General features: G+C 43.6%; 104 protein-coding genes (1 of these 104 running past the window's edge). 22 read left to right on the top strand and 82 right to left on the bottom strand.

The window, feature by feature from the left end; translation table 11 throughout:
- Together alaS and J5X92_RS01060 are read right to left on the bottom strand one after the other, a co-directional pair.
- Nucleotides 1-1,684 carry the 5' portion of an alanine--tRNA ligase gene (gene alaS / locus J5X92_RS01065; RefSeq protein ID WP_013785065.1) on the bottom strand. It extends 914 nt beyond the left edge of the window, so the window shows 1,684 of its 2,598 coding nt (coding positions 1-1,684); it begins with the start codon at nt 1,682-1,684; its stop codon lies beyond the left edge, outside the window.
- 243 nt (nt 1,685-1,927) lie between these two features.
- A complete protein-coding gene (locus J5X92_RS01060; RefSeq protein WP_208804282.1) occupies nt 1,928-2,377 on the bottom strand; it encodes a regulatory protein RecX in 450 nt (149 codons plus the stop codon).
- A 104-nt stretch (nt 2,378-2,481) separates the two neighbouring features.
- Between J5X92_RS01060 and J5X92_RS01055 the strand changes: the two genes are divergently transcribed.
- Nucleotides 2,482-3,756 carry a GNAT family N-acetyltransferase gene (locus J5X92_RS01055; RefSeq protein ID WP_208804280.1) on the top strand — a complete coding sequence of 425 codons (1,275 nt, stop codon included), beginning with the start codon at nt 2,482-2,484 and terminating at the stop codon, nt 3,754-3,756.
- Entirely contained in the window at nt 3,753-5,831 is a 2,079-nt protein-coding gene (locus J5X92_RS01050) for a M13 family metallopeptidase (RefSeq protein WP_208804278.1), read from the top strand. The genes J5X92_RS01055 and J5X92_RS01050 overlap by 4 nt, the downstream gene beginning before the upstream one ends.
- Nucleotides 5,832-5,965: 134 nt before the next feature.
- Here J5X92_RS01050 and betI read toward each other — a convergent pair whose 3' ends face one another.
- From betI to J5X92_RS01030, 4 genes are all read right to left on the bottom strand, one after another.
- The gene (betI, locus tag J5X92_RS01045; protein ID WP_232043538.1) at nt 5,966-6,547 is read right to left on the bottom strand and encodes a transcriptional regulator BetI; all 582 of its coding nucleotides are present in this window, start codon (nt 6,545-6,547) and stop codon (nt 5,966-5,968) included.
- A 74-nt stretch (nt 6,548-6,621) separates the two neighbouring features.
- Entirely contained in the window at nt 6,622-9,036 is a 2,415-nt protein-coding gene (locus tag J5X92_RS01040; protein WP_208804276.1) for a TonB-dependent receptor, read from the bottom strand.
- A 183-nt stretch (nt 9,037-9,219) separates the two neighbouring features.
- On the bottom strand, nt 9,220-10,857 hold the full coding sequence (locus tag J5X92_RS01035; RefSeq protein ID WP_208804275.1) for a SulP family inorganic anion transporter: 1,638 nt from the start codon (nt 10,855-10,857) through the stop codon (nt 9,220-9,222).
- Between the two features lie 35 nt (nt 10,858-10,892).
- Nucleotides 10,893-11,540, bottom strand: coding sequence for a carbonic anhydrase (locus tag J5X92_RS01030; RefSeq protein WP_129737101.1), 648 nt, complete (start codon nt 11,538-11,540; stop codon nt 10,893-10,895).
- A gap of 143 nt (nt 11,541-11,683) precedes the next feature.
- Here J5X92_RS01030 and J5X92_RS01025 point away from each other — a divergent pair, with 143 nt between their 5' ends.
- Nucleotides 11,684-12,628 carry a hydrogen peroxide-inducible genes activator gene (locus J5X92_RS01025; RefSeq protein ID WP_208804273.1) on the top strand — a complete coding sequence of 315 codons (945 nt, stop codon included), beginning with the start codon at nt 11,684-11,686 and terminating at the stop codon, nt 12,626-12,628.
- Nucleotides 12,629-12,729: 101 nt separating this feature from the next.
- Complete coding sequence (locus J5X92_RS01020; RefSeq protein WP_208804271.1) at nt 12,730-13,623, top strand: LysR family transcriptional regulator; 894 nt, start codon at nt 12,730-12,732, stop codon at nt 13,621-13,623.
- A 14-nt stretch (nt 13,624-13,637) separates the two neighbouring features.
- On the opposite strand, the gene J5X92_RS01015 is transcribed toward J5X92_RS01020, so the two are convergent.
- The 36 genes from J5X92_RS01015 to J5X92_RS00840 form a co-directional block, all read right to left on the bottom strand.
- A complete protein-coding gene (locus J5X92_RS01015; protein WP_041452572.1) occupies nt 13,638-15,659 on the bottom strand; it encodes a methyl-accepting chemotaxis protein in 2,022 nt (673 codons plus the stop codon).
- Between the two features lie 554 nt (nt 15,660-16,213).
- Nucleotides 16,214-16,810, bottom strand: a complete 597-nt coding sequence (locus J5X92_RS01010; protein WP_013785077.1) for a DUF938 domain-containing protein — start codon at nt 16,808-16,810, stop codon at nt 16,214-16,216.
- A complete protein-coding gene (gene metH, locus J5X92_RS01005) occupies nt 16,803-19,427 on the bottom strand; it encodes a methionine synthase (protein WP_208804269.1) in 2,625 nt (874 codons plus the stop codon). Before metH ends, J5X92_RS01010 begins: the two co-directional genes overlap by 8 nt.
- An 8-nt stretch (nt 19,428-19,435) precedes the next feature.
- The gene (locus tag J5X92_RS01000; protein ID WP_013785079.1) at nt 19,436-20,503 is read right to left on the bottom strand and encodes a homocysteine S-methyltransferase family protein; all 1,068 of its coding nucleotides are present in this window, start codon (nt 20,501-20,503) and stop codon (nt 19,436-19,438) included.
- Between the two features lie 3 nt (nt 20,504-20,506).
- The gene (gene metA, locus J5X92_RS00995; protein ID WP_013785080.1) at nt 20,507-21,445 is read right to left on the bottom strand and encodes a homoserine O-succinyltransferase; all 939 of its coding nucleotides are present in this window, start codon (nt 21,443-21,445) and stop codon (nt 20,507-20,509) included.
- Between the two features lie 100 nt (nt 21,446-21,545).
- Entirely contained in the window at nt 21,546-21,986 is a 441-nt protein-coding gene (locus tag J5X92_RS00990; RefSeq protein WP_208804267.1) for a DUF2802 domain-containing protein, read from the bottom strand.
- An 89-nt stretch (nt 21,987-22,075) separates the two neighbouring features.
- Nucleotides 22,076-22,567: a chemotaxis protein CheW gene (locus J5X92_RS00985; protein WP_013785082.1), complete on the bottom strand. Its 492-nt coding sequence runs from the start codon at nt 22,565-22,567 to the stop codon at nt 22,076-22,078.
- Nucleotides 22,542-23,393, bottom strand: a complete 852-nt coding sequence (locus J5X92_RS00980) for a chemotaxis protein CheW (protein WP_013785083.1) — start codon at nt 23,391-23,393, stop codon at nt 22,542-22,544. The genes J5X92_RS00985 and J5X92_RS00980 overlap by 26 nt, the downstream gene beginning before the upstream one ends.
- Nucleotides 23,394-23,399: 6 nt before the next feature.
- Nucleotides 23,400-24,164, bottom strand: coding sequence for a ParA family protein (locus tag J5X92_RS00975; RefSeq protein WP_013785084.1), 765 nt, complete (start codon nt 24,162-24,164; stop codon nt 23,400-23,402).
- A gap of 71 nt (nt 24,165-24,235) precedes the next feature.
- Entirely contained in the window at nt 24,236-25,366 is a 1,131-nt protein-coding gene (locus J5X92_RS00970; protein WP_013785085.1) for a chemotaxis response regulator protein-glutamate methylesterase, read from the bottom strand.
- A gap of 30 nt (nt 25,367-25,396) precedes the next feature.
- Nucleotides 25,397-27,613, bottom strand: coding sequence for a chemotaxis protein CheA (locus J5X92_RS00965; protein ID WP_126871968.1), 2,217 nt, complete (start codon nt 27,611-27,613; stop codon nt 25,397-25,399).
- Between the two features lie 12 nt (nt 27,614-27,625).
- A complete protein-coding gene (locus tag J5X92_RS00960) occupies nt 27,626-28,390 on the bottom strand; it encodes a protein phosphatase CheZ (RefSeq protein WP_013785087.1) in 765 nt (254 codons plus the stop codon).
- A 34-nt stretch (nt 28,391-28,424) separates the two neighbouring features.
- Nucleotides 28,425-28,808 (bottom strand): chemotaxis response regulator CheY, encoded by a 384-nt coding sequence (cheY, locus tag J5X92_RS00955; RefSeq protein WP_025254383.1) that lies wholly within the window; start codon nt 28,806-28,808, stop codon nt 28,425-28,427.
- Nucleotides 28,809-28,844: 36 nt separating this feature from the next.
- Complete coding sequence (locus J5X92_RS00950; protein WP_013785089.1) at nt 28,845-29,576, bottom strand: RNA polymerase sigma factor FliA; 732 nt, start codon at nt 29,574-29,576, stop codon at nt 28,845-28,847.
- On the bottom strand, nt 29,573-30,439 hold the full coding sequence (locus tag J5X92_RS00945) for a MinD/ParA family protein (protein WP_208804266.1): 867 nt from the start codon (nt 30,437-30,439) through the stop codon (nt 29,573-29,575). The genes J5X92_RS00950 and J5X92_RS00945 overlap by 4 nt, the downstream gene beginning before the upstream one ends.
- Nucleotides 30,436-31,827: a flagellar biosynthesis protein FlhF gene (gene flhF, locus J5X92_RS00940; protein ID WP_013785091.1), complete on the bottom strand. Its 1,392-nt coding sequence runs from the start codon at nt 31,825-31,827 to the stop codon at nt 30,436-30,438. The genes J5X92_RS00945 and flhF overlap by 4 nt, the downstream gene beginning before the upstream one ends.
- Nucleotides 31,828-31,856: 29 nt before the next feature.
- On the bottom strand, nt 31,857-33,956 hold the full coding sequence (gene flhA / locus J5X92_RS00935) for a flagellar biosynthesis protein FlhA (protein WP_013785092.1): 2,100 nt from the start codon (nt 33,954-33,956) through the stop codon (nt 31,857-31,859).
- 210 nt (nt 33,957-34,166) lie between these two features.
- Nucleotides 34,167-35,297 carry a flagellar biosynthesis protein FlhB gene (flhB, locus tag J5X92_RS00930; protein WP_208804264.1) on the bottom strand — a complete coding sequence of 377 codons (1,131 nt, stop codon included), beginning with the start codon at nt 35,295-35,297 and terminating at the stop codon, nt 34,167-34,169.
- Between the two features lie 18 nt (nt 35,298-35,315).
- The gene (fliR, locus tag J5X92_RS00925) at nt 35,316-36,095 is read right to left on the bottom strand and encodes a flagellar biosynthetic protein FliR (protein ID WP_126871972.1); all 780 of its coding nucleotides are present in this window, start codon (nt 36,093-36,095) and stop codon (nt 35,316-35,318) included.
- Between the two features lies 1 nt (nt 36,096).
- Nucleotides 36,097-36,366, bottom strand: coding sequence for a flagellar biosynthesis protein FliQ (gene fliQ / locus J5X92_RS00920; protein ID WP_013785095.1), 270 nt, complete (start codon nt 36,364-36,366; stop codon nt 36,097-36,099).
- Nucleotides 36,367-36,374: 8 nt separating this feature from the next.
- Entirely contained in the window at nt 36,375-37,133 is a 759-nt protein-coding gene (gene fliP, locus J5X92_RS00915; RefSeq protein WP_013785096.1) for a flagellar type III secretion system pore protein FliP, read from the bottom strand.
- Nucleotides 37,126-37,545 carry a flagellar biosynthetic protein FliO gene (gene fliO, locus J5X92_RS00910; RefSeq protein WP_013785097.1) on the bottom strand — a complete coding sequence of 140 codons (420 nt, stop codon included), beginning with the start codon at nt 37,543-37,545 and terminating at the stop codon, nt 37,126-37,128. The genes fliP and fliO overlap by 8 nt, the downstream gene beginning before the upstream one ends.
- A 28-nt stretch (nt 37,546-37,573) precedes the next feature.
- Nucleotides 37,574-37,975 carry a flagellar motor switch protein FliN gene (gene fliN / locus J5X92_RS00905; RefSeq protein ID WP_013785098.1) on the bottom strand — a complete coding sequence of 134 codons (402 nt, stop codon included), beginning with the start codon at nt 37,973-37,975 and terminating at the stop codon, nt 37,574-37,576.
- 17 nt (nt 37,976-37,992) lie between these two features.
- Nucleotides 37,993-39,051: a flagellar motor switch protein FliM gene (fliM, locus tag J5X92_RS00900; protein WP_013785099.1), complete on the bottom strand. Its 1,059-nt coding sequence runs from the start codon at nt 39,049-39,051 to the stop codon at nt 37,993-37,995.
- 13 nt (nt 39,052-39,064) lie between these two features.
- A complete protein-coding gene (gene fliL, locus J5X92_RS00895; protein WP_013785100.1) occupies nt 39,065-39,601 on the bottom strand; it encodes a flagellar basal body-associated protein FliL in 537 nt (178 codons plus the stop codon).
- Between the two features lie 150 nt (nt 39,602-39,751).
- Complete coding sequence (locus J5X92_RS00890) at nt 39,752-42,037, bottom strand: flagellar hook-length control protein FliK (protein WP_208804262.1); 2,286 nt, start codon at nt 42,035-42,037, stop codon at nt 39,752-39,754.
- 269 nt (nt 42,038-42,306) lie between these two features.
- Nucleotides 42,307-42,753: a flagellar export protein FliJ gene (gene fliJ, locus J5X92_RS00885; protein WP_013785102.1), complete on the bottom strand. Its 447-nt coding sequence runs from the start codon at nt 42,751-42,753 to the stop codon at nt 42,307-42,309.
- Nucleotides 42,754-42,759: 6 nt separating this feature from the next.
- Entirely contained in the window at nt 42,760-44,094 is a 1,335-nt protein-coding gene (fliI, locus tag J5X92_RS00880; RefSeq protein WP_126871974.1) for a flagellar protein export ATPase FliI, read from the bottom strand.
- Nucleotides 44,087-44,872, bottom strand: coding sequence for a flagellar assembly protein FliH (fliH, locus tag J5X92_RS00875; protein ID WP_126871975.1), 786 nt, complete (start codon nt 44,870-44,872; stop codon nt 44,087-44,089). The genes fliI and fliH overlap by 8 nt, the downstream gene beginning before the upstream one ends.
- Before the next feature lie 87 nt (nt 44,873-44,959).
- The gene (gene fliG, locus J5X92_RS00870; protein WP_013785105.1) at nt 44,960-46,000 is read right to left on the bottom strand and encodes a flagellar motor switch protein FliG; all 1,041 of its coding nucleotides are present in this window, start codon (nt 45,998-46,000) and stop codon (nt 44,960-44,962) included.
- 13 nt (nt 46,001-46,013) lie between these two features.
- Nucleotides 46,014-47,708, bottom strand: coding sequence for a flagellar basal-body MS-ring/collar protein FliF (fliF, locus tag J5X92_RS00865; RefSeq protein WP_208804261.1), 1,695 nt, complete (start codon nt 47,706-47,708; stop codon nt 46,014-46,016).
- Nucleotides 47,709-47,720: 12 nt separating this feature from the next.
- Nucleotides 47,721-48,050: a flagellar hook-basal body complex protein FliE gene (gene fliE, locus J5X92_RS00860; protein WP_013785107.1), complete on the bottom strand. Its 330-nt coding sequence runs from the start codon at nt 48,048-48,050 to the stop codon at nt 47,721-47,723.
- 392 nt (nt 48,051-48,442) lie between these two features.
- Nucleotides 48,443-49,783: a sigma-54 dependent transcriptional regulator gene (locus J5X92_RS00855; RefSeq protein WP_208804260.1), complete on the bottom strand. Its 1,341-nt coding sequence runs from the start codon at nt 49,781-49,783 to the stop codon at nt 48,443-48,445.
- An 18-nt stretch (nt 49,784-49,801) separates the two neighbouring features.
- Entirely contained in the window at nt 49,802-50,965 is a 1,164-nt protein-coding gene (locus J5X92_RS00850) for an ATP-binding protein (protein ID WP_013785109.1), read from the bottom strand.
- Nucleotides 50,966-51,097: 132 nt separating this feature from the next.
- Nucleotides 51,098-52,549: a sigma-54 dependent transcriptional regulator gene (locus tag J5X92_RS00845; protein WP_208804259.1), complete on the bottom strand. Its 1,452-nt coding sequence runs from the start codon at nt 52,547-52,549 to the stop codon at nt 51,098-51,100.
- A 155-nt stretch (nt 52,550-52,704) separates the two neighbouring features.
- Nucleotides 52,705-53,505 carry a flagellin gene (locus J5X92_RS00840; protein WP_013785111.1) on the bottom strand — a complete coding sequence of 267 codons (801 nt, stop codon included), beginning with the start codon at nt 53,503-53,505 and terminating at the stop codon, nt 52,705-52,707.
- A 248-nt stretch (nt 53,506-53,753) separates the two neighbouring features.
- Here J5X92_RS00840 and pseB point away from each other — a divergent pair, with 248 nt between their 5' ends.
- The 10 genes from pseB to J5X92_RS00790 all read left to right on the top strand — a co-directional run bounded on the left by pseB (nt 53,754) and on the right by J5X92_RS00790 (nt 63,590).
- Entirely contained in the window at nt 53,754-54,755 is a 1,002-nt protein-coding gene (gene pseB / locus J5X92_RS00835) for a UDP-N-acetylglucosamine 4,6-dehydratase (inverting) (RefSeq protein ID WP_013785112.1), read from the top strand.
- Nucleotides 54,752-55,942 (top strand): UDP-4-amino-4,6-dideoxy-N-acetyl-beta-L-altrosamine transaminase, encoded by a 1,191-nt coding sequence (pseC, locus tag J5X92_RS00830; protein WP_208804258.1) that lies wholly within the window; start codon nt 54,752-54,754, stop codon nt 55,940-55,942. The genes pseB and pseC overlap by 4 nt, the downstream gene beginning before the upstream one ends.
- Nucleotides 55,943-56,004: 62 nt before the next feature.
- The gene (gene pseF, locus J5X92_RS00825) at nt 56,005-56,706 is read left to right on the top strand and encodes a pseudaminic acid cytidylyltransferase (protein ID WP_013785114.1); all 702 of its coding nucleotides are present in this window, start codon (nt 56,005-56,007) and stop codon (nt 56,704-56,706) included.
- The gene (gene pseG / locus J5X92_RS00820) at nt 56,700-57,836 is read left to right on the top strand and encodes a UDP-2,4-diacetamido-2,4,6-trideoxy-beta-L-altropyranose hydrolase (RefSeq protein ID WP_208804257.1); all 1,137 of its coding nucleotides are present in this window, start codon (nt 56,700-56,702) and stop codon (nt 57,834-57,836) included. The genes pseF and pseG overlap by 7 nt, the downstream gene beginning before the upstream one ends.
- A gap of 1 nt (nt 57,837) precedes the next feature.
- On the top strand, nt 57,838-58,887 hold the full coding sequence (pseI, locus tag J5X92_RS00815; RefSeq protein ID WP_208804256.1) for a pseudaminic acid synthase: 1,050 nt from the start codon (nt 57,838-57,840) through the stop codon (nt 58,885-58,887).
- Nucleotides 58,888-58,891: 4 nt separating this feature from the next.
- Entirely contained in the window at nt 58,892-59,548 is a 657-nt protein-coding gene (gene pseH / locus J5X92_RS00810) for a UDP-4-amino-4,6-dideoxy-N-acetyl-beta-L-altrosamine N-acetyltransferase (RefSeq protein ID WP_208804255.1), read from the top strand.
- Nucleotides 59,549-59,571: 23 nt separating this feature from the next.
- Nucleotides 59,572-59,841, top strand: coding sequence for an acyl carrier protein (locus J5X92_RS00805; RefSeq protein ID WP_013785118.1), 270 nt, complete (start codon nt 59,572-59,574; stop codon nt 59,839-59,841).
- Nucleotides 59,842-59,845: 4 nt separating this feature from the next.
- Nucleotides 59,846-61,192, top strand: a complete 1,347-nt coding sequence (locus J5X92_RS00800; protein ID WP_208804253.1) for a fatty acid--CoA ligase family protein — start codon at nt 59,846-59,848, stop codon at nt 61,190-61,192.
- Nucleotides 61,193-61,196: 4 nt separating this feature from the next.
- Nucleotides 61,197-61,934 (top strand): SDR family oxidoreductase, encoded by a 738-nt coding sequence (locus tag J5X92_RS00795; protein WP_208804251.1) that lies wholly within the window; start codon nt 61,197-61,199, stop codon nt 61,932-61,934.
- A gap of 159 nt (nt 61,935-62,093) precedes the next feature.
- Nucleotides 62,094-63,590 carry a CDP-glycerol glycerophosphotransferase family protein gene (locus J5X92_RS00790; protein WP_208804249.1) on the top strand — a complete coding sequence of 499 codons (1,497 nt, stop codon included), beginning with the start codon at nt 62,094-62,096 and terminating at the stop codon, nt 63,588-63,590.
- 20 nt (nt 63,591-63,610) lie between these two features.
- On the opposite strand, the gene J5X92_RS00785 is transcribed toward J5X92_RS00790, so the two are convergent.
- From J5X92_RS00785 to J5X92_RS00680, 22 genes are all read right to left on the bottom strand, one after another.
- Complete coding sequence (locus J5X92_RS00785; RefSeq protein ID WP_208804247.1) at nt 63,611-64,666, bottom strand: hypothetical protein; 1,056 nt, start codon at nt 64,664-64,666, stop codon at nt 63,611-63,613.
- 8 nt (nt 64,667-64,674) lie between these two features.
- Complete coding sequence (locus tag J5X92_RS00780) at nt 64,675-65,382, bottom strand: acylneuraminate cytidylyltransferase family protein (protein ID WP_208804245.1); 708 nt, start codon at nt 65,380-65,382, stop codon at nt 64,675-64,677.
- The gene (locus tag J5X92_RS00775; RefSeq protein WP_129737041.1) at nt 65,372-66,439 is read right to left on the bottom strand and encodes a nucleotidyltransferase family protein; all 1,068 of its coding nucleotides are present in this window, start codon (nt 66,437-66,439) and stop codon (nt 65,372-65,374) included. The genes J5X92_RS00780 and J5X92_RS00775 overlap by 11 nt, the downstream gene beginning before the upstream one ends.
- A 15-nt stretch (nt 66,440-66,454) precedes the next feature.
- Complete coding sequence (locus tag J5X92_RS00770; RefSeq protein ID WP_208804243.1) at nt 66,455-67,090, bottom strand: acetyltransferase; 636 nt, start codon at nt 67,088-67,090, stop codon at nt 66,455-66,457.
- On the bottom strand, nt 67,069-68,163 hold the full coding sequence (gene neuB, locus J5X92_RS00765; protein WP_208804241.1) for an N-acetylneuraminate synthase: 1,095 nt from the start codon (nt 68,161-68,163) through the stop codon (nt 67,069-67,071). Before neuB ends, J5X92_RS00770 begins: the two co-directional genes overlap by 22 nt.
- On the bottom strand, nt 68,156-69,046 hold the full coding sequence (locus J5X92_RS00760; protein WP_208804239.1) for a sulfotransferase: 891 nt from the start codon (nt 69,044-69,046) through the stop codon (nt 68,156-68,158). Before J5X92_RS00760 ends, neuB begins: the two co-directional genes overlap by 8 nt.
- A gap of 77 nt (nt 69,047-69,123) precedes the next feature.
- Entirely contained in the window at nt 69,124-69,795 is a 672-nt protein-coding gene (locus J5X92_RS00755; RefSeq protein ID WP_208804237.1) for a PIG-L family deacetylase, read from the bottom strand.
- A complete protein-coding gene (locus tag J5X92_RS00750; protein WP_208804235.1) occupies nt 69,795-70,823 on the bottom strand; it encodes a DegT/DnrJ/EryC1/StrS family aminotransferase in 1,029 nt (342 codons plus the stop codon). Before J5X92_RS00750 ends, J5X92_RS00755 begins: the two co-directional genes overlap by 1 nt.
- Nucleotides 70,820-72,151 (bottom strand): NAD(P)-binding protein, encoded by a 1,332-nt coding sequence (locus tag J5X92_RS00745; protein ID WP_208804233.1) that lies wholly within the window; start codon nt 72,149-72,151, stop codon nt 70,820-70,822. Before J5X92_RS00745 ends, J5X92_RS00750 begins: the two co-directional genes overlap by 4 nt.
- 26 nt (nt 72,152-72,177) lie before the next feature.
- Nucleotides 72,178-73,368, bottom strand: coding sequence for a UDP-N-acetylglucosamine 2-epimerase (gene neuC, locus J5X92_RS00740; RefSeq protein WP_129737027.1), 1,191 nt, complete (start codon nt 73,366-73,368; stop codon nt 72,178-72,180).
- Nucleotides 73,358-74,008 (bottom strand): class I SAM-dependent methyltransferase, encoded by a 651-nt coding sequence (locus tag J5X92_RS00735; protein WP_208804231.1) that lies wholly within the window; start codon nt 74,006-74,008, stop codon nt 73,358-73,360. The genes neuC and J5X92_RS00735 overlap by 11 nt, the downstream gene beginning before the upstream one ends.
- Nucleotides 73,998-74,720 (bottom strand): WbqC family protein, encoded by a 723-nt coding sequence (locus tag J5X92_RS00730; RefSeq protein WP_208804229.1) that lies wholly within the window; start codon nt 74,718-74,720, stop codon nt 73,998-74,000. The genes J5X92_RS00735 and J5X92_RS00730 overlap by 11 nt, the downstream gene beginning before the upstream one ends.
- 3 nt (nt 74,721-74,723) lie before the next feature.
- Complete coding sequence (locus tag J5X92_RS00725; RefSeq protein WP_208804227.1) at nt 74,724-75,863, bottom strand: LegC family aminotransferase; 1,140 nt, start codon at nt 75,861-75,863, stop codon at nt 74,724-74,726.
- Between the two features lie 8 nt (nt 75,864-75,871).
- Complete coding sequence (locus tag J5X92_RS00720; protein ID WP_129737020.1) at nt 75,872-76,849, bottom strand: NAD-dependent 4,6-dehydratase LegB; 978 nt, start codon at nt 76,847-76,849, stop codon at nt 75,872-75,874.
- Between the two features lie 75 nt (nt 76,850-76,924).
- On the bottom strand, nt 76,925-80,296 hold the full coding sequence (locus J5X92_RS00715; protein ID WP_208804225.1) for a 6-hydroxymethylpterin diphosphokinase MptE-like protein: 3,372 nt from the start codon (nt 80,294-80,296) through the stop codon (nt 76,925-76,927).
- Nucleotides 80,297-80,298: 2 nt separating this feature from the next.
- Complete coding sequence (locus J5X92_RS00710; RefSeq protein ID WP_129737016.1) at nt 80,299-80,613, bottom strand: hypothetical protein; 315 nt, start codon at nt 80,611-80,613, stop codon at nt 80,299-80,301.
- Nucleotides 80,610-81,038: a flagellar export chaperone FliS gene (gene fliS / locus J5X92_RS00705; protein WP_013785132.1), complete on the bottom strand. Its 429-nt coding sequence runs from the start codon at nt 81,036-81,038 to the stop codon at nt 80,610-80,612. The genes J5X92_RS00710 and fliS overlap by 4 nt, the downstream gene beginning before the upstream one ends.
- Before the next feature lie 18 nt (nt 81,039-81,056).
- Nucleotides 81,057-82,490: a flagellar filament capping protein FliD gene (gene fliD, locus J5X92_RS00700; protein ID WP_013785133.1), complete on the bottom strand. Its 1,434-nt coding sequence runs from the start codon at nt 82,488-82,490 to the stop codon at nt 81,057-81,059.
- 37 nt (nt 82,491-82,527) lie between these two features.
- The gene (locus J5X92_RS21355) at nt 82,528-83,016 is read right to left on the bottom strand and encodes a flagellar protein FlaG (protein WP_126872005.1); all 489 of its coding nucleotides are present in this window, start codon (nt 83,014-83,016) and stop codon (nt 82,528-82,530) included.
- 89 nt (nt 83,017-83,105) lie between these two features.
- Nucleotides 83,106-83,945, bottom strand: coding sequence for a flagellin (locus J5X92_RS00690; protein WP_126872006.1), 840 nt, complete (start codon nt 83,943-83,945; stop codon nt 83,106-83,108).
- Nucleotides 83,946-84,667: 722 nt separating this feature from the next.
- Nucleotides 84,668-85,519 carry a flagellin gene (locus J5X92_RS00685; RefSeq protein ID WP_208804223.1) on the bottom strand — a complete coding sequence of 284 codons (852 nt, stop codon included), beginning with the start codon at nt 85,517-85,519 and terminating at the stop codon, nt 84,668-84,670.
- Between the two features lie 660 nt (nt 85,520-86,179).
- Complete coding sequence (locus J5X92_RS00680; RefSeq protein ID WP_013785138.1) at nt 86,180-87,031, bottom strand: flagellin; 852 nt, start codon at nt 87,029-87,031, stop codon at nt 86,180-86,182.
- Between the two features lie 227 nt (nt 87,032-87,258).
- Between J5X92_RS00680 and J5X92_RS00675 the strand changes: the two genes are divergently transcribed.
- Nucleotides 87,259-88,245, top strand: coding sequence for a hypothetical protein (locus tag J5X92_RS00675; protein WP_208804220.1), 987 nt, complete (start codon nt 87,259-87,261; stop codon nt 88,243-88,245).
- On the opposite strand, the gene flgL is transcribed toward J5X92_RS00675, so the two are convergent.
- The 13 genes from flgL to J5X92_RS00610 form a co-directional block, all read right to left on the bottom strand.
- Nucleotides 88,222-89,445, bottom strand: coding sequence for a flagellar hook-associated protein FlgL (flgL, locus tag J5X92_RS00670; RefSeq protein ID WP_013785140.1), 1,224 nt, complete (start codon nt 89,443-89,445; stop codon nt 88,222-88,224). The genes J5X92_RS00675 and flgL overlap by 24 nt on opposite strands.
- A gap of 6 nt (nt 89,446-89,451) precedes the next feature.
- Nucleotides 89,452-91,581, bottom strand: coding sequence for a flagellar hook-associated protein FlgK (gene flgK, locus J5X92_RS00665; protein WP_208804218.1), 2,130 nt, complete (start codon nt 91,579-91,581; stop codon nt 89,452-89,454).
- Between the two features lie 17 nt (nt 91,582-91,598).
- Nucleotides 91,599-92,549 (bottom strand): flagellar assembly peptidoglycan hydrolase FlgJ, encoded by a 951-nt coding sequence (gene flgJ, locus J5X92_RS00660; RefSeq protein WP_129737006.1) that lies wholly within the window; start codon nt 92,547-92,549, stop codon nt 91,599-91,601.
- Complete coding sequence (locus J5X92_RS00655) at nt 92,549-93,661, bottom strand: flagellar basal body P-ring protein FlgI (RefSeq protein ID WP_129737004.1); 1,113 nt, start codon at nt 93,659-93,661, stop codon at nt 92,549-92,551. Before J5X92_RS00655 ends, flgJ begins: the two co-directional genes overlap by 1 nt.
- 20 nt (nt 93,662-93,681) lie before the next feature.
- On the bottom strand, nt 93,682-94,362 hold the full coding sequence (gene flgH, locus J5X92_RS00650; protein WP_129737002.1) for a flagellar basal body L-ring protein FlgH: 681 nt from the start codon (nt 94,360-94,362) through the stop codon (nt 93,682-93,684).
- Nucleotides 94,363-94,373: 11 nt separating this feature from the next.
- A complete protein-coding gene (gene flgG, locus J5X92_RS00645; protein WP_013785145.1) occupies nt 94,374-95,162 on the bottom strand; it encodes a flagellar basal-body rod protein FlgG in 789 nt (262 codons plus the stop codon).
- Between the two features lie 48 nt (nt 95,163-95,210).
- Nucleotides 95,211-95,954: a flagellar basal body rod protein FlgF gene (locus J5X92_RS00640; RefSeq protein WP_208804217.1), complete on the bottom strand. Its 744-nt coding sequence runs from the start codon at nt 95,952-95,954 to the stop codon at nt 95,211-95,213.
- 127 nt (nt 95,955-96,081) lie between these two features.
- Nucleotides 96,082-97,458: a flagellar hook protein FlgE gene (flgE, locus tag J5X92_RS00635; protein ID WP_208804215.1), complete on the bottom strand. Its 1,377-nt coding sequence runs from the start codon at nt 97,456-97,458 to the stop codon at nt 96,082-96,084.
- Between the two features lie 14 nt (nt 97,459-97,472).
- Entirely contained in the window at nt 97,473-98,162 is a 690-nt protein-coding gene (gene flgD, locus J5X92_RS00630; protein ID WP_013785148.1) for a flagellar hook assembly protein FlgD, read from the bottom strand.
- A gap of 31 nt (nt 98,163-98,193) precedes the next feature.
- Nucleotides 98,194-98,616, bottom strand: coding sequence for a flagellar basal body rod protein FlgC (gene flgC, locus J5X92_RS00625; RefSeq protein ID WP_208804213.1), 423 nt, complete (start codon nt 98,614-98,616; stop codon nt 98,194-98,196).
- Between the two features lie 2 nt (nt 98,617-98,618).
- On the bottom strand, nt 98,619-99,050 hold the full coding sequence (flgB, locus tag J5X92_RS00620) for a flagellar basal body rod protein FlgB (RefSeq protein WP_208804211.1): 432 nt from the start codon (nt 99,048-99,050) through the stop codon (nt 98,619-98,621).
- Nucleotides 99,051-99,228: 178 nt separating this feature from the next.
- The gene (locus tag J5X92_RS00615) at nt 99,229-100,059 is read right to left on the bottom strand and encodes a protein-glutamate O-methyltransferase CheR (protein WP_208804209.1); all 831 of its coding nucleotides are present in this window, start codon (nt 100,057-100,059) and stop codon (nt 99,229-99,231) included.
- Between the two features lie 14 nt (nt 100,060-100,073).
- A complete protein-coding gene (locus J5X92_RS00610; protein ID WP_057793382.1) occupies nt 100,074-101,003 on the bottom strand; it encodes a chemotaxis protein CheV in 930 nt (309 codons plus the stop codon).
- Between the two features lie 208 nt (nt 101,004-101,211).
- On the opposite strand from J5X92_RS00610, the gene flgA reads away from it, so the two are divergent.
- The 3 genes from flgA (at nt 101,212) to flgN (ending at nt 102,809) form a co-directional block, all read left to right on the top strand.
- Entirely contained in the window at nt 101,212-101,934 is a 723-nt protein-coding gene (flgA, locus tag J5X92_RS00605; RefSeq protein ID WP_208804207.1) for a flagellar basal body P-ring formation chaperone FlgA, read from the top strand.
- Nucleotides 101,935-102,037: 103 nt separating this feature from the next.
- Nucleotides 102,038-102,370, top strand: a complete 333-nt coding sequence (gene flgM, locus J5X92_RS00600; RefSeq protein ID WP_208804205.1) for a flagellar biosynthesis anti-sigma factor FlgM — start codon at nt 102,038-102,040, stop codon at nt 102,368-102,370.
- 10 nt (nt 102,371-102,380) lie between these two features.
- Nucleotides 102,381-102,809 (top strand): flagellar export chaperone FlgN, encoded by a 429-nt coding sequence (gene flgN, locus J5X92_RS00595; RefSeq protein WP_208804203.1) that lies wholly within the window; start codon nt 102,381-102,383, stop codon nt 102,807-102,809.
- 115 nt (nt 102,810-102,924) lie between these two features.
- Here flgN and J5X92_RS00590 read toward each other — a convergent pair whose 3' ends face one another.
- Entirely contained in the window at nt 102,925-103,416 is a 492-nt protein-coding gene (locus J5X92_RS00590) for an LPP20 family lipoprotein (RefSeq protein WP_208804202.1), read from the bottom strand.
- Nucleotides 103,417-103,720: 304 nt separating this feature from the next.
- On the opposite strand from J5X92_RS00590, the gene J5X92_RS00585 reads away from it, so the two are divergent.
- From J5X92_RS00585 to J5X92_RS00575, 3 genes are all read left to right on the top strand, one after another.
- Complete coding sequence (locus J5X92_RS00585; RefSeq protein WP_244360019.1) at nt 103,721-104,854, top strand: flagellar assembly protein T N-terminal domain-containing protein; 1,134 nt, start codon at nt 103,721-103,723, stop codon at nt 104,852-104,854.
- A gap of 215 nt (nt 104,855-105,069) precedes the next feature.
- A complete protein-coding gene (locus J5X92_RS00580) occupies nt 105,070-105,684 on the top strand; it encodes a transglutaminase-like cysteine peptidase (RefSeq protein ID WP_231519261.1) in 615 nt (204 codons plus the stop codon).
- 7 nt (nt 105,685-105,691) lie between these two features.
- Nucleotides 105,692-107,629 carry a LapD/MoxY N-terminal periplasmic domain-containing protein gene (locus tag J5X92_RS00575; protein WP_208804200.1) on the top strand — a complete coding sequence of 646 codons (1,938 nt, stop codon included), beginning with the start codon at nt 105,692-105,694 and terminating at the stop codon, nt 107,627-107,629.
- On the opposite strand, the gene J5X92_RS00570 is transcribed toward J5X92_RS00575, so the two are convergent.
- The 4 genes from J5X92_RS00570 to J5X92_RS00555 are packed head-to-tail and all read right to left on the bottom strand — an operon-like array spanning nt 107,604 to nt 113,667.
- On the bottom strand, nt 107,604-108,203 hold the full coding sequence (locus J5X92_RS00570) for a response regulator transcription factor (protein ID WP_208804199.1): 600 nt from the start codon (nt 108,201-108,203) through the stop codon (nt 107,604-107,606). The genes J5X92_RS00575 and J5X92_RS00570 overlap by 26 nt on opposite strands.
- Nucleotides 108,204-109,568 (bottom strand): HlyD family type I secretion periplasmic adaptor subunit, encoded by a 1,365-nt coding sequence (locus tag J5X92_RS00565; protein WP_208804198.1) that lies wholly within the window; start codon nt 109,566-109,568, stop codon nt 108,204-108,206.
- Nucleotides 109,565-111,721: a type I secretion system permease/ATPase gene (locus tag J5X92_RS00560; protein WP_244360016.1), complete on the bottom strand. Its 2,157-nt coding sequence runs from the start codon at nt 111,719-111,721 to the stop codon at nt 109,565-109,567. Before J5X92_RS00560 ends, J5X92_RS00565 begins: the two co-directional genes overlap by 4 nt.
- Nucleotides 111,722-111,744: 23 nt before the next feature.
- Nucleotides 111,745-113,667: a TolC family outer membrane protein gene (locus tag J5X92_RS00555; RefSeq protein WP_244360013.1), complete on the bottom strand. Its 1,923-nt coding sequence runs from the start codon at nt 113,665-113,667 to the stop codon at nt 111,745-111,747.
- A gap of 253 nt (nt 113,668-113,920) precedes the next feature.
- Here J5X92_RS00555 and J5X92_RS20910 point away from each other — a divergent pair.
- A partial coding sequence (locus tag J5X92_RS20910) for a retention module-containing protein (RefSeq protein ID WP_244360010.1) occupies nt 113,921-115,343 on the top strand: 1,423 nt, incomplete at its 3' end.

The following is a 115,343-nucleotide window of genomic DNA, read 5'->3' as shown; positions in this document are numbered from 1 at the left end:
CGTGAAGCAAGTGTGTAGCACTGTGATTCTTCTTCACAGCATCACGGTTTGTGTTATCAATGGCAGACGTTACACGCTCACCTTTGGTAATGGTGCCCTTCACTTTCCCTTTGTGGGCAAAAGCATTGCCCATTTTTTGAGTGTCGGTAACGATAAACTCGCCATTCGCAACACGCAGTACCCCTTTATCACCTGACTGGCCACCGCTTTCTGCGTAGAAAGGCGTTTGATCTAAAACCACAACCCCTTCTTGACCGTCTTCTAAACGCTCACAAAACGCATTATCGGCAATAAGCTCTACAATATTTGCTTCGCCTTCAACATCACTGTAACCGGTGAAGGATGTCGCATGGTCTACAGTCAGTGTATTGTTATAATCGGCACCAAAGTTACTGGCTTGTTGCGCACGGGCGCGCTGTGCCTGCATTGCACTTTCAAACCCATCTACATCAATTTTTAAATCGTGCTCACGGGCAACATCGTTAGTTAAATCTGTGGGGAAACCGTAAGTATCATAAAGCTTAAACACCACATCACCTGGAATAGTGTCACCTTCGAGGGTTTCTAGCGTATCGTTTAGCATTGCCATTCCACGGGCTAAGGTTTTGCTGAACTGCTCTTCCTCTACTCGTAATACCTTTTCAACTACCGGTAATTGGTCTACAAGCTCTGGGTAAGCTTCACCCATTTCTTTGCTTAGTGCTGAAGCCAATTTGTAGAAGAAAATATCGCTGGCACCTAGCTGGTAACCATGACGTACAGCACGGCGAATGATACGGCGAAGTACATAGCCTCGGCCTTCATTAGAAGGCATTACGCCATCACAAATCAGGAAGCTACAAGAACGAATGTGATCGGCAATAACCCGTAAAGATTTATTCTCTAAATCTTCGCTGCCTACAATTGTGGCCGCCGCTTGAATCAGGTTTTGGAATAGGTCAATTTCGTAGTTGCTGTGCACATTTTGCAAAATAGCTGAAATACGCTCAAGCCCCATACCGGTATCGATAGACGGCTTAGGCAATGGCTCCATCGTGCCATCAGCTTGCTTGTTGTATTGCATGAATACCAGGTTCCAGATTTCGATAAAACGATCGCCATCTTCTTCTGGAGTTCCTGGAGGCCCGCCCCAAATATGCGCGCCATGGTCGTAAAATATTTCTGAACACGGACCGCATGGCCCTGTGTCACCCATAGACCAGAAGTTATCTGATGTACTGATGCGGATTATCTTTTCTTTAGGAACACCAATGTGGTTTTCCCAAATATCAAAGGCTTCTTCGTCTTCTGAATAAACGGTAACCAGAAGCTTTTCTTTTGGAAGGCCGATTTCTTTTGTTAAGAAATTCCATGCAAACTCAATGGCTTCTTTTTTGAAATAATCACCAAAACTGAAGTTACCTAGCATTTCAAAGAAAGTATGGTGACGGGCGGTATAACCAACGTTTTCTAAATCATTATGCTTACCACCAGCACGAACACAGCGCTGAGAAGAAACCGCACGCGTGTAGCTGCGTTTTTCCGCTCCTAAAAACGTATCTTTAAACTGGTTCATTCCCGCGTTAGTAAAAAGAAGCGTTGGATCATCTGCTGGAACGAGAGACGAGCTAGCCACAGGCTGGTGACCATGACTCTGGAAATAATCTTTAAACTTTTGGCGTAAGTCAGCAGTTGATAATGTCATTGAAAACCTAACTTCCTTAATACATTGAATGAGAATGTGCGGGATTGATGCCACTAGCGGATTAATCGTTAGATTAACCTTTTTAATAACCGCCTAGTGGTTTATGCATTTCATGCCCTCGCACGGATGTGCGCAACAATACCATGGTTAGCGCTTTTTTGTTAAGCCCATAGCCTGCTGTACCAGTATAAATAAGCCTTTTTATACCCGTTATAAAGGGCATAAATGAATTTTATGCGATTTTTATTCACCCTTGACAGCATATTCAATATGTTCGCTGTAAAAACCACGGTATTGAAGAAACTGCTTTTGCTTCATCAGTAACTTAAAATCAGTTTCTTTGAAGGGGCCAAATTTTTTATCTTTAACCCATTTCGCTTTTTCAAACCAGTCAGGTTCTATTTCATCAAGGGCCCGTTCAGCGGCAAGTTCATCCACCCCATATTGCTGCAAATCGAGTTTAATTTTTCTAGGGCCAGAGCCCTTCATGTACAAAGCACGTGCGCGACTTTCAGCGAACCGCTCGTCACTTTGAATATCCGCCTCCCGAAAGGCTTCCAGTACAGGCATAAAAGCCTCACTTTCGATGCCTTTTTGTGAAAGCTTGCGGTAAATCTCTGAAAAGCTATGCTCTCGTCGTGCAAGCATGCGGGTAATCGCGTCGGTAATGAATTTTCTGTCAAATTCTGACATTTTATTAATCGAAACCTTCTTAAAATACTTTTCAATCTCGTTATATTACTATTAATGGTAATCTTTAGCCTCGTTGAACGAAAGTGAATAAAGTAAACGTAAGCATGGAATATAAGGTAAAAGTAGTTAATGCGGTGGCGGATATTCCCCAAGTTACATGGGATGCGCTTGCAGAAGGCGAAGGCCCATTTTTACGTTACGACTTTTTAAATGCGCTAGAACAAAGTGCGTGCTGCGATGAAGCGTCAGGCTGGTTCCCGCAACATCTTGTCATTGAACAAGCGCAAACGACTGACCAGGCGGCTATTAACAAGGATGCGTGCCCTTCGCCTGTTGAAAGCGCGGTAATAGCCATTATTCCCGGCTATTTAAAAACGCACAGTTACGGCGAATATGTATTCGACCATTCATGGGCAAATGCCTACCACCAGCACGGTATTCCTTATTACCCGAAATGGGTTGCCGCTATTCCTTTTACGCCGGTCTCTGGTTCGCGAATTCTAACGCATGAAAAGGCGCCGTTTAGTGACACGCTTTTAGCCCTTATTTCTCAAACCGTGCAGTCAATGGGCGAAGAAGCCATCTCTTCCTGTCATTGGCTATTTACCAACGCTCGCACTCAAGAGCTTCTCGGTAATCATTCAGGCTTGCTCACCCGCTACGCCGTTCAATTTCAATGGCATAACTACCAGTACACCAGTTTCGACAGCTTTCTAAATGCGCTAACATCACGCAAGCGTCGAGATATGAAAAAAACACAACGAAAGCTTGTTGAACAAGGCATTCAATACCGCCATTTAACCGGCAGTGAAATAACCGATGAGGTACTCGACTTTTTCTTGCAATGCTATCAAGCAACGTATTTAAAGCGCAGCGGGCATACTGGCTATTTAAATGAGGATTTTTTTAGACAGTTGCGCGATACCATGGCCGACAACATGCTTATTGTCACTGCATACAAACATGACTCTCCTATCGCCAGCGCTTTGTTCTTTTTTGATGATACTGGCTTATATGGCAGATATTGGGGCGCACTTGAGGAAGTCAGCGGGTTGCATTTTGCGTGCTGCTATTTTGAAGGTATTGCTTTTGCGATCGAAAAAAAGCTCCCACTTTTTAACCCTGGCACCCAAGGCGAACATAAAATTCTTCGTGGTTTTGAACCTATTTACTGCCAATCGCAACATGAACTGTTTTCGGCCCCTTTTCATGATGCTGTAGCGTCATTTTTACAACAAGAATCAGAACATATTGTGGCGTATTTCAATCAGGCCCAAGATGTTTTACCTTTTAATAACGATATAACACCTACCCTTAAAACGACAAACACCCCTAATCCTTTATTAGCGGTGAATAATCATAATGAGAAAACGATATGAAACAAAAACTACTCGCGCTAGCCATAGCAGCATCGCTGGGCTTAGCAGGCTGTGGTCAGCCAGAACAAAATAAACAACAAGCAGCTGACAAGATGGCGATGGAAGAAGAAATGGGTCAGGCTGAACTCGGTTCATTTGGCGTAGATTTATCTGCCCGAAACGAAGCGGTTAAACCTGGCGATGACTTCTTCATGTACGCTGGCGGTACCTGGTACGACAATTACGAGCTTCCTGCTGATAAAACCCGATTTGGTGCTTTTACTGCCCTGGCCGAGCGCAGTGAAGAGCAGGTTAAAAATATTATTGACGGGTTAATGGAAAAAGAAAACTTGAACGCTGATGAGCAGCTTGTTCATGATTTCTTCGTGTCTTTTATGGACGTAGAAACCCTTAACGAAAAAGGCCTTACACCTATTTCTGATGTGTTGTCGTCTATTGATGCTATTGCTTCAACTAAAGATTTGACCGAAGTATTTGGTAAAAGTTGGCTTACCGGTGCTAGCTCTCCTATTGATACTGGCATGTGGTACAACCGTTTAGATCCTAATGAGTACCAGCTTAGCGTTGGTGTTGGTGGCCTTAGCTTACCCGATCGCGATTACTACATTAGCGATCACGAAAGATTCGTAAAAATTCGTGAAGCTTACCTTGCCCACATTGAACAGATGTTAAACTTTGCAGGCGTTGAAAATGCTGCAGAGGAAGCAGCCACCATTCTTCAACTTGAAACCGAAATAGCAAACATCCAGTGGCCTCGTGAAAAACGCCGCGACCGCGACCTTACTTTGAATCAAATTGAACGCAGCAAACTTACCGATGCTTATCCTCAATTTGATTGGGACACTTTTCTAACACAAACTGGCTTTAAAGCCCCTGAACTTAATATCACCCAACCTGAACCCATCAATGATGTCATAGATATTATTAATGAAACCAGCTTAGATGATTGGAAGGCTTACCTGACTTACCACACCATTAAAAACAACGCTGGCTTACTATCGGAAGATATTTATTTAGCTAACTTTGATTTCTATGGCACTACGTTAAGTGGTCAGCAAGAGCCTCGCCCTCGTTGGAAACGTGCTGTCAGCCAAATGGCTGGCACTGAATCTTTAGGGTTTGCTATTGGTAAGATATACGTTACTGAGTACTTCCCAGAAAGCTCGAAAGCACAAATGGCAGAGCTGGTTGAAAATTTACGTACTGCCCTGAATGAACGTATCGATAACCTTGATTGGATGGGTGAAGATACCAAGGTTAACGCGAAAGAAAAACTTATGGCATTTCGCCCTAAAATTGGCTACCCAGACAAATGGCAATCTTTCGACGGCCTAACCATTAACAGTGATGACTTGGTAGGAAACGTGCGCAATCTGCGAGAGTTTTTCAAAGCTGAAGGCATTGCGAAAGAGCTAGAAAAAACCGACCGTGAGCGTTGGGGCATGACCCCGCAACGGGTTAACGCGTATTACAATAGTTCGTTTAACGAAATTGTTTTCCCTGCCGCTATTCTTCAGCCGCCGTTTTTCGATCCTAACGCTGATGCCGCAGTGAACTATGGCGCAATTGGTGCGGTTATTGGCCATGAAATGGGCCATGGTTTTGACGATCAGGGTTCTAAGTCTGATGCTAATGGTATTCAGCGCAACTGGTGGACTGACGAAGACCGCGCGGCATTTGAGAAAAAAGCAGACATGTTAGCCGAGCAATACAACCAATATGAGCCGATTGAAGGTAACTTCGTTAATGGCCGCAACAGCTTGGGCGAAAATATTGGTGATGTAGGTGGTTTATCAATGGCTTACCATGCTTACAAACTAAGCTTAAATGGTAAGGAAGCGCCGGTAATTGATGGCCTAACTGGCGATCAGCGTTTCTTCCTTGCATGGGCCCAAGTCTGGCGAGAAAAGCGTACCGAGGAAAGCATGTTAAACCAGCTACGTGGTGGAACGCATGCTCCGGGTCGTTACCGTGCACAAGCCCCACGTAACCACGATGCTTGGTATGAAGCCTTTGACGTGCAACCTGGCGATGACTTGTATCTTCCGCCAGAAGAACGGGTTCGTATTTGGTAATGTAAGTGGATACCCATGCGGACGCTTTGTCCGTGTGGGCTTCTTTGAAGATAGTGTCGGAAAATGAAGTTTATGTGATTAAAGGCTTTGAATTTTTCCCCCTACTAACTCCCCCTACTAACTACACGCCGCTATCATTGATACTGAGACACGACCAATCGTACATAACGCTTAACTGCGTTACTTGCCTTAGTTACATTTTCCTTAGTATTTTGCTTTTCACCTTCAAGGGCATTGCGTAACCAAAAACCATCAATCAAAGCTGCGGTAGACAACGCTGCTTCTTTCGCATGCTCTCTTGGGATAAGGTTTGTAAAACTATAAGTTAGGTTACTTTCTAATCGTTTGTGGTTAATGCGTTGAAGTCTATGTAAGCCCTCATTATGTAACGATAACGCCCAAAAGTTTAACCATGTATTCGTTGCCGACGACTCTTGCTGCTCAACCGAGAAGTTGCTTTCAACAATGGTGTCAATACGCTCTAAGTGACTGGTAAAACTCCCTTGGAGTTTAAGCTTTTCAAGCAAATATCGCATAGCGGCTTCAATTAACCCCTGCTTACCGCCGAAATAATGACTAATAATACCGCTTGAAAGACCCGCTTGTTTACTAATTAAACTAATTGTGGCGCTGTGAAACCCGTACTCAGCTATGACTACCAAGGTGGCATCAATTAGCTGCTTCTTTCGAATGGGCTCCATTCCTACTTTAGGCATGTAACTGCTCCATACCGTATGAGCCGCTGCAACGCACTCGAAATGTACGTTACAGCAACCCGTCTTACAGTGAATTAAAACGTTAAACGCGCATTAATGGCAACCGCGCGAGGCGCACCTATCCAAAATGCATTAGGGGCAATGGTAGACGCATAATCTTCATCTAGCACGTTATTTACGGTTAAGCGAACTTCAAGTTCTTCCATGCCTTGACCTATATTGCTAATGTAACCACCAATATAAAGGTCGCTAACTAAATAGTCATCTACTTCAGCGGTATTGTAAATATCGATGAAACGAGAGTCGACATACTTTGTCGATATACCTGCGAAATAATTGTTTTTACTCCAATCTAGGCTAATAACTGCCATGGTATCTGGCGTACCAATAACCGTATTTCCTTTTACGGCTACCAGTGAAGACTCAGCGTTAGTAGTGTCGGCAATAGCCGCTTGTGCGCTAGCCAGTGAGTCATACTGCGTACCCGTGCCACCAATGGTTTCAATGTATTCCGACTCGCTTAACGTTAGTGACGTAAATACAGTAAGGTTATCAGTAATCGCAAAGTCTGCAGACATTTCAAAACCGCTAGACTCAATACCACCCACATTTCTATATCCACCTGCAGCGGCTTCTAAGAAGTCGATACCGCTAGCAGTTTCATTACTGGTGAATTGAATGCGGTTATTAAACTCTATGGTGTAGTAAGTAATATTGGCATTGAATTTAGCACTTGAATAACGAAGACCTACATCAATGTTCTCTGCCGTTTCTGGTTCAATAAAGCGTAAGTCCGTGTCGTCGCGCTCAAGTTGTGCATCTTTAATTGAAGCGAAGTTTTCGCCGTAACCAGCGAAGAGCTCCAACCCATCTACTGCGATAGGCGCTACAAAACCGGCAGAAAATAGCGTGTCAGAATCAGAATTAACATCTAAGTTGTTAGCACTGTCGAAATTATCGTTCTTCGCAATATCAACGTTGAAACGCTTAGCGCCTAAACGTACTTTCGCTACCCCGAAGTCAATTTCGTCTTCTACATAATACATTAGGGTATCAACGGGGAAACTACGGTCATACTGTACCCAGTAAGGTGAATTATTAAAATCGTAACCAATCGCTGAGTCGGTAATCTTGTGCCAGTCTCGGTATTCATCACGCTCATAATCTTCCCACCACAAACCAAAGCGAAGCGTGTTATCGAATTCACCTAACTTGGCGTACCAGATACCATCTGCATTAAAACCGATGCGTTCTTTGTTGTAGTGGGTGTGTCGGTATGAACCAACTGGAATCGCGCCTTGTTCATGACAGCTTGGATCGTACTCTGCGCCCGCGCCACCATAAGGAAAAGTAATTGAGCTTGCGCAGCCAGCAATTGGAGAAAGCTGCATACCATCGCGGTCGACAAAATAAATATTGCCCAGTGCGCTCCCACCGTAAACTGTATTTCCATTAACCAACTCTGAGTGACCCTCAGCGCCGTCATCTTTTACATCAACAAGATACGGCGGTACCCAATCACCACGCCCTTCGTTCTCATGGTAATAGGCACTAGTAGAAATATCGACCGCGCCAACAGTGAACTCAGCTTTTAAGTAAGCCAATAGGTTTTCCCGTAGCGTAGACCAGCCTCGACGATAAGATTGATCTTGATAAGGAATTCCCGTCCACTCACTAGTAAGCTGATCCCAGTCTGGGTTTTGCGCATATTGCTCTAGACTATAAATACGCTGGTAGTTTTCTTCGTGGGTATCGTCATACGAGACGTAACCAGTTAACGCAATGTTTTCCACCATAGAGGTAACTTTCAACGCTAAATGGTCACGGGTATTTTCAGCTACCTGATCCATGAAATCACTGCTTTCTTGCGTAGAAAGACTTATCCATGCATACGTATCTTTTAAGATCTCGCCGGTGTCATAACGCACATAGTATTTAGACGCATCGAACTCACCCGCCGTAACACTCGCAACAAAGCCTTCTTCCTCACTAGGATTGATAGTAGTGAAGTTTAAGGTGCCTCCCAGCGCTTCATGAGAGCGAGAAGCAATATCAGACGTGCCTTGCGATACCTCAATGGTTTGTAAGTTTTCGGTATCAATATAACGGTTTGCTTTAGCACCGCCACCATAGTTAGAGTTGCCATTGGCAATACCATCTACTGTCATACCGATTTGCTGTTCGTTTAAGTTAACTTGAAAGCCACGAATAACAATAGAAGTAGACCAATCATCGGCCCCAAAGGTATCGCCTTCGTTAATTAGTACACCCGGTAAGTTATCTACCACAGCAAGCACACTGCTTAAATTAGCTTGTTGCTTTTGCATGTCGTCAGAAGCGGCGTTATTAGCGTATGACACGCTTCGGCCAACAACCGTAATTTCCTCTATTTCATTAGATTTATCTTCGGCTATAGCTTCGGCCTGGCTATTTGAAATGCCTGATAATCCGGCAAGTACACTAAGTGCAATAAGATGGTAACGCGTCATGTGTAATGTTCCCTTTTTAATCGTTTGAGTGTTTTTCACCCAACCACCTTAAAAAGCAGATGTGACAGTTACGTTAAGTTAAATTGAACATTCAATTAATATAAAATGACAGGCAATGAAAAAAGCGCAAAAAAAGCCCTTCGCGAGAAGGGCTTATATTAAATGACTTTGTTTATCAGTAAGTTAAGATTGCGATACAGCCTTAAAATTAACTTCCTGGTTAGGTGTTTCCGTCACTTTTTTTTTCGCATAAAGCAATGCATCATGCAGGTTGTCATAAATAACGATACCTGGATGATTAACACAGATACTCTCTAACACTTCGTTCACCGCGGCATTAGCACCGCAGATCACTAGCTGTCTACCAGCCGCCATAGCATCCACGGTCACTGTTTCTACCGCCATTGCCGCAGACACATCCACAGTAGGTACACGGGTGAAATCTAATATCATCACCTTCGAGCCCGCTTTCACGTTATCTCTTACATGGTGACCTACATCAGCAGCAGCACCAAAGCTTAACGGACCACCGAAGCTGAAAATAGAGACCTTTCCTTTAAGCGACTCAAGTAATGCATTTTCTTCTGGATCGTTAAGCGACTCTGGAATTTTGCGAAGCTCTTCTAATTGCAAGTGAGCAACTTGGCGCACATAAGCAAGGGCTGCGAATACCACGCCCACACCCACAGCAGTGATAAGGTCAACAAACACAGTGAGTGCAAGTACCAAAATCATCAGACCGAAGTCCCAGCGAGGGCCTTTGTGAGCACGCTTTAAGTAGCTCCAATCGATAATATCTAAGCCCACTTTCACCAAAATACCAGCAAGTACAGCATGAGGAATTTGCGCCGCGAGCGGGCTAAGACCCAACACGATTGCAAGTAATACCAATGCGTGAACCATACCCGAAATACGGTCTTTACCACCGCTACGAATATTCACAACCGTTCGCATGGTTGCACCGGCACCTGCAATACCACCAATAAAACCCGCTACGGTGTTACCAATACCCTGACCGATTAGCTCTCTATTGCTGTCATGACGAGTACGGGTCATGTTGTCTGCTACCAATGACGTCAACAAACTGTCTATAGCGCCAAGTACTGCAAGAATAAACGCAGCTTCTAAAATTAGTAATGCTGTACCTTGCTCGAATACTGGCATTTGGATGCTTGGTAAGCCCGTAGGAATTTGACCTAAGATAGGTACAGATAACGCCAAGCTTGCAAGAGTACCAATGATAAGTGCTGCTAGCGCACCCGGTACATATTTACCTAATGACGCAGGCCATTTGTAGGCAATAATTAATGTACCAATACCTAAGCCTAGCGTTGCAAAATTAATATCTGCAAGTGCTGTAGGTAGATAGCTTAATGCGCCAATAGTGCCACCTGGAGGCTCATGCCCCAATAGGCGGCCTAATTGTAGAATGATAATAATGGCACCAATACCCGACATAAAGCCTGAAATAACAGGGTATGGAACCAATCGGATATATTCCCCAACTTTTAAAAAGCCGAAAATAATCTGAAAAATACCGGCGAGTATAACAGCGGTGAAAATCAAGCTTGCATCGCCTGAGAGGCTGGCAAACAAACCTGCTAATACAACAACCATAGGCCCTGTAGGCCCAGAAATTTGTGAAGGTGTACCACCAAACAACGCGGCGAAGAAACCCACCGCAATAGCACCATAAAGGCCGGCCATTGGACCAAGTCCTGAGGCTACCCCTAGCGCTAAGGCTAGCGGCAAGGCAACAATACCGGCGGTTAAACCACCGGTGATGTCACCACGTAAATTACTTACATTTAACTTAAACATGGAATGTTTCCTAAATTCTTATCGCGCAGAAGTGCTTATCGTTTAAGCTGCGCTTCTGCGTGAGATTGATCCATTACCTCAAACTCACCAGACTCGCTGTTGTAGCACAACACTTCGCCACTACCTATATTATAAACCCAACCATGAAGCGTAACTTGTTTGTTCGCAATTTTTGCGGCAACAGCAGGGTGTGTACGTAAATGCTGAATTTGCTGTACCACGTTTTCTTTCGTTACATCTTCTAGGTGATCGTGGGTTAGTTCAGAACAACCACTACGCTCTTTAACAACTTCAGTCGCAGCGCGACAATGGCCCAACCATTCTTTAACGTGTGGCAATGAAGAAAGCCCTTCTGGCTTCAATGCGCCTTTCATTGCGCCACAATCTGTGTGTCCACAAACAACGATGTGCGTAACGCCCAGTGCGGCAACAGCAAATTCGATTGAGGCAGTCATACCACCCGTTTGGTTGCTATGCGGCGGCACGATGTTGCCCGCGTTACGACAGATAAATAATTCGCCCGGATCAGTTTGCGTCACTAGGTTAGGGTCGATACGAGAGTCTGAACACGTAATGAAAAGCACTTCTGGGTTCTGACCGTTCGCCAGTTTTTGAAAAGTCGCCTTTTTATTTGGGTACACTTCCTTCTGGAATTTCGCAACACCCGAAATAACGTGGTCCATAAATTTCTCCATTAAATAATAATTATTGTCTTTAACTGTCTACGCCAGTGTCACCTGATAGATTAATAGTTTAATATACTAGTTCGTGATAGCTCTTAACTATCACGCTTTCTGAATTATAAAATTAAGGCGACGTAATAACCATGTTACTGAACGGTAAAACTCCATCGATTAACCAAATACGTTATTTTGTTGCGGTAGCTAAATACTTAAGCTTTCGTCAAGCTGCCACAAGCCTAGGTATTAGTCAGCCTACTTTAACGAGTCAAATTAATGCCCTTGAAAGCAGTTTGGATTTAGTATTATTTGAACGTTCAAGAACTGGCACCTTATTATCCCCTCAAGGCAAAGCGCTACTCGAAGCGGCCGAAGAAGTACTTCAAGCGAATCACCGTTTCAATGAAATAGCGCGGGATCTGGCTGAAGGTGAAGTGGTTACATTCCGCCTTGGTATTCCCCCTACGCTCGGCCCTTACTTGTTGCCCCATATTTTACCCGAATTGCATCAGCGCAAACCAGGGCTTCGTTTCTACGTGCGAGAAGCTGCACCACAGGCACTACAACATGGATTGCTGCACGGTGAATACGACTTAATTATCTCACCACTTTCGAGTGAATATTCGCAGCTCATAACTGAGCCACTGTTTAACGAACCGCTTAAATTTGTTGTGCCTTCTGATCATAAGCTTGCCGGAAATGCCTTTGTTCGCCCTGAGCAAATTGCTGGAGAAAAAGTACTCACACTAGAAGATAGACACCACTTTCATCATCAAGTGCAACATATCTGCGATGAAATTGGCGCAAACCTGCAACGAGACTATGAAGGAACAAGCTTAGATACACTGCGGCAAATGGTAGTCATGGGAATGGGCGTGGCATTTTTGCCGGGGCTATATATACATTCAGAATTACATCACCCAGAGGCACTTCATGTTTGTGAAATAGAAGGTATGCCCATGGAAAGGCTACACTCACTAGCATGGAGAAATACCGCCCCTGGTCGCAAAACCTTTAGGGAAATTACCTCTGTGATAAGGGACATCATAAGTAACCGACTTTCAACAGCGGTAGAAGTTATTAACGATTAATCACTGGTCTATATATTATCGCGAGTTTCCTCACGTTGATGACCCGATTGATTAAGAAAAATGGTATATTTACGTTAATACATGAGCAACATTCATAAATTATGATTGAACGTCAGCACCTTAAAATAATTAGCGCTATTCATAAACACGGCACCATGACGGAAGCTGCCAAGTCGTTGTTCGTTACTCAGTCAGCGCTTAGTCATTCGATGAAAAAGCTAGAAGCAAGTTTTTCTTTGCCACTGTGGCAAAAGGAAGGGCGAAAATTAGTGTTAACCCAAGCTGGCAAAAGCCTAGTTGGGCTTTCTCAGCGAGTGCTTCCTCAATTCGAGCATACCGAAGCACAGCTTCGCCGTATGGCGGAAGGTAAGCAAGGTATATTGCGTATTGGAATGGAATGTCACCCTTGTTTCGAATGGTTGTTAAAAGTGGTTGCACCGTTTTTAAAGGCCTTCCCCGATGTAGACGTTGACGTAAGACGGGCCTTTTCATTCGGTGGCTTACAAGCCTTACATGGCTACGACATCGATTTATTACTCACGCCCGACCCATTACATGTAGAGGCAATAAGTTACACCGGCGTATTAGATTACGAACAAGTATTGGTGATGCACAATGAGCACCCTTTGGCTGAATGCGCCTATATCACCCCTGCGCAATTAGCCAATGAAGTGGTGATCACCTATCCGGTAGAAACCAATAGACTGGATATTTTTTCAGGCTTCCTTACCCCAGCTGGTGCAAGCGTGAAACAACACAGAACCATTGAAACCACAGAAATTATTTTGCAAATGGTGGCAGCGGGGCGCGGTGTTACCGCACTACCTAAATGGTTGGTTGATGAAGCGAAAGAAAGTGCGGTGTTAACTTATAAGCCCTTAGGTGAAAAGGGCCTACAAAAAACCTTATATTTAGGACACCGAAAAGAGGTAGATCCGATAGGGTTTGTTGACGAATTTATAACTCTTGCCAAAGCTACCGTGTTGCCTCAATAAGTACTTATAGGTACTTAAATTTTAAACTGCGCTACCAAATCATTTAACTCAGTTGATACACCGCTAAGCTGGGTTGCTTCAACCGCCAGTTCTTCTGCGTGTTGGCTTGTACGATCGCTTAAACCTGTAATTGCCACCAAAGATTTATGAATATCTTGGGCGACTTCAGTTTGTTGTTCAGTAGCGTGAGCTATATGCGTGCTTTGTTCATGCACGGTGCCTATCGCTTGATTGATTTGCTCCAACGAAGTCACCACTTTAGCGGTTTTTTCAACGCCACTTTGAGAAAGGCCCTTGCCTGTTTGCATAACTGAATCAGTTTGCTCTGCCATATGTTGCAAACGCTCTACCATTTTACGGATATCCGTGGTGGACTCTTGCGTACGACTGGCAAGAGAGCGGACTTCATCTGCAACGACAGCAAATCCTCGGCCTTGCTCACCAGCTCGAGCAGCTTCTATGGCAGCATTTAGTGCAAGTAGATTAGTTTGATCAGCAATACTGTTAATAACATCGATTACCGCGCCAATGTTGTCCGACTCCTGACTTAACCCACTCACCACTTCCACCCCTTGGTCGATGGCTTCGGCTAAAGAAGTGATTTCAGCCATGGCGTCTTTTGCTTGTTGACTACCTTGAGTAACAATGGCTTCTGCTTGGTTAGCCGCTTCACTAGAGTGCGCCGCATTTGTTGATATTTCCACGACTGTGGCGGCCATTTGAGTAACCGCAGAAGATACATTATCAACTTGGCTTCGCTCTTGATGAATTTCTGCACTGGTACTTTGGGATACGTCTCGTAAATGATCAGCTGCATCGGAAACAGCCTTAGTGTTTAATGCCGTTTCCGTTAACAAACCTCGGAGCTTGTCGGTAAAACGGTTAAATTCTACCGCCAATGCTCCAATTTCATCTTTACTAGTAATGTCTAATCGTTTTGTTAAATCACCGTCGCCACTAGCGATATCCGCCATTGCAACACGCATTTTGGTTAACGGCTGAGTGATTTTTGCACTGGCTACATAAGTGATAAGTGCAATAAGGCAAATAATCGCTAGTGCCACAATAACTGCGGTAGAAATAGCGTTATTAATTGGTGCCGCTATAATACTCGCGGGGATCAAAATACCTAACGACCAATCCATCGTAGGGTTATCAAGCTTAGCGTGCCTGAATACCGCCACGTATTCTTCACCTTGCCATATTACTGACACTTGCCCTGATGATGTCGACGCTATCTTTCTCGACAAGGCACTAAAACCCTTAGTATCACTAAATACTGAATCAAATGACGTTAACGACGAGCTCAGCGGGAGCGGTGTGGTTTGCTTTGGAAAGTAAACAATGTTTTGGTTCTCATCCAGTAGGAACGCAGTACCTTGACCTTCAAACCGAATATTGTCGATAACCGACCCTATGGTACTGATAAGAATATCAATGCCACCTACGCCTATCAGCCTACCGTTTTGATAAACAGGTGATTGTACTACCGCTGACACACTGCCATCCTGCGAATCTACCGCGGGAGGGGTAACGTAAAGCTCTCCTTTGCTTACCGCCGATTGGAACCAGGGTCGTTTAGATGCAAAGTAGCCTTTATTCACATCTCCAGCATCAGGGCCGCTTTCATCAACCCCAACACGCCCTTGCTCAAAAAAGTACTCACTGGTAGCGGCAGATGCAAAAAAAGCCGACTTAATATTAGTGTCTTGGCTACTTATATTGTCAAAAACAGTGTAAACAGTGGCGGCGTCAGAAAGTTGGGCTTCACTGGCACCACGACGGGTGTGTTGTATAAAGAAATCTTTAAGAAAAGGGTTACTTAAAAAGGTTTTGGCTACACCACCATAGAGGGAAAAAAAGGCTTCCACTGAATCGGCTTCGTTAGCCACTAGTGCTGCAACTTCTTGTTCTACTTGGTGCCTCGTATTATCACCAACTATATTCACCAAAAAGAACGCGGTGACAAGCAACATAACTGCAATGCTTCCCCCCACGATCAACATAAACTTCTTCTGAAGGGACAATGAACTCATGATTACTACTCTATTTGTTTTTTATTTTAGTCGCGCGCAATAGATAATGAACATCTGGCGCTTAATATCGTCCACTCTCTTAAAATAGTAAAAGGCCCTCCCTTCCACTTTACTCATAATAAACAGTGCATTATTACTTTCCAATACAAACGAGTCGATTTCAACTCATATTTAACGCAAAAAGCCAATTCAACTAAAGTTTAAAAAAACAGATTAGATATTTTTGTTTATTTCGCACACAAGATAGCTTTAAGTGGTTAAATTTACCGCAACCAATGAAGGGAAGCCGATACAAAAAGCTGTGAGCTGTAAGCTGTGATGTCAGTAAGAAATGCTACAGTGAATAAAACACTGATAGAGAATAAAGCCAACAGAGAATGAGATGCTGAAAACTGATTAGAGTAATAACAGAAGATAGGTCTTCGAAAATTTCCAAAATTTTTAAACTATTTCGAAACTATTTCGAAACTATTTCAAGACTCTTTTAAAAATACAAAATGAACAATACAGCCACGACCAAATACATCATGGCTGTATGCGGAAAAACATAAAGGTTACGGCTTATGCCACTCCAATAACAAGTTATTGGCCGGCATCTTATGTATTTCACGCAGCACTAAGTCATTACTCCATGCTGTCAGCTCGCTGATATCACGATAGCCACCATATCCACGTTCGATAAGTGATTCATGAAATACTCTGTTACTTTCAGAAGAGAATTCGCCGCCAATAGTAAAGGGGCCATATTGACAAAAAACACCACCCGAAGGTAAGTATTCACTTACTGATTTCATCAACAGTTCAGCTTCATGACGCTGCATAATGTGGGCGGTATTAGCACTGTAGATACCTTGAATGGGTAGCGATGGAAAGCTGTCTTTACCTATAGTTAACGCCACGGGCTTTGTGACATTGGGTAACGAAGCTTCTTCTAACCAGGCTATAATACCTTCATGATAGTCAGGTTGGTCGCTACAATACCATTGCAAATGCGGCAAGTTTTCAGCGAAATATACCGCGTGCTGACCTGTCCCACTGCCAACTTCTAATACGCCTTTACAATTAGCAAACGTGCGATTAAGCACAGCTAAGATTGGCGCTTTATTGTTTTCGCACGCTTGGCTAAACGGCTTTGAGAACGACTCAGTCATGTAAATTAGGCCCCAACCATTTCTCAGCTTCTTCCAGTGTCCAACCTTTGCGCGTGGCATAGTCTTCCACTTGGTCTTTTTGTATTTTAGCCACGGCAAAGTATTTACTTTGAGGGTGGGAGAAATACCAACCCGACACTGCCGCACCTGGCCACATGGCGTAGCTTTCGGTTAGTTTCATGCCGGTATGCTGCTCTGCCGACAATAAATCCCAGATAAGCTGCTTCTCAGTATGTTCTGGGCACGCGGCATAACCTGGTGCAGGGCGAATACCTTGGTACTTTTCACGAATGAGGTCATCATTGGTTAAATCTTCACTTTCGGCATAACCCCAATACACTTTACGCACTTGTTCGTGTAAGTATTCGGCAAATGCTTCGGCTAATCTATCAGCCACGGCTTTCACCATAATACCGTTGTAGTCATCACCTGCCTTAATAAAACTATCGGCAAGTTCATCTTCACCTATTCCGCCAGTCACAGCAAAGGCACCAATATAGTCATTGATGCCTGATGATTTCTCGGCAACGTAATCAGCCAAACAATAGTTAGCAAATTTATCTTTTAAGGTTTGTTGACGAAGATGGTGGGCTACACCTTGCACTTCTGAGCGCGACTCATCGGTATACACTTCAATATCATCATCTACGCGGTTGGCAGGAAATAAGCCAATAACCCCTTTAGCGGCTAATGAGTTGTTAGCAATAATGTTATCTAGCATCTCATTAGCATCGGCGAATAAGGATCTTGCTTCTTCCCCAACGACTTCATCTTCTAAAATTCGTGGGTATTTACCAGCCAAAGACCAGGTTAGGAAGAAGGGCGTCCAGTCGATATACGGACGCAGCGTAGCAATATCTACATCCACTGGCGTTACGCCTAATTTTTTAGGGGTTACCGGTGCTTCTGTAAAATCTGGCGTGAAGGCATTAGCTCGCGCTTGCGCTAAGGTCACAGGCTTACTTCGAGGCTTCTTACGAGCATGCTGATCGCGTACTTTGTCGTATTCTTTTGCCAGTTCTTCGGCGTAAATATCTCGAGAGCCACGATTAAGCAGTTTTTGACACACGCCAACAGCGCGACTCGCATTGGGTACGTAAACCACAGGCGCATGATAGTTTTGCTCTATCTTCACCGCAGTGTGTGCTTTGGAAGTAGTTGCGCCGCCAATTAATAACGGTAAGTCGAAGCCTTGACGCTCCATCTCTTTTGCCACATGCACCATTTCATCAAGTGAAGGGGTAATAAGGCCAGAAAGGCCAATCATATCTACGTTTTCATCTTTTGCCACTTGCAAGATAGTGGCAGCGGGCACCATCACCCCAAGATCAATCACTTCAAAGTTATTACATTGAAGTACAACGCCTACAATGTTTTTACCAATGTCGTGAACGTCGCCTTTCACGGTAGCAAGCAATATTTTGCCATTGCTCTTAGTACCATCGGATTTTTCGGCTTCAATGTAAGGCTGTAAATGAGCCACGGCTTTTTTCATTACCCGCGCCGATTTTACAACTTGAGGCAAGAACATTTTGCCTTCACCAAACAAGTCGCCAACAATGTTCATGCCGTCCATCAACGGCCCTTCAATTACGTGTAGCGGGCGCTCGGCTTGAAGGCGGGCTTCTTCAGTATCATCAATGATGTAATCGGTAATGCCTTTTACAAGCGCATGGGCCAAACGTTTATTCACGTCTTGCTCTCGCCAGCTTAAATCTTCTTTTGCCGCTGCTTTACCGTCGCCTTGATAGTTAGGGGCAATATCAAGCAAACGCTCCGTAGAGTCACTACGGCGGTTAAGAATGACATCTTCTACCGCTTCGCGAAGCTCCTTTGGTATTTCATCATAAACTTCAAGCTGCCCCGCATTCACAATAGCCATATCCATACCAGCACGAATGGCGTGATACAAAAACACCGAGTGCATCGCTTCGCGAACAGGGTTGTTACCTCTAAACGAGAACGATATATTAGAAAGCCCCCCCGAGATATGCGCATAAGGGCAAAGCTCACGAATTTTTCGGGTTGCTTCTATGAAGTCTACGGCGTAGTTATCGTGCTCTTCTATACCCGTTGCTACCGCAAAGATATTCGGGTCAAAGATAATGTCTTCTGGCGGAAAGCCGATAGACTCTGTCAGTAATTTATAACTGCGCTGACAAATCTCTACTTTTCGAGCTTGCGTATCGGCTTGGCCTTTTTCGTCAAAAGCCATGACTACCGTGGCAGCACCATAACGTTTGATTTTTTGTGCTTGGGCAAGAAAGCTTTCTTCGCCTTCTTTAAGGCTGATTGAGTTTACAATCGCCTTGCCTTGCACACATTTTAGCCCCGCTTCAATCACTTCCCATTTTGATGAGTCAATCATAATAGGAACCCGACTGATATCGGGCTCGGACGCAATCAGGTTTAAAAAGGTAACCATGGCCTGCTTGGAATCAAGCATGGCCTCGTCCATATTGATATCGATAATTTGCGCGCCGCTTTCAACTTGCTGGCGGGCAACATCAAGAGCCGTTTCATAATCACCCTCTAGAATAAGACGTTTGAAACGTGCTGAACCGGTAACGTTAGTACGTTCACCAATGTTAATAAATGTAGAAAATTGTGCGCTCACGCTGCCTCCTAATGTACAAACGGCTCAAGGCCAGACAAACGCATTTTGGGTTCGAACTTAGGCACCTTTCTTGGTGCTATGCTGCTAACTGCCTCGGCAATAGCACGAATATGTTCTGGCGTACTGCCACAGCAGCCGCCTACAATATTCACTAATCCAGACTCTGCCCATTCTTTGATATGCTCGGCCATTTCAGGCGCTTCTAAATCATATTCGCCAAACTCGTTGGGTAAACCCGCATTGGGGTGAGCAGATACAAGGCACTCGCTAATGGTAGAGACTTCTTCAACATATTGGCGTAACAAGTCAGGCCCCAAAGCGCAATTTAAGCCAAACGAAAACGGGCTAATGTGGCGCATTGAATAATAAAAGGCTTCAGAGGTTTGCCCCGAAAGCGTTCTGCCTGAGGCATCGGTAATGGTGCCTGAAATCATCACTGGCAAATACTTACCTAGTTTTTCGAACACGGTTTCCACGGCGAAAGCTGCCGCTTTAGCATTTAGCGTATCGAAAATGGTTTCAAGCATAATCAAATCTACGCCGCCTTCGATTAGCGCTTCGGTAGACTCTGTATAGGCTTCTACTAAGGCGTCGAAAGTCACGTTGCGCTTACCTGGGTCGTTAACATCAGGAGAGATAGACGCAGTACGATTCGTTGGGCCTAATACACCAGCGACAAATCTGGGTTTATCAGGGGTTTTCGCTGTGAACTCATCAGCGGCTTTTCTGGCTAATTTAGCGGCAGCAATATTGATGTCTCTAGACTGCGCTTCCATGTCGTAATCGGCCATGGCTATTGTGGTAGCATTAAACGTATTGGTCTCAACGATATCGGCGCCAGCTTCAAAGTAATCACAATGAATTTGATAAATAATATCCGGCTGTGTAATGGCTAAAAGGTCGTTGTTGCCTTTCACATCACAGTGCCAATCGGCAAACTGGGTACCACGGTAATCTTCTTCTTCCAGCTTATGCTGCTGGATCATGGTTCCCATCGCACCATCTAATACAAGAATACGTTGTTGTGCAGCGCGTAGCAGTGTTGCTTGGGCGCTAGAAACTGGATGTTGACTCACGCGTTACCTCTTTGGCTGTGATTTTTCAGCTAACTGATTTAAGTCATATGGCGTTGTTTGGTAAACATAGTAGTTTAACCAGTTCGTAAAAAACAGACTCCCGTGGGAGCGCCATCTGACGATAGGTGGCTTGGTCGGATCGTTATCCGTAAAATAGTTTTTGGGTATAGACGGTGTCTGCCCTGCCTTTACGTCTCTAAAATATTCATCGCCAAGGGTATCAGCATCGTATTCTGGATGCCCCGTAACAAACACCATGCGCTTATCTTCTGAGGCGACAATATAAGCGCCTACTTCTTCAGACTCTGCCACCACATGCAGTCCATCTACACTATTGTAATTCGCGGTATCGATATGACCATAGCGAGAATGAGGCGCATAGAATACCGGGTCGAAGCCACGCAATAATTCATTATGGGGGTCGTTTACTTTGTGCTCGAACACGCCTGAAAATTTTTCTTTGCGCAGCGTGCGGGTAAAGTTATAAAAATGGTACATAGCAGCATGTGCAGCCCAGCATAAATATAGCGTGGAGTTAACGTGACGCTGTGCCCATTCTAAAATGGTAGTCATGGTATCCCAGTACTTTACGTCTTCGTATTTCAACAATGCTAGAGGAGCACCAGTCACGATAAGCCCATCGTACTTTTTGTCTGCCACTTGTGAAAAGTCGTGATAGAAAGCATCCATGTGAGACTGAGGGGTATTTTTGGGTGCCTGACTATCGATGCGAATAAAATCTACATCAATTTGAAGTGGCGTGTTGGAAAGTAATCTCAACAGCTGTACTTCAGTCTCAATTTTATTAGGCATCAAGTTTAAGATACCCACTTTAAGAGGACGTATATCCTGATTCGCCGCCCTATTGCTCTCCATGGTGAAGATGTTTTCGCCCAACAACACATTCTGCGCAGGCAGTTGTTCTGGTATACGAATTGGCATAGAAGGCTCCAGTCATAAGTTACTATGACTGTATTGTGGCAATTACCACACAGATGTCAACATCTTTACGTCTAGACGTCTAAACGGACGTTTAATGGCATTATTGAGAAGGGGATTGTTTGTGTACCATAAATAACATTTCTGCTTCGGCACGAGGAATATCACATGCCTCCATCACTTCCTCGATACTGGCGCCTTGCTTTACTAACTCGGCCGCTCGCTGATAAAGCCTTAGGGAGGGGTCTTGAAGTTTTAGTTCACGGATCTGATTTTCAAAGTCATCTTGTTTAGCTTGAAGGGCTTGTAAGTGGCGAGTAACCACTAAACTGCGGGTTTGTGCTTCATTTTGTTGATGACCAAAATCTCGAATTTGGGTATCCATGTCATCGGTTCTACGCGTTACTTGGTCTTGCAGTTCGCTTAATGCCGCATGTGTTTTTCGCTCTTTAAACGTCAACCATATTGCAAAAACACCAAGTGCTATCACAAGCGCAAGCAATATAAGTTCGTTGATTGTTGGAGCAATAAACTGCAGATCCATATGCGAAGAAGCCTTAATTCGTACCTATGTAAACCGGAAATAAAAAAGGCAGATAACTTAGTTACCTGCCCTTTAGACGTGTAGGTTGACTAAATTGAACTTAGTTCATCCCACTCTTCGTCACTTAACAGCTTGTTTAAATCCACGAGAATAAGAAGCTCACCGTCTCGGTTGCTTACACCTTGGATAAACTTAGCACTTTCTTCAGTACCCACGTTTGGCGCACTGTCAATTTCAGACGAGCGAAGGTAAACCACCTCAGCCACGCTATCAACAAGTATACCCACGACTTGTTCATCAGACTCGATGATCACAATACGGGTATTGTCCGTTATTTCTGTTGGTGGTAATCCAAAACGTGCACGTGTATCTATGACCGTAACAACATTACCACGTAGGTTAATGATACCTAGTACGTAGTCAGGTGCGCCGGGTACAGGTGCAATTTCAGTGTAACGCAATACCTCTTGTACTTGCATTACGTTAATACCGTATGTTTCCTCACCTAAGCGGTATGTCACCCATTGAAGGACTTCATCGTTACTATCGGTGGTATTACTGTTCGTTCTTTCGTCGCTCATGAACCTGGCTCCCAATACTCGGTGTCTGGTCGTTACTGCCTAAGCCTTTGTTAAGCATAGATATTAATTCGTTAACGTCAATTAACGCGCACATTTTCTCTTTAACCATCCCCGCTAACCAGGGACGCTTACCGGTAGACTCACGCCATTTGACGTCAGCTTTTGCCAAGGTGACCGTGTTAACCAGTTTCTCACTGGCCAATCCCCACGAACTATCCCCTAACATAATAAGATATCGGTAGTTCAATGACTCTGCGAGACTCTCATCATACTTTTCTGGCATGACCCATCTTGCAGAATCTACAACGCTAAGCTTCTCTTCGCGATGTATCATTACCCCCATGAACCAATCCGGCTTCCCAAATAGAGGGCCTATCTTTTCAATCTGATGTATACCACCTAGGGTGGTTAATGGCACTGCTAATGTTAACCCTGCCACTTCAAAAAATAATGCCTGAAAATTATTTTCGAGGCTGTCGACCAACAATGCTTTTTCTAAAGGTTGCTCCTCTTCTGAAGAGGCATCGACTGATTCAGCAGTCTCATTATCTATTTCATTGTAGTCGCTTTTTTCGTATTGCGTAGTTTCTTCGACATCTTTGCCTGTGCTAGATGACACTGCTTCAATAATGGCTTCTTCAACCACTACTTGTTCAGTGGTAGGTGCTTCATCAAATGTGGCTTCTTCGGCTAACGTTTGCACCGCTTGCTCAAGCAATTTTGCCGTTCGCGCAGTCACGTCTGCCGGATCATCTGGCTCTTTTAATAGGCTATCGAGATAAGCCTCTACAACGTCTTCCCGTGCAAAAGGTCCTTGATTGCTCATCTAACTTTACTTCTCCAAAACCTCAAGTAACTTGCTATAAGCCGTTACCCCTCGGGTTTTCGGGTATGCTGCGGAAATTGGCAACTGTACTAAACTCGCATCTCTAAAATGCGTATCTACGGGAATTACACCTTGCCAAACCCGCTCTCCATAATCGCTCATTAAACGCTTTCTAGATTCAAGCGCCGCGTTAGTGCGTTTGTCGAACATAGTAGGAATAATCACAGTGTCAAAAGACTTTTGAAGAGAGCGCCCCATTATTTCCATAGTGCGTATCATTCTGTCTAAGCCTTTCAGCGCCAAATACTCTGTTTGTGTCGGCACTATCACTTTATTGCATGCTGCCAATGCGTTGACCATAAGTACACCAAGTACTGGCGGACAATCAATAATGACCACATCAAATTCTTTCTCTACTTTGGCCAGCGCTTTTTTTAGCACTAAGCCCATTCCTTGCTCGCTACCCATTGTTCTGTCTAATGTGGCTAGCGCCATGGTAGCGGGCAAAACGTACAAATTATCTAGCTTAGTTGGACACAAACAGTCCATGACCATATCGGCAGTAATTTCAGAAGACTTAATAAAAATGTCGTAGACAGATTGACTGAGTAACTCTGCGTCTATGCCAAAATAGTAACTCAATGAGGCGTGGGGATCGGTGTCGACCATCAATACCCGCTTCCCGCGTTGAGCTAACAAACCACCTAAGGTTACTGTTGTTGTTGTTTTACCAACTCCGCCTTTCTGGTTTGCAACTGTCCACACCTTCATCGTTTTAATTCCCAGCTTATATTTACTTGGGTTGTCATTCACTCACAGGCAATACTATCGCTGCGCTTAGGCTATGTCATTTCGGTTAAGATACAGCTGCTCATATCATCTATATCAATACTGTTAACCGATATGTTTGCAACAGCTACCGCTTGAGGCATGCCATAAACAACACATGAATCCTGATCTTGCGCCCAAATAGTGGCACCGTTGTCTTTCATCAACCGGCAACCTTCTCGCCCATCTGCACCCATACCAGTTAATATAATACCCAATAAATCGCCACCATAAGCTTTGGCCAGCGAACCGAAGGTTAAATCAACACTCGGCTTATAGTTTATTTTATCAGACGGGTTAGCGTCGGTAATTACTACTTTCTTATGAGAGCCTGAACTCTCTATCAACATTTGTTTACCGCCGGGCGCTAAATAAGCGCAACCTGGTTTCAATATGTCACCATGTTCAGCTTCTTTAACCGCAATATCGCAATGTGAATTAAGTCGCTGTGCGAATGCGTTAGTAAAAGTGCCTGGCATATGTTGCACCAACACAATTGGATAAGGAAAGTCTGATGGCAGTGCTACCAGTATCTTCTGCAATGCCACTGGTCCACCCGTAGATGCTCCAATTGCTAAACACTTATACCTTTTACCAGAAGCCTTAATCGAGGAAACGGTGGGCTGCCTCGTGGCATCTTTCCTTCCGCTAAGTAGATTAGAACTCTTGAAAAACGCTGGTTTCGGCGCGTTATCAGGAAACTTCCTACTTTCAATACGCTTTAATACAGGGCGTTTTATACCGACACCACGCCGTGCAATCAATCTTACTTTTGTACACAGCAGTCGTGCTGCGTCTTTACGGTCTTGGGCGATATCTTCGAATTTCTTTGGTAGAAAATCTAATGCTCCGGCTTCTAACGCATCTAGGGTCGCTTGTGCACCATGGTGCGTAAGCGACGAAAACATCAAAATAGGCACGGGCCGTTTTTCCATAATGGCTTTTACCGCTGAAATGCCATCCATTATCGGCATTTCCACATCCATTGTGACTACATCAGGTAGCAGTGTATCTATTTTATCTAGTGCATCTTGCCCGTTACGAGCTTCACCAATAACTTCAAGCTCTCTGTCATCGTCGAGAATCTCGCGAACTCGACGACGATAAAAAGTAGAATCGTCCACGACCAGGACTTTAAAGACCATGGATGTTAATTTCCTATTTGTTACGCCGTTTTACTTTAAGGGCTTTTTAGCATAACGCTTCAGTAAGCTAGGAACATCTAAGATGAGTGCAATTCCACCGTCGGATGTGATAGTTGCTCCCGCCATACCTGGCGTTCCTTGTAATAAGGCATCTAATGGTTTTATCACCACTTCTTCTTGGCCTATTAGCGCATCAACAACAAATCCAACTTGCTGGGTGCCTATTTGAACCACGACGACGTGACCTTTTTCTTTGCTTATATTTTTAGGTCCGCGGATCAACCATTCTCCGAGGAAGAACAGTGGTATCGCTTTAGAACGAACTATCATGGTTAATTGGCCATCAACCGTATTGGTTTTCTTGATGTCCATATTGATAATTTCGTTGACCGCACCTAACGGTAACGCGAACGTTTGTTTCCCAACCACAATCATTAGGGTCGGTAATATTGCAAGCGTGAGTGGGACTTTAATATCGAGTCGAGTACCTTTCCCAAGCTGGGAATCAATATTAATAGTACCGTTAAGCTGGTTAATTTTTGTTTTAACCACATCCATGCCTACACCACGGCCCGAGATATCACTAATCTCAGTTTTCGTTGAGAAACCAGGTGCAAAAATAAGATTGAACGCTTCAACATCAGACATACGCGCAGCCGCATCGGCGTCTAAAACACCTCGGCTTATAGCAATCTCTTTCAGTTTTTCAGCATCCATCCCCTTACCATCATCTTCAATGGTAAGTAAGATATGGTCACCTTCCTGAGAAGCCGATAATCTCACGGTCCCCATTCGGGTTTTACCTGTAGCAGCACGGTCATCAGGCATTTCAATACCATGATCCACTGAGTTTCTTACTAAGTGAACTAAGGGATCAGCCAATGCTTCTACCAAGTTTTTATCTAAATCTGTCTCTTCACCTTCCAATTCCAAGGTAATTTCTTTTTTCAAACTACGTGCTAAGTCTCGAACAACGCGAGGGAAGCGGCCAAACACTTTCTTAATTGGCTGCATACGGGTTTTCATAACCGCACCCTGCAAATCACCCGTCACCACATCTAGGTTAGCAATTGCCTTCGACATACTTTCGTCGGCATTGGTTATTCCTAAACTCAGCAAACGATTTCGTACTAATACTAACTCGCCAACCATATTCATAATTTGGTCTAGGCGCTTGGTATCAACACGAACTGTAGTTTCTGCTTGAGGAGGTGCTGGGGTTGCTTTTTTGTCGTCTTTCTTAGCCGCTGGTTTAGCGGGCTCTGACGCTTTTTTAGCTGCTGGACTAGGCGCTGGCGCTTTTGCGGCAGGCGTTGATTTAGCCGGCGTACTAGCGGCAGATTGCTCTGCCTTGGCTTTCTGAATTGCTTCTGTCGCCTTTTTATCTACGGGCGGCGTATTTGCTGCTGGTTCAGCACCTTGCGCTGTAGGGCCTTGTCCTGAACCATGTAATTGGTCAAGCAATGCTTCAAATTCATCGTCGGTAATTTCTTCACCGCTAGGCGCTGCCGCTTTCGACGCAGCTACAGGCGCTGGTTCTTCTTCTTTGAATTTACCTTTACCGTGCAATTCGTCTAGCAGTGCTTCAAATTCATCGTCGGTAATATCATCACCTGAACCACCAACCGCGGGGGCTGCCGCTTTTGGTTCTGCTTTCGCAGATTTACCTGGGGCATTTGAACCATGAAGTTCATCCAGCAAGGCTTCAAATTCATCTTCAGAAATCTCGTCGATGCCGCCATCGCTACTTGCGGCAGGCGCTTCAGGTACAGGCGCTTCTTCTAACGCGAATTCTTCTTCGGCAGCGGGGACTTCAGCCGCTTCACTACTGTCACCAAAGATGTTTTCGTCTGGGGTTTCTGGGGTGCTTAACTTATGCAGCAAATCAACTAACTTTGCGTCTGCAGGAATTAGTGGTTCTTGCGCTTTAACACGCTCAAACATATCGACTACTACATCGGTGGCCTGAAGAATGGTATCCATTAATTCAGGCGTAAGAGTACGTTGTCCGTTTCGCATTACATCGAAAACGTTTTCTGCACCATGGCAAATTTCAACTAATTCGGTAAGCGACAAAAAGCCGGCGCCACCTTTTACGGTATGGTAACCACGGAAGATAGCATTCAGTAAATCTGCATCTTCAGGATTATTTTCCAGATCAACGAGCTGTTCTTGTAATTGTTCAAGGATCTCCCCAGCTTCAACTAGAAAGTCCTGTAATATATCCTCGTCAACATCAAACGCCATGCGCCCGCTCCCCTAAAAACCTAAGCTAGACAAAAGATCATCTACGTCATCTTGGCCAGATACCACATCATCGCGTTGGTCTGCATCAATAATTGGACCTTCGGCTTCGACACTATCGATCTTGTTAACTTTTTCGACTTTCGCTTCCAATGGCTTGTCTTGCTCCGCCTGTTCGGGTTCACCGAACATCGTCAGCATATTAACTAAGCTATCTTCCACTTCTTTTACGAGTTCAATCACTCTGCGAATAACTTGACCGGTAAGATCTTGATAACCTTGTGCCATTAACACTTCGGTAAGCAATGATGTAAGCTTAGCTGATTGTTTCGATCCGTCTTCTAGCAATTCGTCTAAATCTGCACATAAAACTTTGAATTCGCCCAACTCAAGTTGACGATTCATCAGTTTCTTCCATTCCGGCATAATTTTTTCGATACGGGTAGAGAGCACTTCAGCAATTGGCATACTCTCTTCAACTGCGTCCATGGTGGTATTGGCAGCTTTTTCCGTTTCTTCGATAACGTACATCAGTCGCGTTTGCGCATCAGGAATGTCATCAACGGTTAAATTTTTAATACGTTCATCGATTTGGAAGTTATTCAACGAGTCATGAAGTTGACGCGTTAATTTACCCACTTCAGCAAAGAGCTCAATGGACTCTTTCATCGAAACAGCTTCTAAGACAGCGTTCGCTGATGCGTTATCGCCCTCTTCAAGATACGCTACCAATTTTTTGGCTTCTTCGAGCGTTATGGAGACACTTTCATTTGTCGACATCCAGTAAACCTCATTTCTCTGGTGAGCGTCTGGATCAACCTAAACGTTCGAAGATTTTATCTAGTTTTTCTTTCAACGTAGCGGCAGTGAAAGGTTTAACAACATAACCATTTACACCAGCTTGCGCTGCGGCAACGATTTGTTCTTTCTTCGCTTCTGCTGTTACCATAAGAACCGGTAGGTGTTTCAACTTATCGTCGGCACGTATAGCGCGTAATAAGTCGATACCTTGCATACCTGGCATATTCCAATCTGTTACAACAAAGTCAAAATCACCTTGTTGTAGCATAGGCAGCGCGGTGCTACCGTCGTCCGCTTCCTGGATATTGGCAAAACCCAAATCTTTTAGCAGGTTCTTTATGATACGTCTCATGGTAGAAAAATCGTCAACCACGAGAATTTTCATACTTTTATCCAAAATAGCCTCCAATGAGGGGTTAATTGTTATTAATTTCTATTCTTCGTCAACTTGCCACGATTTCATTCGTGATTTGAGTTTTAACATGGCCTGACTATGAATTTGACTTACTCGCGATTCACTAACATCAAGAACTTCGCCTATTTCTCTAAGATTCAGTTCTTCATCATAGTATAAAGAAAGTACAATCGCTTCCCGTTCGGGTAATGTAGTAATAGCATGTGCTAGCGCTTTTTGGAAAGCCCCTTGCATCAAATCTTCTAACGGTGCGTCGCTGCCTCGGTTTTTTTCTGTAGAAATGACATCTTCAGAAACCCCAAGGTCTTCAATCCCCACCAATTTCCCGGCATTCACTTCGTTCAGCATTTGATGATAATCTTGCATGCTGACATTCATTTTAGCCGCAATATCTACATCTCGCGCGTCTCGGCCTGTTTCACCTTCAACTTGAGAGATGGCTTCTGTGATTGCCCTTCCGTTTTTATGAACGGAACGAGGAGTCCAATCACCTTTTCTTATTTCATCAAGCATAGCGCCACGAATACGAATACCTGCAAAGGTTTCGAAACTTGCACCTTTGGAACCGTCAAAATTTCGTGCAGCTTCTAGCAGTCCAATCATACCTGACTGGATTAAATCATCGACAAGAACACTGGCTGGTAGTCTCGCCATTAAGTGGTGTGCTATCCGCTTCACCAGCGAAGCGTGACGCTCAACTAATTGTGACTTGTCTGTTTGCTGTTGATAAGCGGCTGCTTTGCTATTCAACGCTGACTTCCTACTGCTTTATCTGCTATTAGTTGTTCAATAAAAAATTCTAAATGGCCACCTGGTTGCGCAGGAATAGGCCAAGAAGCTGCTTTGGCTGCTAGCTGGCCAATCGCCACCGCTGCGGGTGAACTTGGATAAGCATCTACTATTGACGTTTGCTTACGTACTGCTCGGCGTATGTTCTCGTCAAAAGGAACTATTGCTACCAATTCTAGCGCAACATCTAAGAATCGCCCTGTTACTTTAGATAATTTGCTGAAAAGTTCCTGACCTTCTCTAACATCGCGGACCATGTTAGCGACCACTTTAAAGCGAAAGACACCGTGTTCTCGGTTAAGAATTTTAATTAATGCATAGGCATCGGTAAGTGAAGTGGGCTCATCACACACTACCACCATAATATCTTGGGAGGCTTTGGAGAAGCTTAGCACCATATCGGAAATACCCGCTGCGGTATCCACAATAAGCACATCAATGGGCGTGCGCAACTCGCTGAATGCTCTTATGAGTCCTGCATGCTGCGTTGGTGATAGCTCTGCCATTGATTGAGAACCTGATGTGGCTGGTGCTATTTTTATACCGTGAGGACCCGTAACGAGAACATCGTCCAAGGTACACTCACCAGATAATACGTGGGAGAGGTTTTTCTCTACTCGCAATCCTAGCATTACATCCACATTGGCCAGACCTAAGTCTGCATCCAATACCATTACCCGCTTTCCCTGCTTTGCCATAGCAATAGCTGTGTTTAGCGTAATATTTGTTTTACCAACGCCACCTTTACCTCCGGTGACGGCGATAACTTTGATTAATCGTGATTGCTTCATTTTTCGTAAGCTACTCGCTTGATCATCAATCATACTGCTCGTGCTGTTTTAACCACATTGTTACTAGTAGTATGATTCAAACCGTACTTTTTATAAAGCTTTGCAGCAGCAGATACTAAAGATTTTGCTTCTGCAATCTTAATGTCTTCAGGAACTTTCTGTCCATCTGTTACATAACTGACAGGTAACTGGTACTCCACCGCTGCGCTAAGCACTTCGCCTAGAGAGTAGCACTCATCAAGCTTTGTAAAGATACAACCGCTAAGTTCCACCCCTTCGTACGCATCTATAATACGTTGTAATGCAGCATATTGGGTATTCGCTTGCGCTACTAGGTATTTTTTCACTGGCTGCATTTGACCGTTATCAAATTGATTTATCTGTTTAATTAATCGACTATCTCGTTGACTAAAGCCTGCCGTATCAATTAACACTAGTCTCTTATGGCGTAATTGAAACAATAAATCTGATAATTCTTCACTACTTTGTGCTTTACGCACTGTGCAGCCAATAATTTTTCCATATGTGGCTAATTGCTCAAACGCTGCAATACGATAGGTATCAATCGTAATCATGGCAACGGAGTCGGCGCCGTATTTCTGTGCGTAACGAGCAGCTAATTTAGCAACTGTAGTGGTTTTACCTGTTCCGGTAGGACCCACTAACGCTACTGCGCCCTTTTGCGTAAGTATATCGTTACCTGTCACATTAATGCGATTAGCCAATAGGTTTAAAAGATATACCCAAGCGTCACGCTCGTTGTAATGCGACGGCGTATAACTAATCAGTTGCTCTGCCAATGATTGGCTTAACCCCATGTCGGTTAAACGCTGAATTAAATAATGATGTACAGGCTGCTGACGACGACTTTTTGCTTCCATCAAATCAGCAACTTGGTATTGAAGCACATTTCGTAGTGACGCCAACTCTTCTTTAATTTGAGATAATTCGTCAGACTGAGGAGCACTGCTGTTATCAATGCTTTCATTAAGACTTGACGCTTGATGGCTTGGGAATTCTGAGGCGACTTGACTGGCTTCTACATCGTCGATAAAGGCTTCTGAAAAGTCTAAGTGTGATGCAATTTTATTGGCATGCTGAGCGTTAGCACTAGGTGCTGAAGCTGGGCTTTGAATACTGCCACCATGTTGTTTTTCCAACAGCGCTTTTAAGCTATCTGGGCCATCATCACCGATGATTTCGCTAAGACTTGGAACAGCCGCTTTCGCTCGCCCTGCTGCACTAGGCGCTGGCTTTTTAATCGACAGTTTGGCTTCCGGTTCTTTATCGTAAGCGGCGACCAATTCGATACCGTCAGCAAGCTTTCGGTTTGACATGATAACGGCATCGCTGCCCAATTCCGCTTTAACTTGGCTTAAAGCTTCTCGCATATCTTTGCCAAAGAAACGTCTGATTTTCATTGAAAACTCTCCAATCACCCAGTGTCAGATTATTGACCGACCGAACTGACTATTTTTATCTGCTTATCGTCGGGTACTTCCTGATAGGAAAGTACATGTAAACCCGCGACCGAATACTTTAAGAAGCGAGATAGTACGGGGCGCAACATACCGGAAGTGAGAAGTACTGCAGGCTCACCTTCTAATTCTTGTTGCTGACTAGCTTGCTGCAATGATTTTTGCAGCTTATCGGCCAGTCCTGGTTCTATACCAGCGCCATCTTCGCCACCTGCTTGTAATGACTGGTGCAACATCTGTTCCAACTCTGGCGCCAAGGTTATGACGGGTATCTCTTTCGCACCTTGGGTAATTTCTTGGGTGATTAGGCGTTTAAGCGCAATACGTACCGCAGACACTAGTACATCTGGGTCTTGGCTACGCGGGCCGTATTCGCTCAAGGTTTGTACAATGGTACGCATGTCACGAATAGGCACTCCTTCAAACAGCAAGGTTTGCAGCACTTTAACAATGGTGCTTAACGGCAGAATATCAGGCACTAACCCTTCAACTAGTTTAGGATGCTGCTTAGCTAGCATATCTAGAAGCTGCTGCGCTTCTTCATGTCCAAGTAGTTGGTAGGCGTTGTTAGTCAGCAATTGACTTAAATGAGTAGCAACCACAGTAGCAGCATCAACCACGGTATAACCCAGTGTTTGCGCATGCTCACGCTTATTCGGTTTTATCCATACCGCATCTAAGCCAAAGGCAGGGTCTTTGGTTGCACGGCCTTCCAGCTTGCCAAATACTTGACCCGGATTAATCGCAAGTTCTTCATCGTGACTTATTTGCGCATCGCCAATAGTTACGCCCAACATCGCAATGGTGTATAAATTAGGTTCTAAATCTAAATTATCGCGAATGTGCACCGGTGGAATAAGAAAGCCTAACTCTTGAGATAACTTCTTACGCACCCCTTTGATACGAGTGAGCAGTTCTCCGCCCTGAGACTTATCTACTAAGGGGATTAATCGGTACCCGACTTCTAAACCGATGGTATCTACGTGCTGCACATCATCCCACCCAAGCTCTTTTATTTCGGGCGCAACAGTGTCATCTTTCACGATATTCGCTGGGGTTTTAGGTTTTTCTGCCTCGCGTTTAGCCGCAACACCCTGCCAATAAGCGTAACCAGCGATAAGCACTGAAAACCCAATAAAGGCCAAATGAGGCATACCAGGAATAATCCCCATGACAAATAAAACACCAGAGGCAATATAAAGGGCTTGGCTGTTACCTAATTGACTACGTATTTCTTTGCCCATTTCTTGGGTTTCGTTTTCACGAGTAACAATAATAGCGGTAGCCACAGACAGTAACAGTGAGGGTATTTGCGCCACCAAACCGTCACCAATGGTTAAAATGGTGTATACCTCGATGGCGTTACCAAAACTTAATCCGTGTTGAATCATGCCAATAAAAAGGCCACCCACAATATTGATAAGCATGATAAAGAGTCCGGCGACCGCATCACCTTTCACAAATTTTGACGCACCGTCCATTGAGCCATAAAAGTCTGCTTCGGCGGTTATTTCTTCTCGGCGAGCACGCGCCTGATCTTGGTCGATATAACCCGCATTCAAATCGGCATCAATAGCCATTTGCTTACCTGGCATGGCATCAAGCGTAAAGCGGGCACTTACTTCTGAAATACGCCCAGCACCGGCGGTGACTACTTTAAAGTTGATAATAAGCAAGATAGCAAAGACCACCACACCCACTGCATAGTTGCCGCCAATAACCACCGCACCAAATGCTTCGATAACCTTACCAGCCGCATCGCCCCCCTCATGCCCATAAAGCAATACCACACGGGTAGAGGCCACGTTTAGCGCTAAGCGCAAAACAGTAGCGATAAGTAATACTAGGGGAAAAATACCGAAATCAACTGGCTTTTGCGTTAATACTGCCACCAAAATAATGACTAAAGACAGGGCTATATTAAAGCTGAACAATACGTCGAGCAGAAATGGCGGCATGGGAAGAATAACCATGCCCATAATGGCAAGAAGAACAATGGGAGCGCCTAAGCCACTGGTAATGTTCTGCAGCTGACTTTTATCGAATCGCTGAAGGTAACCGGATAACTGCATTACAGGGAGTCTCTCTATCGGAAAATTGACGCTTAACGCTATCTTTCAATGAGTATTACAACTACCGTGCCAGCTTTATACAAAACCGATTAAACGTAAGTAGGAGGGGCGCAATTTACAGAATTACAATTAAGAGGGGCTCACTTTGAGCCCTGGCCTTAGCGATATCTTAGCCGTAATTTAGCGCTAATTTAGGCCAAAAGCAGCGCTCTAACGGCGTAGCTCTGGTGGTATGGGTAAATCACGTTTAAGCGGTTTGGGTCGTTTCCCTTTACCCGCTCTGTGTGCTTTTAACTGATAAACGTGGGCTAATACTTGCGCTACCGCCATAAACAAGGCATTAGGCACTTCACCGTCAATCTCAGTTGAGTAGTAAACGGCTCGGGCTAACATGGGCGATGGAATAAGCGGTACATCGTTAGCAGTGGCTATTTTACGAATATGCATGGCTAATTCATCGGTGCCTTTTGCCACAACGACTGGGGCACGATTACCACTGTCATCATATTTTATTGCTACAGAGTAATGAGTTGGGTTGGTTACCACCACATCGGCCTGAGGAACTTCTTGCATCATTCGTTTAGTGGCAGCTTGATACTGCAAGCGACGGATGCGCCCTTTTACCAAAGGATCACCTTCAGAGTTTTTACGCTCGTCTTTCACCTCTTGCTTAGTCATCTTAATTTCTTTGTTGTGCTTATAAATTTGATAAGGCACATCAATAAGCGCAATAGGTATCATGCCGCAAACCAACATGATAAAAGCCCATTTCAGCATATCTAACGCGTGAAAAATATTACCCGGGTACAGCTCTAAATCAAGGTGCAGCCCTTCGTCTTCAAAAAACAGCAGTGCACCTAATGCCATCCCAACGATGACAACCACTTTGGCGATAGATTTAATTAATTCTACCAAGCCATTCATGCCAAACATACGCTTAAATCCACTAAGCGGACTCATTTTAGAGCCTTTAAATTTGGCACCTTCCCAGGTGAAGTTGTAGCCGCCTAACGCAATAGAGCCATATATTCCGGCTAACATGGCCACCGTCATATAAAGCAATACAGGTACACTGACTGTCGAAATTGCTTCACCCCATGCACCAAACATATGGGTGGTATCGTAGGTTTCATCTCGAGACAGAACAAACATGCGCTGCGTCAGCTTAAATACCGACTCGGCAATCCAGCCTCCAACGAACAAAAACATAAAGGCACTGACCACTAACACTAAGGTTGTGGATAGCTCTCGGGATCGGGCTATCTGCCCTTTTTTTCGGGTGTCTTCGAGTTTTTTCCCCGTGGGGTCTTCTGTTTTTTCGCTAGAATCTGAATCAGCCATGTATCACCTGACTTATTTTCATGGGCAAATCCTAAGAAGTTGACACATAAACTGCTCTGCCCGCAGCCACTGCGTTTCAAAATGCGCAGTAAAGTTATCTAGGGTTATCCAAATGATGAGCAACCCCATCACCTGGGCAATAGAAAAGCCGATACTGAAAATATTAAGCTGAGGTGCCGCTTTGGTCATTACGCCAAACGCTAAATTTACAATGAGAAGGGACACAATGGGCGCCAATGACAACGTAATCGCTGAGATAAACATCCAACCGCCCCAGTGGGCAATTTCCCTAAACTGCTCCCCTGTCCACCATGCTTCTCCTATTGGGAACGCATGAAAGCTCAACACAATCATGTGGATCATCGCGAGATGCCCGTCTAAGGTCCAAAAAAGCAAGGTAGCTAGAATTAAGTAAAATTGGCCTACGGCTGGCACGTTAATACCATTGACGGGGTCTACGATTGAGGCGAAACCTAAGCCCGTTTGCATCGCGATAATTTGCCCAGCCAGTACAAAGGTATTTAGCACCATCATGGAAACAAACCCGATAGCGACACCAATTAACAACTGCTGAATGCCAAGAATGAATGTACCTAGATTCACTAAATCATCAACAGGTGCTGGCGGCACTACCGGCATGATAATAAGGGTCAGCATAATACCTAGCAAAGCACGAACTTGCGGAGGAATAGATTGTGCACTTAAGCCAATCATCGCCACAAACAGGCCACTAATGCGCATAAAAGGCAGCATTAAATCAGCAAGAAACTGATTGATGGTAGCCAGTTCAACGACCATATTAACCGACAACCTGAGGTATCATTTCTACCATGTGGAAAGTGAAGTCCATTAACTTTTGTACTAGCCAGTTACCACCCCAGCTAAGCGCTAGTAAGGTAACAAGTAAGCGCGGCAAGAAACTCATGGTCTGCTCGTTAATTGAGGTAGCAGCCTGAAACACGGCTACCACTAACCCTACAATAAGACTTGGAACAATAACCGCAGACACCAGAACGATAACCATAAACATGGCTTCGCGGAGTATTTCAACAAAGACTTCTGGTGACATAAGCCCTCCTACACACCCATACCGAAGCTGGTAGCCAGTGTGCCAAATATTAGATTCCAGCCATCAACTAACACAAACAACATGAGCTTAAATGGCAGTGAAACAATCATGGGCGACAACATCATCATACCCATGGCCATCAATATTGAGGCCACTACAAGGTCGATAATAAGAAACGGAATAAACAACATAAATCCGATTTGGAACGCGGTTTTTAGCTCGCTGGTCACGAACGCAGGAATAAGGATAGTTAGCGGTACTTCGTCTGTATCTGCATATTTCCCCTCATCACCAGCAATACGCACAAAGGTTTCTAAATCTTTCACCCGAGTTTGCGACAGCATAAAGGCGCGCATAGGCCCTTTAGCTTGCTCTATGGCATCCAAACTTGTCATTTGTTCCGACAGATAAGGCTGCAATGCGCGTTCATTAATTTCTTCAAACACCGGTGCCATAATAAACATAGACAAAAACAAACTCACCCCAACCAAAATTTGGTTAGAAGGAGATTGCTGCAAACCAATCGCTTGGCGCAAAATTGATAACACCACTATGATGCGGGTGAACGAGGTCATCATCATGATGAATGCAGGAATAAGACTGAGCGCTGTCATGATAAACAGCGCTTGTAACGTCATAGTGTAATCTTGCGACCCATCGTCATTAGTCACAACGGTCACGGCTGAAATGCCTTGCTGTGCCAGTGCAGGCTCAGCAATCACCCAAGAAGCTAACACTACAAAAAATGCGGTCCAAAACTTACGCATCGTTTTTATCTTCCTTTATTGAAGGGTTCAGCTTACCTGCCATGGCGGCAACCAGCTTTTGTTTAAATGCGTCACCGCTGCCTTGCTGCCCATTTGCCACTGGTGTGTCCAAGTGCTTTTCAAGTTTACTTAAATGGGAAATATTATGACTGGTCACGCCCACTAGGTGCTGTTCATCGCCCACCTGAATAACCATTATTTTTTCTTTAGTGCCTGCCACCATACTGGCGACCACCTTCATTTGCCCACTACCCATGTTACCGACATTAAACCGACGCATGAGGTAAGCAAGCGCAAAAATAATTCCAACCACTAAAAGAAGTGATAGAAAAATTGACACTACAGAGGTGGGGTTAGTGATTGATTGGGTAGATTGCGCATTCACTACTTGCGTAAATATAAGGGGCAGCATTGCGCAACCCCTTGCTATGTAAGAAGATTTATCGAAGCTTCTTGATTCTCTCGATTTGACTAATAACATCCGTTAACCGAATACCGAATTTATCGTTGACCACTACTACTTCACCATGAGCAATCAACGTGCCATTTACCAATACATCTAATGGCTCACCAGCAACTCGGTCCAGCTCCACCACAGATCCCTGGTTCAACTGTAGCAGATTTCGGATACTTATTTGACTACGCCCTACTTCCATCGAGATAGTGACTGGAATATCCAAAATGGTATCCAGCTTCTTTTTCTCTTCTTGGGTTATGGGTGTGTCGTCGGTTAATTCGTCGAGTTCTGCAACCTGAACATCATCATTTTCCTGATCGTCAGCCTCAGAATCGGCTTGCTCCGCCATGGCGGCAGCCCAATCGTCCATACCGTCTTCACTCATGGGATATTCCCCTCACCTTACAGGTCTTCTTCGAGTACTTGCAGCTCAGCATCATTATCTATAATGCGCCCGCCGCGGGTTAATAATTGTAGCTCAGACTTCACAGAAGTCGGTCTTGCAATCTTTTCTACTATCTTCAGGGCTAAGTTATCTCGTGAGCGACCTAGCTTAGCTCTGAACGTAGGTAAATCTTCAATTAGCACAGTAATGGTTTCTGGCATTTCCACAGGAATAATTTCTCCTGGCTTAAATTCCATTACTTGGCGTAATGACACATCCACATCAAGCATGTGGGTTGTCAGTGCCACTTTTACGTCCATGATTTCATCGCGAAGTGCTTTACTCCAACGTAAATCAGTGTCTTCTTTATCACTTTGCACACCCGCATCTAGCAATTCGCGGATAGGCTCTAGCATTGAGTATGGAAGTGACACGTGGAAATCGCCACCACCACCGTCAAGCTCTATATGAAACGAGCTAATCACCACCACTTCAGTGGGGCTCACAATGTTCGCCATCGCGGGGTTTACTTCTGAGTCTAAATACTCAAAAGACACGTCCATTACTGGCGCCCACGCTTCTTTATAATCTTCAAAAATAATCTTAAGCAGCATTTGAATAATACGCCGCTCTGTTGGCGTAAATTCCCGCCCTTCAATTTTTGCATGATAGCGGCCATCACCTCCAAAGAAGTTATCTACCAGAATGAAAACCAAGCGGGCTTCCATGGTAATAAGGCCGGTACCTTTAAGCGGGCGAAACCGCACCATGTTCAAGCTAGTGGGTACAAACAAGGTATGAATGTATTCACCGAACTTAATCATTTGAATACCGTTAATTGACACTTCCGCAGAACGGCGCATCATGTTGAACAAACTCACCCGCATGTGACGGGCAAAGCGTTCATTAACGATTTCCAGTGTAGGCATACGCCCACGAACAATCCTATCCTGTGACGAGAAGTCGTACTCTAGCGTAGAAGCATCGGAGTCGGCATCGCCAACCTCGTCTTCTTCTACATCGTCTACCCCGTGTAGAAGGGCATCGATTTCATCTTGAGATAATAAATCACTCACAGTTATCTACCTGTTATTGCATCACAAAACCAGTGAAGAGCACACGCTCAACCACATCACTTCCCGCGATGTCTTTAAGCACTTTTTGTACTTCAGTCACCGCTTGTTCACGCAGTTCAATTTTTCCTGCTTCAGTCACCAAATCATCGGCATTTGATGTACTAAAGACTTGCAGCAAAGTACCTTCAATTAACGGTATGTGGGTTTTAGCCAACTCTTCATTGTCTGAACCCCGCACTAGAAGCTGCACTTTAATTTGTACTAATCGGTCTCGACCTGTACCCGGAACGTTAAAAACGAAAGGGCGCGGCATAGCAACGTACAAGGCGGTACCTACTTCTGCGCTTCCGCCTGGGGCCGCTGCTTCAGTGGCGGCTTGCTCGTCGGTTTCGGCAAGTTGCTCTGCAGCTACAGGCTCCTCACCACCAGCGAATAAAAGAAAATAGGCTGCTGCACCACCGCCAACTAACACCACGGCGATAATAATAATCAGCATCATTTTGCCTTTCTTTTTACCACCTTCTTCAATCTGTAACTCTTCTTCAGCCATGTCTAATCCGTCAATATCCCACGAGGAACTCGTATTATCAGGCTTACGACGCAAATGGCAACGTAAGCCTGCATAAATTTGCAGTTCTTATAGCAGATAGCGCAATTGTACATCAACCCTACTTAAGTCTTTGCCTTCGCTATCAACCTACTAAGCGTAATAGTCTATACCGCCTTTCGCTTCCCTTGTGACAGACTGCTCTATCACCGTGGAACCCTCGTCGAACTCACCGTCGATATCTTGGCTAGGTACACCGTTACCTGCAAGTTGCTGGCCACTTCCATCACCATTTTGTGATGAGTTATCTTTACGCACTTCTGATTCACCTAAATTAATGCCTTGCTCTGCTAGCATATCTTTTAACCTAGGCATGGCATCGGCTAGTGCATCTTTAGCGTGCTGTGACTGCACAATGAAGCTCACACTGGCTGCATCACCCGATACATTCACTCGTACCTGCATACTGCCCAGTTCAGGCGGATCGAGCCTAATTTCTGCCATACTGTTTCGCGCATTCACCATCCAGCGAATTTTCTCATGCAATTGTTGCTGACCTTCAGGCTTTAAAATATTGACCGGTTTGTCAGCGCCCTCAAATTGAAGCTGAGATTTGGTCGACTCCGCGCGAACTTGGTTGTTTTCATTCATGTGAGAATCGATACTGACGAGCTCACTTTGCAATGCTTGATGAGCGCTTTGCTGGGTGCCGTTTACCAATTGCATAAATTGGCCTGCGAGCGCATCAGTTTGCCCCGCTACATTCTGCATTTGTGTTTGTGTTAACCCTGCTTCAGACGCTGCATCGGCTACAAGTGCCGAAAGATCTATTCCTGGCTCACGCCCTTGAGCGACTTGTTGCTGAAACTCGTTTATGCCAGCAATCAAGTTAGACTTAACCACTTGCTGTTGGGCTGCGGTTGTCGCAGTAGGTAATGATGCCGCTACGCGTTCGGCAAATGCTTCAGCCGCCTTTTGCGCACTTTCTGGTGACATCATCGCAATTGACTGCAATAAAGACTCGCCTTGGCTATCGGTAAGTATATCGCTAGCTTCTGTGGAGACTGTATCGATAGGATTGCTATTCGTTTGCGTTGATGCAGTAGATTGGCTTGAAACACCGTTGGCTAGCGCTGCATTTAGCGTCTCTTTGGTGTCAGTTTGCGCAGTAATTTGTTCTTGAAGAATACTTAATACTAACACCTCATCGGCACTCAAGGCTGGTTCATCTGCGGCTTCTTGTTCGACTAATAGCGCGTGCTCTGAATTCTGTGTTTGAGCATCAGAAGTTTCTTCGCCATTTTCGCTAGCATCACCTAAAAACTGCGCAAGCAGGTTAGCTAAGGGATCGACTTTTTCAGACTGCCCTGCATCGACATCGGTTGTTGCAGCGTTTTCATTTGCTTTAGCCAATAAGGCCGCGGTGAGTGCTTTTACTGCTTCTAAGGTTTCACTACTAAGCCCTTCGCCTGCATCTTGACCAAGTTCCTCACCGGCTTGATTCTCTAGCAAGTTCATTAAATAAGCGGTTATTTCTGTTGCTGAGCTTGTATCAACATCCTCAGGAAGACTCGTTGAGGTTAATGTATCGTTTACTGCTGCATCGCTTTCGTTGCTGCCGTTATTTAACGCCAACGCACTTAGTACGTCTTCGCTCATCAACTCATCACCCGCTAGCAAAGCTTGTGCTGATTGCTTCGCAGCTAATTCGGCATCCTCTATCTCGCCAGCGTTTAATAAATCATCGATACTGGCCGTGTTACTGCTAGCTTCGGCATCTGAAGAAACCTCAGCGTCACTAGAAGCGCCTATCATTGATGTTACATACTCAATCCAGTCTGTGGAGCTTTCGCTATCCCCGCTTCCAATACTCGTTAACTCTTCGGGTGGTAAATCGATATGGCCGCCAAAGAAGTCTTTCTTATTATCGTTATTTTCACCGTTATTTAGGCCATCGTCTTTACCGCCTTTGTTTGCATCAGCGTCAATTCGACGTGCCTGCGCATCAGCAATGTCAGTATTTGCCGATTCATCCGTGTCTTCGCCAGGTGGGGTTACATCCCCCACTTCGCCTTTATTGCCTGTTTGGTCCGCTTGATCGCCATTTCGCGCTTGCGCTTCATCATCTTTTACCGGAGGTAAGTCAACATTTCCTTCCTCTGGGTCAACCGAGCGGTTATTAGCCGATTTCTTATCGATAGCAGGGTTTGCACTGTCGCTGACTGAGGCGCTGGTGTGTCGCGAGGAATGACTTTTGTTCTGGGCCTCGAGAGACTTTGCACTCGATTCTTTAGCTTGAATATACGCAGCTTCAAACGCGTTGTTATTCTGCGATGAATCATCTGCGCCCATGCCAGCTTCTACGGCTTTTGCCGTTGATGAAGCTGAAAAAGGCAATGCGGCAATGTCTGTTTTTTGTGCGGCAACTTGTTGCATCATATTTTTACCGTCCTGCTATGACTTTAAAAGTCAGAACCATGAAAACCCAGATTGAATCGTTTTATCTCTACATCCCCAGTGTCCGTGGGCTGTAGGCCGACACTTAACTTTAAAAAAGCTTCCGTATCAGTATTCAAATTAGGCGAATAAACACATTAATGACTAACGAATTTGCAAAGAGTGTTCCATTGTGGAGATTAAACGACGAGGTATTTAAAAAATCGAAAGGATTGAACGACTTGGGGTAAGTAGCAAATTGGACAAACTGACTAGAAGAATGTTTTTCCGCTTCTAAAAAATTTCTGTGTGGCAAATTCGTCCATCATAGCTTGCTCAGCCCTCGCCTCTTTTGCCACTTTAGCTAAATGGCGTTTATTAAGAAGCAACTCTACCGCTTTCACTTTTTGCTGCTGCTTAAGCCAAAGCTGCTTGCGTTGATCGGCAGCCATATTCGCTTGTGCTATCACATTCATTTGCTGTTCACAGGCTTTATCTAATTTGCCTACAAACGATAAATGCTGTTGGTAATGGGTAGCAGTCACACCCGCCTTTCCCGTTTGCTGAATGCCTTTTAAGTAATCAATTCTATATTGCTCGAGGCTGGTGAGCTTTTGTTTCTGCTGCATCACATTTTGCTGCGCTTGTTGGAACATTTGCGCAATGCGTTGCTCTCTTTCTCGTTCAAACTCAGCCAGACGCTCTAGTTGTTTAGACATAATTAATTACCCTTGTCCTAAGCCTTTCGCTAATGCAGCCATGCCCTCTAAACATTCATCATAAGGCAACACGTTCTTCATACCTTGCTGCAGGAACGCGTTAATTGCAGGCTCCGCTCGTATGGCTAAGTCGATACGAGGGTCTGAACCTTTGGCATAAGCACCAATAGAAATGAGGTCTTGGTTTTGTTTATAGTTTGAATAAACTTGCCTTACTCTGCGTGCCATTTGTTGATGTTCATCGCTGACCACCATAGGCATAACACGGCTAATAGAAGCTTCAATATCGATGGCGGGGTAATGACCGCTATCGGCGAGGGTCCGTGATAACACAACGTGGCCATCTAAAATAGCCCGTGCGGCATCGGCAATGGGATCTTGTAAATCGTCACCTTCGGTAAGTACCGTGTAAAAGGCGGTGATAGAACCTTGTTTCTCACTTCCGTTACCCGCCCTTTCTACCAATGCAGGTAATCGGGCAAATACCGAGGGCGGATACCCTTTTGTGGCGGGAGGCTCACCCACCGCTAATGCAATTTCACGTTGGGCCATGGCATAACGAGTAAGAGAGTCGATAAGCAGTAATACTTTTAAACCTCGATCGCGAAAGTATTCAGCAATGGTAACTGCCGTTTCGCAGCCCTTTAAGCGCATTAACGGTGAAGTATCAGCAGGCGCTGCTACCACTACCGCACGGGCACGCTCTTCTTCGGTTAAGATATCGTGGATAAATTCTTTTACTTCTCGGCCCCGCTCTCCCACCAAGCCAACCACAACCACGTCGGCTTCGCAGCCCCGGGTCATCATACCGAGTAAAACACTTTTCCCCACGCCACTGCCTGCAAAGAGCCCCATACGTTGACCTACGCCAACGGTATTCAATGCATTAATGGCGCGAACACCGACATCCATAGGTTGGGTAATAGCGCGGCGAATTAAGGGGTTAATAGGAGGCCGCGTAGTAGGTACGCGGGTTTCAGTTTGAATTTCGCCAAGGCCATCCAGCGGGTTGCCGTTACCATCAACCACACGGCCCAACAGCCCCATACCCACAGCAAGACCACTTTGTCGATTTAGCGGCATTACCCGACTTCCTGGCACTATGCCCCGTACGGCTTCGGTGGGCATGAGGTAAGTAATATCGGCGCCAAACCCCACCACCTCAGCCTCAATTTCACCTTCAATGGTTTGCACAAGGCACTGGCTACCGACTGGTAGTTGGCACCCAACAGCTTCCAGTGTAAGGCCTATGCCTCTGACCAGTTTACCTGCCGCCACAATAGGCGGCGATGACACTTGCTTCTGCAAGCTGTCGAAATGCGCATGCCAAGGGCTAGTCATCTGATAAACCCTGATTCACCATGAATTTATCAATGACATCGCGACAGCGGCGTTCAATGGAAACATCTACAGCGTTTTGTTCAGTGGCAATGTCACAGCCACCGCGCTCCATGGTAGGCGCTTCAATGAATTGCCACTCTTTCTCTTTCAACGTAGCTTCAGAATAATGTTCGGTTACTAGCGCTATATCATCAGGATGCATATGAATTTGATACCGAGTTTGATTAACCGGCAGAGCTTTCATTCCTTCGCTAAGGGCTTGTAAAATCACTTGATGATTCGACGTAATTTCGGTTTTAATCACCGATTTAGCAAGGGTCACTGCAAGCTTTACTAGCTGGTCGCGGGTTTCGTCGTTGGCTTGTGATAATGGTGTATGAAGCTTTTCGATAAGTTGCTGCCAGACTTCAACTTGCGCAGAAATTAAGCCCTTACCTTCTTCTAACCCTTGTTCAAGACCCTCAGCGTGTCCAGACTCACGCCCTTCACTAAGCCCCAACTCTAGGCCTTCGGCTTTTCCTTCTTCGAAACCTTGCGCTTTGCCTTGTCCGTAGCCTTCATCATGAGCAGCTTGTCTAATCGCTTCAATTTCTTGCGCAGTAGGAGGAAGAATTTCAGCTTCTTCCTCTTCCGGTGGCTCGTATTTCCAATCTGAACGGAAATTCAGCGCATTGGTTTTGTCTTTATCTTGTGGCTTTTCGGGCTGTTCAACGAAGGGCAAATCCCAAGGTTTTGCATCATTTAATTCGTCGTCGCTGAAGCCTTTATTTGATGACATCAATCTACCCAGGTAACGTTTATGAGGCCTTTGGAAAATTAACGCAAAGGCCTATTTTAACCACAATGGCGAATAATTAATGAAGGGTTATAAGAACTCTTCACCGCCTCCGCCGCCCAGCATAATCTCACCTGAATCGGACAGTCTTCTGGCAACAGAGAGAATTTCTTTCTGTGCGGTTTCAACTTCAGATATACGTACAGGCCCCAAGGCTTCAAGGTCGTCGTTAAGCATTTCTGCTGCACGCTTCGACATATTCTTCATGATCTTGTTCTTAAGCTCTTCATCGGCGCCTTTAATTGACTTAAGCAGCGCATCTTGTTGCACTTCGCGCAAGATAGCTTGAATACCTTTGTCGTCTACATCGACTAAGTTGTCGAAAACAAACATGAGATCTTGAATTTGCTGGCTCATCTCTTCGTCTTGTTCACGGATGGCATCCATCAACTGACCTTCAATAGCGGTATCAAGGTAGTTCATGATGTTCGCGGCAGATTTCAGGCCGCCCATTTTAGCCGCTTGCGTACCCGCTTGACCGGCGAACTGTTTCTCCATGATTTCGTTAAGCTCTTGCAGTGCAGCAGGCTGAACTTCTTCAAGGTTAGCAATACGCATTAACAAGTCTAGGCGCACTTTTTCTGGGAACTGCGCCAATATTTCGGCACTCTGCTCTGGCTCTAAATACGACAATACAATGGTTTGAATCTGAGGATGCTCGTTTCGAATGATACTGGCCACTTGCTTCGAGTCCATCCACTTCAACGAATCTAGGCCTTTCGCCCCACTTCCCATCAGAATTTGGTCAATTAAGTTAGCCGCTTTATCTTCACCTAATGCAGCAGTAAGCGCTCGCTTAACAAAGTCTTGGCTCTGGAAGCCGATGGTACTGTAGTTTTGAATCTCTTCAATAAAGTGTTTATGCACAGACGTAATTTTTGTCTGCGTCATATCATCCACTTTTGCCATCTCAGAGCCCAGCTTTTGAACTTGCTTTGGCTCAAGATGTTTTAATATTTGTGCAGCGTCTTCTTCAGACAAACTCAGAAGCAAAATAGCGGCTTTTTCAACCCCTTCTAGCTTACTGACGTCATAGGACGCTTCTTCAGTAGTGGCAAGTTCTTCAGCCATAATACGCTCTCACTTACTCATCTTGCATCAGCCAGCCCTTAACAACTTGGGCTGACAATTCAGGTTCGTTCGCAACCAGTGCACGAACCGCTTTTAATACGTCTTCATCTTTATGTAAATCTGGCAGCATTAGTGAACCATCTGCCGCGAAGCCCACCTGACCTTCATCGAAGTCAGTAGACAGCATACTAATGGTTTCGTCACCAAGGTCTAAACCTTCATCTGCATCAAAGTCGTCAGCTTCTTTCGACTCATCAGGGTTAATCAAGCGACGTAGCATTGGTCTTATCACAAAGATGATAAGCACGATAATAACTAAACCACCAATGACTAGCTTAAGTATAGGCAAAAATGCGGGCTGTTCCCATATTGGCGCATCTTCAATAACACCATCATCCATACGAGTGAACGGAACACTCACCACTTCTAGCGAGTCGCCACGAGTCACATCAAACCCAACACCACCTTGTAGCAAACGGCGAATGTTTAATAACGCTTCTTGATTGCGAGGCTCTGCAGAGGTAGTACCATCTTCACCAGCAACTTGAAGATAGTCTACCGCCACCGATACGCTTAACCTGCGAATTACGCCACTTTGCTTTTTGGTATGACTAATGGTGGTGTCTAGTTCGTAGTTACGAGTAGATACTTTCGACGTGCTTCCTGGCAGAGTAGCTTGTGCGCCTGCTTCTGGATTTTCAGGAATATTCGAGTCTAACGGAGGTTGATTAGTTAACGCGCCAGGAATACCCATAGCACCACCACCCACACTATTTTGTTCATTGATCATTTCGCTGCGAACAGCTGGCAAATCGGGGTTATAGCTACGCTGAGTTTGCTCTAGTGCAGTAAAGTCCATACTCACATCCGCTTGCGCGGTGTAGTTACCAATTCCCAAAACAGGAATAAGAATAGCGTCAATTTTTTCTAGGTATTCTTGTTCGCGCTGTCTTTCAATTTCATATTCTTTTCGTGCTCGAGCACTTAGCGAGTCTTGTGAACCCGAATTTAGTAATCGGCCATTGCTATCGGTCACCGTTACCGCAGATGGCTCCATGTTTTGTACCGCTGACGCCACAATATCGATAACTGAGTCAACTTCCTCTCCGGCAATCACCTTGCCGCGCTTAGCAGTAAGTACTACAGTAGCAGAGGCTTTTTTCTCACGACGAGCAAATACATTTTCTTTTGGCATCGCCAATAGAACCCGTGCTTTTTGTATACTTGAGATATCTTCAATAGTGGCAGCGATTTGTTGCTCACGGGCGTGTTTCAAGCGTTCCATCTCTACCCGCTGACTTACCCCGAATCCCATGTCCTGCATGATAATATCGGTTCCAGCATCGGAAGAGCCGGTTAAGCCCTGACGCGTCATGCCCAAGCGTATAGTTTGAAATTCATCGCTTCGAACGTATACCGTATTCCCCTCTAAACGATATTCGATTTGATTGGCGTCCATATAATCCAAGGTTTCAATAAGCTCTTGGGTTTCCATTTTTGCTAACGGACGAAAATCAGGCTCTTGTGCCCAAATTAATATGAAGACTGCAATGGCGACACATATAACAAGCACTACCACTAACGCCATTTGGCGCATCATGTCTGCACTGCCTAAGGTATCCATGAATCCTGATTTATTCTCAGGCTCGCTATCGTTACCCATAGATGGGTCGTTAACGGTCAAATTTGTGCCTGTTGCTTCAGCCATGACTTACTCCAACTACACCGGCATGTTCATAATGGTTTTATACGCTTCAAGTACCTTGTTACGTACTTGCACTGTGGCCTCAAAAGCTATGCCTGCTTTTTCTTTAGTTAGCATAACTTCGGCAAGGCTTAGTGACTTATCACCCATTTCAAACCGCTGCTGTAAATCTTTAGATTCTAATTGCATGCCATTAACCCCATCTACCGCTTGCTTAAGCATGGTAGAGAACTCGTTGGCCGAGGGATTAATCTCGTTTGATGGTTGAAGTTCGTTTGCAGGCATACGAGTTTGCCCAATCATGCTTTGCATTTCTTGGTACAAACTATTGGCTTTAACGTCCATAACCACTCCTTCGAATGTCGGTGGGGAATTGCCGCTTAACGACAATGCGCTTTAATTACTTATGCTTAACTATAAGCAAGCGGCAAGCCAACTTTAAAAACCATCTGAAATCAATTTAAAAACAATGAGTTATGTGGTTTTTCAAGGGAATTGCCAATTTTATGACAGAGAGGGGAGAATAGCGTCAAGAAAGTGAATGGACGTAAGATTATGTAAATACGCGATGCAAAAATGCTCGGTGGCAGCGCAGAAGGTCTCGCACGTTGCCGTGACGCCCAGTCCAAGCCAGTATAAATACAAGCACAACTGCAAGTACAATACTAAAAGCACAGCAGCTAAAGCGTTAAAAATAAGGGGCTAATCGCCCCTCATTATCAAACTAGTTTGAGATGTTAGGCCGGTAATTCAATCCCGTCTTCACGCATTCTGGCTAACTTATAGCGTAAGGTTCGAGGGCTGATACCCAATTTTTCCGCCACATCTTTACGCTTACCATTACATAGAGTAAGTGTATCAAGAATGATTTGATGCTCCTGCTGGCGAAGCTCTGAGCCTAAACGACTATTATCTTCGGGCTCGTCCTGCTTTACTGCCATCTCGTCATGCACAGCCATATCAATCATTAAGTCACCAGACTCTATACTGCCGTCTTCACACAGTATAAGTGCCCGCTGAATAACGTTTTCAAGCTCTCGCACGTTACCTGGCCATGTATATTGCGCCAATTTGTTTCGTGCAGCTGCACTGAGACGTACATTGCCTAGGCCTTGCACACTTGTGTGACGATTAATAAGGTGTTCCGCTAACGGTACAATATCACCTGGACGCTCTGCGAGCGGGCGCCATGTGATAGGGAAAACATTTAGGCGGTAATATAAATCTTCTCGAAAGTTTCCAAGCTCTACCGCTTTACGTAAATCTCGGTTACTGGTTGCAATAACCCGTACATCTAATTTAATCGTTTTACGTCCACCAAGCCGCTCTACTTCACGCTCTTGAATAACACGAAGTAGCTTTGCCTGAAGTGCTAAATCCATTTCAGTAATTTCATCTAATAGCAGTGTACCACCTTGGGCTTGTTCAAACTTACCTGGGCAAGCTTGAATAGCGCCGGTAAACGCGCCTTTTTCATAACCAAACAATGTCGCTTCAAGCATATTTTCAGGAATAGCTGCGCAGTTGATTGCCACAAAAGGTGCATCTGCGCGAGAAGACTGGTCGTGTATATAGCGGGAAAGTACTTCCTTACCAGAACCACTTGGCCCAAGCACCATCACGGTCGCTTCTGACTTCGCCACTTTTCTTGATAATTCGAGTAATTTTAAACTAGAAGGGTCAGCCACGATAGGCGTGCAAGATTCGACTTTTTGTGCAGGCGCATAGCGTCCAACAAGATTAAGTAGCACTTCAGGCGCGAATGGTTTGGACAGATAATCAGTAGCCCCATCTCGCATGGCCTGCACGGCATCATCGATGGTGGCGTACGCTGTCATTAATAACACCGGAAGTTGAGGGTATTTCGCCTTAATGCTTTTTAATAAAGCAAGGCCACTCATTTCACCCATTTGGATATCACTTACCACAAGATCTATCTTTCGACCCGCTAATACCATTAACGCAGCCTCGGCACAGTCGGCATCTACAACATCGTAATCGCCTAGTAATAAGGTGTCGTACAACGCTTCGCGTAATCCAGCATCGTCTTCCACGATAAGAATAGTTGTTTTAGACATTTCTAATTCTCCTAGCAATTAAGCGACATTTGAGTGAGGCTTATTGTGTTGCCCGATAGCCTGAGTGTTACAAGGCAATGCAAGCGTAAAGCAAGCACCTCCTTCATTAAGATTTACCACGCTAAGCGAACCGTTATGTGCTTTAGCTACCGATTTCACCACGGCTAACCCCAGCCCTGTACCATGAGTTTTGGTGGTAAAGAACGGCTCGAATATTTTATTGATTAGGGTATTGGGTACACCTGGTCCCTTATCATTAACGCAAAGTAGCACCTTATCTTCATGCACTACTGCATTAACTGAAACCGTGTAGCCCTTAGGCGTAACTTGACTCGCATTTTGAATAAGGTTCAGCACAGCACCTTGCAACGCGGTGAGATTCCCAGTGATAAGTGCATCCGTTGAATCGAAGCCATGAAAAGCAATTTTTTGTGCTTGCTGCGCAGTGATGGTTTGCGCATTCGGCTCAATGGCTTCTCGCAAGCTGGCAAGCGACAAGGTATTCACAACTTGTTGTTCACCAGACTTGGCGAACAACAGCATGTCATTAACTTGGCTTTCTAACTCTTTCAGTCTGTCTGTCATCTTTCGAGCAAATTGCTCAGATGCATGCTGGGGTAAATCTTTTCGCGTTAAATTAGAGGCATAAAGCATAGCGGCGGATAAAGGCGTGCGAATCTGATGTGCAAGCGATGCCACCATTTTGCCTAACGAAGATAAACGCTGCATATGGCTGACACTGGCTTGGAGCCGACGTGTTTCCGTCAAATCGGTAATAACAATTAGCTGCCCTGGCTCGTCTTCAAGTGGCGTTATAGAAAGTTTAACGCGACGACCATCTACCAATGACACTTCATGACCATCGTCTGCACGAGGGTTAAATGAGCGAGCAATGATGCTACGCCATATTTGTTCTTCTAACGGCTCACCCAGCAATGCCTTAGCTAAGTCATTGGCTTGACGCACAACCCCTTTGCCGTCAATAACGATGACGCCAGCTGGCATGACCTGAAGCAAGTTCTCCAAACGACTAGCTTGGCGACGAAGTGAACTGACTTCTGCTTCACTCACATACGACGGTGTTGCAGCCTCAAGCGCATGCTCGACACTAGGCACATCATAAGATGAAGTGAATTGTTCAGAAGATGAAGTACTGCTGTCGTGTGTGCTATCAAAAATCATATGGCTCTCGTCAATTTAAAGACGGTTTGTGTATATGATTTTATATAGCAGAAGGCATGCCAATTTTTTAGATGATATTTATCAGATAGTTACGATAATTTAAGGCAGAAGTTTAACGTCAGGTAATTGACGTTAAACTTCTTCCATACGCTGAATATCGTACTTACGCATTTTCTCAACAAGGGTAGTTCTACGCATTCCGAGCTTATCAGCAGCGCGAGCAACGACCCACTCTTGTTGTTCTAAGGCTTGGCGAATAAGGGTGATCTCAAGCTCAGAAAGATACTCTTTTAGATTAACCCCTTCTTCAGGAAGTGAGGAAGAAACCGGCAAGTCAGACTCTTCTTCTGGTTCATCGTACGGGTCTTGCGAAGCTGATTCTGCGAAAAGCGCATTAAACGCGTCTCGCTCTAGCAACTCTTCGGGGTAATCTGGTTCGTACGCGTGAATTTCACCGTACTGGTATTTCTCTGGAAGGTCGGCCACATCAACGATTTGACCGGGATAAAGTATACTCAGGCGCTCAACTAAATTTGAGAGTTCACGAACATTACCCGCCCAATTATGTTCCATTAACGATTCTATTGCGCGTTCAGTGAACCTCACACTATCTACACCATCCCCTTGAATACGGCTGTTGAGTTCTTGCAGCAGTAACGGGATGTCGTCTTTGCGTTGACGTAATGCAGGGCTATCAATAGGGAACACATTTAAGCGGTAGTAGAGATCTTCACGAAACTTATCTTCTTTGATCATAGTTTCTAGATGACGATGGGTAGCCGCAATAATACGAACATTGCATTGTTGAGGCTTACTACCACCCACTCGCTCGTAAATACGCTCTTGCAGTACCCGCAGCAGTTTGACTTGCATCTGCAACGGCATGTCGCCAATTTCATCTAGAAATAATGTTCCACCCTCGGCTAATTCAAAACGGCCTTTTCGCGCACTTATAGCTCCAGTAAACGCGCCTTTTTCGTGACCAAATAGTTCACTTTCAAGAAGCTCGCCGGGAATAGCACCGCAGTTAACAGGAATAAAGGGGCCATCTTTACGTTCTGACAAGAAATGTACATTACGTGCTACCACTTCCTTACCTGTACCAGACTCCCCCAAAATTAGCACTGTTGCCTCTGTTGGAGCCACTTGCTCTACCAACCTACGCACAATCTGAATTTCGTCGCTTTTACCAACCAAACTTCTAAACAGGCGAGTTTTAGACCCACCAGCGCGGGTTTTACCCGGCTTTCTGCGGCTGTATTCTTGGCATCGGTGAATTGATTGCGTTAGTACTGGGTAAGTAAGCGGTAAGGTGATCACGCTGACTAAATTGCACGACGCGGCCACTTCGCCATTTGAATGTAAAATGGCAACGAATGGTATGTGTGGAAAACGAGCAACCAGTGAATTCACCACTGACGGTGACGCGTACTCAATAAGTACCGCATCTGCGCCCTTTTCTTTCAGGTAACTTTCACAGTCAGAAAGCCCTCGTGACTGACACGACTCTCCCAAAAAGGTGACTATGGTTTCTAAGCTATGAATTAGTTCCTGGCTATCACTAACCAGCAAAATATCCTTCATCAAATCCCCGAGAACGCTTTGTTATTATTTACAGTTTAGCGCATTTGTAAATTGTAACGACAAAAGATCGCAGCGCAACTGGTGTTTTCGGAAATGTAGCAATAAAAAAAGCAGGATTCCCTGCTTCTTTCGAATAACTCACTCAAATTTAATGTTTAACTGAGCAACGCCAAAACCTGCCCTTGCTGCTGATTCGCTTGGGCTTGAACCGTTAAAGCCGCTTGTCCTTGCACATCATTTGCCGCTTGTTGAGAGCTTGCTTGAGCGTAATCTAAATCTTGAATTCGACTACGTGCTTCTGCGGTGTTCACATTGGATTGGGTTAAATTTCGAGCAGTACTAGCCAAACTATTTTGCGTAGCGCCCAAATCCCCACGTGCGCCACCCAAAATTTCTATCGCTTCGTCAGTGGCACTTAACGCATCATCAACACTACTACCAGAGGTTAAATCGATAGAAAGAACATCTGATAGTTGGCTGCCAATATCTTGGGTTTTAACATCAACTGAATTGCCACCATTCGCCCCAACTTGAAAACTTAGCGCGCCGTTGTCTGACAACAAGGGTTTACCTGCAAAATTGGTTTGTTCAATGGTAAAGCTGATGTTCTCTTGAAGCTGTGATATTTCAGATTGCAGTGCTTGACGGTCGCCGTCGCTTAAAACGCCATTACCTGACTGAATGGTAAGTTCACGTATACGGTTAACATCATCATTGATGTTACTTAACCCGCCTTCAGCGACTTGGGCTAACGAAATGCCATCATAAACGTTATTAACAGCCTGACGATTGCCTTCAACCTCAGAGGTTAAACGGTCAATAATTTGTTGGGCCGCTGCGCCGTCTGAAGCGCTATTAATTTCTTTGCCGGACGCAAGTTTTTCCAAAAGCGTATTTTGCTTTTCTTGTACTTGCTGAAGAAGCGAACTGCCTATGTCAGAATCAACTTTCAACATATTAACCTCCGGTTAAGTGATAATTACGGTAATTAGTTCAGTAATTATACAGCATTTTACGATACTCAAGTACCCCACTTCATCATTAATAAGTATACATTGACATACTCATATATAGATTGGCGTGCTAAATTTGTATTTAAAAGCGAAATATAGCGAATAGGAACTGTTAAAAACTAATGGTTTATGGCATTCGCGCCGACACATGATATATTTATTTTCATAATGATAAAAATAGCGAGCGAGACATGTTCGACGGTAAATCAATACTGATAACAGGTGGTACTGGGTCTTTTGGACACAAATATACAGAAACCTTGTTGTCTCGTTACAAACCTAAGCGCTTAATCATCTACTCTCGTGATGAACTCAAGCAATACGAAATGCAACAGAAATTTAACGCCTCTTGTATGCGATATTTCATTGGTGATGTTCGTGATAAAGACCGGTTAACCCGTGCTATGCAAGGTGTTGATTATGTTATCCATGCCGCTGCTATGAAGCAAGTGCCTGCTGCAGAGTACAACCCAACCGAGTGTATACGCACCAATATAGATGGCGCTGAAAATGTGATTAACGCCGCCATCGATAACGGTGTGAGTAAAGTCATTGCATTATCCACTGACAAAGCGGCTAATCCTGTCAATCTATACGGTGCAACAAAACTCGCTTCAGATAAATTATTTGTAGCTGCTAATAATATGGTTGGCGGTAAGAAACCTCGATTCTCAGTGGTACGCTACGGTAACGTTGTGGGATCTAGAGGCTCAGTGGTGCCTTTTTTCAATAAATTAATTGATGAAGGTAACGACCATATACCTATTACGCATCAAGATATGACGCGATTCTGGATCACGCTTCAGCAAGGCGTAGATTTTGTATTGAAAAACTTTGCGCGTATGCTTGGCGGAGAGATTTTTGTTCCTAAAATCCCCTCTATTCGCATTACCGAATTAGCAAAAGCGATGGCACCTAACTTACCTATAAAGATTATTGGTATACGACCAGGTGAAAAGCTACACGAAATGATGTGCCCCGGCGATATGGCGTTTCACACTTACGAATTTGACGATCATTTCGTGATTGCGCCGGCCATTAAATTCTTTCACCGCAGCAACAATTTTACTAGCAATGCCCTTGATGAAAAAGGTAAGCCAGTAGCGGAAGGTTTCGAATATATATCAGATACAAACCCTTCGTTTTTAACTGTTGATGAAATAATTCAGTTTAACGAGGAGTCTGAGGCATGATCCCTTATGGTCGTCAGCATTTAGATGACGATGATATTGAGGCAGTAGTGTCAGCCCTAAAATCGGATTGGCTTACACAGGGCCCCGCTGTACCTAAGTTTGAACAATCGATGGCCAGTTATTGCAATGCCAATCATGCTGTAGCAACCAACAGCGCCACTTCCGCATTACACCTTGCCTGCTTGGCACTCAATGTGGGTTTAGGTGATTGTGTATGGACATCACCAAACTCTTTTGTGGCATCAGCAAACTGCGCCCTTTACTGTGGCGCAGATGTGGATTTCGTGGATATTGATTTCTCCACCGGCAATATGTGCATGCGCGCCCTTGCTGAAAAACTTGAAGCGGCAGAACGCGACAACGCGCTACCTAAAGTACTGATACCCGTTCATTTTGCAGGGCAGTCCTGCGACATGGCTGAACTTGCGAAACTTGCAACACGGTATCAATTTCGAATAATCGAAGATGCTTCACATGCGGTAGGCGCTCGTTACAACGACAAAAACGTAGGTAGCTGCGAGTTTTCAGATATTTGTATTTTTAGTTTTCACCCCGTTAAAATCATTACCACGATGGAAGGTGGTATGGCGCTTACCAATAGCGAAGAACTGCACAACCAAATGGCACTTCAAAGAAGTCATGGTGTATCTTCCGATCCCGCTTTACTAACCGAACCTTCCCACGGTCCTTGGTATTATCAGCAGCACTTGTTGGGCTTTAACTACCGCATGAACGATGTAGAAGCAGCACTAGGTTTAAGCCAACTTGCTAAATTGCCCCAATTTGTAGAAAAGCGTAATCAACATGCTGAGCGTTACAACCAGTTATTTTTTGAAATGCACGAGCTGCTGGCCGATAGCCAAGTCGAGATAGCACCGTTAGTCGTCGACGAAAACAGCTATAGTAGTTTTCACCTCTATGTGGTTCGGTTCATTGGCATTGATGACACTCAGCATCGCCAGGCTATAACGTTCTTGCGCGAACAAGGTATTGTAGGGCATGTTCATTATATTCCGATTTATCTTCAGCCTTACTATCAAGCTTTAGGCTTCAAAAAGGGTTATTGCCCGAATGCCGAAACCTACTACACACAAGCAGTTACCCTTCCACTATTTCCAGATCTTACGCCTTCACAAATTTCATTTGTGGCCGATAAAGTAAAAGAAGCACGCTTACTCGTCGCTTGATAAGTGCCGCGAGTACAAAAAATGAAGCCGTAATGAAAGCAAAGGTATAGAGCACGTTACTCATGAATATAGCCATTATTCCAGCCCGAGGCGGAAGTAAGCGCATTCCTCGAAAGAATATTAAGTTATTTCGGGGTAAGCCTATTATTGCCTACTCAATAGAAGCCGCACTTAGCAGTATTGCTATTGATAAAGTCGTGGTGTCCACTGACGATAGGGAAATTGCCGATATTGCCATTCAATATGGCGCAGAAGTTCCTTTCTTAAGAGAGGTATCACTGGCAGACGACAAGACAGGTACTACGCCGGTAATTCGCAGTGCGCTAGAATCGTTAGTCGCTCTGGGGTGGGATGTTAATGTTTGTGCGTGCTTGTATGCTACCGCACCTTTTTTAAGTGGGTCGCTAATGGATGATGCTGTTCACCGGCTTCAGCAAGATAATGCTGAGTTTGTCTTTACGGTAAATCAATTCTCTTTCCCTATTCAACGAGCACTATTGCAATCTGAATATGGTGAAGTAATGCCATTTAATCCTGAAACGATTGGTAAACGCTCGCAAGATTTACCCGACACCTTTCATGATGCTGGGCAGCTATACGTTGCTTATGCCAATACATGGCTAGATAAAACTAAGCGGGTATTTTCTCCTCAATCTCGCATGATTAAACTCCCATCACACCTTGTTCAAGATATCGATACACCCGAAGATTGGAAGCGTGCAGAAGTGTTGTACAAAGTACTTAAAGAGATGGGTGAATGTTAAAAGTCGCTTTCCGCGTTGATGCTTCCATCGCTATTGGTGCTGGCCACGTTATGCGGTGCCTTACCTTGGCTCGAGCACTGCGTAACGGTGCGTATTGCGAATTTATTGTCAGTCACAGCGGGGCTGCGCTTTCATCCAAGATAAAAGCTTCTGGGTACGATGTACATGTTATTGCTGATATAGACAACGACCCGGCGCAACACGCGGCGAATACATTAGCGGTAATGTCGCCTGAAACTGACCTGATTATTATCGACCACTATAGCTTAGACGCTCACTACGAAACACGTTTATACAAGAAAGTTTCGGGTGTGATGGTGATTGATGATCTTGCCAATAGAAAACACCACTGCGATCTGCTTTTAGATGGCAACTTGCTGCCAAATAGCACTTCACGATATGAAAGTCTTGTTCCGAAAGATTGCATCACGCTTTTGGGGCCACAGTACACGTTATTGCGAGAAGAGTTCTACGCGGCTTCCCCTAAAAGAACCGCAAAAGGAAACCTAAACCACATACCCAACATCGCACTTGAAACCAACGAGAAAGAAAAAAGAAAACGTATTCTAGTTTGCTTTGGGGGTACAGATCCCGAGAATGTAACCGATAAAACCTTATCAGCGATAAGTAAGCTGGACGCTTCACTTTTTGACGTTGATGTTGTGATTGGTAGCCAACATGTGGATTACGCCCAAATTGTTACCAAGGTGGCGCAGTTTCCTACTATGACATTGCACGTAGATACCACACAAATGGCAGTGCTTATGCAGCACGCGACAATAATGATTGGCGCAGGTGGAAGTATGCATTGGGAGCGCTGTGTTTCGGCTCTGCCTAGCATTGTTATAACACTTGCCGCCAACCAAGTCGCGACAACACAATATCTGTCAGAATTGGGAGCCTGCAACTGGCTTGGTGAAAGCGAAACAGTTACGCAGGACGCCATTGCGCATTCTGCCTTTGCGTTATTGAATGACGCAACCGCTCGACAACACATGTCTCAAATCGCCTCTAAGCTCGTTCCAATAGATGGCGGCGCTGTTGCAGTGGTTGACGTCATAGTCGCGCAGATGAACAAGATAAAAGGCAATACAGTGTTAAACAGAAAAATATTAAGAGAGGAAGGCTAACGTGGATACATTTTCAATTGGTCATCATACTATTGGTGACACTCAGCCCCCTTTTATTATTGCAGAATTATCCGGTAACCATAACCAAGACCTTGATGTTGCATTGGCCATGGTAGACGCTGCCGCCAAGGCTGGTGTTCATGCGTTAAAGTTACAGACTTACACTGCTGATACCATGACATTAGATATTGCTACTGGCGAGTTCTATATTGATGATGAGAGTAGCCTGTGGCACGGTTCGTCTTTATATCAGTTATATGAAAAAGCCTTTACACCATGGGAGTGGCATAACGCTATTTTTGAACGCGCTAAAGCAAAAGGCATGGTTGCCTTTAGTACGCCATTCGATCTCACTTCAGTCGCATTTCTGGAAAGCCTAGACGTACCTTGTTATAAAATAGCCTCATTTGAAAATACCGACCACGCGCTTATTGCTGCCGTGGCTAAAACGGGCAAACCCGTTATTGTGTCTACCGGTATGGCGAGTTTGACAGAAATTTCAGAAGCGGTAGATGTGTTACGTGACAACGGCTGTGAAAATTACGTGCTACTTAAATGCACTAGCCAATACCCTGCCGACCCAGTAAACGCTAACTTACTGACCTTGCCCCATTTAAAAGCCATGTTTGGATGCCATGTGGGATTATCTGATCACACTACAGGCATAGGGGTAGCTATTGCCGCTGCCGCACTCGGTGCAAGTGTTATTGAAAAACATTTTGTTATAGATAGAAATGCAGGCGGTGTGGACGCAGCATTTTCTTTAGAACCTAAAGAATTTAAACAGCTAGTAGAAGAAAGTCAGCGCGCACGTATTGCAGTGGGCGAAGTCAATTATGGCTGTACCGAGGCCGAGATTAATTCACGGGTACACAGGCGTTCGCTTTATATCGCTAACGATTTGAAGGCGGGTGATATTTTAACGCCAACAAACTTGCGCTCAATTAGACCTGGTCTTGGTTTACCTGTGAAAAATTTGCCCATGTTGTTAGGAAAGCCTGTCAAATGCGATGTGACAAAAGGCACCCCTATGAGCTGGGATCTTATTTAATCCCATGACACATATTCCAGTAGTAGCTAATGCGAAAACAACTAGCACAAAAGCTAAAATGTCACCTAATAGCCAATTTATACCTTTAAACGACACACACCTTGAAACGGTGCTTAGGTGGCGTAATTTACCGCATATACGCGCAAACATGCATTCGACCAATGAGATAAGCTGGCAACAGCACCTTAGCTGGTTTGAAACACTTAAAAATGATTCAAAGAAGCAGTTCTTTGTGTTTTTGCAAAACGAGCGCCCTGTTGGAGTATTAAATTTCACCCTAGTTGACGCCATTGAGAACCCTCATGAACTGACAACACCCTGCTTGGAATGGGGGTGTTATATAGGTGAGGACAATGTGTGGCCGGGGTCAGGGTTATTATTGGAAATTGCCGCACTTGATTACGCATTTATCGGTAAAAATGCAGCGACATTGTATGCTGAGGTGCTGTCGTTCAACCAATCAGTGCTCAAAATGCACAAGTTGTTTCAATACGATGCACTTGAAGATCGAACAGACGAAAAAACAGACGGCACTATTGTTACGGTAAAGCGCTTTTTATACCATCAAAAGCAGTGGCTTTTAAAACGGGAAAAAGTGCTTTCAATGCTACCAAAACAAATTGGCGCAGCCGCACAATATATACATTTTGCTAAACCTTAAACCATCAATAATGAACGAGACTAATGAGCGATTTAAACAGAACTGAGTTAGCGCAAACTATTTTAGATACTATGTCCAATGTAGCTGTCATTGCAGATTGTACGCTCATCGACACCATTAATGATGAAACCGTACTGCTTCAAAGCGGTTTAGATTCACTGGGGTTTGCCATGTTAGTGGCGCAGCTTGAAGAAGACTTAGGTATTGACCCTTTCAGCGAGATGCAACTAGCCGTATACCCACGTACTTTTGGAGAATTCACCACGCTTTATGCAAGTGCATTAAAGGGCTAACAGGGTGTTATCGCTGCTCGAGCAGGTTTCAAAATTTACAGGTATTGCCCTTGTTCACAATACAAGGGCAGAGAGTAGTGTTAATGATAACGCTCAAGCTATTCAATACACCACTTACGAAACCCTAATTGCCAAAGCCAAAGCATTACGCGCTAAGGGAAATTTGCCTTGCCAGGCGGTACTTACTTTTGATGATCTAACCACCTTTGTAACCTATTTGCTAGCCTATGAAGGCGTGGTGGAAAATTTATATCTACAACCTGAAGCCCCGCTTGCCCTCCCTAATACAAGCAACGCATATAACAGCAGCACAAACACGGTAGATAACACACACATAAAACCAGCTGCAACCGTGTGGCACTTAGCCACGTCTGGCACGACAGGTACGCCCAAATGGATTGCTCATACTAGCTCTAGTTTATGCCGCGCTATTAAACACGGACGGCAACATCAGCAAACCCGCTGGGCATTATGCTACCAACCCTTTCGCTATGCAGGCCTGCAAGTAATCTTACAAAGCCTGCTCAATGGCGCCACGTTAGTAGATTGCACCACCGCAGATACCGCCCAAAAAGTAGATATCATTAGGCGCGAAAAAGTAAATGCGATTTCCGCCACCCCCACCCTCTGGCGTCAATTTTTATTAAGCGGCGCTTTTTCAGATAGCTCGCCTACTTTCACTATCGAGAAGATAACTCTTGGGGGAGAAATTACCGATGCCCCGTTGATGGCCCTATTGGCAAGCCAATTTTCGAACGCAAAAATTATGCATGTATATGCATCTACTGAAGCTGGTGTAGGCTTTGCGGTTACCGACGGTCAGCCTGGTTTCCCAAAACGATGGCTAACTTCGGGAGTGAATGGTAATAGCTTAAAAGTGGATAGCGAAAATGTACTTTGGATCAAGGCTAACGCAGCGCAAAACACTAAATTAAACAAGATAAATAACACCATTGTAGAGGTCGATTCACAAGGCTACGTAAACACAAATGATGTAGTAATAATTAAAGACAATCGTGTTTACTTTAAAGGCAGAGCAAATGGTGCCATTAACGTCGGTGGGCAAAAAGTGCACCCCGAACATGTAGAACAAGTGCTATTACAATCGCCATTAGTGTCACAAGCTCGAGTCTATGCAAAGCATAGTAGCATCATGGGGCAACTCGTTGTGGCCGATGTTGTGCTTTGTACTAGTAAAGACACTGAGACAAAACCCGCGATTGCGTTATTGCTACATTGCAAAAAGCATCTTGACCGATTCGAAATACCTACAAAACTTAACGTTACTGATAGCATAGCCATCAACGCCACAGGCAAGATAGGCAGAGCACAGCAAGCGTCTACAGAGTAAATATATGCAGCAGCCAACATCAAATAAGAAACTAGTGATTGTGACGGGCGCGAGTCGCGGGTTAGGCCTTGCAATATGCCACCTGCTGGCAGCCGATAACTACCAAGTGGTGGCAATTTCACGGGCAAGTAGTGCCGCCCTTGATGCATTGTGTAGCAGCAATAATGTTAGCCATATTCCATTTGATTTAGGGAACCTTGAATCACTTCACGAACTGACTAAATCAATAGTGAAAATACACGGTAGACCTTACGCGCTTATTAACAATGCCGCCGTAGGGTTCGATGGTGTATTGGCCACTATGCATAATAGCGAGATAAACACACTGCTGAATGTGAATGTTCAAGCGCCCATTTTACTGACCAAATATTTGTCTCGCGCCATGTTACTTAACCGCACAGGACGAATAATCAACATTTCCTCGATTATTGCCAATACAGGGTTTAATGGTTTGAGCGTTTACGCCGCCAGTAAAGCGGCGCTTGAAGGATTTACCCGTTCCCTTGCTCGGGAAGTCGGCAAAGCCGGTATAACGGTGAATTGCGTAGCCCCTGGCTACATGCAAACTGACATGACAGATAGCCTTACTGGCGACAAGCTTGAAGCGGTGAAACGCCGTAGCCCCCTTGGCACACTTGCTACGCCTGAAGATGCGGCGGGGGCGGTATTATATTTATTAAGTGATAGCGCAAAATCAATTACGGGTACAACCATAACTGTTGATGCTGGCAGCACTGCTTGAATATTTGGCTTAAATTTTTACTTTGGCAGTCAACGTCATGGCTACGTTTTATTATTTATTCTTTATAAATTATAAAACGTAGCCACGCACTAGATACGGATTGGCCACGCATTGGCATTGGCATTGGCATTGGCGAAAGCTTAACGAGAGCGCATTACTATGCAGAGTAATTTTAATACCTCACAACCAGTATACGTAGCGCCAGCCAACCCAGCAGGAAGGGCGCTTGCGAGTGCACTAACGGCTGAAGGGTTTAATGTCTGCGGGCTTGCTGACAATTTAAAGCAGGCAGATGGAATTATAAACTCGCACGCTCAATCAAAACCTGATGCCATGGTTATTCTTTGTAGCGGCCCTTACACACACAGTGTCGCCAAAGGGCTTATAGCAAGAGGGTTTAGCCCAAATCAGCTTTATACCTCGGTTGAAAGCGAGAGCGTCGCCACAGCTCAAGCTCCAAACCCATCCCCAAAGGGTGGCACGAACCTTCGCTCGACAATTCGACCGTACAAAACGCCTATAAGCGAAAAATTTAAGTCATTACGGTTTACGTTATTCTCATTCATCATCAAGGTATTGAGAAGCATGGTTCCTCAACGGGGCTATGTGTACTACGCGGAACAATTTTTCGATACCAACATGCTGTTAGCATACCGACAACACCGTAGACAACACCCTGATGAACCTTGGTTGATAGGCAGAGACATCAAGCAAGATTTAACCATGCTGGATGCCGACAACCATCTATTACGCTTGTTTTCGCTTCAGGGGCTATGGCACATGGTGCGGGCTAAAAAAATGGTGGTAGACCATGAGTTCACCGGCAATACCTTCACCCTTTTTAGAAGGTTTATTCCTGTCATACAGCTATGGCACGGGTTACCTTATAAAGCGTTGAGCGGAAATATTCATTACCCTGACATTTGTGATGATGCTTTCATATCTAGTTCATCATGGTTTAACGAACACGTCTTTCCCACTATTTTTAGGGCCAAACGCTATTTAGATTACGGCTACCCTCGAAATGACGTTTTTAGTCAATTACCTCAAGAACGAGACTGGATCAACGCCGAGCCGCTTAGCACATTGACGCATATTCAAAACACCACAGGCAGTATTATTGTTTATGCCCCCACTTACCGCGATTGGGGAGATAACGATTACCCATTAGATTTGGATAAGATAAACGAATGGTGCGAAAAAAATAAACGCTCTTTTGTTTTAAAATTTCACCCTTTTATTTCAAGGCAATTTGGCGATGCCATGGCGCTGCCTGATAGTGAAAATGTGCAAGCCCTGCCTTCGCACCCTCACCTTTATTTATACCCCAGTGGAAAGAATATATATCCTTGGCTGGCAGATGCAGAAACCTTAATTACTGACTATTCATCAATCGCGTATGATTTTTTATTAGCAGACAAACCAATTATTTATTTTCAATATGACAAGCAGGATTATCTGAAATTACGTGGTAACACCTTGGTTAGTGACAGTGATTTTATTGCGGGGGAAGTAGTAGAAGACGTGAACAGTATGCTTCTGTGCCTCAGCGTGCATGGTCCGTTTACATTACCTGAACAAAAAAGCCTTAAGAAAAAGTTTAATATTAAAACTCAACAATCTGCCTTTTTAATCTCTTCTTATGTACGAGAATGAGGAGCAATTATTGCTCATTGTTACCTGATTGAATCAGCAAGCTTAATAGTTCTAATACTTGGTTCTTTATCAATATATTTATACACTGTCTCCAACCCTTGAAGGTTATTACACGCAGTAAAATTCCAAACGTGTGAGTCGGCAGCGTCTTCCCACGTGGTCATGAATGGTTGAACGCACACAACATCTATATGGGGAAACATCCGAGCACACGTAAAGAGAGCGGTCGTATGATAACTCACTATAGTCGCAGGCACCTCTTCCCTCTCTGCCAGTTCATTTTCTATTGGCTTATTGAAGCGCTTGACAGCAATCCCCAATGCTTCAACCTTACTCAACAGTAAGTCACTTTCGATCCGATGAGGCACATAGATTATCGACTTCCCAGGAAATTCTTCTGCAGTTCTGGCTATCAATGCTACGTATTTTTCAAGTGTAATGTAACCGACAGTAACGGCGCCGACGCCTAAAATGAAAGCCTGATTTTGATTTAGTTTTTTATGGGTTCTTTGAAGGTGCAAAAGCGGGTTTTTAACAACAGAAAGCCACGGAAGCGATGCCAAATTAAACATAGTAAATAGTGACAGGCTGGGTAACTCTTTTGTCTCAATGCCTAACTTCTTCCTAGTTTGAAGCGCTAATTGTCGCCTATCATCATCAGAATCATAGGGGAAATCGAAAAACTTTCGATGCGTAAACAGGTATTCATAAAATATAACGGTGGCGTTGCCATCATCCATGAGAACCGTATTTTCTGCTTGTAAAGTACAGACTATATCGCGTTGCCATTGCTGGCGTATTGCACTGAAAAAAACGTTCTTGTAGCCGGTTTGGATAAAGGTTTTAATAAACTTGCCATAGGCTTCTATGCGATCGGATATTTTACCTTCAACGCGGGGCACTTCGAAAAGCTGTGTTGGATTAAGTTCTACCAACCTGGCTTGTAGCTGTTGATAAGTATCGGCACGATTGCAGTCGTTTATTATCACATCGTAATTATCTATCCTATAAACCGCGATAGCATCTATGATGTTGTAGACTTGTGACGGTGTATCGACGATAAAAAGTGTGCGCATGAATTATCCTAAACGCGTTTACTAAATAAAAATTCAGCAAACTCAAAATCAAGTTTTTCGTCGATATCAACCGAATGAGAACGATCCATGACATAAGCATAACTATCTGGGATATTGAAAAACGTTTTTTCAGTGTCGATAGTCAACATGCTAGCAATATAAATTGCGCCATTTAAGCGAAAATACGAAGGTAAATCTTGGCTTCGAGCACCAATGACATCATCTCGTATGAACGCACTCATGCTCTTATTATCATTTAACGTATTCGACCAAAGTGGAGAGTGTTCACATTCAGTTACCGACACAACTGCGGTCGCATTTTTTTCTTCAAATAAACGAAAAGCACCCTCAATATCTTCTTTTGTCCGTAAAGGGGAAGTAGGTTGCAGTAAAATCACACCTTGATAGGATTTGTTAGATAACCTTGCTTCTGCAATTGCATGAAACAATACATCCATTGAACTGGCAGAATCTGATGCTAATACTGATGGCCTGTCGATTAAAGCTACATTTTCATTATATTGCTGAACTACGTTCCTAACGTTTGCATCATCAGTAGTAACAACTATATCTAAGTCGACATCAGCTGCGATGGCAGACTCTATTGTCCATGCAATTAGTGGTTTTCCGTTAATAATGCGATGGTTTTTACCGGGTAATCGCTTACTCCCTGCTCTTGCAGGAATAACGGCTAGATAACATGGTTTACAACTCACTGAAAGCTTCCATCACAAACTGTTGCGCCTTTTTAAAGTCACCTAGACGGCCAATGTCTAGCCAGTCTTCACTTATTTCGTAATAAGTGACTTGTGAATCAGTCTCAATTAATTGGGTGACTATAGTGGGTACATCTATTCTCACCCCTTTATCAAGCGCACTAATAACAGTAGGCTCAATTACGTATATTCCCGCGTTAACTAAATACTGATTTGTAGGTTTCTCGACAATATTAGTTACAGCGCCATTGTTAGTGTTTACCACACCAAAAGGCACTTGCTGCTCATATCCTCTTAAGCACATCGTCATACTTGCTTCAGAGGTTTCGTGGTGTGCTAATAGCGATAGAAAATCTAAATTAGTGAGTAGATCACCGTTCATTAATATGAGCGGTAAATTGATTTCTTCTTCTGGCAATAAAGATAAAGCGCCGCCTGTGCCCAGAGGCTCTTTTTCATCGATATAACTAATCTGAATATCCCGTTCATGGCCATCACCAAAATAATCCTTAATAGTATCAGCCATGTAATGAGTGGAAATATAAAATTTCCAAAAACCTGCTTCGACAAAACGCTCTAAAATAATTTCTAATATAGGTTTATCACCTACATTTAACATAGGTTTGGGGCAGGTATCGGTCAGCGGCTTGAGCCTGGTACCAAAGCCTCCTGCCATAAGGCAGACAGGGTTATCGATACGAGGTTTTTTTAATAGCTCATAAAGAAAGGAGATGCCAACTACATGCTGCTCTTCATCAACAATAGGCAGTTGAAGTAGGTCGGTCCTTTCCATGAAAGACAACAGCCTTAACCGGCTCCACGCTTTTGTTGCGAAACGTGGTTTTGTATTCATTACATTTGACACAGGGGAGTTGAGATCTATCTGCTTGATTAATGCTCGACGAATATCACCATCTGTTAACGTTCCTAGTAGGACATTGTTTTCATCTACCACAACGAGGATACGTTTCGCACCGTGGTCTAACTTTTTGACTGCATCCACCAGCGATATACTAGGCTGGACTAACAAATCTCTCCAATCAAATTTCTTATTCATCTCATCACCGCCGTGTTACTCATCAGGTTTAGCAGGGCACCCTTTTACACACGAAAAAGGCTGAATATCATTGACCACTACCGCACCTGCGGCAATGACCGAATCGTGGCCAATGCTTACACCTTGAATTAAAGTAGAAGAAGCGCCGACATACACATGTTCGCCTACCTTCACTTGACCACATAATGTTGCACTAGGGGCAATATGACTGTGTGCAGACACATGAACGTCATGATCAACACTTGCTCGAGTATTAATAATAACGTTATCGGCACATACAACATTTGCTTGAACTATTGCTCCGGCCATTACTTGGATCCCTTCACCAAGGCTCGCCGAGGGCGAAACACTGGAAAATGGGTGGATGAGAGTTTTGAAGTTGAATCCAGACTTTTTGAAAAATGCATAAAGCGATTTTCGAGAGTGGTTATTCGGCAAGCTACCCAAGCCCAAAACTAAATCTACATCGTTGGGTGAAAAACGGGATAAAAAATCCCTTTCACTGATCAATGGAAATCCATTCCATAGCGTTTCGTTGGGCGTTTTATCTACGACAGCAACACAGGTGAAATTCTGCTGTAAAAGTATATCAAGCAATACTCCAGCATGCCCACCGGCTCCAATAAGAGCTATTGGCTTTTGAACTGACATACCGGTTCCATCGCAATATAGTTTCGAGACGCAGTCTGTCCAATAAAGCGCCAATACTCACTGGCACAAATACCTATTGGACTTCTAGCAGTGGTAAGATTTTCTTCAGTGAATAAAGCGCCTTCACCAATTTCATGCTTAGCAACTATTCTCTGTCTGGCAATTTTTTGTGTTTCAAATTCGTTAGGCTGAGGAAATTTAACCGTGCGCCCCAATGACATCTCAGTATCTCTTATCATTGAAATCATGTCGCAGAGCTCTTTGGGCTCTAGTGAGCACAAGTGATCAGGCCCTTCCATTTCGCGCGACAATGTAAAGTGCTTTTCGATACAGACTGCGCCTAAAGCCACTGCTGCAGAGGGGGTGACAACAGAAAGAGTATGATCACTAAACCCCACGTCAATATCAAATGTTGCCGCAAGCTGAGCCATACTATTCAAATTTGCTTGATGTAACGGAGTTGGGTATTCACTTGTACAGTGCAGTAAAGTGACATCGTTAAGCTTTTCACCTGCATTTAATGCTGTTGCACGATATTGCATAATTTCTTGTTCAGATGAAGGTGGAGTCGTATTACTTCGGCTGTATTGAATAAACGCTAGCGCAAAATCGATGTCACCTAGCGTCGCCATTCCAGAAGATATTATTAATGGTTTTCCCACTCTTGCGGCGTGCCACAATAGCAGTGCGTTACGTATCTCACCTGAAGGTATTTTAATAAATGGCATATCAAACTGCGAAAGAAATGCTAGGCTTTGCACATCGAAGGCCGTTGACATAAAAGCTATTTCTTTTTGTTTACAGTATTTAAATAGTTCTAAATGCGCTTCATTTGAAAGTTCAAGCTTGGTTAACATGGCGTGTTGACCGTCATCAACCCCTGTATTTTTAACTTGGTACTTGGCTTTGGGCGTTGTTTTAGTTACCAAGGCACTCGCATCAAATGTTTGAAATTTGACTGCATCAGCTTTTGCTTCTACTGCCACATCAATTAACTGCTTTGCCAGTGCAATATCACCATTATGATTAACCCCTGCTTCAGCAATTACATAAGTTTTTCCTGTTTTAGTCATTAATATTCTCTTCGTGTAAAGGGTAACCCTGCTGTGCAAGTGGTAAATTAAAATGGCTTTGCATTAACATATTTGATTTTGCAAATTGCGTATGTATTCCTCGCTGGGTCTCACTATCTATGTGTATATTAGAGGAGGTGAAAATACGCCTGATAATATAGGGGTCAATATACTCTTGAAGGTATTTTCGAATATAAAACCTTGAACGTGGTTGGCGAGTGAACCGCTTAGGACCTAATGAATTAAACCGACTTGGAATGATGTAATTTAAAAGTCGTAAAAATCCGAGTGTTTGGCGAGATAAACTCACATTTTTATGTTCAGTAGATATCGCAGAAAAAGGTCTATCCGACGCTATTTGCATCCATTGAAATAACCTCTCAGTTTCATTTTCTGGAGCCTGCTTTAGCCGCTCATAAGTCTGAATATAAACGTTGCTGTGACCAAACAGCTCACAATATAACGAGGCTACCTTAAAATAATCCAGATAAACTAAATTAAACCCAACACGATAGGGGTAATCTAACGACAAAAAATCTTCTAATTTCCAAGTTCCACCTTCTTGAACATATTGGGCGTAAAGCGACTTAATAAGTGATAACTGCTCTCTAATATAGAAAATAACTTTCGCGTTTGGGAAGCATTGCTTTAAGCGACTTGCAATTCTCACTAATCCATCGGAATTGAAAGCGGAATCGCCAAGTAAGTGCTCCCAAGAAATAACCACTTTTCTCTGTTTCGATTGGGCAACAATTTTTAAAACACGTTGTACAACCAATTGGGGATCAAAATCTAAATCATGCGCAGCCACTAAATGCAGCCCCCAATCACTCAATTTATATTTATTCCCTATCTGTAATAAAGATGGTACCTCTTCATACACGTGAGTTTGCATCCACGTTGTAGCTGTTTTCGGATACCCCACGTGGATGAATAACTCAACGTCGTCGATATTTAGCATTACCAGCGCTGCCGTAGGATTACAAATGCTTCTGCTGCATCGACAAACGCTTGTGAACCTCTTAATACCTCAAGCGCTTCTACAGCCTTAAAGCTTCGGGGAAAAGGATGAGTTTGCATCTCAGATTCATAACATTTTAAAATTTGGTGCTTTTGCTCGATGTACTCAGACGTATCTACGTACATATTGGGTTGAAACTGCGTATTTAGCGGGCTCAGTCCATAATCGGTTTCAGATAGTGTTTCATAACAGATTATTGATGAAACGTAAGGCGCTCTGAATGTTTTCGTTACTGAAATAATGGCTTGGTACACGACTTTATGATCACTATGAACATCAAACGCATAGGGTAAATATAAAGTATCTGGCTTAATAGACTCTAGCGTATCTTTTAACGCATTAAGTAACTGCCCCATCGGAACATTGTCTAGGCCAGCAGGCTGAAAGCCTAAGTTAATAACAGAGTCAAATTCATACAACTTTGCAACCTGTTCTACGGTATTCACCCTCTGCTTTTTTTGTTCCTGTGTATAGGCATCGCTGGCACTCATGTCAGTAACAATACACCAGTGCACCTCATGCCCTAATGATTTGTGCTTTAAGAGTGTACCGCCACACCCTAAACTTTCATCATCAGGGTGAGGAGCGAAAACCACCACTTTTTTGTTCATTAACACATGCCTCTATCGAACTGTTTTTGCATTAAATTAATAACAACGTCTTGCGATGCGCTAGATAAAGAAGGATATAAAGGGATGGAAACGTTTTTATTGAAAGCCAATTGTGCGTTGGGGTATATCGACAGATCGTTAACCCAATTTGTTACCGGTTTCACCATTTCCACTTGAGATCCTAGTGATAATATCAATTCATCAGCGTTATTTACTGCTACTACGTAACGATACCACACCCTATTTCCAAGTTTTCCCACACAATGTGTTGCCAGATAATTATTACAGAGGTAACGACTAGCTAACCGCTTTCGGCTTTTTAATAGCTCGTTAGCAACATTTATCTTACTTAACGCTAATGCTGCATTAAATTCATCAGGCTTAATATTTAGGCAAAAACCGTCAGGCTCCTCAGAGTACCCTACCCTGCGCGCCTTTAGTTGCTCGTAAACCTCTTCGTCATTAAGCAACAATACGCCCATCTCTGCAGCACCAAACAGCTTAGTGGCATAAAATGACTGAATCGCTATATCACCTCTAATAGCAGGACTATTGTTATCATTAATCGCAAAGCCATGTGAACAATCTTCTATAACAATTAGCCCGTTGGCTCTTAATTCAGAAATATTGGCAGGGATCCCAAATGTGTTAACAGCAATGACAACGTCGACGTCGTGGGTATTAGCTAGAGAGGCGGCATGAGAAGCATCAATATTGCAAGTATTGGCTTCTATTTCACAAGGAAGTACGTTCGCGCCAAGGGATAATACGGTATTGCAAATAGCGCTGCAGGAATAGGCTGGTACGATTACGTTATCACCATATTTAACACCCGACGCTATTAATGCTAAACGCAAGGCCATTGATCCGGAAGATACGGCTAGCGCATGGGGTCTGTCAAAATACTGAGCACAAGCTTCTTCGAAAAAAGACACTGCTTTACCCATCGTATAAAACTCACTGTCGACAACTTCATGCAACGCACGCTTGTCAGAATGAGAAAAGTCGATGACATTATGCGGGATCACGTTATTTTCCCTTCTTCCAGTTTGGCTTGTAATGAAGTAAATGTTCTAATCATGACATCATTTGAGAAAAAAGTACTCGGCTCAGCCGAACCCACCAGATGTATGTTTTTAAACATATCTGTGACTTCACTACACAATTCGCGCGCGTTAGATAAAGCGCCTAAATGTTTGATTGGGAAACCGTTAAGCACCTGAGTTTCATGGCTACTCATTACTTTCGTATCTGCTGACACTATTCCCATCTCTACAAGTTGGCGAAAAATGTCAGCTTCATCAAGATTAGGGTTTTGTGCACGCTCGCCAATAACTTCAACGGTACATCTGTACGATTTTTGTTTATCGTTCCTTCCCGAGAAATTCTCATACAAAGTGACACGATAGGGATCAACGTGGGTATCAAAGCAATTTACGTAATGACACAACGTTAAATAAGGAATATCAAACACAAAATGAAAAAGCTTAATTTTAGTACGTTGATAGTATTTGGAAAAATTTTCACTACTTTGCTGTGAGACTAAAGGAAGTAATGTTTCAATAGGCGCAGACCAAATCACCTGATTACAGGTAAAAGTTGAGCTATCGTCGAAATTTAACTTTTCAATTTTATGATTATCTACCTCAAACCCAACGGTCTTCTTCCCATGAAGAAATTTAACCCCTAATTGTTCTAACTGTACTTTTAAATGCGCTATCCAATCACTTACGCCTTTACCATTTGAGGTGTAGAACGCGGTAGGTATTTTTTTTCCTTGAGGATGTATTCGCGAATTTTCAAGACGAGTATTTGGGGAAGTACTGCCACTATGTTGGGATAAACGATCTAAAGCAAAGTATCGCTGAACTTCTGGTTCAAGCTTTTCTGCGTCGCATGGAATAAACTTTGCCAAGCTTGGTAAGAAAACATTGTTAGTAAGGTACTTGCCGAATCTGAAAAGATAATCATCTACACAATTAATCTCTTTTTCGGGAAGTTTCACGTTGTCATCGAGGTCATCATAGGTAGAACGACTTAATATATTATGATGGTTTTCGTCTAATTGACCATCGTAATAATTTCCCCCGCTAATCCGCGTAATTTTTTGCCAAACATCATCTTCATATAGTGCGCCAAACAACCATTCATCTAATTCATCAATCATGGTTTCAGCGGGAATGTGGGTTCCAATGTCAAAGCTTAAACCGCCTATTTGATGAGAGACGCCAAGCAAACCACCAAGATTAGGGCTAGCTTCAATAACGACGACATCATGTTTAGGGTGCGCTTTTTTTAACGTAAATGCAGCAACGATACCACCGATACCGCCCCCTACAATTGCAATTGTAGACATTATTATTCTCGACTAGAAATTCTCAATTAAAAGGTAATTTGTTTGGCAAACACTTGTTTCTTTATCGGCAGCTCCATTAAAATCTTCAATACACGAGAGGCCATCAATCCATCACCGTATAAGCTTTGATTCGGATTTAATTGGTCTCGGAATGTTTCATCATACAACGCGGTTTGTACCGCTTTACCAACAGCATCTTCGTTACTTTCACAAAATATAACGTTACCTGAATGCTCTCTACCACGCTGTCGCTCACCTATATTGATAGCAGGCAGGCCTAGATAATCTGCTTCATGAAACGCAAGCGATGAATTACCCATTAATAAGTCAGCATGTCGGAGTAAATTTATGAATGCATCTCTTGAAAGGTTTTTGTATACCTGAACACCTTCGAGTCCATTTATAAACTTCACGATTTCAACAGAGCCAGGGTCCGAATTAGGGACACCCATAATCACCTGTAGTCCAGCTTCGGTCGCTTTTTTAACACCGGCGCTAATTTCTAATTTGGCAATAGCAAAATCACCATTTAATGGGTGATGGATAAACACAGCATAGGGAGACTCAGTATGTAGTGCTGTAGCTTTTCTTAATGCATCACGAGACAGGTGAGGTGTTAAACGCAACCTATCGACACCGCCGCTTCCTACAGTGTGTACCCGCCAAGGCTCTTCACCCAACTTTAAAATTCTCTCGCTATGAGAAGAGGTCATCGTTAAATGAAGATGACTTAACTTTGTTGTTGCATGCCTTGATTGCTCATCAACGTTCCCCCCTTCGGGGTTAGTGCTATCTCCCCCTGCGAGGTGAACAATGGGCACGTTCATATAGTTTCCAACCATAGCAGCAACCAGAGGTTCTTCACGATCACCTAAAACTAAAAGTAGATCTGGAGAATGCTCTTCAACGGCCTCTCCTAGCCCTTTCATCAGTAGTGCACATGATAAGACTCTATTTGTTGTATCGTCTTGTTCTATGGTGGTTTCAATGCGGGAACAAATAGTGAATCCATCTTGTTCAATTTCTTTTACTGAGTAATTATGAAGCGGTGTAAGATGGGCGCCCGTAACAACCACAGACACATCAAAATTATCAGAGTTATGCATTTCGTTTAGTAGCGGGTACATAAGGTCATACTCACTACGAATCCCAGTGACAGCCATCACAGAAATGCAATGGCGGCTCTCTTCGAGTAAACCCAAGAACTCATTTTTCATAGTGAAAAACCCAATGACGTGAATAGGACTCGCCAAGCAAAGGGCTTTGCATTAGCCCAATGTCAATCGACTCACCTACGCTATTTTTAACACTATTCTCGCAAGGGAAGCAGAGAATTCTAGCCCCTTTTTGACTGGAGATTTGCGATTCAAACTCATATTCGCTAATGGGGACAGCGCTACGATGAGAAACGTCGCCATAAGCTGGTACTGTGCCTAACATTTTACCACCGGGCTTTAATACGCGTTTGAATTCTTGAATTCGCTTATCTAGAGAACTTATCGTGTTGTAACCTAAAACATGCCAAGCATTGATAAGTGAGAAACTGTTATCTTCAAAAGGTAATACGTCTGAATTAACATTTAACAGTTCGGCTTTAAGAGACTCATCCTTTAATATTTGCTGGTTAATTTCTATCACCGCATCTGAGATCTCTATTCCCGTTACTTGATGACCACGCCTTAGCATAACCCGCATATTTGCCCCACCACCAAAGCCATAATCCAGTACGGTTGGATTTGCCTCCACACTGGTGTACCTATTCAGTAATGTAACGAACGTACTGTCAGGGTATTTAAGTAAAGATAGCTTTTGCTGGTAAAGTTTATCCCACACAGATTCATTCACATTATGACTCATAATGGTACTCTCCGGGTTTATGTAGATACTCTATTATCGACTCAATGTCGTCTTGCATTAGCCAGTCTAGAATTGATAAACCTGATGCTTTCTCTTTATGTATTTGATGGTAGGTATCAAATTCATTATTTAAGAAGCGAAGAGTGAGGCTTTTTCTTCGGAAATCGTCATCATTCAAATACGCTTTTGCGCCCACACCAGACAAATAGATAGCACATTGAGTTTGCAGACAAGTATCTATTACCAGTTGGTTTTTCTTGCTGTTCACATTCAACTCAGAAAGTAGCACTAGTTTATTTTTTATTAAGAAAATAGAACGAAAATAATTAATTAGCGCAAAGTTAATGGTGTGCAAGCTTCCTTCTGTATCGTTAATACACTGTGCAATATCATCAAAGTAGCGCTTAAAAAAGGGCGCTTTCCCATAGCTACTTCGAATACTTTGTATATGCTTTTTTTTCCACTTATTGTTTACTGGCTGCTTTTGATCAATGGTGTCTTTTAGGCTTCCAGATACTGGCACAGTAAGCCATAGCGGGCCGTTGGAGGAATTGATTTGATTTCTATTTTGCACACCGTTTTTTTGGTACTGCACACTATCCATCAAGACGAAAGTATCCGCTAAAGCCATCTTCCTAAAATAAGGAGCCCAAGGCAGGTACTGACTTTGGTGCATGGCAAGAACAGTATTGCTAAGCGATAAGCTCTCCACAAACTACCCCCTCACTGAACTAGGCAAGTTCACTAATCGTTTAGCCAACCACTCAGTATTATCTAAGGGAGCACGAATAGACTTAGCGTACATAGGAAGAAGATGCATCGGAGTCCATACGGGGCGAAGCATGATGCCAGCATCGTTGCTCGATGACAGTAATGAGTTTCTTTGTTTTTCGTCTTTGCAGATAATGGCATTTAACCAATAGTTGGATACACAGCCTTCAGGCTCCTTCACAAAGGTATAAGGCTGTTCAGAAAAAAATTCTTCATAGACTGACGCTAATTCACGTTTATTTGTTATAAATTTATCTAATTGCGTGAGTTGGGCGCATCCCAAAGCGGCATTCAAATTTGGCATTCGAAAATTGCATGCAACTTCATCGTGAAAAAATTCAAATCTATGTGGGACTTTGGCGGTAGTCGTGAAATGCTTTATCTTTTTATATGCAGTTTCACTTTTACACAAAATGGCACCGCCGCCTCCTGTGGTTATAATTTTATTACCATTGAAGCTCAAGGCACCATATTGGCCAAATGTACCCAGAGACTTGCCTTTGAATGTAGAACCTAAACTTTCTGCCGAATCTTCTACTAGTGCAATACCCCATGTATCACATATTTTAGCCAATGCATCTATTTCAGCAGGGTGCCCGAAGGTATGCATTGGCACTACTGCTTTCACAACTTGTTCAGTTTTCTTGTATATGCATTGCCCATTTACAACATCACAATGACTACTTAAAAATGCTAAAAGCGAATTGGGGCACATGCCCAGCGTTTCCATACTGACATCCACAAACGCAGCTTCTCCGCCCAACCAATGTATAGCGTTGCATGTTGCGACAAAAGTGAGGGATTGTGTAATAACAATATCATTTGCTCGAACACCAGCTAAATAAAGTGCAGTTTGAAGTGCAGCAGTGCCATTTACAACTGCAACGCTATAAGGGGCATGGCAAAAACCAGCGAGCTCACTTTCGAAAGCATCAACGTATGCACCAACACTTGAAACGAAAGTTGAATCTATTGTATCCGTAATATTACTCTTCTCATTGCCACCGAAAAAAGGAGCATGAAGCGGAATGATATCGTTAGTGTCGAAAACATCTCTTATGAAATGAATAAGGGTATTGTGCATAGCAATTTTTACTTGTTATACCGGTCAGTTTTATATTGAGACAGATTATGGGGGTTCGAAAACCAAGATATGGTTTGAGCTAATCCCTCATCAATTGATGTTGAAGGTACAAAACCCGTCAGGTTCTTTAACTTCGTATTATCACCCCATAACCTAAAGACTTCTGAGGTTTTAGGTCTTAGTCGAGCTTGGTCAATTTCAAACACAACCGAGCTGCTCATGATGTCACGTATTTTATTTAAGGTAGCTTCAACGGAGATTTCGTAATTCGTACTTATATTAACTACCTCACCTACCGCCGCTTCACACTGACTAAGTTGCCAAAATCCTTCACATGTGTCTAAAACGTAATTGAAATCACGTGTAGGACTGACATCTCCTAACTTAATCCTATCAACCCCAGAAGCAATTTGACCAATAATGGTAGGGATCACTGCCCGCGCTGATTGCCTAGGTCCGTAAGTATTGAAAGGACGAGCAATAATTACCGGTAGATCAAAAGCACTAAAATAACTAGTCGCAATGGCATCAGCACCTATTTTAGAGGCACTGTAAGGTGATTGCGCTTGAAGCGGGTGATCTTCATCAATCGGAACATATTGTGCTGTTCCGTACACTTCACTGGTAGAGGTTTGTATGAAGCGCTTTATACCATGACGTTTTGCAGCTTGGCACATATTCAGCGTGCCTGTTACATTCGTATCAACATAACTATTTGGAGCACTATAAGAGTAAGGTATTGCAATAAGCGCAGCTAAATGAAATACGATATCGATAGAGTCACAAATGGTGTCGCAGAAGTGCGGGTCTCTTACATCGCCAAAGACAATTTCGAGATTATCTTGGTTTTCTTTACCTTCTAGCCAACCTTGAGAATTAAATGAATTGTATTGGCACAAGGCCCTTACTTTACAACCTTTAGATAACAAAAGTTCTGTAAGGTGTGACCCAATAAAACCATCAGCCCCTGTAACCAATACCTTCATAACATTAACCATTCCATTTATCAGGCGATAACATGTCTAAAAACAACTTATCTAATTATTATAATCTTATCTTACTTATTGACGCTTCAGAGCGCTAACGCTTAAAAACTCTTTCTCAGTTTTGATACGAACGATAAGTAACTCTTCTGTAAGCCTCGGACGATACGATAGCCTGTCTCCGAACGCTAAAATCAATGCTTCTTCGCTGAGTAGTTTACTGGTTAGCAACAGAAAGTCTTGCGTTTCATATACAGTATAATGCTGTAGCGCTTTTGTTACCGTATTTAAACCGTCAATCTTACTATTCTGATAAACAATAAGTTTCGGAATGACGATACAATCTTCAATAGTAGAATATAAAGCGTTGGCGCAATGGTGAACTTGATCAAACTCGGGAGGAACAATACTAAAATTCACGTCCGGATTAACGCACGCTAAGCTAAGCAAAGCTTTGTTACACCCTCTCATACCTATAGCCAAACTGGATAGCGAATCAACGATGTATATTGCTTCTTCGTCTAACTCATCAGTGGGAAAACCAAACTCAATTCGTTTACCTTCAGGGCTTTGAATATCGTTTATTTTTACATTTTGTATCTCACACCATTTTTCCAAAGCGTACAATTTCGAGCTTGGTGAGATATTGATTTTGATTGATTGACTTTCAGATAGCGTCTTCAAATAAATGTTTCTGCGTAAACCATAAAAACTACCAGAACCATCGAGACCTATTTCATCATTCTCCATGACGGACATGATGTCTTCAACGTAACGTATCCACGTTTCTATTATGGTTTTTCCAACTTCCATCAGTAAATCATCATCACCGATATTGAGAAGTTTGCTCAACACACTATTAATATAATTAAGTGTCCCGTTAAGTAAAAAAAACAACAACGATTTCTTTCTAAATAAAGACGATACTAGCAAATCTCTTTGCAGTGAAATGACTTGGTCGATATCTTCTCGGGTTTTTAACTCTCTTTTCAGCAAGTGCAAAAGAGATAACAACTCCTCTGACAGAGAATCGCCTTCAAACCTCGTGCTCAATTCTTGGTTAAATTCTTTCTTATTTACAGGAGCAAATGCTGAGTGACTTATCGTATTTAGTAACTCTTTTTTTAACTCTGCAGTTGATAGTACTAAAACGTCATCGCTGTTAAGCCCTATGGCTCCATTAATCTTGGCCCCATCACTTAAATTATAGACACTAGACTTGGTACTAACGAGAGATTGTTCAATGACAGATTTAGACACTTTGAATTCAAATTTCGAATTTACCCAAGGTCGTAGATTTCCAGGAACCAAGATTGTCGTGTTGTTGCGACTTGCATAATCGTACAGTTCTTTTCCATTATCTTGATAGTACCCTGACATTTTTGAGTGATGATAGTTTGGGTCTTTAAATCCTAAATCAATGCCGAACAAATATATTTGCTGAAACCCTAACGTAGTAATTAAGTCTACAACGAAGTTTGAAACAGTAGGGTAAGCGTGACTTAGATGCGCAAACTTTTTATGATTATGAAGCTCAGCACATGCCACCGTTGAAGCTTCACCTTGTTTGAAGGCAAGCAGAGTATTACCATAGAGTTGCATGGTATCGGGATGGATACCGTTGCAGCTTAGTAATCGAATTTTCTTCAAATATTCATTATCTTGAATTCGAGTGGCCCAGTCATGAGTCGCTCGGTTCATCTCAATTTCAGCATGAAAATCAGGCGTAATTCCGTTGCGATGAAGCGACTGTAAAGCGGTACCGCAAGAAATTATTACCACATTGTCTTTTTCACTTTTTAATACATCAATTAAATCATCCAAAGAAGGACCATTACCGACTATAAAAATAGGCACTTCTTTCACATGTGCAGATAGTAGTGAACTTGCATTATCTAATAAAAAAGGGGTGTCTTTCTCAATGGCGACGCGTGTGTGAGCAAGGCCATACTTTGCATTATCAAAGTAATCTCCCATCGCAATAATTACTTGAAGCTGCTCTCTCATTTGAGAGATTGCCGCCACTAACCTTTCGTTATAGTACCCTTGATAAAAATATGTGTTGGCTAGTACGTATGGGCCTACCGATTGAAATTGCACCAATAAATCGTCAGTTAGGTTGGTACCATCATCTCCCACATTCAAATATAACCGCTTATCACCGTCGTCAAAGCAATGAAGAATTTCATCCCAGTTTACGGTGAATAGTGACGCATAGAAAAAATCTTTATTTGGTTCGCAAATAAACAGCTTATCTACACTATGACTCTCTATTAACTCATTCAGTGAATAACCCGCACCTAACCCGAAGAAGATTAATGAGCGAACTTTTTCTGGTAACGCGCCTTTTACTTCATCTAAGCCACTCATTATAGATTCGCATTCAGACACCAATCTATAATGAAGATAATTGCGAAGTTTTATTCCTTTGTAGCCAAGTATTAAGCCATCTTTATTTGGGTGTTGTTCAAAAAGCGAAAAGCTATCTTTTCCTCCCTGACTGGGTGAATCATCGTAGAAAAGAGCACCGGTAGATTCGTAACAAAGATTTGTTTCACCTGTTGTATTTGCTACAGGCATCCAAAATTGAGGGCTATAATTTGAAAACTCTTTATGTAAGTTTGGGAAGTACTTTGCGAGCGCTGCTAAGTTTTTTTCTTTTTTACAATGATCTAGGTTTTGCTCGCTCCAACTTCCACTTTCAACATGCAATGTCCATGGCGGGACATAATTAACTAGCGATGACTTTAAAGAATGTGCAGGAACCCAGCTTGCCATATCTTGCCAAAGATTGGATCTGAGAAAACGTTCTACACTATCAAATGAAGGGCTATTTAAATGTTTATAAATTACCATTCCGCGAACAGAAAAATTTTGATTGAGCTCCTCTATGTTGCTATATAATTCACTCGCATCTTTATTAATTTGTAGAAATAGAGCAATGTCAGCTTCATTGGCTTTTCGTAATATAGACTTCCAATCAATAGCAGATACAGATGAAGCGAAATAATCCTCATTGGGCTCATAAATGACGATATATTTGTATTTTTTTTGTTCTATTAATTCAGGCAAATAATAGCCGAGTCCCAGCCCCAGCACGACTAACAACTCTGCACTTTGCAAATTTGCTTTTTCGACTGAAATATCAATAATCGGCGCACGTGAAAGCGCATTATCTATGTGCTTTTTGCTTTCCTGTTCTGGATTTAATCCATAAAGAACGTTACCGGTGAGATAATCGATTATATTGATATGACCCAGCTTATTACAAAACACTGTTGCCGAACGTGAGCGGTTAGACATTAAAGAAGGCAGGAGAGTAGGAATATTACGTTTGAAGGCCTCAATGCCATCATGATGACGGCGCTGAATTAATTTAGCAGCCTCCATTTCAATTTGTTGCTGCCTTTGTTCGTTTTCATCAATGTGAAACTGAATTTTGTTTAGCATGATTATTTATATTTCTTTAATGCTGCCCGTCCACGAGAATATTGAACGGCTTCGTCTTTAGCGCTATCTAGCAAACCACGCGCCAGTTTCTCCAATTTATTATTTATCTCTAACTCTTTTGCAGCGAATGCCTTTTCTACATCGGAGTCCATTTGCTTCAGCGCCCGCCGTATGACACGGTCGCGCAATTGAACCAAAGATCTAAAATTTTCAGTAGGGAGTGGGACGTCAGAAGGCACCAAACAGGCAGCTAATTTTTCATTAACTACCTGTAAGAATAAAGGGGTGAGTTCGTGATTAAAAATAACCTGGTTCACATAGCTTGACGATTTTGACGCTGAGCTTCAAAGGCCTCTTGCTTTGCAGTTTCAGGAATTTGCACCCACGCGTCTCGAATAGGTGTTAATAGGCTAGACACTTCATCCAGTAACTTCAAGTCGTTATTTACATGTGCATCATTTAAACGCTGAATCATGTAGTCATATAAATTAAACATGTTCTGCGCTACTTCACCGCCAATTTCAAGGTCTAACGTATCTCGTAAATGCATGAGGATAGCACTTGTCTTAGAGATAAAATCTGCTTTGGTGATAAGATCTTTTCTTTCCATTGCACCTTTGGCGTAGGCGATACGATCCAACGCGCCTTGAAGCAGCATAAGTGTAAGCTTGTGCGGATCCGCAGACGCTATATCTTGTTTTAGGTTACCTTTGCGGTAAGCGTTAATGCCTTTAAGTGCCATAAAATCTCCGAAAACTTCTTAGCCTAGTGAAGCAAGTAATGCCGAACTAGTCTGGTTTAGCTGAGCAACAGTTTGGTCTAAATTCAAATACTTATCACGAAGAATTTCTTCATAACTAAGCATTCTCAGTTCCAATGTCTCTCGCTCGTCGTACAAATCATCTCTATCGTCTTTGGCTGACCGTTCACGCAAACTAATCAACCCGCTGTACGAGGTATATTGGTTAGCAAATTCATAAAGCCGTACCGCAACACCTTCATCGTCATCAGTAAATAGCGATGCTATTTCATCAAAATTATCTTCAAGAGCATCAGCAAGACGATCTTCGCCTGACCCCAATCCATAGTCGGTGGTACCAATTTCTAGTTTACCATCGTCATCAAATTCTATGCCTAACTGGAACAATCCACCCAATGCAGACGCGCTGTTACTGTCACCTACTATACTGGCCAAGCCTGATTGTATTCCGCGCAATAACGAATCTCCCGCCAATGCGCCATCATCTTCTAATTCCGACTCACCGTATTTTGTCAGCAGGCCTATTTCATCAATCAAACTATTGTAGTTTTCTACGAAATCACGAATTTTTTTATCGAGGCCTTCTTTGTCGTAACCAATCTCTAATTTTGTAGAAAGGAAATCGCCAACAGCGTCTTTGGGCGAAATTTCGTTAACTTCAAAAGACACGTTTTGAATCGTATTTTCAAACTCATTCGATTCACTTTCAACCGCGATACCGTCTATATAGGCAATCGCATTTTGTGCAGATTCGATGTTCGCAGGGTCGATGCTACCTGCACCACCAGTGGTGGAAAGCCTATCTAACTCCGCGTTACCATTATCATTAGTAATCACCAAATCGTTGCCTGTACCCGTTTCGCTAGAACTAAATACTAAACGAGGGCCGGCAGCTGTGCCGGTATCGATAATGTTGGCAGTTACACCGAAGTTATCATCTGCGTTATTAATTTTTTCTCTGAGCGCGGTTAAAGAGGTACCAGCAGTAATATCAATCGTGAAGCTGTCGCTTCCGCCTACATCAAACGTAAGTGAGCCTGTTCCCGACGTTAAAACGGGATCAGAACTGGCGGTAAACGCACCATCGTCGGTAGTAATTCGGCTGCCTTGGGCTAATTGCTCAACCACAATATCGTACGAACCACGAAGGGCCGAATTAGATGCTTCTGCAGACAGTACATCATCGTCTTCAGAAGGATTAGTAATCGTCGGTTCACGACCGTTAATGTCGTTATCGCTTCGTAGATCATCAACCGCATCTTTAAAATCAGAAAATTTGGATTTGATCTGACCTAAGCCTGAGATTTCCGCTTCAATCTGTTCTTCTTTTGCATTCAACCGATCTTCTTTCGGCTGACGTTCAGCGGTAAGAAGCTGTTGAACTAGGTCGTCAAGTGCTAAACCTGAACCTACCCCTAATGATTGAATTGTCATACTTTACCTCGTTAAACACGGTTGTTAAACACGGTTACTAGACGCGATTGTTAATAAATACCCCTACACTGTCGCCAACGTCTTGCTGCAAATCTTGAATACGTTCAGCAAGCGCTAATACTTCTTCAGAGGGTATTTGTCTTATTACATCACCAGACTCAGAATCTTTTACCGTAACAACCGAGCGCTTAGTTTCGTCATCAATAGAAAACGCCAAATTCCTATTTTGCGTTTGCAAGAATGATTCTACTTCTTGAACTGCATTCTCTAGCGAAGCTTGATTCTCTATTCCAGACTCTTTATCGGCCGGAGCATTAGAACCTTGAGGCAAATTTTGTACACTAGATACATCATTTTTTAGTGCAGAATTGGTTTGACTACTGTTCGCTTGCTGTTGGCCAGCACTATTGTTTTCGCTGTCGTTGCTCGCTTTCGCTGAGCTCTCGTTTGGTGCTACTTTAGACACAGGTGCTGACTCAGAAGCTAATGCAAAAGCCTGACCAGTTTGATTATTTACAATTTCCACTTATTTCACCCCCCTTTTGAAACGACAAAACGGGCCCTTGCAAGTAAGCAAGCACCCGTTACATTCCAACTAAGGTATTAAATTATAGCTTATCCAAGCAAAGATAGCGCAGTTTGAGGGCGCTGGTTTGCTTGACTTAGTACAGAAATAGATGCCTGCTGAATAATCTGATTACGTGTCAGATCTGCAGTTTCAGATGCAAAATCTGTATCACGAATCTGAGAACGTGCAGATGACAAGTTCTCACTGATATTGCTTAGGTTACGAATAGTTGATTGGAAACGGTTTTGAAGCGCACCCAGGTCAGCTCGAACCGCCCCAATACCTGATATTGCAGCGTCTACGTCAGATAGAAGCGAAGACGCACCATCAGCTGTGGCAACACTGTTAGTAGTAATGCCCAATCCAGTCGCACTAAATCCATTGATAGAACCTAAATTACCGCTTGATAAATTAACAGAGATAGTTTGGCCCGCGTTTGCACCAACTAAGAAAGATGCAGAAAAATTTCCATCCAATAAATTTACACTTCCGAACTGCGTATCTGTCGCAATGCGTGAAATTTCAGTTCTAAGCGCCGACACTTCTTTTTGAAGTGCTAAGCGGTCAGCTGAAGAGTTAATTCCATTTTGTGATTGAACTGCTAATTGACGAATACGCTGTAAGCTAGACGTTACTTCGCTTAGCGCACCTTCAGCAGTCTGTGATAATGAGATAGCATCGTTAGCGTTACGAACAGCTTGGTTCAAACCTTCAACTTGGGACGTTAGACGGTCAGAAATTTGAAGACCAGCAGCATCATCAGCCGCACTGTTGATACGAAACCCCGATGACAATCTCTCAAATGACGTGTTCAATTTATCACTTACGTCAAAAAGCTGACGTTGAGCGTTAATTGATGACACATTAGTATTTACAAATAAAGACATTAGATTACCTCCTAGGGATTCAATGATGCCTGTGCTATCATCAAACCCTTCCAGTTCAAATTAGCTGGGTCACTACTCCCGACTAACTTCCTCTTGCAAAGTAAATTACATTACCCCTCAACAATAGGTATCGGCCAAGTCTTTAGCTTCTTTAGTTTTTTTTTGATTTTTTTTTCAAATAAATTCAAAGAATATTTAAGCTATTGATTTATAGAAATTAATTATCTTTTTATTTTTATGTTTTTTTGTCTTTTTAGCCATTAAATAGACACAGATGCTAATCAATTAGTGATAAATCGATTCACATTTTGGCTGACAACATTTATTTTGAAGGTAATGCGGCATCGTTAGGTTTAACAATGATTCGTAGGTTTGACACATTAAATGAATACACTTGGCATGGAAGGTGCATTTGTATTTGTGAATCATTAATTTTGCTCAAGTTAATGATTTCAGTTTGGCAGGGTGTTTAGGCTTAGAATAAAAAAAAGGCCGAGACATTAAATCTTGGCCAATCTGCTCACGTTAGGAGATTGAGCAAATACTGTTTCAGTCGGCTGGCAGGGTTTTAGTAGGATAAACTGGCCTCTCAACCAACACTTCTACACTCTCAGTCCTGTTAGTCGGCGCTTTCTCAAAGGGGGCGGCCTTAAATGGCCGCCATTCCTTCATTAGGGGATGGCCTCTCAACTCCTTCCCAATTAAAACGCCTTATTTACTTCTTACCCTAGTAGTGACAATGCCGCTTGTGGACGTTGGTTTGCTTGGGCAAGAATAGTGGTACTTGCTTGCTGAAGAATCTGGTTACGGCTCAACTCTGCCGTTTCGGTGGCAAAATCTGTATCTTTAATTCGTGATCTTGCCGCTGATACGTTCTCAGAAATATTACTTAAGTTTCTGATTGTTGACTGGAAGCGGTTTTGAAGCGCACCCAAGTCTGCGCGAAGACCACCTATTGCAGATATCGCATTATCCACTGAGGTAAGTAGTGCTGATGCATTCGTTTCTGTTAATACATCATTATTCCCACCAACAATTCCTAAGCCTGTTGCACTGAAGCCATCAATACCTGCGCGGCCCAATGCTTGTGTCGACAAGTTAACAGAAATTGTTTGTCCCGCATTTGCGCCTACTAAGAAGCGAGCTGAAAATGCGCCAGTGAGTACATCTACGCCAGCGAACTGGGTTGTGGTAGCAATACGTGAAATTTCAGTACGAAGCGCTGACACTTCTTTTTGAAGTGCTAATCTATCCGCAGAAGAGTTAATACCATTTTGCGATTGGATAGCAAGGGTACGAATTCGTTGTAAGGCAGTCGTTGTTTCTTGCATTGCGCCTTCAGCAGTTTGCGATAATGAAATCGCATCGTTTGCATTACGTACCGCTTGGTTTAGGCCTTGAACTTGCGAGGTCATACGGTCAGTAATTTGCAGACCTGCAGCATCATCAGCGGCGCTGTTAATTCTAAAACCAGATGATAAACGTTCAAATGCAGTATCTAAGTTATTGCCTGTTGAAAACAACTGGCGCTGCGCATTAAGCGATGACACATTAGTATTTACAAATAGACTCATGAGAGGTCTCCTAACAGTTTAAGTTTTGCGCTATTGATTTTATTATTTGCGCGAGTTAATTAAATATTTTGGCATATCTTGTGCTTCACATAATTGTCAGGATTTTATTCTGACGCTTTAGCGGGTCACTCCCGGTGAAGCTTGTTACACAGAGAAGGAAACTTCTCTTTTGCTGACTGTCGGGTTTGTTGTTCCAGACCTCAAACCTCTCACTACCTCTTGGCTTCATTCTCGCCAGTCAGCAGCCCAATCAGCAAACTTAACTCTTTATCGACTTACCTCACTATTTCCTTTAGAACTTTATGAAAATAATTTTTACGATTTTAAGCTATTGATCTCCTTACAATAACTAAAACCTAGCAGTCAATTAACACTCTTTAAAACACCATAAACGTATTACTTTTATTATTCGTTATAGGCCTTAAAGAGAGGAAGTAATGTTTACCTTCCCTTTGTTATAGTTATCGTACCGGTTAGCCATTTACTTTAGGTTTTTTTGATCTTTTTGAAAAAACTATTTAGTTCAATAGCTTAAATCACAGAAATAAAAAAAGGCCGATTAAAAAATCGGCCTTTTTGAATTTAAATCACTGTGGAACAGCTGAGGTTAAAGGTTCACTACCTCCTGGCCCCATTCTCTCACTATTATCAACTAGCGTATTAACCTAGAAGCTGTAGTGCCGCCTGTGGACGCTGATTCGCCTGAGACAACACGGTAGTGCTCGCCTGCTGTAGGATCTGGTTACGGGTCAAGTTAGCAGTCTCTGTGGCAAAATCAGTATCTTTAATTTGCGAACGTGCCGCAGATACGTTTTCAGAGATGTTACTTAAGTTACGAATAGTAGACTGGAAACGGTTTTGAAGCGCACCTAAGTCAGCACGAAGGCCACCTACCGCTGAAATAGCGTTATCTACACTGGCTAACATGCTAGATGCATTTTCACTGGTAAGTACGTTATTAGTGCCGCCAGTAATTCCTAAACCTGTCGCACTGAAACCATCTACATTAGCATTCGCAAGCGGTTGACTTGATAGATTTACAGAAATCGTTTGACCAGCGTTTGCACCTACCAAGAACTTGGCAGAGAAGTCACCTGACAATATATTTACACCAGCGAACTGAGTCGTTGTTGAAATACGCGATATTTCAGTTCTTAATGCAGATACTTCTTTTTGAAGTGCTACACGGTCAGCAGAGCTGTTGATACCGTTCTGTGATTGAATTGCTAGTGTACGAATACGTTGAAGAGAAGTCGTCGTTTCAGACAACGCACCTTCAGCAGTTTGCGATAGTGAGATCGCATCGTTAGCGTTACGTACCGCTTGGTTAAGACCTTGAACTTGTGAAGTCATTCGGTCGGTGATTTGTAGACCTGCGGCGTCATCTGCAGCACTGTTTATACGGAAACCCGAAGACAGACGCTCAAAAGACGTACCCAAAGAATTGCTTACATCAAATAATTGACGCTGAGCATTCAATGAGGAAACATTGGTATTGACGAACATAGACATAAAGTCTCTCCTACACTCTCAGTCCAGCGTGAGCTGGCTGCCGGGGATCCGGCTATTACAATTTTAATAGTCACCAATACCTGAGGGGTAATGATGAACTGGCTCTCTCAGTGTTTGTATCGACATAACAGCAGTTCCCTTTAGAATTATTTACAAAAATTGCCGTAGTGCGGTATAAAATTGCCGTTTACGATTACATAACAGTCGGATTTTAAAAGGGTATTAGCGTGAATATAAATTTGAAGATTAACGCGGTTGAGCGAATTTCATCGGAAGGTGAGCACTGCGCATTCACTGATTTAATCGAAAATCCCTTCGACAATAGTCGTAAATCACTACTGTGCTGCTATCGACGAGCCTTAAACCATATAAGCCCAGATGGCGTTGTAATTGTCTGCAAAGTGAATGTTGATTCGGGGGCAAAAACTTACCAGCGACTGGCACTACCCTCTTGGGATTTACGCGATCCAAAATTTTGTTTTGATGGTCGAAAGTTAATCATCACTGCCTATGCTAAGCACAAAGACGCAAATACGGGTGCGGTAACCACTAAAATGGTGAGTTACTTTTCTACCACGGGAGATTCTTGGTCAACACCTCACTTTTTTGGGCATTCCGGTTGGTGGCTTTGGCGCATAACATGGAACAAGGATAAGGCTTATGGTTTTGCCTATAACCGCAAAAGTCAAAGAATTGATTTGTATGTAGGCAACCCACGCAAACAACTTTACCTTCAAAAGAAAGGCGCTATTTCTTTTGAGAAGCACACATTTGGCTACCCGAATGAAAGCCATATATTGTTTGATGATACTGATAAGGCAACGGCGATTGTACGCCGAGATGCTGATAGTTTCAGCGCCAAACTAGGTTTCTCATCTCCGCCCTATACCAATTGGAAATGGCACGATTTGAAACAGTACGTTGGAGGGCCGGTTATGTTATCACTTACCGAAAATACGTATGTGGTAGCAGGTAGAAACTGGGATGGTAAAAGTCTGACAACGGCAATTTGGTTACTTTCATCAACTGATTATTCGCTGAAACTTCTGATGACCTTACCGAGTAAAGGAGACAATAGTTATCCGGGGGTAGTATGGCAAGACGACACGCTGTATGTCTCTTATTACTCAGATCATATCGATAACAAAACCCGAGTATATCTTGCTACATTGTCAGGGATGAATAGCCTATTAAATGAAGTTAAACAAGGATAAATTAGACACTTGCGGAAAAGTAGCCAATGCCGCATTGAGTGCCGTTTCTTGTTTGGCAAATTCCGTAGAGGCCTCTGCATAATCAACATCTTGGATTGATGAACGGGATGCCTTTGCCGCAATTTCCATATCAAGGTTACTTTCGTAAGTAGATTCAGCGATATTTAGGCGGCTACCTATAGAGGCGCGTTCTAAAGATATTTTTTCTAACCCATTATCTAACCCAACTAATGAGTCGGCAATGGCTTCTTGCAGCGCACTATCATCAATGGTGCTATCCATAAGTATGGTTTGAATTTCATGAAGCGATTGAGCCATACTCTTTTTCTCAGGCGCATCCAAAGAAAAATTAATGGTATCGCCAACAGCAGCACTCGCTTCAAACTGCATACCCTTGATAGTAAATGGGCTACCGGAAGTGTAGCCAACCGTTCCCACAACTGCGCCTGTGCCTGTATTAGTTAACTGTGCTTCTCCCGATGCTAAAAACTCCACTTGATAGTCATTATTAGCACTGGTCACTGGGTCGTAATTCTTATTGAAAAAGGTATCAAACGTACCTTGTTCTTTTACCACCGTGTTTTGTAAATCGGCTACTGTACTGCCGGTTACTGAGAAATCAAAACGAGATAGTACGTTCTCAAAAACTTCATAACCGTTGCTGGTAGATTGTATCTTTGAGCTAGACGATAACTGAATAAAACTTACACCTGCATCACCTGAAAATGTAATGGCATTTCCTGATGATGCGGGGTTGTAGGTAAAGGCTTGGTTCGCAGATTGATAACCTGCATACATGTAATTGCCATCAGCATCTTGCGTATTCATTAAGTCGAATATTTCCAACTTAATTTGTTCTAATTCAGCCCCGATAGCGCGTTTGTCAGGGTCATCAAGAATACCCGAGCCTGCTTGAACGACTAATGTTCTAGCACGGTTAATCGAATTAGTAATATTCGTTAGCACTGCTTCTTGCTGTTCTAAAGAGCCTGTTACCAAATCATTATTTCGTTGAAATTGCGTCAGCCCATCAAGCTCTTCGGTCAAGCGCAATACTTTTGCAGCGCCCACAGGATCGTCTGCCGGCGTAATGATCCGCTTACCCGTCGCTAACTGCTCTTGCGTTTTAACCAAACCTTCTTGGTTTTCCATAATGGAGCGAATGCTTTGGTCGTAAACTTGACTCGTCGATATACGCATAATCTGTTACCTCGCCGCACTTAGAATGGTGTCGAACAACTCTTGCGCTGTGCTCAAAATTCGTGCTGCGGCAGAATAAGACTGCTGAAACTTAACCAGGTTTGCCGCCTCTTCATCTAGACTTACTCCAGATACTGACTCAAACCAATTTTCTGATTGGGTTTTCATTGCCTCTGCTGAAGTTAACGAAATGTCAGCCATGGCTGCGTCTTCACCAATTCGCCCGACCATAGATGCATAGGCATCTTGAAAAGTACGTTGCTGGTTGGTTGATTCACTGCTCACTTGCACGAGATTCTCGTTCTGCAACGCTGCGATCTCAAGTGCATTACTGTTGTCGTTGAAACCATCAGTGTTGTAACTAATAGTAAAACTATCACCTGCTTTAGGTACACCATCTAAACTGATGTCGTAACCTGGGTAGTCATCTAGTGATGAAAATGCTGCAGGCCAAGCTGGGCTACTGCCACTACTTTCTGCCTGTGCTAATAAGTTGCTTAAATTCGTTGCGCCCGTCACATTGGTAATGACATTTGGCGGTGTCTCTCCATCTAACACTTGATAGCTATCTTCTGCGGTGAAGACGATTTGAGCTGGCGCGCCAAATGTACCACTTGGCGAGCTGGCTAAATCATGTATTCCACCTGCACCATCAAATGCAGATTGTTCGGTACCACCGCCAACTTCCGTGTTGGTAATCGATACCCCACTTACATTGGCGCTACCTAAATTCGTGGCATCTGCTTGAGCTCTTACGGGCGCCGCAAACGCGAGATCTTCAGGTCTGTTTGTGGCTAGCTCAATGGATGATGCAATCGTTTTAGTCGGTTGCATCAAGAATTCATCGCCAACCGCATAGGTGGAGGTACCGCCAAATTCTACTTCAATACCACCTGGTAATTCATTGAAGCCACTAGTAACGGTGTAGTTTGAATAAACAATATCATTCCCAGATCCGTCTTTTTGCGGTGTTCCATCAGGATTTAATAAAGTAATTTCTATTTCGCTAGGAACCCCTGCAGATACCGCAGTCACTTCAATTTGATAATCGGCATCAGTGAGTTCAGCGCCTTTGCCAGCAACAAGCTGCCCAACGACCTGATAGTCTCCGCTGGTATCTTGAGTTTCTAATCCCCTAAAAGTAGGAATGTCGAAGATATTGCCGCCTAGTTGACCGTCTAAATCCATCCCCAACTTGTTTTGGGTATTTACTGCGTCGGCAAAGGTAACAGAAAGCTGGCCTACGTCGCGCATCGCCGTGCCTAGCACTTCATTTCTGTAACGAAATAATCCGCCTAGGCTGCCCCCTAAGTCACTTTCAACAATACGGATGGTAGTATCGTTTTTCGTTTGAGAACCAAAATCTGTTTCTAACTTAAGTTCTTTGCTGGTTGAATCTGCACTGGTACTTATTTCGAATAAATTAAACGCGCCGTTTTCTAATATGAGTGATTCGCCAGTGGTCAAATTCACGGTAATCGCACCGTTTTGACTTTGACTGTCTTTCACATCGATAGCCATAATAGAGGCAAGCTCTTCAACGGCGGCATCTCGTTTATTCATTAATGCGCTGGGTTCGTCGCTAGTGTTGTTTCCTTTGGCAATCACGATGTTTTTGTTGAGTTCGCCAATAGAGCTAATCAAGCTATTGGTTCTGTTCACCAAAGACGTGACTTCAAGGTTAAACTCTTCTTCCTTTTCCACCATGTAATCTGACAGGGTTTTCATACGTTGATACAGCGACTCTGATTTTCCTAATACCTGTTCACGAGACGCTAGGTTTGTAGGGTCGTCTGAGGCAGTTTGTACCGCTGCAAAATAGTCACTAATGCCTTTAGATAGAGAGTTCGCCTCACTGGCTAAAAGGGTATCAATCGCTGACGTTTTGGAAGAAAAAGCCTCTAGCTCACCTACCGAAGTTATATCGCGGCGAAGCTGGTTTTGCGCAAATACATTTATAATTCGCTCTGTATTTCCGATTTCAACACCGAATACATCGCTGTTAACCAGCTCGGTGCGTTCACGTACGTACCCAGGCGTATTTACATTGGCAATATTATTACTGGTAGTTTGTAAAAGCTTACTACTGGCGTTTACACCACTGGTGGCTAGGGAAAATAAATCAACTGCGCTCATATATTAAACCCCTCTTCTTACGGCATTAAGCCGTTAAGCCTATCGCTGTGGTAAACCGCCATAATTTTACTGGCGTAGTTAGGATCCGTAGCATATCCAGCGCTTTGTAGTTCTCGCGTATAACTGTGTGCATCTGAGGCTTGTTCCACCGCTTGCTGATAACGAGGCTGTGTGACAATAAAGCGCCCATAGTCGTCAACTGCCTCTTCTAATGAAGCATAGGAGCGAAATGCCGCTTTTTGCTTTTGTGGAATGCCGCTATTGAATTCAAGGGTATCGACTACCGCTTGCTTGCCGTCCCACTGCGAATTCGCTTTAATCCCGAAAAGATTATGCGAACTTTCACCGTCGCTATTGTGAATAACAAACTTGCCCCACCCCGTTTCAACCGCGGCCTGTGCAATAATCGCTTTTGCATCCATACCGTACTTTTCAGCCACTTGTTCAGCATAGGGACGCAGAGTTTCAACAAAGTCTTCGGGGCTATCGAACATGCTGTCTTTCGTGGCCGATTGCACACCTTTAGATTCAGAAGCCAGCACAGTTTCTTGCGCTTGCTCTGTAGCGATAACACGGTCGCGGTTCAGCGAATTCAAGTTACCGTCACTGCGAATTACGCTGGCAGGTAAATAACTGTCTTCAGATTGGCCCATTTGTTTAACGATAATGTCAGCCAACCCCATACCGCCACCTGCCGTTAAATCGGTTGCAAGCTGTTGGTCGTGCATGTCCCGATAAAACTTAACTTGCTGGGAATTAAACGGGCTATCTTCATCGGCAAGCGCGTCTTGTGCTTTACGCATAGACTTCAGCATCATTTGCACAAATATGGCTTCGAACTGCTCTGCCGCTTCTTGCAATACACTTTCATCACCCGAAGCAATGGCCTCGCGCATTTTATTAATACTGCCAAGATCGTGAACATTGCGTGCCATATCGAGCTGATTTTTTGAGCTGAATGCTTCCATTAGATGATCACCAATTCACCATGTAGCGCACCGGCCTGCCTTAATGCTTCTAAAATCGCCATTAAATCACCTGGTGCAGCACCCACTTCATTAACCGCTCGCACTAGCTGATCCAGTGTCACTCCCGGTTCAAACGAAAACATGCGACTGTCTGATAAATCCACATCAACAATCGACTGTGTTGTTACCACCGTTTCACCATCTGCAAACGCATTGGGCTGGGTAACTTGTTGATTTTCTGAAATTGTCACTGTTAACCCGCCATGGGTAATAGCGGCAGGTAGTAAACGCACGTCTCGACCAATTACAATCGTACCGGTACGGCTATTGATGACAACTCGCGCAGGCGCATCGGCTGGCGTGAATTCAAAATTTTCGAGTGTGGCCAAAAAGCCCACTCGCTGACCAACATCTCTTGGCGCTGATACACGCACTGACGCGGCATCAATCGGCGTAGCGATGGAATAACCTTTTTCTGGCTGTGCACCTAATCGCTCGTTAATCACATCAGCTAACGCTTTTGCAGTTGAAAAGTCAGGGTAATGCAAGTTCAGTGTTAATGAATCGCCATTGGCAAAACCGCTTGGTACGGTTTGCTCAACCATGGCACCGTTAGGAATACGGCCTACTGTCGGTGTGTTCACTACAATTCGCGAACCATCGCCGCCTTGTGCACCAAAGCCACTTACTACCAAGCTACCTTGCGCTACTGCATACACTTTGCCATCTACACCGCGAAGGAATGTTTGTAGAAGCGTGCCGCCTTGCAAGCTACTCGCTTCCCCTACTGACGACACGGTAATATCAATGGTCTGCCCTGGCTTAGTAAAAGCAGGCAATTCTGCGTGAACAGCTACCGCTGCCACGTTTTTGATCTTGGGTTTAGTGTTGGAATCTAAGCTGATACCAAAGTTACTTAGCATGGTACGAAAGCTTTGCTCGGTGAAAGGACTTTGTTCACCAGTACCAGGTAAACCGACCACTAAGCCATAGCCTACTAACTGGTTGCTTCTCACCCCTTGGATACTTGCCAAGTCTTTGATGCGTTGTGCATTAACATTGCCAGATAGCACCAGTGTTAATGCGATAAGTAGTACTGAAAACAAACGCATAATAATTCTCCTAGCCCCGCTTAAAGCGGCCACCATGATGATGTGAAAAACTTCGTAAGCCAGCCTTTTTCCTGCGCACTAGCAAAGGAGCCCGTACCGCTGTATTGAATTCTGGCATTAGCTATCTTTGTCGATAACACTTCATTTTCGGGACTAATGTCAGATAAGCGAATAATGCCCGTTAAACGAATGTATTCATCGCCATGGTTTAGAGTGAGCCACTTTTCGCCGCGAATAACTAAATTGTCATTGGGTAGCACTTCCACTACCGTAACCGAGATATTTCCCGATAAACTGTTACTTTGGTTTGTTGCCGCATCACCTGCAAAGTCGTTTGACGAACTCACGCCAAGCTGAACAGATTGGCCGCCAATATTTAATGCTTGCCCACCTAATCCGGTGATCGTGTCTAAATCTACCGTGGTGTCTTTTGATGTCGATGTACCAGCTGATTTACTCGCGTTGGTATTTTCACTCAACGTGATAGTAATAATGTCGCCAACCCGTCTAGCCGTCATATCTGAATATAAGCTATTGGCCATATAAGAGCGGAACAGCGAACCATCTTCTACAATCTTCTCGCGAGGATAATCAGGTACCACTGGGGCAAACGATGGATCGTTTGCTTGAACCGGTGGCTGGTTAGTGCTTGCACAACCTGCCAATATTGTCACTGAAAGAAAGAGTCCGAGAATTCGCATAACATTACTCACTAAAGTTGCTGAATGACTTGTCCAAGCATCTGATCCACAGATGAAATCACTTTCGAGTTCATCTCGTACAAACGCTGACTTTCAATCAAATTAACCAGCTCTTCGGTCACATTCACGTTACTGGTTTCTAGCGTACCTTGTGCAATAGTGCCTATACCTTGAAGGCCTGGCACACCTTGAATAGGCGCGCCGCTTGATGCGGTTTCAACGTAGAGGTTCTGTCCAATAGGCTGAAGGCCAGTTGGGTTAATGAAGTCTGATAGGTTCATTTGCCCAAGCACTTGCGGCTCGGCTTGACCACGAATTGACACGCTGATTTCACCGTCTTGTGAAATGGTAATTTGCTGCGCGTCCTCTGGAATTGCCACTTCAGGTTGGAGTAAAAAACCCGCGCCAGAAGTTACTATCTGACCTTGATCGTTCATTGAAAACTGACCATTTCTTGAGTAGGCAATGGTGCCGTCAGGCTGCAATATTTCAAAATAACCGCGCCCCTGAATAGACATATCTAACGCATTATCCGTGGTTAGCAAGTTGCCTTGGGTATGTGCTTTTTGTGTTGATACCACCTTTGAACCAGAACCTAACATAAGGCCAGAAGGTAATTCGGTATCAGCTGATGAGCGGCCACCAGGTTGGTTTATATTCTGATAAAGCAAATCTTCAAAAATTGCTCTGTCTTTTTTAAAGCCTACCGTTGATGCGTTAGCCAGGTTGTTCGATACCACCGCGACATCTGTTTGTGCGGCATCAAGACCTGTTTTACTTATCCACAATGCTGGGTGCATGGCAACCTCCTAACCTTTAAAGTTCGTATAACAAAATTGTTAACTATTCTATAGAATGCGCAGTAATTGGTTGCCGCGAGCATCTAGCTCATCAGCTTGCTTCATCATCTTCACTTGAAGCTCATAGTGGCGCTGAAGGCTTATCATATTGACCATTTCGTCAACGGCATTCACGTTCGAGCCTTCCAACATGCCAGACATTACTTTCACACCAGCACTTGCTGGGGCTATCGTGCCATCTTCCATTCTAAATAAACCATCAGTGCCTCGTTCCATATCGGCATAGTTCGGCTTAACCAGTTTCAACCGGCCAACATCTTCAATTACATTTTCTGGCGCGCCAAGCTGTCTCATTGACAAGGTGCCGTCCATACCGATATCTAAATTATCTAGCGGCACAGGAAGGAAAATTGGACCGTTATCGCCTAAAACGGGGCGATTGTGCACATCTGTCAAAATACCGTCGTCACCCAGCTTAAAGTTACCGTCACGAGAATAGGCTTCTTGCCCATTGTCATCTTGAACGGCAAACCAGCCATCGCCTTGTATCGCAACGTCTAAATCACGACCCGTTTGAATCATAGGACCTGATTCATAGTTGTTTGACGGACTTTCGGTCATTGAAAAAACGCGAGACGGCAAACCTTCGCCGTAGGCAGGCATTGACCTTGCCTGTTCTAACTGAGCTCTAAACCCAGTTGTTTGCGCGTTAGCCAAGTTATTGGCACGAAGCCCAGTACCTAAAAGGTCTTGAGATGCACCACTGGCAGCAATGTAGAGAAGTTTGTCCATGACTGACTTTTGACTCTGGTTAAACCATATACAGGTTTTGCAATCCCAGTGCCAACATGCACAAATAGAAGTGGATACAAAAAAACCGCAACTAAAGTTGCGGTTTTTGCTAGTTAAACGTCAATGTTTATCGGATGTTCAGGATAGTCTGGTTAAGCGAGTTATTCACTTCGAGTGCTCGAGAGTTAGCCTGGAAGTTCCGCTGTGCAATAATCATATCGATGAGCTCAGTGGTTAGGTTAACGTTGGCTTGTTCAAGGGCTGATGAGTTAATTTCACCGAAAGTCCCCGTCGTCGCTTCACCCGCCAATGCTTCACCAGATAGGATACTTTCTTTCCACTCAGTGCTGCTTTGCTGCGTTAAGCCCTGCTCATTAGCAAATCTCACTAAGGCCACACGTACGATAGGTTCTGACGTACCGTTTGAGAACGTCGCTCGAACCAAGCCGTCTGGGCCAATATCAATACCCGTCAAACGACCAACAGGCAAACCATCTTGCTCTAATGACGTCACTTCGAATGCTGATGCGTATTGCGTAGGTTCCACCGTGGTAGCATTTGCAGGGTCTAAGTTAAAATCGATCCCTATTTGTTGAGTCGCATCCGCACCGTTTGATAATGCAGAACCAAGCGCTTCAGTCGTTAATTTATAATCGGTAGTTTGAATGCCATCTGGTGATTCAATTCCAATAAAGTCACCACCTTGAGAAAACACAAGTTTAGCTGCTGTAACACCGTTACCTGTGTTAGTACCCAACGAGTTTACCGCTGTAGTAGGGTCGGAATCAGTACCTGTAGAGTTCACTAAATCAGTAAGTTGATCGTCTACCGCTGTTGCCACATACCATTCATTGTCTGCCGCCACATCTTTAACGAAGTAATACGTCATCACGTGGCTGTCGCCTAGTGAATCATAAACCGTTACCGAGGTTGCCGCGTTGTAGGTAAGTGGATCTTGTGGGTCAAATGCAGCTGGATCTAACCCTTGATCACCTGCAGGTAAGTTCATACGGATATCAACTTCTGAGGTTTGTGCTGGAGAACCTGATGAATCTGGGATTTGCACTGGCTCTGTAGTACTCAATGCAACGGATGAACTAGTAGAGTCTGAGTTAACGGGGAAACCTAAAAGTAAGTCGCCGTTACTGTTAACCACATAATTGTCATCATCTAACTTGAACTGACCAGCACGGGTAAACGAAAAGTCTCGTGAGGTTTCATCAGGCACGGTGGCAAAGAAACCATTCCCAGTAATCGCCAAATCAAGTGCAGTATTGGTGAACTGCAAGCTACCTTGCGAAAACTGCTGGGCCACATCTTGTGTCAAAACACCGTCGCCCACTTTGGTTTTACTTCCAGCCAATAGTGATGTGGCGTACACGTCGCCGAATTCAGCGCGAGACTCTTTAAAGCCAACCGTATTTACGTTTGCGATGTTATTCGCGGTTACATCTAAATCTTTTTGTGCGGCAGCTACGCCACTTAGTGCAATATTAAAAGACATGCTTCTTTCTCCTGCTAACTGCCGATTTGAATAACGTCATCAAGACTAATGCTGACTTCGCCATCTAAATTTAAAATTACGCCCTGACCACTGCCGGCCAAACTAACACTTCCTACATGACGGTTAATGGCTGTATTCAATTGAACGCCTTCACCGTTTAATTCGCCTGTAGCGCTGATTACGTAGTCACCCGCTGGCATATCGTTGCCTTGGGTATCCTTGCCATCCCATTCAAATTGAATGTTGCCAGCGGCTTGTGTGCCAGCATCAATGGTCTTAATTACTTCACCGTATTGATTTTCAACGGTGATCGTCATGTTTTGTACACTCTGCTCATTAACCACAACACCCGATACCCCAGCAGCGTCGCTAGACATATGCCCTACGTTGCCCTGCACTAACACGTTCTGGCCTATTAAGCTGGATGCTTGCAATGCCTGGTTAGATGTCATCGAGGCGGCGAATGACTCGAACTTATCATTCAACTGAGAAATACCGTCAGCCATAGTGAATGATGTCATTTGCGCTACCATCTGATCGTTATCTACGGGTTTAGTAGGATCCTGATTCGCTAATTGCTCGGTTAACATGGCAAAAAAGTCTTCTTGCGAAAGCTGTTGCTCTGTTCCATCGACAACCGGAACCGTCTCTTCTTGCCAGTAGAGTTCGTTGTTCAGGCCAGTGGTGTTGTTAATTGTGGTCACAGTATTTTCCTCACATTACCTATGCGGCAACTTATTGCCCTTGTCCTAGCTGCAGTACCCGACGGAATATCCGTTTGGTGGTATCAGCAACCTGAACGTTGGTTTCATAGGCTTTTGACGCCGACATCATATTTGCCATTTCTTCAACGATGTTTACGTTCGGCTTATAGATATAACCCTCTTCGTCAGCCATTGGGTTATGCGGAGCATACTCAACTTGCAATGGCGCATCGCTTTCTACAATTCCCTTAACTTCAACACCCACACCCTTGCTTTGATCGCCCATGGCTCGCTGTAACTCAGCGGCAAACACAGGTTGTCTTGCACGGTAGGTTTCGTCATAACTACTGCTTACCGAGTTCGCGTTAGCAATGTTACTAGCGGTGGTGTTTAAACGAACATTTTCAGCTTCCATACCGGTACTGGAAATTGACATCACATTAAATAAGCTCATGATTACTGGCCTCCAGAACTAAGGGCTTTTTTCATACCTTTAACTTTACCGTTAATAAACTCAAGTGTGGCTTGATAGCGTAAACCGTTATCTAAAAAGCGGTTACGTTCTGCCTGTACTTCCACCGTATTGCCGTCTCCGGTATCCGGTTGAGTGGGTATGCGGTATTGCATTTCAAAATTTGATGCTACCGACGATATATCGCCACCTATGTGTTTATCGTGTGTTCTCGCTAAACTGCCACCACCCAATTTATGCTGCCCTTCCTGGGCGCTCATGGCTGACTCCATCGCTTTATTAAAGTCGATGTCTTTAGCTTTATAACCAGGGGTATTGGCGTTCGCTAGGTTTCCAGAAATGACTTCCATTCTGTCGGTGCGTATTGCTAACGCCGACTGATGAAACCCGACTAACTTGTCGAGATTAATGGCCATATTGAAAACTCCTAGCTGCGAAATTCCGAAAATACGTCATGAATTAAGAATGACGAATTAACTATTATAGAATTTTACTAGCAAGGCAGATGCCAACCTGAAGATTGGCACTGTATAAAAAAGAGGAAAGAAACGGAGAAAATATAAACTATTATATTAAATTCAGTATGTTATATGTTTATTTCTTTTGGTAGTACAAGCCAGGATTACATTTTATCATGGCATATGTATCGCTTGCCGCACTGATAGATTCAGACGCGCCAAGGAAAAGGACACCGGCAGGTTGCAGCTGTCCGGCAATTTGTTGCAGTATCTTTTGTTTCACATCTGCCGAAAAATAAATCAGCACATTGCGGCAAAAAACGATGTCAAAGCGGCCAAGTGCTGCATAGGAGGTTAACAAATTCAAACTTCTGAATGAAACCATGTTGCGCACTTCTGGCTTAACCTGCATTTGGCCACTTTCATGAGGCTGGAAAAACATAGCTCTACGTTGTGGCGATAGCCCTCTCGCCAGCGAAAGTTCATCATATAGCCCTTGGCTACACTTATTTAGCATTTCAGAAGAAAGGTCAGTGGCTATAATTTCAACCCCTTGCCTAAGCAATCCAGGTCGCTGTTTTTGAAACTCTAGAATGGACATAGCAATAGAGTAAGGCTCTTGTCCAGACGAACAAGCTGCACTCCAAATTCTAAGTTTTTGATTTTTTGTTGCGAGTTGAGGAAGTAAATCGCGTTGTAGCAACTCAAATGGATAAGTATCTCTAAACCACAATGTTTCATTTGTGGTCATCGCATCGATGACACTTTGTAAAAGGTTACGATCGTAACCCTTTACAACCACATCAATAAGCGCATCAGTATTGTCATAGTCATGCTTATATAACAAAGACGCAAGCCTGCTTCTTACAAGGTATTGCTTGTTTTCCCCGAGTACTATTCCACATTGTTTCTCGAGGAAGTGCCGAAACTTTTCATAGCTTGCCGGCGACACATTTTTATTATCCAACCCCTACCGCTCCGTTATTCACAATCCGTCATTAACCACTTCTGAACTGCTGTTGCTAGTTCATCGGGGTGAAATTTCGCAATAAAGTCATCCGCTCCCACTTTCTGAACCATGGCTTGATTGAATACGCCACTTAAAGAAGTGTGAAGTACAACATGAAGCTTCTGAAGTTCTGGTGTATTTTTGATTTCCGCCGTAAGGGTGTAACCGTCCATCTCTGGCATTTCTATGTCAGAGACTAGCACCCCAATTCGCTTGGTAATATCACCATATTCTTCAGCGATTTCCTTCAAGCGGTTTAACGCTTCTAAACCATTCTTTGCTAGCTCGATTTCTAACCCGAGTGAGGTTAGCGCTTTTTTAACTTGGTTTCTTGCCACGGCCGAATCGTCAGCAATGAAGATAATTTTGTCTTCTTTACCTTCCGTAGAAAGCCCTTCAGCAACATCGGCGCTTACTTCTGCATTAAGCGGTGAAATTTCATTGAGGATTTTTTCTACGTCGAGAATTTCAATTAATTCGTTTTCTACTTCAGTAACAGCGGTTAAATAACTCGCTCGGCCTGTCCCTTGAGGGGGCGGCATGATGGCATCCCAGTTGGTATTAATGATGCGCTCAACAGCGCCCACTAAAAACCCTTGAACAGAACGGTTGTATTCAGCAATAACGATAAACGCGTTTGATAAGTCTTCAATACGCTTGCCACCTGTTGCCATGCTTAAATCAATGACAGAAATAGTTTGCCCACGAATATGTGCTACTCCGCGAACTAACGAGTTCAACTTTGGCATTGAAGTCAGTGGTGGACACTGAAGCACTTCACGTACTTTAAACACGTTTATACCAAAGCGTTGACGGCCATTAAGCCTGAACAACAATAACTCAAGACGGTTTTGACCAACTAATTGGGTTCGTTGGTTAACCGAGTCTAAAATTCCCGACATATCTCACCTCTTTTTAATACTGGGCATGATCATTGCCTTCACTAAAGAGAATAGACAATATCACTAAATGTATGCAGGTCAAACGACAGAAAAATGACGGTTTCGCTGCATGTACAACTTAATCACGGACGTACGCAAGTTATTGTCTCAACCTAATTTGTCTTATAAGCATAGACAATAACTCAGTAAGTGAACACGAAAAGTGACTATGAAAAATTTAAAAAACGTAAAATCTTGGCTTACAGGAGTTCGTCTGCCACTTTTCACTGTTGTGGTGGCCGTTGCTTTAGCGCCTTACAGTTACGCTGAAACAATGCACGATGTGGTGAATAAGGGCGCAAAGGAATACCTGCTGTCGGCGCTTAGTATACACGATGAAAACACCGATATTGCTGTGAGCATTGCTGAAGTAGACGAAAGAATTAATATTCCTCAGTGTCCAACCGGATTTCAATTTCACGCGTCTGACGAATCTTTGAACCAATCTTATGTTTCGGTGCGGGTAAGTTGTGGAAATAATGATTGGTACTTATTTACCAGTGCCCAAGTCACGAGAACGAAAGAAATTGTGGTTACGTCTGGCGCGGTTAGCCCGGGCACCGTACTTTCTGCGTCTAATTTAACGCTGGCATCGGTAGATATAAAGCGTCTTCGTTATAGTGCTTTTACCGATGTAGATGCATTAATTGGCGCTCGAATGAAACGTCGAATTGTTGATGGCCAAGCTGTGCAATCCAATATGCTATGCTTTGTGTGCAAAGGCGATAGAATTACCATTCGCGCATCACTTGGTGGAATGGCGGTTAAAACATCCGGAATAGCACAACAAGATGGCGTTATAGGCGATACCATAAAGGTGCTCAATGCCAGTAGCCAAAAGCCTGTCATAGCGGAAGTCGCCAGCGCTCAAGAAGTCGTGGTACACTTGTAGTTCAGCGTGCTAAAAAACTACGTTTTCGTTGTATAAAAGCCTAAAGAAAAGAAGGCTTGTGCCGATAACTTATACAGAGGCGAAAAGGTAGTGGAGAAATATTATGGCAATTAACAATGTAAACAATGGGTTACCAAAAACTCCCGTTGATAACACAAAAATTTCGCAACAGAATCAGACTCAGCAGTCGCAACAGCAACAAGCGACTTCTAACAATGCTTCTGTTGCTCAAGCACCACGACAAGATTCAGTATCCTTGACTCAGTCTGCACAGCAGTTGAATCAAGTTCAGAAAAAAGGTTCTGAAGCGCCTGTAAATCAGGAAAAAGTCGACCGTCTTAAAAAAGCGGTTTCCAGTGGTGAATACCGAGTAAACCCAGAAGTGTTAGCGAATAAAATCGCTAAGCTTGAGGGTGAGATCTTTGGCCGCAAATAATTAGGTTTTTATGACTAGTCATCTTTATTCAGCATTATCACAACAGGTCGCTAATTTAGAGGGCCTGTGCTTATTGCTGGAAAAAGAATTACATTTGATTAGCTCACGAGATGCAGAAACCTTGATGAGTCTGCTAGAAGATAAGTCTGCATTACTAGAGTCTATTCAGGCTACCGACCAAAAAGTCGAAGCCTTATATCGTCAAACTACAGACGAAACGATGAGTGCAGATGAACAAGGGTTAATGGATAAAGCGAAAAGTCTGTTAGAAGACTGTAAGTATAAAACCCAAATTAATCAGAAAGCCGTAGAGCAAGGACAGCTTCGCCTCACACACTTACGGAATCTGATGTTGGAAGTTCGCGCTAAAGAGTCGTTAACTTATGATAAGAAAGGTAAGCCAAATGCTGGCCGTTTAGGTTCAGGTATTAGCGCCTAGTCTAGTATCCGCGCATAATTAACGCACTCGTCATAAAATGCCAAAATAAGAATACAAAAAAGCGCGTTTAATACGCGCTTTTTTGTGAGTGCTATTTAGCCATACATCTAAATACTTAATAGTATTTAATGTCTTTAATTCTTTGTGGCTTCGCGGTCGTCAAATAAATGTCGTAAACGCGATGCATATCTAGTTCAAGCTCGGTGGCATAGGTATCTTCGCCCACAGGATAACTTTTTATTACTCTTGCCCCTCTAATGACTCCCTCTACAGAAGCCCGTAAGGTTTCATTATCCACCACAAGGCTAGACAGTGATTGATTACCTTCAATACGTTGTCCGTACACCTGCTCTGCAAGTTCTCTGTAAGCCTCTAGTTTTGACGCTTTAATTGCCATCAGGGTTTTCACCGTTTCGCTTTCCCCCCGCTGCGACATAATAGGGGCATAGCCTACGGCACTTAGGACAGGATAACTGTCTGGCTCGACCGTCTCCCATTCCACATGTTTATCTACAAATAAACTGCATCCTGGCAAACCTGTCAGAGCAGCGAATAAAGCCGCTATTGTCCATGCTCGACTACTTACCAATTTCTTAAAAAACACCATCAGAGAAACCTCATTCTCAATTTTTCTATTAGTGGATAAGCAATGTTTACGCCTAAATTTTAGATTTGAAACATTGGCATCTATTTCGCTTATATAAATTAGAGTAAAAATAGAAACAAAAACTGAAAAGAAACGGATTCAAAAAGAATACTGACTTAAATTAACTGATGTAGTGCTCGTTATCGCACTGCAACAAAAGGATACGACTGTGCTTGGCATACGAACATTCGCTAAATTGTTTTTAGTTAGCATCTCTTCTATTAAAAGAAGATATCAAGCTAGATGCGCCAATGTCGCCCTTTTTATGGCGCTGTTTTGCCTTGCTGCAGTAACGACAGGGCAAAGCCATGCCGCCTGGTATGAAGCCAAAGGCCAAGCCGTTATCGTAAATGGCAATAAAGAAAAAGCGCGCAGAGACGCCACTGAAGAAGCCCTAAAACAAGCTTTGTTATTCGCAGGTGCCTCGATTAGCAGTGTTCAGCAACTCACAAATGGGTTACTTGAAAGTGAAGATATTACCATTAGTAGTGCAGGTGAAGTGGACCATCTCGAGCTTACTGATGAAGTGTGGCACAGGGATTATGTTACCGTAAGCGTCAGGGCAGATATTTTTCCTGCGGCAAAACAATGCACCGCAGTTAAGTACGATAAGAATATTGCCACCAGTTACTTTATGGTGGAGAACCGCAATCATTTGGTTGAAGGAAAAATACCTAATTTTTCAGAGGCAGTGACAAGAAAGCTAGCGACCGAAATGTCGTCGCAGACACAGAATTTAAATTTAGCGTACATTGCTCCGCACACAACACGATGGGGAGTTAATGGGCTTGAAGAAAATGTGCGTGCATTGTCACAACAATCAAATGCACAGTTTGTTTTAATTGGCAGCATTAGTGACGTTAGTGTCGAAAGACAACGCCCCTCTTCTTTTGCATTCTGGAAGGAAGAAAAAGCCACCCGATACTTTTCGCTAAGCATTAAGGTTTTCGACGGTATAAATAGTGGCTTACTACTGCAACAAGATTACGTTACTGAAGCAAAGTGGCCTTTTGACAGATTTGCCGATGTAGATGAATTTTCGTCCACCTTTTGGCGCACAGAATACGGTAATGCGATTAAAAAGCAGATGCAGCAGTTAACCGCTGATATTGACGAGACTATTGCTTGTCAGCCCATGACTGGCCGAGTACTCAATGTTGCTGGTTCGCATATTTCAGTATCATTGGGGCGCGATAATGGCATAAAGAACGGTGATGAACTTTTTGTCTATCAAACCAGCGAAATTATCGACAGACACGGCAAGGCCTACTTGCAGTACCATATTTACCCCGGAGCATTTGTTGTTGAAAATGCGTATGGCAATACCGCCAAATTAATTCATAAAGACAGTGGCATTATTGCGAATATCCAAGAAAGTGATTTCGTTATTAAACGATAGCCGTGAAGATTCTCTTCTACATAGCACTTGGTTTCACATTTCCTCCATGCTATATCTATACTGAAGTATGAAATTCTATATATAAATGCAGGAGCACCGTCTATAAGGTGCTTATACTTTCGTATAATAAATAATTAAAAAAATAAATCATGACCCTTTCGATATTTGCGTCAAACTGCTTCGTAGTTTTAGCTCTTATGTTGACAGGACAGCAAATGAAGGATCATCTGTCTATAGAGTTCCCCGTATTAGAAATGGAAGTAAAAACACGATTTGGGGATGACAAAGCTCTAGATGTCAAAGCGTTAGAAGAAAAGCTAAGTCAGCTAAACAATCTTTCAGTATCCGCTCAGTTAGACGGTGTAAACCGCTTCTTTGACGAGCATATTCAGTACGCCACCGATGACATTGTTTTTAAACAAAAAGACTACTGGGCTACCCCTGCCGAGCTTTTTGGCCATTCCCGTGGAGATTGTGAAGATTACGCCATTGCAAAATATATAGCTCTGCTACACTTAGGTATTGATAGTGCTAAACTTCGCTTAATTTATGTTAAAGCTAAGATTGGTAGAAGCCGCGTAACGCAAGCTCATATGGTATTAGGTTATTACGAAACGCCGTCTTCAGACCCTTTGGTCTTAGACAGCCTTGTTTCTGAAATATTGCCTGGTTCACAACGAACCGATCTCATGCCTGTATTTAGCTTTAATGACGCTGGCATTTGGTCGCCTGGCAAAACCAAGCAGGTTTCCACTTCTACCAGTAGACTATCTCGGTGGCGCAACGTTATTGAGCGCATGAAAAGTGAGGGAATAAAAAGACAATCCTGAGGAGTCTATGTCAATAACAAGAGAGTTGTGGCTTGCCATTATAGCCGTTGTCCTTGTTGCCATTGTGGGGAGTGTATCCATTCACGGCGCAACGACAAAAGGCTATGTAGAAGAGCAGCTTTATTCTAAAAACCTCGATAATGCTAACATGCTGGCACTTACGCTAAGTGGTTTAGAAAAAGACGCTGATACACTAGATTTATTTATCATGTCCCAGTTCGATGTGGGGCATTATGCGTCTATAACACTGCAAAAGCCCGACGGCGAAATCATTTCAAGCCATACTCATACCACACAGTTAGATGAACAAACACCGGCTTGGTTTGCTTCATTGTTTAGCCCTAACATCGAACCAGGAGTAGCTCAAGTCTCTGAAGGATGGGGCCAGTACGGTGTCGTTAATGTTCAAACCGATACTAGCTTTGCTGTGGCCTCTATGTGGAAAGCTACACTGAGGTTAATTTTGGGGTTGTCTCTTGTGGGCACGGTGGCAGGTCTTATTGGTGCGTGGTTTTTACGCCTTATTATGCGCCCTCTCGACCAAGTCGTTGAGCAAGCTGAGTCTTTCAGCCATATGCAGTTTGTTCAAGTAAGTGAACCACGAACCCTAGAGCTTAAACGCGTGGTTAAAGCCATGAACTTCCTCGCAAGCAATTCCCAACGAATTATGGATGAGGAAAATACCCGCCTTGATCTTCTTCGCCACAAAACTCAGTTTGATGTTGAATCCGAATTAGCCAACCGCGACTATTTTATCTCTATTCTTAAAGGCCAGTTGGCGTTTAGAGATACCGAAGGTGTGAATTGTATATTTCTACTGAGGGTCGTGGGAGGCCGAGAAGCATTTCTTCGCTCGGGGCCAGAAAACCGTAGAAAGCGGCTTTTACAGTTTGCCGCCAGTGTGAATGATTGCCTAGCACAACACCATCACCATTATACCGATAGCAGAGTAGCTCGAATACAGAAAAATGAGATTGCCATACTGCTAACGGAAACTCATGACATAGTGACAATTGCTGAGGCAATTCATGGTGCCTGTTTATCTGAGTTGTCTCAACAGGGCGATCCGAAATTGTATCAGTCTGTAGTGCGATTGCGGCCTGATGATAATGTGTCATCTGCGCTAATGCGCCTAGATACTCTGCTCGATGAGGCTGTAGAGAGGAAGCTTAGCGAGCCTTATATAGAAAATACGTTAGATTCATCTATTTCTTTAGTAGAAGAAAACCGTTGGACTAAGCTGCTCAAAGAAGGCATTGCTAATCAAACGGTAGAGACGTTTAACTTTCCGGTACTAGATGCTGAAAGAGAGCTTGTTCACTATCAAAGCTGGGCGGGTATTGAAATAGATAATGACTTGAGAAAAAGTGGCTATTATACCCATTGGGCAAGATATTTAGGCTTACTCCCTGCGTTAGAGCTAGCTACCATCAGCCATCTATTCTCTTATATTAGCAAAACTGGCACTAAGGCAAAGTTTGCTTTTCTATGCTCTGAGCAGTTTCTGCTTGATTCAGAAATTTTAGCGCAGCTGTATTTTCAAGTGAAAATGAACGAGAGTATTGCCTCACAACTTAACTTCGAAGTAAGGGAATCTACGGCGGCTCGCTTCCCTGACGAGTTCGAATTATTTTGCTCCACGCTGAAAGCTAAAGGATGCGGTATCGGATTAAAGCGGGTTGGCGAATCTTTTTCTCAATTAATGAATGTGCAAGAACTTGGACTTGATTATGTGGTTATCGACTCTGCTTTTATGGCGGATATAGATCATAACCCTGCGAATCATGCTTTTATTAGAGGCTTCTGCTCACTCGCCCATACTTTTGGCATTCACGTTTACGCTGACGGTGTGAAGACAAATAACACTAAAGAGCTATTTGTGGAATTAGGTATTGATGGCGTGGTATCGCATATTGAAGTTATAGAGCATCTTTTAAGTGACTAAACTCGCCAAGTGACAGTAACAACCCAATTCTGTCTTTGGCGTTTAACTTCTTCAGTAGCGTGCCTACATGTTCTTTAATTGTTCTTTCTGTAAGTTTAAGGTTTCTCGCGATTTCTTTGTTACTCAATCCCTCTAGAATACCTGTTAGTACATCTCTTTCCCGCGCTGTTAATGTCGCAATTTCAGGTACTTTTTCTTTTAAACTCAGCGTAGTTGCAACGGCTGACGTTGTATTCACATAAAGCTCGTTGGGTACCCAAATTCCGCCTTCTTTTAACACCCGACTAACCGATTTAAAAAGAGATGGTTGGCCTAGTGCGTGACAGTACGCCCTTGCGCCCAGTAATAACGCGGTTTGCATTTCCGGCCTATCGTAATGATATGTTAATAAAACAACATTTCGACACTTCCCGCTTGCAGCAATAATATTTTCACGCCAATTTTTATGAAATGTCGACAGCCAAATACTATCTTCTTTCCCGCACCGAATACTTTCAACTTCAGAAAGCTCGACCCAATCTATTGAGTCAACACCAAGGTTCTTTTGAGATGTATTCATAATATAATGTTTCATCTATCGCTCCCTGAGTGCTGACGAGGTAACGGTGAAAAGTGGAGACAGAATGTAATTCAACACCGTCTTTTTGCCAGTTAAGATATCTACCTGAACAATCATTCCCGGCATAATATCCAGCGGTGCATCAGCAATGGTTCGCTTAGTTTCCAGACGGACTAAGAAGTAAGTCTCATCTTTCTCATTGGTAATAGCATCAGCGCTTATATGCTTTACTTCAGCATCCATACCACCATATATAGTGAAGTCATAAGCGCTAAATTTTAAGATGGCTTTTTGCCCCCCTCGAATGAACGCAATATCTTTAGGGGAAACCTTCGCCTCTACAATAAGCTGGTCGTCTTGGGGGATGAGCTCAATAACTGCACTTCCAGGTGTAATTACCCCGCCAACGGTGTTAATAAGTAGGCGCTGAACCGTGCCATTAATTGGCGACCTGAGTTCAGCTTGCGAGACTACATCTTCTAACGTTGTTTGAGACTGCTGAAGGGTTGCCATTTCACCCACCGCATCGGTTAATTCTTGATTCCACCGATTGATGAGTTTTAGCCTACTTTCTTCTTTACTAATTATCTCTTCTTCAATGGTGGAAAGACCTCGTTCGATAGCCACTTGTGACATGGCTATGTTTCCTTCAAGCTCTACAATTTGTCGCTCTAAGCGTAAAATTTCTATTTCAGACACCGCACCAGAAGCTAATAGGGGTTTGGTAACGCCTAATTCCTTTTCGGTTAACGAAAGCACACTCTTGTATTGATAAAGGTTAGCTCTTTCTTGTTCAACATCTTGCTTGCGTTGCTGTATTCGACTATCAGAGCCTGCTGCTACTTCATTTAATTCTGCAAGATTTGATTCAAAAAGCTTTCTTTCGTTTTCAACAATTTTAGGGGCTTGTTCAACTAAATCGGGCGAGAAAGTTAAGCGAGTATTATGCGTTAACGCTGAAAGGCGCTGCACTTTGGCGGCAAGGGCCGCAAACTGTGTTGTATTTTCTTCTAAACTTGAAATGTAGCGCGTAGGATCGACACGAAGTAATACATCGCCTTTTTGTACCTGTTGGCCTTCATTAACCAATATGTCCTGAACGATACCACCGTCATATGATTGGAGGATTTGCAGCTGTTGCGAAGGGATCACTTTCCCTTCCCCTTTAGCAACCTCGTCTATCTCTGCAAAATATGCCCAAATTAGCAATATGAGTAAGACCACTGCTACGCTGTATAAAAGCCGTTTAGCATTCGCAGGTGTTTGCATGATTCTGGCCCATTCAGCTTCAAGTACCCAATCTTGACCCGAAGGAGGCGCTAGCCATCCTCTAACTAGTTTATGTAGAATACTATTTTTGTCGCCATTTTTAATCTTCACTGTGCCGTCCTTTGCTTAGAGGGTACCGGCTTAAACTGAGGTAAAACGTCCTCTTTTTTACCATCAGCAATTATTTTTCCGTTTTCGATAACAATGACTCTGTCGACTAAATCCAGCAACGTAGTGCGATGGGTATTGAGGATGAATGTTTTCTCTTTAATCGCTTCTCGAATCGTTTCTTTCATCATGGCTTCATTAGCTGAATCCATGGCGGAAGTAGGTTCGTCCATAATAAATATAGCTGGGTTGTAAATCAGCGCGCGGGCCAGTGATACAGATTGGCGTTGCCCGCCTGACAATTGCTTCCCACCTTCCCCAACTTGCTGTTCGAAACCGTTCCCGTGACTATTTACGACTTTCGCTAAGCCACATTGCTTAGCAATTTCCCATAGCCTCTCGTCATCTACCCCTCGATGTGCCGGCAATATATTGTCTTTTAGTGTGCCAGAGAAAAGATTCACATCTTGCGGCACATAGCCTATGTTTTGCCTTAGAAGGACAGGATCGTATTGCTGCATATCAATCTCATCGAGTAACACTTGACCCGATTCGGCTTTATAGAACCCCATCAGTAAACGATTCAATGTAGATTTACCGCAGCCATTCTTCCCAAGAATAGCAACGTGCTCACCTTGCTTAATTGAAAAATTGATATCTTTGAGTGCCAAAACATTTTCATCAGGGTAGCGAAAGCAAAGCTGTTTAACATCGAGGTTTCCGCTTAACTGGCTGGCGTTTTTCACTTGCTTGTTGTCACCACCTTCTGATGGCAGTGACATGATATCGTCTAACGCATTTTTCGCAGTTTCCGCCTGATGATATTGGGCTAAAAGTGCAGCGGCCTGAGATACAGGCCCCATAGCACGACTCGAAAGTAAGTACGCCGCTATTAGCCCACCTTGGGTAATTTCACCTTCAATAATGAGGTACACACCGGTAAGAATTATCACTACACCGACGGATTGCTGAATCCACAGTGCAGAGTTGTTAACCGACATAGAAACCAAACGTAATTTAGCATTCACTTTAGCTAAGAAGATGGTTTGCTTTTCCCATGCACTTTGCGTTCGGCTTTGATATCCAAAGGCTTTTAAATCTTCAAGGGCAGTAACACTTTCAGTAATTAATGAACTTTTTCTGGCGCTAATCTCCATCGACTCTTCAGACAATGAGCGCATGACTCGCTGTGCTTTTAGGGCATATAGAAAGAGAATGGCTGTGCCCAATAAAATTGGAATAACTAGATAGATATCTATCATCGCAATGATAAACACAAACAGTAAACCAAAAGGTAAATCAACCAAGGCGACCAAGGTCAGTGAGCCAAAGAAGTGCCGAATACTCTCAAAAGATTGTAGGCTATTAATAAACGCACCACTTTTGGCGGGCCTATTGGTTAAATCAATTGAAAGTACTTTCTCCATAATTTTTGCAGACATGGTGACATCTAAGCGACTAGCGGCAAGCTCTACAAAATATTGTCGCAAGACACGCAGGAGAAAATCTGCCGCTAATACTAAAAGCACGCCGATGGCTAGCGCCCACAATGTCTCCATCGCCGCGTTGGGCACTACCCGATCATATACATTCATCACAAACAGCGGGAGCGCTATCGATAACAGGCTAATGAATATTGATGCCAGTAGAACATCACGATACAAGTCATACGCAGATTTTACTGATGACCAAAGCCAATGACCGACTGCGCTTTTTTCAACCTTGCCAGATGGCATTTCAGCTTGGGAAACAGGACGCGCGAAAATAATGTAGCCGGTAAACAGGGAGGCGATTTTTTCACGCTCTACCGATACCACTGCGGTGTCTAATTCTGGGTAGGATACTTTCGCACTATCATCGTTTAATTCGTGTAAAACGCAGGCTTGGCTGCCTTCCATAATTAACACGGCGGGAAGCAAAGCAGCATTGATCTGAGCCATGTCTCTTTTGGCAGTGCGACTTGCTAAACCAGCCCGTTGGGCGGCGCGCTCAAAGCCCGTAGGAGATAACTCACCATTATCTAGAGGCAAACCACTGAGTAAGCTTACCCGAGAAACCGAAATATTGTGTGCTCGACAAATAATCATCAAGCAATCCATTAGCACGCCTCCTTGATTTTCTAAGTAAGACAGCGCGCCTTTTTCTCCCTGAATCATTAATCCTCCACGACCATTGCGAATTACAGCTGAATTATCGTAGCTTCAATTCGACGATTTTTTGCATTTGCGGCTAGTGATTCTTCATCAACTAAAGGTCGCGTTTCGCCATAGCCTACAGAGGTAATACGACGGCTATCTATGTCAGCAGACTCAATCAATAAAGCAGCAACTGCACTCGCTCGCCGTTCTGAAAGGCGTTGGTTATATGCCGCATCACCATCTAACGAGGCATGTCCGTGAATAATAACGCCGGCATTGTCATACTGTTTAAGTGCATCAATAACTTGAGCAAGTGACGAGGTGTACTCAGACGAAATTTTGGACGAATTTGATGCGAATGATATGTTGATACTAAAAGATGCTAAAACTTGTGCATCATCTAAGGTGAAATCAGCAGCGCTTGCTGGGGTATTCATGGCTTGAGGTTCAGGTGCACTCGCTTCACATCCAAAATCATCAACCATGGCATCAGGTGCAGAATTAACGCAATCGTCCCATAGATCGACTATGCCATCTGAATCTGAATCCCGCTTTAAGATATTGCGCTCATCATCTAACGATGTTCGGGTAGCTGGGCACACGTGATTGGGGTCGTAACGAAGCTCTTTTTCTGCTAATTCACTTACGCTGGCTACACCATTTTTACTCACACCCAATGCTTTAACCAAAATGCCCGACGCAGCTAGTAGCCGAGCCCTCGCTTTTTCTAACGTATAGGTGGCTTGTACATAAGCTCTGCTCGACTCGTAATACTCATTTTCTGAATCGAGCAAATCTAGAAGTGAACGTTCGCCAATGGTGAACTGATCCATATACGCTGACTTAACTCTGTCGGAAGACAACCTGTGCGCATTTAACGAAGGTAGCTGCTCGCTAATATTTTGAATATCGTTACGAGCAATTTGAATAGTTTGGCGCATATCAACACACGCTTTATCTCTTAAGTCTTTAGCTAAATCCACCTGTGAAAGTGCTTGCCTAATTGCCGCTCTGTCAGCACCGCCGTTGTATATATTATACGAAAAGTTAACCCCCACACTCGCTTCAGAAATAGTATTATTTAGTGCCGCTTCGTCTCGTGTTTGCGCCCCGTAACTCGCGGTTAAGTTAACTTGAGGATGATATCGACTTCTTGCGCTATCAATTGCAAAACGTTGTGCGTCGATATTATAAATTGTTGCATTGAAAGACGGATTAGTTTCGTATGCCGCTAACAATATGGATTCTAAATCCATTGCTACTGACGCAGGCATAGCCTCTGAAAGTGACACCTCGGCTAATGCTTCTGCAGGTTTCTCCCCAACAAGTCTTAAAAATCTAGCGGTTACATCATGCAGGTTAGACAGCTCAGTTAAAACATTGGACTCTGACAGCGAAAGTCGACCACTAATTTGTTCCAAGTCAGCTCTTCGGCCAACGCCTGCTATCACACTTTCTTCGATTTGCTTAAAGACATCCACATGGGTAATGAGGTTCTTTTCTGCCAATGAAAGCAACTCTCGATAAAGCTGAACATCCATATAAGCTAATGCGGTTTCAAGTGACTTTTGTTCTATCTCGCCCATCAATTCATAGTAACGAACCACTTGAGCTTGTTTGAACCTACTCACTTCGCTAGAGGTGAAAAAGCCATCGTAAAGTAATTGCGTTAACCTAATTTCAGCAGTGTGGCCTGCGTAATCTTGATCTAACCCATAATTTCTCTCGGTATAGGCGCTGGAAGCTAGAACGTCAATAGAAGGTAGATAACCGGATTTTGCAATATCAACATCTTTCATGGCAATTTGAAGTTGCCGCCAACTTGCCTGAATCTCAGGGTTTGAATTAATAGATTTGCTTACATAATGCTCTAAAGAAGGACTGCCCATTCCGAGCGAAGACTCTTGCGCAGATAAGGAAAATGTTACCAGCCCAAGTAGCCATAAAATTTGTCTTTTCTTCATACCTACATCACTCATATATATTAATAAAGCCAGATATAAAAATTATCTCAACGTGACCTTAGCCTAGTAGTTAATTAAAACTTCTGCCAACCAACATAAGTCTAATTCTTTCTTAAAATTAATAAATTAGGGGGAACTACCTAGAGATTCGACGAAGGTATACCAGTACCTGTACCACGGTCCGGTAACCAATTTCATTTTCGCTGCTAGTCTTAAACTAAAGAGTTTCAGTGATATTTGAAAAGGGTTCAAAATGGCCGATGTAATTATTGTAGAAGTAAATGGTGAAGTTTTGGTAGAGCGCCCAGAAACGGGTGAGCAATTTGCTGCCAGTGAAAACACCACCTTATTCGAAGGAGACAGCCTTACAATCCCCGATGGTAGTACAGTACTAGTCAGTATTGATGGCATTGTGAGAGAATTACCTGCTGGCCAAACTGTTACTTTCCCTCTTCAATTGGCCTTTTCAGATGTTGACAGCGATGATGAATTTGCTGTTTTCGACGACAGCGTTGAAGATCTTAATGCATTGCTTGATCAAACAGGAGATAGCCAGAATCTCGACCAAGATTTTTTAGACGTACTTGCTGGCGATGATGATATTTTAGAATCGTTAGAAGCCACCGCTGCTGGTTTAGATGGTGGCGGCGGTGCAGGTGGCAGTAACTTTGTTCGTGTCGACAGAATCAATGAAAATGTAGATCCCGTCGCTTTTGAATTTGAGCAAGGCGCCAACGATAACGAAGAGATAACGTCAGAACAGTTTGGTGACGGCGGTGACGAAGCCGCAGACATTACCGTCACACTCGACGGTATTCCTCTTAATAACGACTCTACCCCGACCTTATCGGGCAACACTGACGCAACGTCAGGTTCTACCGTGACGCTAACGGTGACAGACAGTGCAGGGAACGTACAAACGCTTACTACCACAGTGCAAGCTGACGGTACCTTCTCTGTGGATGTACCTGATGAATTAGCGGAAGGCGAATATTCTGTTGAGGCCACCGTTACCGATGCGGCGGGCAATACAGCTACCGATGCCAATACCGGTGAAATTGATACGACTGCACCGGTAATTTCGTTAGATGCACAAGGCACAAACAACGACACTACCCCCACGCTTTCAGGTACGACTGATGCTGCGCCTGGTTCGACTATTACCCTAACCGTGACAGACAGTGCGGGTAACGTACAAACGCTTACCACCACAGTGCAAGCTGACGGCACCTTCTCTGTAGATGTGCCTGCTGAATTAGCGGAAGGTGAATATTCTGTTGAGGCCACCGTTACTGATGCAGCAGGCAATACTGCAACCGATGCAAACACCGGTGAAATTGATACGACCGCACCTGATATCAATTTAGACCCGCAAGGCACTGACAACGACACCACGCCTTCCCTCTCAGGTACTACCGATGCTGCGCCTGGTTCTACCGTGACGCTAACGGTGACTGACAGTGCAGGTAACGTACAAACGCTTACCACCACCGTTCAAGCTGACGGCACCTTCTCTGTAGATGTGCCTGCTGAATTAGCGGAAGGTGAATATTCTGTTGAGGCCACCGTTACCGATGCGGCGGGCAATACAGCCACCGATGCCAATACCGGTGAAATTGATACGACCGCACCTGATATCAATTTAGACCCGCAAGGCACTGACAACGACACCACGC

This window comes from Alteromonas sp. K632G (genome assembly GCF_017653625.1).
Classification (GTDB): domain Bacteria; phylum Pseudomonadota; class Gammaproteobacteria; order Enterobacterales; family Alteromonadaceae; genus Alteromonas; species Alteromonas naphthalenivorans.
This window is presented reverse-complemented; position numbering and strand designations above follow the sequence as displayed.

What these genes read in the sequence shown, in the direction of transcription:
- J5X92_RS00755 (WP_208804237.1), bottom strand. Translation starts at nt 69,795, where the DNA reads ATGAACAAAAAAGTGGTGGTTTTCGCTCCTCACCCTGATGATGAAAGT.
- J5X92_RS00570 (WP_208804199.1), bottom strand. Translation starts at nt 108,203, where the DNA reads ATGAAACATTATATTATGAATACATCTCAAAAGAACCTTGGTGTTGAC.
- neuB (WP_208804241.1), bottom strand. Translation starts at nt 68,163, where the DNA reads ATGACTAAAACAGGAAAAACTTATGTAATTGCTGAAGCAGGGGTTAAT.
- fliF (WP_208804261.1), bottom strand. Translation starts at nt 47,708, where the DNA reads ATGGCTGAAGCAACAGGCACAAATTTGACCGTTAACGACCCATCTATG.
- flgB (WP_208804211.1), bottom strand. Translation starts at nt 99,050, where the DNA reads ATGGCCATTAATCTCGACAAGTTAGTCGGGTTTCATCAGTCGGCGTTA.
- flgH (WP_129737002.1), bottom strand. Translation starts at nt 94,362, where the DNA reads ATGCGAATTCTCGGACTCTTTCTTTCAGTGACAATATTGGCAGGTTGT.
- fliI (WP_126871974.1), bottom strand. Translation starts at nt 44,094, where the DNA reads ATGACTAGCCCTTGGCATGCGCATTTCGACAGCTTGCAGAAGCAAGTG.
- J5X92_RS00610 (WP_057793382.1), bottom strand. Translation starts at nt 101,003, where the DNA reads ATGTCGGGAATTTTAGACTCGGTTAACCAACGAACCCAATTAGTTGGT.
- J5X92_RS00945 (WP_208804266.1), bottom strand. Translation starts at nt 30,439, where the DNA reads ATGATTGATGATCAAGCGAGTAGCTTACGAAAAATGAAGCAATCACGA.
- pseC (WP_208804258.1), top strand. Translation starts at nt 54,752, where the DNA reads ATGATCCCTTATGGTCGTCAGCATTTAGATGACGATGATATTGAGGCA.
- J5X92_RS00855 (WP_208804260.1), bottom strand. Translation starts at nt 49,783, where the DNA reads ATGTCTAAAACAACTATTCTTATCGTGGAAGACGATGCTGGATTACGC.
- J5X92_RS00720 (WP_129737020.1), bottom strand. Translation starts at nt 76,849, where the DNA reads ATGAAGGTATTGGTTACAGGGGCTGATGGTTTTATTGGGTCACACCTT.
- J5X92_RS01020 (WP_208804271.1), top strand. Translation starts at nt 12,730, where the DNA reads ATGATTGAACGTCAGCACCTTAAAATAATTAGCGCTATTCATAAACAC.
- fliR (WP_126871972.1), bottom strand. Translation starts at nt 36,095, where the DNA reads ATGGTCGTTGAACTGGCTACCATCAATCAGTTTCTTGCTGATTTAATG.
- flgA (WP_208804207.1), top strand. Translation starts at nt 101,212, where the DNA reads ATGAAAAATTTAAAAAACGTAAAATCTTGGCTTACAGGAGTTCGTCTG.
- fliJ (WP_013785102.1), bottom strand. Translation starts at nt 42,753, where the DNA reads ATGTCTAAACAACTAGAGCGTCTGGCTGAGTTTGAACGAGAAAGAGAG.
- fliE (WP_013785107.1), bottom strand. Translation starts at nt 48,050, where the DNA reads ATGGACGTTAAAGCCAATAGTTTGTACCAAGAAATGCAAAGCATGATT.
- J5X92_RS01060 (WP_208804282.1), bottom strand. Translation starts at nt 2,377, where the DNA reads ATGTCAGAATTTGACAGAAAATTCATTACCGACGCGATTACCCGCATG.
- J5X92_RS00585 (WP_244360019.1), top strand. Translation starts at nt 103,721, where the DNA reads ATGGCGCTGTTTTGCCTTGCTGCAGTAACGACAGGGCAAAGCCATGCC.
- J5X92_RS00985 (WP_013785082.1), bottom strand. Translation starts at nt 22,567, where the DNA reads ATGAGCGACGAAAGAACGAACAGTAATACCACCGATAGTAACGATGAA.
- flgM (WP_208804205.1), top strand. Translation starts at nt 102,038, where the DNA reads ATGGCAATTAACAATGTAAACAATGGGTTACCAAAAACTCCCGTTGAT.
- fliO (WP_013785097.1), bottom strand. Translation starts at nt 37,545, where the DNA reads ATGCTGCCCCTTATATTTACGCAAGTAGTGAATGCGCAATCTACCCAA.
- flhA (WP_013785092.1), bottom strand. Translation starts at nt 33,956, where the DNA reads ATGCAGTTATCCGGTTACCTTCAGCGATTCGATAAAAGTCAGCTGCAG.
- J5X92_RS01040 (WP_208804276.1), bottom strand. Translation starts at nt 9,036, where the DNA reads ATGACGCGTTACCATCTTATTGCACTTAGTGTACTTGCCGGATTATCA.
- pseH (WP_208804255.1), top strand. Translation starts at nt 58,892, where the DNA reads ATGACACATATTCCAGTAGTAGCTAATGCGAAAACAACTAGCACAAAA.
- J5X92_RS00790 (WP_208804249.1), top strand. Translation starts at nt 62,094, where the DNA reads ATGCAGAGTAATTTTAATACCTCACAACCAGTATACGTAGCGCCAGCC.
- fliQ (WP_013785095.1), bottom strand. Translation starts at nt 36,366, where the DNA reads ATGTCACCAGAAGTCTTTGTTGAAATACTCCGCGAAGCCATGTTTATG.
- J5X92_RS00590 (WP_208804202.1), bottom strand. Translation starts at nt 103,416, where the DNA reads ATGGTGTTTTTTAAGAAATTGGTAAGTAGTCGAGCATGGACAATAGCG.
- J5X92_RS00580 (WP_231519261.1), top strand. Translation starts at nt 105,070, where the DNA reads ATGAAGGATCATCTGTCTATAGAGTTCCCCGTATTAGAAATGGAAGTA.
- J5X92_RS00560 (WP_244360016.1), bottom strand. Translation starts at nt 111,721, where the DNA reads ATGATTCAGGGAGAAAAAGGCGCGCTGTCTTACTTAGAAAATCAAGGA.
- J5X92_RS00725 (WP_208804227.1), bottom strand. Translation starts at nt 75,863, where the DNA reads ATGCACAATACCCTTATTCATTTCATAAGAGATGTTTTCGACACTAAC.
- J5X92_RS01035 (WP_208804275.1), bottom strand. Translation starts at nt 10,857, where the DNA reads ATGTTTAAGTTAAATGTAAGTAATTTACGTGGTGACATCACCGGTGGT.
- J5X92_RS00965 (WP_126871968.1), bottom strand. Translation starts at nt 27,613, where the DNA reads ATGGCGTTTGATGTTGACGAGGATATATTACAGGACTTTCTAGTTGAA.
- flgG (WP_013785145.1), bottom strand. Translation starts at nt 95,162, where the DNA reads ATGCACCCAGCATTGTGGATAAGTAAAACAGGTCTTGATGCCGCACAA.
- J5X92_RS00970 (WP_013785085.1), bottom strand. Translation starts at nt 25,366, where the DNA reads ATGGTCTTTAAAGTCCTGGTCGTGGACGATTCTACTTTTTATCGTCGT.
- flhF (WP_013785091.1), bottom strand. Translation starts at nt 31,827, where the DNA reads ATGAAAATCAGACGTTTCTTTGGCAAAGATATGCGAGAAGCTTTAAGC.
- flgC (WP_208804213.1), bottom strand. Translation starts at nt 98,616, where the DNA reads ATGAGCTTATTTAATGTGATGTCAATTTCCAGTACCGGTATGGAAGCT.
- flgL (WP_013785140.1), bottom strand. Translation starts at nt 89,445, where the DNA reads ATGCGTATATCGACGAGTCAAGTTTACGACCAAAGCATTCGCTCCATT.
- J5X92_RS00690 (WP_126872006.1), bottom strand. Translation starts at nt 83,945, where the DNA reads ATGTCTTTATTTGTAAATACTAATGTGTCATCAATTAACGCTCAACGT.
- J5X92_RS01025 (WP_208804273.1), top strand. Translation starts at nt 11,684, where the DNA reads ATGTTACTGAACGGTAAAACTCCATCGATTAACCAAATACGTTATTTT.
- fliP (WP_013785096.1), bottom strand. Translation starts at nt 37,133, where the DNA reads ATGCGTAAGTTTTGGACCGCATTTTTTGTAGTGTTAGCTTCTTGGGTG.
- J5X92_RS00990 (WP_208804267.1), bottom strand. Translation starts at nt 21,986, where the DNA reads ATGGATCTGCAGTTTATTGCTCCAACAATCAACGAACTTATATTGCTT.
- J5X92_RS00745 (WP_208804233.1), bottom strand. Translation starts at nt 72,151, where the DNA reads ATGTCTACAATTGCAATTGTAGGGGGCGGTATCGGTGGTATCGTTGCT.
- J5X92_RS01010 (WP_013785077.1), bottom strand. Translation starts at nt 16,810, where the DNA reads ATGACTGAGTCGTTCTCAAAGCCGTTTAGCCAAGCGTGCGAAAACAAT.
- flgJ (WP_129737006.1), bottom strand. Translation starts at nt 92,549, where the DNA reads ATGGAAGCATTCAGCTCAAAAAATCAGCTCGATATGGCACGCAATGTT.
- flgK (WP_208804218.1), bottom strand. Translation starts at nt 91,581, where the DNA reads ATGAGCGCAGTTGATTTATTTTCCCTAGCCACCAGTGGTGTAAACGCC.
- J5X92_RS00655 (WP_129737004.1), bottom strand. Translation starts at nt 93,661, where the DNA reads ATGCGTTTGTTTTCAGTACTACTTATCGCATTAACACTGGTGCTATCT.
- J5X92_RS00845 (WP_208804259.1), bottom strand. Translation starts at nt 52,549, where the DNA reads ATGAAGGATATTTTGCTGGTTAGTGATAGCCAGGAACTAATTCATAGC.
- J5X92_RS01055 (WP_208804280.1), top strand. Translation starts at nt 2,482, where the DNA reads ATGGAATATAAGGTAAAAGTAGTTAATGCGGTGGCGGATATTCCCCAA.
- fliG (WP_013785105.1), bottom strand. Translation starts at nt 46,000, where the DNA reads ATGGCTGAAGAACTTGCCACTACTGAAGAAGCGTCCTATGACGTCAGT.
- pseB (WP_013785112.1), top strand. Translation starts at nt 53,754, where the DNA reads ATGTTCGACGGTAAATCAATACTGATAACAGGTGGTACTGGGTCTTTT.
- neuC (WP_129737027.1), bottom strand. Translation starts at nt 73,368, where the DNA reads ATGAAAAATGAGTTCTTGGGTTTACTCGAAGAGAGCCGCCATTGCATT.
- J5X92_RS00770 (WP_208804243.1), bottom strand. Translation starts at nt 67,090, where the DNA reads ATGTCAGTTCAAAAGCCAATAGCTCTTATTGGAGCCGGTGGGCATGCT.
- J5X92_RS00960 (WP_013785087.1), bottom strand. Translation starts at nt 28,390, where the DNA reads ATGTCGACAAATGAAAGTGTCTCCATAACGCTCGAAGAAGCCAAAAAA.
- flgN (WP_208804203.1), top strand. Translation starts at nt 102,381, where the DNA reads ATGACTAGTCATCTTTATTCAGCATTATCACAACAGGTCGCTAATTTA.
- betI (WP_232043538.1), bottom strand. Translation starts at nt 6,547, where the DNA reads ATGCCTAAAGTAGGAATGGAGCCCATTCGAAAGAAGCAGCTAATTGAT.
- pseG (WP_208804257.1), top strand. Translation starts at nt 56,700, where the DNA reads ATGTTAAAAGTCGCTTTCCGCGTTGATGCTTCCATCGCTATTGGTGCT.
- J5X92_RS00555 (WP_244360013.1), bottom strand. Translation starts at nt 113,667, where the DNA reads ATGAAGAAAAGACAAATTTTATGGCTACTTGGGCTGGTAACATTTTCC.
- J5X92_RS00640 (WP_208804217.1), bottom strand. Translation starts at nt 95,954, where the DNA reads ATGGACAAACTTCTCTACATTGCTGCCAGTGGTGCATCTCAAGACCTT.
- J5X92_RS00785 (WP_208804247.1), bottom strand. Translation starts at nt 64,666, where the DNA reads ATGCGCACACTTTTTATCGTCGATACACCGTCACAAGTCTACAACATC.
- J5X92_RS00850 (WP_013785109.1), bottom strand. Translation starts at nt 50,965, where the DNA reads ATGATTTTTGATAGCACACACGACAGCAGTACTTCATCTTCTGAACAA.
- metA (WP_013785080.1), bottom strand. Translation starts at nt 21,445, where the DNA reads ATGCCAATTCGTATACCAGAACAACTGCCTGCGCAGAATGTGTTGTTG.
- J5X92_RS00805 (WP_013785118.1), top strand. Translation starts at nt 59,572, where the DNA reads ATGAGCGATTTAAACAGAACTGAGTTAGCGCAAACTATTTTAGATACT.
- J5X92_RS00795 (WP_208804251.1), top strand. Translation starts at nt 61,197, where the DNA reads ATGCAGCAGCCAACATCAAATAAGAAACTAGTGATTGTGACGGGCGCG.
- J5X92_RS01015 (WP_041452572.1), bottom strand. Translation starts at nt 15,659, where the DNA reads ATGAGTTCATTGTCCCTTCAGAAGAAGTTTATGTTGATCGTGGGGGGA.
- J5X92_RS00975 (WP_013785084.1), bottom strand. Translation starts at nt 24,164, where the DNA reads ATGAAGGTGTGGACAGTTGCAAACCAGAAAGGCGGAGTTGGTAAAACA.
- J5X92_RS00575 (WP_208804200.1), top strand. Translation starts at nt 105,692, where the DNA reads ATGTCAATAACAAGAGAGTTGTGGCTTGCCATTATAGCCGTTGTCCTT.
- J5X92_RS00715 (WP_208804225.1), bottom strand. Translation starts at nt 80,296, where the DNA reads ATGCTAAACAAAATTCAGTTTCACATTGATGAAAACGAACAAAGGCAG.
- J5X92_RS00735 (WP_208804231.1), bottom strand. Translation starts at nt 74,008, where the DNA reads ATGAGTCATAATGTGAATGAATCTGTGTGGGATAAACTTTACCAGCAA.
- fliH (WP_126871975.1), bottom strand. Translation starts at nt 44,872, where the DNA reads ATGTCATCAAATAAAGGCTTCAGCGACGACGAATTAAATGATGCAAAA.
- J5X92_RS00775 (WP_129737041.1), bottom strand. Translation starts at nt 66,439, where the DNA reads ATGAATAAGAAATTTGATTGGAGAGATTTGTTAGTCCAGCCTAGTATA.
- J5X92_RS01050 (WP_208804278.1), top strand. Translation starts at nt 3,753, where the DNA reads ATGAAACAAAAACTACTCGCGCTAGCCATAGCAGCATCGCTGGGCTTA.
- J5X92_RS00680 (WP_013785138.1), bottom strand. Translation starts at nt 87,031, where the DNA reads ATGTCTATGTTCGTCAATACCAATGTTTCCTCATTGAATGCTCAGCGT.
- J5X92_RS00980 (WP_013785083.1), bottom strand. Translation starts at nt 23,393, where the DNA reads ATGAGCAATCAAGGACCTTTTGCACGGGAAGACGTTGTAGAGGCTTAT.
- fliN (WP_013785098.1), bottom strand. Translation starts at nt 37,975, where the DNA reads ATGAGTGAAGACGGTATGGACGATTGGGCTGCCGCCATGGCGGAGCAA.
- J5X92_RS00685 (WP_208804223.1), bottom strand. Translation starts at nt 85,519, where the DNA reads ATGAGTCTATTTGTAAATACTAATGTGTCATCGCTTAATGCGCAGCGC.
- fliL (WP_013785100.1), bottom strand. Translation starts at nt 39,601, where the DNA reads ATGGCTGAAGAAGAGTTACAGATTGAAGAAGGTGGTAAAAAGAAAGGC.
- J5X92_RS01030 (WP_129737101.1), bottom strand. Translation starts at nt 11,540, where the DNA reads ATGGACCACGTTATTTCGGGTGTTGCGAAATTCCAGAAGGAAGTGTAC.
- flgE (WP_208804215.1), bottom strand. Translation starts at nt 97,458, where the DNA reads ATGTCTTTTAATATTGCACTAAGTGGCGTAGCTGCCGCACAAAAAGAT.
- flhB (WP_208804264.1), bottom strand. Translation starts at nt 35,297, where the DNA reads ATGGCTGATTCAGATTCTAGCGAAAAAACAGAAGACCCCACGGGGAAA.
- pseF (WP_013785114.1), top strand. Translation starts at nt 56,005, where the DNA reads ATGAATATAGCCATTATTCCAGCCCGAGGCGGAAGTAAGCGCATTCCT.
- J5X92_RS00840 (WP_013785111.1), bottom strand. Translation starts at nt 53,505, where the DNA reads ATGTTGAAAGTTGATTCTGACATAGGCAGTTCGCTTCTTCAGCAAGTA.
- fliD (WP_013785133.1), bottom strand. Translation starts at nt 82,490, where the DNA reads ATGACAATTCAATCATTAGGGGTAGGTTCAGGTTTAGCACTTGACGAC.
- J5X92_RS00890 (WP_208804262.1), bottom strand. Translation starts at nt 42,037, where the DNA reads ATGATGCAACAAGTTGCCGCACAAAAAACAGACATTGCCGCATTGCCT.
- fliS (WP_013785132.1), bottom strand. Translation starts at nt 81,038, where the DNA reads ATGGCACTTAAAGGCATTAACGCTTACCGCAAAGGTAACCTAAAACAA.